This is a genomic window from Pseudomonas alliivorans, from assembly GCF_017826695.1.
Lineage (GTDB): Bacteria > Pseudomonadota > Gammaproteobacteria > Pseudomonadales > Pseudomonadaceae > Aquipseudomonas > Aquipseudomonas alliivorans.
In genome coordinates this window covers 402587-517929 of sequence record NZ_JAFFZW010000001.1, presented here as the reverse complement: position 1 = coordinate 517929, position 115343 = coordinate 402587, and the positions used below count along the sequence as shown (strand labels likewise).

Sequence of the window (115343 nt, the reverse complement as noted above, 5' to 3'; positions counted from 1 at the left end):
CTGGTGAGTGCGCAGGTAAGCGACGTCCTGGATGCGCTTGACCGTGGCCGAGTTCATGTCGGCGGAGAAGCCGGCGTCGCGGTAAACCGTGAAACCTTCCTTGAGTGACAGCTGGAACCAGTCACGGCAGGTCACGCGGTTGCCTGACCAGTTGTGGAAGTATTCGTGGGCCACGATGGCCTCGACGCGCTGGTGAGCGGCATCGGTCGCGGTCTCGGCACGGGCCAGCACGGCGCTGGAGTTGAAGATGTTGAGACCCTTGTTCTCCATCGCGCCCATGTTGAAGTCGTTGACGGCGACGATCATGAAGATGTCCAGGTCATACTCGCGACCGTAGGTCTCCTCGTCCCAGCGCATGGACTTCTTCAGGCTGTTCATGGCGTGCTGGCACTTGTCGATGTTTTCCGGCTCAACGTAAATGCGCAGGGTCACGACCCGCTCGCTCATGGTGGTGAACGTGTCCTCGACACACCACAGATCGCCCGCAACCAGCGCGAACAGGTAAGCCGGCTTCATGAACGGGTCTTCCCAGGTCGCCCAGTGACGACCATCTTCTTCCTCGCCGCTGGCAACCGGGTTGCCGTTGGAAAGCAGGATCGGGAAGCTGTGCTTCTCGGCACTGACAGTCGTGGTGAACTTGCTCATCACGTCAGGGCGGTCAAGGTAGTAGGTGATCTTGCGAAAGCCCTCGGCCTCGCACTGGGTGCAGAACATGCCGCTGGACTTGTACAGGCCTTCCAGTGCGGTGTTCGTTTCCGGGTGGATGCGCACGGTACTGTCGACAGTGAACCGCTCAGACTTGGGGTGCAGGGTCAGGTGGTCTTCGGTCAAATGGTAATCGGCCGCCGTCAGTTCGACGTCGTCCATGTTCACCGAAAGCAGCTCAAGGTGCTGACCGTCCAGCACCAGCGGCGGCAGACCTGCACCGCGTGCGGGGTTACGGCGCATGACGAGTTGCGCATGGACCAGCGAATGATCGTCGAACAGTTCGAACGTCAGGTTCGTCTCGTCGATGAGGTACTCGGGCGCCTGATAATCCTTCAGGTAGATCATGGTCGGTTGTTCGGTGCGCATGCTGGAATCCTTTTACTGATGCACGGCCATTTGATAAGCCGTGTATTTGCGAATATTGATCACGCCGGTATCGAAGATCAGGTATTGGCCTTTGATCCCGAGCAGTGTGCCCTCGGCAATCGGGTTCTTGTCCAGGTTGAAGCTCACGATCTTGGTCGGATACGCCTCGACCGGATAACGAAACTCGACGGGCTCGGCGTCATGAAGTAATTGGATGGCTTGCAGACCGAATCGTTCTTGCAATCCCAGCAGGCCCGCGCCGCAGGTTTCGAACAGCGCCTGACGGATGGCCTTGAGGTCCACCGGCTGGGCGTCGCCCTTGAGCAAGGCACGCCAGTTGGTGCGATCGGCCACCTGACTGCGCAGCAGGTCTTCGACAAAGCCCGATTGCTGACGCGTGGCAACGCGCAGAATCGGCAGCGCCTGACTCGCCCCTTGATCCAGCCAGCGGGTCGGCAGTTGGGTGGAACGTGTGATGCCCACCTTCACGCCCGACGAGTTGGCCAGGTAGACAATGTGGTCAGTCATGCAGAACTGCTCGCCCCACGAAGGATCGCGGCAGGTGCCTTGATCGTGGTGGCATCTTTCCGGGCTCATGATGCAGACGTCGCACTGCGCCAGCTTGAGCATGCACGGGTAGCAATAACCCTGACTGTAGCTGGACTTGGTCTTGCGACCGCAGTGGCTGCAATGGATCGCACCCAGAAATTCCAGCCTGACCGTCTTGCCGATCAGCGGGTTGACGGCGATTTCAGTGTCGCCCAGCCGAAAGGCGTACTGCACCAGCGACGAATCGTCCTGGCGCACGGACATCTTGTTGACGGCGCCACGTCCGATCTCGATCAATGGATGGCATCCGACTTGAACAGGATATTGGGCACCGGTGCTGACTTGGACGAGCATTCCTGCGGGCCCATGTAACCAGTGCGCTGGTCCTCAGGCAGGTTCTGCGCTTCCCAGGCGATCAACGCCTGCAGCGACAACTCGCGCTGCTCCTGGGTCAGCTTGCGACCGTCGGACCATTTGCCGATTTCCACGGCCAGTTTCAGGCTCTCGTAGATATCCGGGGTGATGTTTTCAATCATTTCTACAAAAGACGACATGGCGCACTCCAGAAAATAGCGGGCAATTCTAGGCCTTGCGGCGCGCAAGCGCACCACCCAGCAGGCCGGTGACACAACCGATGATCAGGCCGCCGACGTGGGCACCGTTGGCGATCTCGCCAAAACCGAGCATGCTCACCAGACCGGACATGCATAGCGCCAGCCAGACCAGCATCATCACCAGCACGCCGCGCGGCAGGCGATAGACAGGATTGGGCGCCAGCATCTGGAAAATCCAGCAATGGCCGAGCAGACCGTAAAGCACACCGGATAACCCACCGAACAGACTCGGACCTGATGACAGGTACTGAACATAGTTGGAGACAGCCGAGAACAACAGCGTCAGACCCAGCAAGTGCCAACTGCCCTGACGAATCTCGATCCGCCGCCCCAGCTCCCAGTACCACATGCCGTTCATGGCCAGGTGCAGGATGCCAAAGTGAATCAGCATCGGCGATACGATCCGCCACCACTGACCACTGGCCAGGGTCTCGTCCAGCGGCAGGAAGGTGGCGTAATCGCCCTGGACCCGGAAGTCCAGAAACGTCAGCCAGCGAATGGCTTCCAGATTGTCGCCCAGCAACGTCAGGCCGGCGACGAGCAACGTGACCAGCAGCACCAGGGCCGTCACCGGGCAACGCCGTAACTGATGCATCAGGCCCGGACCGCCGGTGAGCGGTTGCGCAGTGCTGCCGGGCAATTGAAAGGCTTCGTCGCCCTGGGGGAAGCGCTCGTACAGTTCGCGCACTTCCTGCGCCAGGTCTGTGGAGTCCGGCACCCAGAGCACTTGCTCCCCCACTTCTTCACTGACCCGGTGCGGAATCTGCAGACGGTGCAACAGGCTGACGAAACCGCTCAGGTCAGCGTTCAACGGCAAGCGCAGGGCTGCAACAGGACTCATCGTGAAACCTCGGGACGCTGTACATCGACCCAGACGAACTTGTCCGGATCGATTTGTGTTTCCTGATCCAGCCGGTAGGCGACCAGTTTGCCGTAGAGCACGGCGCTGTAATCCAGACAGGCCAGATTCGGGCGTATGGGGGCAGGAATGCCGCTGCGCCAGTAATGGCCGACGAACAGCATCGGCTCGTCAATGCCATAACGTAGCAGTGCGTTCTTTTCGGAAGTGGACAGCGGGGTTTTGGCCACGCCCTCCGGCAACGCGTCGGGCTGGAAGACAATATCGCCATAGGTTTGCGGATCGTCTTCCCAGAATTTGGTGCGGAAAAAGGCACGGGTCAGGCCGTCTCCACCGGTCAGGGTAAGGCCATGCGGCAGGCGCATGTCAGTGCCGCGCAGCAGGCGATTGAACACGTTGCTGGCAAAACTGCCGGGCACGGCCGACGCCTGGACGAAGTGTTTATCGATGCAACCGGTGCCGTGCAGGCCGCGCAGCGGGTCGATCAGGGTCGCATCCCAGCAGGCATGCACCACCCGGAAACGCCCTGCATCAAGGTACAGCGGCAATTCGTAGAACCACTCGACGAAGGCTTTCCACTCATCGGGATGCTGCTCGAACTGCGCCAGCGTCTCACCGATCAGCTTGGCGTGGCGCGGCGTGTGCTCACGCACGAAACGGTGGCCGCTTTCCGGCAGCGCTGGCGTCATCCAGCCCAGTGCATTGAACTCATGATTACCCATGATGCAATACGCCTGACCGGCCTGGACCATGTCGTGAACAATATGCAGCGATTCGCGGATGCGAGGGCCGCGGTCGATGATGTCACCGAGAAAGATCGCGATGCGCTCGGGGTGGCGCCACACGCCAGCCTGCAGGCGGTAACCGAGAAGCTCCAGCAGATGCTCCAGGGTATGAGCACACCCATGCACGTCACCGATCAGATCGTAGCCACGCGCCGGATCGATCATCAGTCGCCTCCAGCACCAAGCCGGCTGCCCCAGCCGAGCTTGGTGCGGCAGACTTCGTAATAGTTATGGTCCAGAGGATGAATCAGGCGCAGCTTCTGCGGTTTCTTGCTGACCGTGATGGTGTCGCCGGGCGCACAAGTGAAATGGTTCTGCCCGTCGCAGGACACTTGCGGGTAAATGGTCATGTCCTTGGCCACCACGATTTTCAACTCACTGTTGCCATCGACCACAATGGGGCGACCGGACAAGGTGTGCGGATACATCGGCACGATGACGATGGCGTCGAGCTTGGGGTGCATGATCGGCCCGCCCGCCGACAAGGCGTAGGCGGTCGAGCCGGTCGGGGTGGCAACGATCAGGCCGTCGGCCTTCTGGCTGCACACGAACTGGCCGTCGATGTAGATCTCGAACTCGATCATCCGTGTGGATTTGCCGGGATGCAGCACCACGTCATTGAGCGCGTCGCCCTGCCCGATCGCTTCGCCATGACGACGCACCTCGGCCTGCAGCAGAAAGCGGTTTTCGACCAGATAATGCCCGTCCAGCACTTCGGCGCACTTGACCTCAAGCTCGTCGGGACGGATGTCGGTCAGGAACCCCAGGCTGCCTCGGTTGATGCCCAATACAGGGACGTTGTGCCTGGCCAACGCTCGGGCGGCGCCCAGCAGACTGCCGTCGCCGCCGACCACGATCACCATGTCGCACACTTCACCGAGCATCTTGCGCGACGATGTCTGCAGGCCATGACCGGGCAGCACTTCGGCAATGGTCTCTTCAAGGATGACGTGAAGGTGCCGGTCCAACAGGAATTTCTTGAGTCGGCGCACGGTATCGAGCACCTGGACACTGCCCAGGCGGCCGATGATGCCGATATTGCGAAATTGCTCCATGAGACTCCTGCTGCGGGTTCGAGACGGCTTGGAAAAGGGGATTATGGGCGAAAGCACCACGCAGCGGCAAACGGACGTGCAGCATCAGGCGCCGTTTCAGGGCTCTACGCCGGGAGATGGCACCCACTCTTGCATCTGATCACGCTCAGCGCCAGGGCAACCCGCCGTTGAGTCAACCAGAGGCAGGTTTTTCCAAAAGGCCATGTCCTTGCCTGCCCCCTTGGCCTGATACAGGTTGATGTCCGCCGTCTTGAGCACTTGAAAAGCAGTTGACTGGGCGTCGATTTCTGCCAGCCCTGCGCTGCAGGTGAAGGGATAACCGTTCGCTGCCTGCCTGATGGAATCCAGAAGCCGGTTCACATAGTTGCGCGCCTCGTGTTCGTTGCAGACTGGCAGGATCACGCCGAACTCCTCCCCACCCAGACGGCCATACGCGAGACTGCCCGCGGTTCTTTTCAGGCATGAAGCCATGCATCGCAGCACTTCATCACCGGCATCATGGCCGGACTCGTCGTTGATCCGCTTGAAGTCATCGATATCCAGCATCAGAAAGTAACCGGCACTCCGGGCTGCCAGATGCTCTTCCAAAGCCTCCATCAGGGCGCGACGATTCAATATATCCGTCAAATGATCGATCAATGACAGTTCGCGAAAACGGCTTTCCAGTGACAGTACGTTTCGAATCGTGCGGGTATAAGTGTGATTGAGCAGAATGCCGAGGCTCGTCGATGCAATAAACAACAGCGCGATGAATATATAAGCGACCGTACCGGGCTCAATACCTTGCGCCGGAGAGAGAATAATCCAGGACAGCATTGTCACCAGCACATAATCCCGGGTATAGACCATCAATAATGTCGATCCGAGAATAATCATCACCGCAATCGGCAATGCCCAATTGATGCCCATGGCACTGTTCAACTGACTGGCTCTGGCAAAACAGCAGGCGACCACGACCACGAAGAGAACGCTTGCCAGCCGCCAGACCTTGAAATGTCTGGCGCGGCATTGCACGGCGCAGATCGAAAGAAGCCCAAGGGTAAGCACGACCTCCAGAGCGCCATAATGAACGCCTGGCGTCACCAACAGAACAATGACCCAACACAGGATCGCCAGACATTGCGCCAATGCAACGGCGGGAGAGAGAAGATTTTTTATACGGGCCTGCATTTCACGGTTCATTGAAAACTCCAGGCCTTCCAAACCCTGCCATGACAAAGATTGCCACCTTCACCGCACCCGACTGTTAACAACAAAATGGGCTTTCAAATCGGTTGCAATTCAACGCCTGATTACAAACTCGTATTAAAATGCCAGCACCAAGATATGCCTGTCATTGTGACGACGCAATGATCGTCCTGTCAGAAGTGACAGCGTGATAGCGAATTGATCGCTTGCGTTTTGAAAAGTATTGGCCTGATGCCTGAGAAAACACTCGACCTGTCAGACCCGACTCAGGCTATTCTCGATACATGACTTTATTTCCCGACCTGATCGACCTTCCACGTCAGTTGCGACACCCTGAGGTGCGCGACCTTGCGTGGGTCATTCTGGCGCCGCCCATGCTGGACGCCACGCCCTGGCCGCAACGCCATCCGCTGGCCGGAAGCGAGTGGGTCGAGGCGCCACAACGACTGGCCGACTTCCTGCGCAAACTGGATCAGGACAGCCAGGAGCTGGAGCACTGGATTGCGCAGGCTTCCACTCGCCGTCTGGGCCGTTATTACGAAAGACTCTGGCAATTTGCAGTGCAGCACGCACCGGGCGTAGAGATCATAGCCGCCAACCTGCCGATCCGGCTGGACGGTCAGACGCTGGGGGAGCTGGACATGCTGCTGCGCGACCGCGACGGCGTGCATCACGTGGAGCTGGCGATCAAGCTGTATCTCGGGCCGCAGGACGGCGGCGGCAGCGACCCCGCGCAATGGCTCGGTCCTGGCTGTCACGATCGGCTGGACCGCAAGCTTGCGCACCTGAGCCAGCATCAACTGCCGATTTCCTCACGCCCGGAAAGCCGCTCGACGCTGGCAGCGCTTGGCGTCGAGGCCTTCAACGCCGAACTGTGGCTGGGCGGGTATCTGCTTTATCCATGGCCGGGATCTGCCGATCCGCCTGCGGGAGCGCATCGGCAACATTTGAAGGGTCGCTGGCTGCATCAGCGCGACTGGGAGCGGTTCATGACGTTGAACGCATCAGATCGCTGGCAACCGCTGCCCCGCCACGCCTGGCTGGCACCGGCGCATTACCGGCAAGCGTGGAGCAATCAACAGTTGCAGGACTGGCTGATACAACTCGATCCGCTGGCCCCGGCGCAACTGCTGGTGCGTCTGACCGAAAACGCCGAAGGTGAATGGGAGGAAGCCGAGCGATTGTTTCTGGTGTCAGACCTGTGGCCAAACCTGGCCGACACCAGCCACCCGCTCAACCCAATCGCAGTGCCAGCGCCGCCAGTGTGATCAGCAACACCGGCAGGGTCAGCACGATGCCGACCTTGAAGTAATAACCCCAGCCGATAGTGATGCCCTTGCGTTGCAGCACATGCAGCCACAGCAGGGTTGCCAGACTGCCGATCGGGGTGATTTTCGGTCCCAGGTCGCTGCCGATCACGTTGGCGTAAATCATCGCTTCCTGAATGGCACCGGTCGCATGACTGCCTTCAATGGACAACAGACCGATCAGGACCGTTGGCATGTTGTTCATGATCGACGACAGGAACGCAGTCATCACCCCCGTCCCCATCGCAGCGCCCCAGATACCGTAACCGGCAAACCAGTCCAGCAGGCTGGCCAGGTAGCCGGTCAGTCCGGCGTTACGCAGGCCATAAACCACGAGGTACATGCCCAGCGAAAACACCACGATGTGCCAAGGCGCTTCCTTGATGACCTTGCGCGTGGAAATGGTGTGGCCCTTGGCGGCAATGCCCAGCAACAGTACCGCGCAGGTCGCCGAAATTGCGCTGATCGGGATCCCCAGCGGCTCGAGTGCAAAACAGCCCACCAGAAGAATCAGCAACACCCACCAGCCGGCCATGAAGGTCGCCCGGTCCTTGATCGTGGTTTCCGGTTTATCAAGCTGGTCAGGATCGAAGTCACGCGGGATGTCACGACGAAAATACAGCATCAATACCGCCAGCGTGGCCGCAACGCTGACCAGATTGACCGGCACCATGACCGCCGCATATCGATTGAAGCCGATCTTGAAATAGTCCGCCGACACGATATTTACCAGGTTCGATACCACCAGGGGCAGGCTCGCAGTGTCGGAAATGAACCCGGCGGCCATGACGAACGCCAGGGTCGAGGCCGGGGAAAAGCGCAGCGCCAGCATCATTGCGATCACGATCGGCGTCAGAATCAGCACCGCACCGTCGTTGGCAAACAGCGCCGACACCAGCGCGCCGAACAGCACGAAGAACGCGAACAGACGCCGCCCCTTGCCATTGCCCCACCGCGCCACGTGCAGCGCAGCCCAGGAAAAGAAACCCGCCTCATCCAGCAGCAAAGTGATGATGATCAGCGAAATGAAAGTGGCCGTGGCATTCCAGATGATGCCCCACACCACCGCAATATCACTGAGGTGAACCACGCCGGTCAGCAACGCCAGACCTGCCCCGAGCACTGCGCTCCAGCCAACACTGAGCCCTTTGGGCTGCCAGATGACGAGCGTGATGGTGAACAGGAAAATCAGCGTTGCTATCAGCATTATTTAGTCCGGGGCAGAAAGATCGCGAGAATGCCAAGCAGCGGCAGGTACGAACACAGGTTGTAAACGAAGAGAATGCCGTGGCTGTCGGCCAGACTGCCGAGCAAGGCTGCGCCGATGCCGCCGAAGCCGAACATCAGGCCGAAGAAAAGCCCGGCGATCATGCCGACGTTGCCAGGCACCAGTTCCTGTGCGTAGACCACGATGGCCGAGAACGCCGACGCCAGCACAAAGCCGATGATCACGCTCAGCACGCTGGTCCAGAACAGGTCTGCATAAGGCAGTGCCAGGGTAAAAGGCGCGGCACCGAGGATCGAGAACCAGATGACCGCCTTGCGCCCGATCCTGTCGCCAATCGGACCGCCGAAGAACGTCCCCGCTGCCACCGCGCCCAGAAACAGGAACAGGTGCAACTGCGAGCTGGCTACGGACAGGTCAAACTTCTCGATCAGGTAGAACGTGAAATAGCTGGTCAGGCTGGTCATGTAAAAGAACTTGGAGAACACCAGAAACGCCAGCACACCCAGCGAGGCAATCACTCGCCCTCTCGACAGACCGTGAGTCGCAGCTTGCCCGGCCTTAAGCTTGAACAGGTTCAGGTGCGCGCGATACCAACGGCTGATCGCGTAAAGCAAACCCAGGGAAAACAGTGCGAACAGACCGATCCAGGCCACATTGCCCTGCCCGAACGGGATGATGATCGCCGCCGCCAGCAACGGTCCAAATGCCGACCCGGTATTGCCACCGACCTGAAACGTCGATTGCGCCAGCCCGTAACGTCCGCCCGAGGCCAGTCTCGCGATACGCGAGGCTTCCGGGTGGAAGGTGGACGAACCGATGCCGATCAGCGCGGCGGCGAGCAGAATCAGCGCGAAAGTGCCGGCCATCGACATCATCACGATGCCGATCAGGGTGCAGATCGAACCCACCGGCAACACCAGCGGGTTGGGATGACGATCCGTGTAATAGCCGACCCACGGCTGCAACAATGACGCAGTGATCTGAAACGTCAGAGTGATCAGGCCGATCTGGGTGAAGCTCAGGTCATAGCTGGCCTTGAGCATCGGATAGATCGACGGCAGGATCGCCTGGATCAGGTCATTGATCAGGTGCGCGAGGGCAACGGCACCAATGATGCGCATCACCAGCGGGCTGGATTGTGGGGTTGTCGTGGCCGTCGCCGCACCTGGCTGAGCACTGGTCGCCATGGGATTCATCCATAAAAGATTTTCGGGTGTCCCCGGACGGATGATTACAAGATGTGTCACGCGTACCAGGGCGCGCCAATGTGCCATTTTTCAGGGCAGGAGTGCCACGTTTTGTTGCGTTTTTGTAAACCGGTTCAGCCAGCGGTGCGGATAAGGCTTTTGATAGCGATCGTGCCAATGCCTTGCGTTGGCACGTCGCTCGGGACGCTCTGCGTCCCGATTGATCGGCGGGATGTACCTGCGCATACACCGTGAAGCGGAGCGTTACGGGAGGCATGCCCATGCGCAGCGATGGGCAAACGAGGCGTCATGCATGCGTCTGAGCTGAACCAATGGCTGCCTCATTATCCGCAACCGCCACATCATGCAACGAAACCCTGGAAGTCTCGGGCAAGGCCAGACCACCCACCATCGCCATTACCGCCACGGCGATCAGGTAGAACGCCGGTGACAGGTTGCTGCCGGTCGTGCTGATCAGCCAGGTGGCCACCAACGGAGCAGTGCCGCCAAACAGTGTGTAGGCCATGTTGTAAGTGATGGCCGACGCGGTGTATCGCGTGCGGGTCGGAAATATCTCTGACAGCAGCGCTGCCGTGACCACGCCACACAGCACCGCGCCGACTGCCAACAGCATGACGCCGATCACTGAAGCTGCGAACGAGCCGGAGCTGGCCATCAAAAACGATGGAAACACCACCAGCATCAACAGAATGCAGGCGGTGGCCATCGTGACGCGACGCCCTACCCGATCAGAATAGGCGCCTGCCAGCGGGCAGATCGCTGCGGCGAACGCCAGGGCAATCAGCGACACCAGCAACGCGGATGCTCGACTCAAACCGCCCGCCACCTGCAAATAGGTCGCGAAATAGGTGGTGAACATATAGAACGACAACGCCGTCAGCGACACGAACGCGCCCAGGCAGCAAATCGCGCCTGCATGATTGCGCAGGGTGTCCTTGAGCGGTGAGTGGGCGACCGCGTGCTCCTTGGTGACCGCCTGAAACGCCGGAGTTTCATCCAGTTTCCAGCGCAGGTACAAGCCCACCAGCCCAAGCGGCGCAGCGATCAGGAACGGCAGACGCCAGCCCCAGCTGCCCATGGCTTCAGAGGACAACGAGGCCTCGAGCGCATAAGCCACCACGGCCGCCGCCGCGAAGGCGGAAAAGGTCGAAACCGGCACGAAGCTGCCGTACCAGGCGCGTTGCGTACGCGGAGCATGCTCCATCAGGTAGGCGCAGGCTCCGGCGTATTCTCCACCGGCCGAAAAACCTTGAGCGCAGCGAATGATGGTCAAAAGAATCGGTGCGGTCACTCCGATAGCGGCGTATGTGGGCAGCAAACCGATCAGGGTCGTTGCCGCCGCCATCAGCAGAATGGTCATGGCCAGCGTCCGCTTGCGGCCTATCCGATCGCCCAGCATGCCGAAAAAGATGCCGCCCAGCGGCCTGAACGCGAACGCCACGGCAAATACGGCGAAGGTTTTCAACAGCGCTGCGCTGGTGTCGCCGCTGGGGAAGAACTGCAAGGCGATGGTGGTGGCCAGAAAGCCATAGACGGCAAAGTCGAACCATTCGACAAAGTTGCCAATGGCGGCCGCCACGATGACTTTTCTCAGCGTGGCAGGATCGACGTGTTCTGCGGCGGTAGTTGTCATGCTGACCTCGGCGTATGGATCTTGAATGGATCGATTATCGAGACAGTGACCCGGACACCTCAGTCCAGAACAGTCATCCGCATAGTCAGGGCCGACGCCTCGGCGCATACAAGTACAGTTTTCATGCCAAAGGCTCTGGCACGGGCTTTAATCCCATCGCACGCCTGCCCTGCAACCCACCGGTATGGACAAAAACCAGGCGGGTGCCGGTTTTGAAGCGGCCAGCCAGCACTTCGTCATGCAGCGCCAGCAAGGCTTTGCCCGTATAAAGTGGCTCAAGCGGTACACCACCGTGTGCTTCACTGTGATCCATGAACTCCAGCAGGAGCGCATCCGTTCTGGCAAACGCGCCTCGGCTGGCATCAAGCAACTGCCAGCGGGACGGGTCATCAGTAACCAGTGCCGCAATGTTCTGTGCCACGCCATGATCATCCGGCACCGCCATCGCGCCATACACCGGGTGGATACCCTGCTCGGCAATGACCAGTCCGGCCAGCGTTGTGCCGGTCCCGGCGGCCAGCCACCAGCCGTGGTAATCGTCCCAGCCCGATTGCGAGAGCTGGCTGCGAACCAGCGACAACAGCCGCGCGCAGCCTTCGGTCCCCGGCAAACCGCCACCGCCTTCAGGAATCGGATACAGCTCTGGATAACGCGCCTGCCAGGGAAGCCAGAAATCAGCCGCATGCCGCTCGCGATAACCGGCGTAACCGAGCCAGTGCAACTGCATACCGAACGCCTGCAAGTCGAGCACAGTTGGCGTTTCCTGCGGATGACCGCGCAACAGGCCTGCGGTCGGGAAACCAAAGCGCTTGCCCGCTGCGGCCAGTGCATGAAGATGATTGGAATGAGCGCCGCCCAGGCTGATCGCACCGGTTGCCCCGACGCGAACGGCCCGAGTCAGGTGCCCGATCAGCTTGAACCATTTGTTGCCGCTGATCAGTGGATCGATGAGATCCAGACGCAGGATCGCCACCTCGACCCCGGCCTGTTGCAGCCAGTCGAAGTCGAGGGTTTCAAGCGGTGCAACGGGCTGCCAGTCAAGGGCGTCACGAATCATGGTCAAGGCCGGTTATGGAACGGGCCGCAGTTTACCTGCCCGCGTGCGATGTCACAGCCCGGCGGCCAGTCGCGAGCCCTGGTCGATGGCCCGCTTGGCATCCAGTTCGGCAGCCACATCCGCGCCGCCGATCAGGTGTACGGTCTGCTTCGCCGCGACCAGATCGTCGTACAGTTCGCGCAGCGGGTCCTGCCCGGCGCAAATCACAATGTTGTCCACCGGCAGCAACTTTTCTTCTCCTTCTTCGCCAATGCGGATATGCAAACCGGCCTCGTCGATTTTCAGGTACTGAACGCTGTTGAGCATCTGCACCTGCTTGTTCTTCAAGCCGGTGCGATGAATCCAGCCGGTGGTCTTGCCCAGACCGTCGCCAACCTTGGAGCTCTTGCGCTGCAACAGGAAAACCTGACGCGCCGGCGCATGGACTTCCGGCTTGATCCCCGCAACGCCACCGCGCGCTTCCAGAGTGGTATCAATGCCCCACTCCTTCCAGAACGCCTCGCGGTCCAGGCTCGTGGCGACACCCTGATGCACCAGGTACTCCGACACGTCGAAACCGATGCCACCCGCCCCGATCACTGCCACGCTGCGCCCTACCGGCTTGCGCTGCAGGATCACGTCCAGATAGCTGAGCACCTTCGGGTTGTCGATACCAGGAATAGCCGGTGTACGCGGAGCGATGCCGGTGGCCAGGATGATGTCGTCAAAACCTGCGCCCAACAGATCCTGCGCCGTCACACGAGTATTCAAACGCAAGTCGATACCGGTGTTTTGCACCTTGTGAGTGAAATAGCGCAGGGTTTCGGAGAATTCTTCCTTGCCCGGAATGCGTTTGGCGATGTTGAACTGGCCGCCGATTTCGCTGGCCGAATCGAACAGGGTCACCTGATGTCCACGCTCGGCAGCCACCGTGGCCGCTGCCAGCCCTGCCGGGCCTGCGCCGACCACGGCGATCTTCTTGATCTGGCGGGCGGGCAGATAATTGAGTTCGGTTTCGTGACAGGCACGCGGATTGACCAGGCAACTGGTCAACTTGCCGCCGAAGGTGTGGTCCAGACAAGCCTGATTGCAGCCGATGCAGGTGTTGATCAGCTCCGCATGCCCGGCCGCAGCCTTGTTGACGAATTCCGGATCGGCCAGGAACGGTCGCGCCATGGACACCATGTCCGCATCGCCCTCACTGAGAATCCGCTCGGCGACTTCCGGGGTATTGATCCGATTGGTGGTGATCAGTGGAATGCTCACCGAACCGCGCAGCTTGGCCGTGACCTTGCTGAACGCGGCGCGCGGGACCTTGGTGGCGATGGTCGGAATCCGCGCTTCGTGCCAGCCGATGCCCGTGTTGATAATCGTCGCGCCCGCCTGTTCGACCGCCTTGGCCAGTTGCACGATTTCCTGCCAGGTGCTGCCGCCTTCGACCAGATCCAGCATCGACAGGCGGAAGATGATGATGAAGTTCGGGCCGACGGCCTGGCGCACCCGCGTCACGATCTCGACCGCCAGACGCATGCGGTTTTCGTAACTGCCGCCCCAGCGGTCGGTGCGGTGATTGGTATGCGCGGCCAGGAACTGATTGATGAAGTAACCTTCCGACCCCATGATCTCGACGCCGTCATAGCCTGCGCTCTGAGCAAGCATCGAGCAGGTCACGAAATCGCTGATCTGTTTTTCGATGCCCTCTTCGTCCAGTTCGCGCGGTTTGAACGGGTTGATCGGTGCCTGAATCGCACTGGGCGCGACCTGCTTGCGGCTGTATGCATAGCGTCCGGCATGCAGAATCTGCAGGCAGATCTTGCCACCTGCCTCGTGGACCGCCTGGGTCACGACGCGATGCTGCCCGGCTTCTTCCGGAGTCGTGAGTTTGGCCGCGCCGTCGTAGACGCCGCCTTCTTCGTTCGGCGCGATGCCACCCGTCACCATCAGGCCTACACCGCCCTGTGCACGCTCGGCAAAGTACGCCGCCATGCGCTCGAAACCGCCTGGCTTCTCTTCAAGGCCGGTGTGCATCGAGCCCATCAGGCTGCGGTTGCGCAGCGTGGTGAAGCCCAGATCCAGCGGGGCCAGCAGATGCGGGTAATGAGCAGCAGTCATGGCGGAGCTCCATCGTTTCAATCACGGGTAGATGAGGGCCTCTGCGTGCCCTCTTCATCAAGATCCTGCGGACCTGTATGGCGCAACAGTAAAGAGCCACCCAATCACACTCAATGACCGAAAGTGACAAGTTATTGATCCAAACGCGCAGCACCCCTTGGCAAGCGCCGGGTGTAGTCCTACCCTAGTCGACAATTTCATCAAGGCAGCCGTGCGCCCCTCTTATGCGTAAATTCTTTGCCACTTGCCTCATCCTGGTGAGCCTGGCCAGCCTTGTCAGTTACGCGCTCTGGACCGAGCAGCGCCCCATGGGGCATTACCTGTCGGATCTGCGCATCCGCCTGGCCATCAATGAAGGACAACCCGGCGAGCGGGGAAACCTGCTGGGCATCGAGCCCGAGCTGTTTCCCACTGATTATCAGGACCTGTCGCACCTGCATCGCAAACTCGCGGCCTATCTGCAGCAGGCGCGTGACCATGGGCTGATCAACGCCCGGACCATCGTTGTGCTGCCTGAGCACATCGGCACCTGGTTGTATGCCAGCGGTGAGAAGAACCAGTTCTATCAGGCGTCCACCGTGGACGAGTCCATGGACTGGCTGGCCTGGAGCAATCCTTTGAAATTCGTCACGGCGATGCTCGGCGCCGAGGGCGAAAAGCGCCTGGACGATGCACGCTTGCGGATGAAGGCACGCTCCATGGTGCGCGATTACCAGACCGTTTTCGGCGGGCTGGCCAGAGAGTTCGAAATAACGCTGGTGGCAGGCTCCATCGTGCTGCCAAACCCTCGCGTGGAAGACGGACAACTGCAGATTGGCAGCGGTGCCCTGTACAACAGCAGCGTGACCTTTGGCAGTGACGGCAAACCGCTGGGCCAGCCCCAACGCCAGCTGTATGCAAGTCGCTACCAGAAGCGCTACGTCAAGGCGGCAGGCAACGCTCAGGTCAACGTGATCGACACACCTGCCGGTCGACTGGGCATCCTCATCGGCACCGACAGCTGGTATCCGGATAACTACACCCGGATGAATCAGCAAAACGCTGAACTGATCGTCGTGCCTGCCTTTGTAAACGGGAGGAACAGTTGGTCGAACCCGTGGCATGGCACCCGCACGCACGATACGCCAACACTGGATCTCAAGCCCGGCAGCCTGAGCGAACGCGAAGCCTGGCATCGCCTGACCCTGATCGCACGTGAACCACACAGCACGGCCAGAGCCGGTATCAGCGTGTTCATGCGCGGGCAATTCTGGAATCAGGGCACTTCCGGTCAAAGCTTTGTCAGCCACAGCGGTCAGATCATTGCCGAGCAGCCGGTTGAAAACAACGTTAACGACGGCGCCCGCCTGATCAACATCTGGCTCTGAACATGCCGAACCTGACCTTGCGCCTGGGTGATCTGTCGGTAGGTTTTGTCCAAAACCTGACGGACGCTGTACGCAGTTTCGGGCACGATCCCGACCTGCTGCTCGAACAATACGGTCTGGATGCAACCCGTCTGGGCGAAGCCGGTGCACGGCTGTCGATCCCGCGCTATATGCGGCTGGGCCACGCCGCCATTCAGCTTACCGGTCAACCGGGGCTGGGGCTGCGCATGGGAGAACTGAGCAGGCTCGGCCAGGCAGGGCTCGCCGGCGTCACCGCCGCCCAGGCACCGAATGTGCGCGAGGCTGCCCGCACGATGATCCGCTTCGAGCCTCTTTACGGCGCAAACTATCGAGGCCAGTCGAGCTTTCACGAAGACGCTGGCGGAGCCTGGATACGCTTCTACTCGATCAGTCCCTATAACAGTTACAACCGCTTTGTCGTGGACTCGATCCTGAGCGGCTGGATCACACAACTCTCGTCGCTGGCTGGCAGCCGACTGCATGCTCAGCGGGTGGAAATCGAGTTCGAAGCACCTGACTACGCAGCGCAGTACGCACACCTGAGCGACAGCCCGATTGCGTTCGGTGCGACCACCAATCAGCTTCGGCTGAGTCAGGACAGCCTGGCCATGAAAAACCCCGATCATTGCCCAAGCACCTGGCGGCATCTGCTGCAACTGTGTGAGAAGGAACTGGATCAGTTGACCCGCACACGTAGTCTGCGGGAACGCATCACTCAGTTGCTGGGCCCCTTACTGAGCGGGGCAAGAGAACCGGATCTGGAGGAAGTGGCAGCACGGTTGAAGCTGCCGACATGGACGCTGCGCCGCAAGCTGGCCGAAGAAGGCACCCGTTTTCGCGCCATCCTGAATGACACGCGACGTGACTTGGCGATGACCTATATTCGCGACACTGAACTGGCGTTCGGGGAGATTGCCTATCTGTTGGGTTTTGCGTCGGCCGAAGCCTTTCAACGTGCGTTCAAACGCTGGAACGGACAGACTCCGGGGGAGTTCCGCCGTAGCCAGCGCCGAAGTGCCTGACGCCCTTCACAGTTCGGTAGCGTCGTCGGCCGGCTCTACCGGGTCCAGTTCCGACGCACGATATTCGAGCAGTTCTTCCTGATATTCATCCATTTCTTCGCCCTCCGGCTGGTTGAGTCTTGCGGTGATTTTTACTGCGGTCAGTAAAGCTGGAATAACTGACCGCTGGATCAACATTAAAGTGCCAATGTGAAATAAAAATGTTGATGCCCATCAATAAACGAAAAGGCTGACGGGATCTTCAGACGCAGGACGTCTTGAGGTATGGGCAATCAAGTCTTGACTTCATTGCCCCGGCCGCCCTAACCTCGGCGACATGAACCTCATCCAGCAAAACGTCGACCAGATTATTATTACCGTCATTCCAGTCATGGCGGGTTAGCCGACGTTTGCAAAAAAACCCGCCCTGGTGGCGGGTTTTTTTCTGCCTCCAGAGCCACTGAATGCTCAACAGGAGTCAGACATGATCGCTATCCATCGCTCTATCGCCCTTATTGCAGCCGCGCATTTGATCGTTGCGTATTCCTGCAACGCCTCCTGCAAAACAACGACCTGCAAGGACACGACGCGATGAGTCATGGCCAGCCTGATCTGCTCAATCACTATGCCCGCAAGATCCTCACCTCACGTGTCTACGACGTCGCCATCGAGACCCCGCTGCACGGCGCGCGTCAGCTGTCCGAGCGACTGGGCAATCAGATCCTGCTCAAGCGCGAAGACCTGCAACCGGTGTTCTCGTTCAAGATTCGCGGCGCTTACAACAAGCTGGCGCAACTGACCGCTGAAGACGCGGCGCGCGGTGTGGTCACGGCCTCGGCGGGCAACCATGCGCAGGGCCTGGCGCTGGCAGCCCGGGAGCTGGGCATCAAAGCGACTATCGTGATGCCGCGCACCACGCCCGAGATCAAGGTCGAAGGCGTGCGCTCACGCGGCGCAACGGTGGTGCTGCATGGCGATTCGTTTCCCGAAGCGCTGGCGTATTCGCTGAAGCTGGTCGATGAGCAGGGCTTTGTGTACATCCATCCCTACGACGACCCCGACACCATTGCCGGGCAAGGCACGGTGGCAATGGAAATCCTGCGCCAGCAGCCGGGTCAACTGGACGCGATTTTCGTGCCCGTGGGCGGCGGCGGACTGATCGCGGGCATTGCGGCCTACGTCAAATACCTGCGGCCCGACATCAAGGTCATCGGCGTCGAGCCGGACGATTCCAACTGCCTGCAAGCCGCCCTGGCCGCAGGCGAGCGTGTGGTGCTCAGCCAGGTCGGGCTGTTTGCCGATGGTGTGGCGGTGGCGCAGATCGGCCATCACACGTTTGAAGTTTGCCGCCACTATGTGGATGAAGTGATCACGGTCAGCACCGACGAGATCTGCGCCGCGATCAAGGATATCTACGACGACACCCGCTCCATCACCGAACCGTCGGGTGCGCTGGCCGTCGCCGGCATCAAGAAGTACGTCGAGCAGCGCGGCGTCAGCGGCCAGACCCTGGTGGCGATCGACTCCGGGGCCAACGTCAACTTCGACCGCCTGCGCCACGTGGCCGAACGCGCCGAACTGGGCGAAGGCCGCGAAGCGATCATCGCCGTGACCATCCCGGAAAGGCCGGGCAGCTTCAAGGCCTTCTGCGAGGCCATCGGCAAGCGGCAGATCACCGAATTCAACTACCGCTACCACACCGACCGCGAAGCGCACATCTTCGTCGGCGTGCAGACCCACCCGGAAAACGATCCACGCAGCGCGTTGATCGCCAGCCTGACCGAGCAGGGCTTTCCGGTGCTGGACCTGACCGACAACGAACTGGCCAAACTGCACATCCGCCATATGGTGGGCGGACATGCCGAGCGCGTCAGCGATGAAGTGGTGCTGCGCTTCGAATTCCCCGAACGGCCTGGTGCGCTCTTCAACTTTCTCAACCGCCTGGGCGGACGCTGGACCATCTCGATGTTCCACTACCGCAACCACGGCGCGGCGGATGGGCGAGTCGTCGCAGGGCTGGTGGTGCCCGAGGAGGAGCGGCATCTGGTAAGCCAGGCTCTTACCGCGATCGGCTATCCATATTGGGACGAGAGCGAGAACCCGGCGTACAAGTTGTTTTTGGGCTGAGGCCCCAAGGGATCGTACACCGGGACGCTGAGCGTCCCATCGGCTCCGCTTACGCAGGGCTCGCAGATGCTTACGCCCAGCAGGGAGAATCAGTACAGAGCAACTACTGTGCTGGCTGGGTCTCGACCGGCGCAGGCGTGGTCATTTCGACCGGCTGAGTCTCCGGCGGGGTAATCGTCTCGGCCTTGAAAGAAGCAGGCTCGTCCGGTGCCGGGACGGGCTCGCTGGCAGCGGGCGCTACGGACTCGGCCCCAGGCTCGGCAACCGGTTCAACCTTGGGCGCAGCCTCAACCGCTTTCGGCGCCAGTTGCGCAGGTTCGGCAGGTTTGGGTGCCACAGCAGCAGGCGCGGGGTCAGGCACACCCAGATCGGCCTTTGGCTTCTCGACGATATGCGCAGCTTTCTTCACATCCGGCGGCAGGAAGTTCTCGACCAAACCGAAGAAACGCTCGTAAAACTTGGCAGAGGCAACTGTCTCGCTGGCAACCTTGACCATCGAATCATCGGTCGAGCCAATCGGCATCGACACCGAACCCAGCACCCCTACTCCGAGGCTCGCAGAGTTGTTGGTTTTCTTCAGTGCGTAGCGGTCCTGCAAGGCGTTGGCAAACATGGTCGAACTGCCCGCCGTCACGTCGGCCGCGCAGACCAGATTGAAGCTGATCTCGATGTGTGTTTCGCCCGTCTGCTGGAAACTCTTGCGCCCGGCAATCATCTTGGGATCGCTACTGGTGATGATGTAACCCTGACTCAGCAAGGCCCGGCGCCCTGCTTCACAGGACGACAGGTCAGTTGCCGGGTAACTGCGGGAAAACGTCCCGGCATCGTCGAAATGTTCATGGTCGTAGACCGCCTGCTTGGGCGAAGAACAGCCAGCAGCCAACAGCAGCATGGACACAGCGCACGCAGTACGAACGTTCAGTAACTTAAGCATCGATAATCCTGAGGAAGGAAATGACTGCCAGCAAGACTGCAAACTGGAAAATGGCGACAAGTCTGCAACAAGGCCGACGCAGGATCAACGCAGAGTTCGCAACGATTCGATACAAGGCGCGTCACGCTGAAATAAATTGCCAAATCGCAGGCAACAAAAAAGCGACCCAAGGGTCGCTTTTTTGTTGCTTCAAGGAGTTCAAGGGCCTTGAAGCTTTGTATGGCGCAGCGGACGGGACTCGAACCCGCGACCCCCGGCGTGACAGGCCGGTATTCTAACCGACTGAACTACCGCTGCGTATCGCTTGTAACCCTGTTTGAAACAAACCTTGGATAGTTTGCTTCCTGTACATCAGGCTGAATGACTCAAGTCTTTCAACCTCAGACCCGGCGAACCGAATCTGTACTAATATGGCGCAGCGGACGGGACTCGAACCCGCGACCCCCGGCGTGACAGGCCGGTATTCTAACCGACTGAACTACCGCTGCGCAGTGTGGACTTGCGTCCGATTTCAACTTTGAAAGCCCTCGTGCTTCAGCTTTCAAACTCAACGATGGTGGGTGATGACGGGATCGAACCGCCGACCCGCTGCTTGTAAGGCAGCTGCTCTCCCAGCTGAGCTAATCACCCTTTGCTTCGTTGAGGCCGCGAAATTTACGCACCTAACGAACCTAAGTCAATAGCCTGATTGAAGTTTTTTTAAAAACTGCTTCAATCGCACCCCATACAACAATCAGCCAAACACACCTGCTTGCAAGCGCGGACGTACAACTACTCGGCGTACACCATCTTGCGGGTCATGCCGCCATCGACCACGAATTCCTGCCCGGTGACAAAACCGGCGTTACGGGAAAGCAGCCACGCGACCATGGCCGCCACGTCCTCCACTGTCCCTACCCTGCCTGCAGGATGCTGCGCATGATCAGCCTCCGACAGCGGTTCGGCACGGCGCAATGAAGGATCACGCGCGTCGATCCAGCCGGGACTGACAGCATTGACACGTATCTCGGGCCCCAGACTGATGGCGAGCGCATGTGTCAGCGCCATCAGACCGCCCTTGCTCGCAGCATAGGCCTCAGTGTCAGGCTCGGACTGACTGGCACGGGTCGAGGTCAGGTTGACTATGCTGCCGCAATGCGCACGCAGATAAGGCGCACAATGTTTGGCCAACAGCATCGGCCCGCCAAGGTTGACACCCAGCACGCGATTCCAGTGCGACAGCTCAAGGCTTTCCAGCGTGGTGTTATGCGGATCGGCAATCGCCGCATTGCACACCAGCGCGTCCAGTCGCCCAAAGCGCCGAAGCACCTCGGCAACGCCAGCGGCGACCTGCTCCTCGTTCGCGACGTCCATGGTGATGAACAGGGCATTTTCGCCCAGTGCACCGGCCACTTTCGAACCACGCCTGCGATCCAGATCGGCCAATACCACTTGCCAGCCTTCGGCAATCAGCCAGGCTGCAATGCCCAGACCGATGCCGCGTGCGGCACCGGTGACCAGTGCCACGCGGCCATTGTGGGTACTGGAGAATTTCATCGCCCAGTCGTCGCTCATCCCTTCACTCGCGTCGCTGCTCACTTCAGCCGTCACAAGGCCGCCAGACCCAGCGCAAGATCGGCCTGCAGGTCTGCGACATCTTCCAGCCCTACCGCAACACGGATCAGGCTGTCACGAATACCGGCAGCTTCACGCTCTTGAGGGGCCAGACGCCCGTGGGACGTAGTGCTCGGGTGAGTGATGGTGGTCTTGGTGTCGCCCAGATTGGCGGTGATCGAGATCAGTCGCGTCGCATCGATGAAGCGCCACGCGCCCTCTTTACCACCCTTGACCTCAAAACTCACGACCGCACCGAAGCCTTTCTGCTGACGCTGAGCCAGCTCGTGCTGTGGGTGGCTCTTGAGGCCGGCGTAATGGACCTTCTCGATACCGTCCTGCTGCTCGAGCCATTCGGCCAGCGCCTGAGCGTTGGCGCAATGAGCGCGCATGCGCAGGTTCAGGGTTTCGAGGCCCTTGAGGAAGATCCAGGCATTGAACGGGCTCAGGGTCGGCCCGGCGGTACGCAGGAATCCGATCACTTCCTTCATCTGCTCGCTACGCCCGGCAACCACACCGCCCATGCAACGACCCTGGCCGTCAATGAACTTGGTTGCCGAATGGACCACGATGTCAGCGCCCAGTTTCAGCGGCTGCTGCAGGGCTGGCGTGCAGAAGCAGTTGTCGACGATCAGCATCGCGCCCTTGGCGTGGGCGATTTCTGCCAGCGCGGCGATGTCCACCAGTTCAGCCAATGGGTTGGAGGGCGACTCGACGAACAGCATTTTGGTGTTGGCCTTGATCGCTGCATCCCAACCGCTCAGATCCGCCAGCGGCACGTAGTCCACTTCGATGCCGAAACGCTTGAAGTACTTGTCGAACAGACTGATGGTCGAACCGAATACGCTGCGGGACACCAGAACATGATCACCGGCGCTGCACAGACTCATGACAACCGCCAGCGTGGCAGCCATGCCGGTCGCCGTGGCAACGGCCTGCTCTGCACCTTCCAGCGCCGCCATGCGCTCCTCGAAGGAACGAACGGTCGGGTTGGTGTAGCGCGAGTAGACGTTGCCCGGCACTTCACCGGCAAAACGCGCGGCCGCGTCGGCGGCCGTGCGGAACACGTAGCTGGAAGTGAAGAACATCGGATCGCCATGCTCGCCTTCCGGCGTGCGATGTTGCCCGGCACGTACGGCGAGGGTATCGAACCCTACGCCTTCAAGGTCGCTGTCGAGACGACCCGCATCCCATTCCTGAGTCATGCCGCTACTCCTGAAACCAATTAATTGTTGTACAGATCGATGATCGCGCTCACTGCCTGGGTCTTGACCTTGGAGGCATCGTTACGTGCCTGCTCGATCTTGTTCAGATAATGCTCGTCGATATCACCGGTCACGTACTTGCCGTCGAAGACCGAGCAATCGAAGTTATCGATCTTGATCTTCTTGCTGCCGCTGACCGCTTCGATCAGGTCAGTCAAGTCCTGATAGACCAGCCAGTCGGCACCGATGAGGTCGGCAACGTCCTGGGTGGAACGGTTATGGGCAATCAGCTCGTGAGCACTCGGCATGTCGATGCCGTAGACGTTGGGGTAACGCACCGCCGGAGCGGCCGAACAGAAATAGACGTTCTTGGCACCGGCTTCGCGGGCCATCTGAATGATCTGCTTGCAGGTCGTGCCACGAACGATGGAGTCGTCGACCAGCATGACGTTCTTGCCGCGGAACTCCAGCTCGATGGCATTGAGCTTCTGACGCACAGATTTTTTACGTGCAGCCTGGCCCGGCATAATGAACGTACGGCCGATGTAACGGTTCTTGACGAAGCCTTCGCGGAACTTGACGCCCAAGTGGTTCGCCAGTTCCAGCGCAGCCGTGCGGCTGGTGTCCGGAATCGGGATGACAACGTCGATGTCGTGATCCGGGCGCTCGCGCAGGATCTTGTCAGCCAGCTTCTCGCCCATGCGCAGACGCGCCTTGTAGACCGAGATACCATCGATGATTGAATCCGGACGCGCCAGGTAGACGTGCTCGAAGATGCAGGGCGCGTACTTTGGATTGGCGGCGCACTGACGGGTGTGCAGTTTGCCGTCTTCGGTGATGTAGACCGCTTCGCCCGGTGCCAGGTCGCGGATCAGCGTAAAGCCCAGAACATCGAGCGAAACGCTTTCGGAGGCGATCATGTACTCGACGCCTTCGTCGGTATGACGCTGACCGAACACGATGGGACGAATGGCGTCCGGGTCGCGGAAGCCGACGATGCCGTAGCCGGTGATCATCGCCACGACTGCGTAGCCGCCACGGCAACGGTTGTGCACGTCGGTCACGGCCGCGAAGATGTCTTCTTCGGTCGGCTGCAGCTTGCCACGAACGGCCAGCTCATGAGCGAACACGTTGAGCAGCACTTCCGAATCGGAATTGGTGTTGACGTGGCGCAGGTCAGACTCGTAGATCTCCTTGGCCAGTTGCTCGACGTTGGTCAGGTTACCGTTGTGCGCCAACGTGATGCCGTAAGGCGAGTTGACGTAGAACGGCTGAGCCTCGGCCGAGGTCGAGCTGCCCGCGGTCGGGTAGCGCACATGACCGATGCCCATGTGCCCGACCAGACGCTGCATATGGCGCTGATGAAACACATCACGCACCAGTCCGTTGTCCTTGCGCAGGAATAACCGGCCGTCGTGGCTGGTCACAATACCGGCAGCATCCTGGCCGCGGTGCTGGAGGACGGTGAGCGCGTCATACAGCGCCTGATTGACGTTCGACTTACCGACGATACCGACGATGCCACACATGCGACACAACCCCTACTTAGTGGAACTGGATTTACCAAGCACATCCTGCGGTATTGTAGACGGCAGGATCTGCTCCTTGAACGGCAGATCAGCAGGTACGCTGATGCCGCTGGCGAGCCACTTGCTGGACATCCCGAGAATCAGGTTTTTCGACCAGTCAGCGACCATGAGAAATTGCGGCACCAGCCTCGACTGCTGCCACCATTGATCCTGTTGCACCGGCCCGAGACTCAACAGTCCGACCGCGACAACAACAAGCAGGCCTCCGCGCGCAGCGCCAAAGACCATACCCAGAAAACGATCGGTCCCGGAAAGCCCGGTGACACGAATCAGTTCGCCTATCAGAAAGTTGACCATGGCGCCGACCAGCAAGGTGGCGACAAACAGAATGGTGCAGCTCGCGATCACGCGGGCCGAGGGTGTTTCTATGTAGTTGACCAGATACTGCGACAGCCCCGCACCGAACATCCAGGCCACGACACCTGCAATGATCCACGTCGTCAACGACAGTGCTTCTTTTACGAAGCCGCGTTTCAGACTGATCAGGGCGGAGATGGCGACAATTCCCAGAATTGCCCAGTCAACCGGAGTAAATGGCACGTTGCAGCCTGCAGACAGATAAGGCGGCGCATTTTAGCAGAGCGCCCGCCTGCCGGTAAGCAGCGATTATCGGCGGACGCCATTTTCCCTGTAAACGGCGTCCCGGAGCCTGCTCAGAGGACGGGAAGATCAGCCCTTTTCAGGCTGGAACCGCACCACGATGCCTTTGAGCTTCTGCTGCTTGTCGAGTTGATCACGCAGGCGATCAGCCTCGGCACGCTCGATAAGCGGCCCAACGAACACCCGGTTAACGCCATCGGCGGTACGGATGTAGGCATTGTAGCCCTGAGTACGCAGGGTCTTCTGAAGATTGTCGGCATTGGCACGGTTGGACATGCTGGCCAGTTGTACAGACCAACTGACTGACAGGCCGTTCGCATCGACACCGCTCGGCCCAGCCTTGGCGACTGCCGGTGCGGAAGGTGCGGTAGGTGCCGCGGGTGTCGCAGGAGCTGGCGCAGACTTCGGTGCCGGCGCAGGCTTGACTGCCGGTGGCGCAGTGGCCGCTGGAGCCTGTGCGGCAGGAGCAGGAGCAGGCGCGATCGGCATCGACGGCGGCTGATTGCTCACCGCCACGTCGTCCTCATCCGGAACAGGTTCCTGCGGCAATGCCTGAGGTTCGGGAACGGTCACGGGTTCGACCTGTACCTGCTGACCCGCAGGTGCCTGTGGGGCGGCAGGTGCATCGACCTGAACCGGATGGCTTTCGTCCTGACGGGTGAACAGCATCGGCAGAAAGATCACCGCCAGGGCGATCAGCACCAGAGCACCCACCATCCGCTGCTTGAATACGTTATCCAGCAAAGCCATTTGCAGCGTCCTCGTCGGTATGCCGGGCCAGCCACTCAATGGCCTCGGCTACACAGTAAAAAGATCCGAACAGCAGAATTTCGTCATCGGCCGTGGCATGCGCACACTGAGCCTCCAGCGCCAGCGCGATACTCTGGTAGGACTTCACGCGAGCGCCAAGGTTCTCAAGCGCAGCCTGCAGCTCTGCGGCAGGTCGGCTGCGGGAGGTGGGCAGCGGCGCAACGGCCCAGTCCTGAATGCTGGAAGCCAGCTCAAAGACTACACCGTCAAGATCCTTGTCGGACAACAGACCGAAGACCGCCAGGCGCTTGCCGACAATTGGCCGCTGCGCCATGCGTTGCGCCAGAAACTGCGCCGCATGCGGATTGTGACCCACGTCCAGCAACAGCGTAAGCGCCTTGCCCTGCCAATGAACGGTACGGCGGTCCAGACGGCCGACGAGCCGGGTCTGTGCCAACGCCTTACTGACGCTCTGCTGATCCAGGGGGTAGCCCAGCAGAGCAAACGCCTGAAGTGCCAGCGCGGCATTCTGCATGGGCAGATCGAGCAACGGCAGATCACGCAGCTCCACCACCTCACCACCAGCGACACCGCGCCAGTCCCAGCCGTGATGACTCACTGAAAGGTCGAAATCGCGCCCCCTCAACAGCAGCGGGCAACCCAGCTCCAGAGCTTTGGCAAGCAATGGCTCGGGCGGATCTGGATCACCACACAGCGCCGGACGACCGGCACGGAAGATACCGGCCTTTTCGAAAGCCACCGATTCGCGCGTGTCACCCAGCCATTCGGCATGGTCGAGACCAATGCTGGTGACCAGCGCGATGTCGGCATCAACGAGATTGACGGCATCCAGGCGGCCACCCAGACCGACTTCCAGCACGACCGCGTCAAGCTTCGCCTGCTCGAACAGCCAGAATGCGGCGAGCGTGCCCATCTCGAAATAGGTCAGAGTGACATCGCCACGCGCCGATTCGACCGCAGCGAAGGCATCGCACAACTCAAGATCCGTTGCGTCAAGACCCTGCACCTTCACCCGCTCGTTGTAGCGCAGCAGGTGCGGAGAGCTGTAGACACCCACTTTCAGGCCCTGAGCCTGCAACAGGGTCGCAACAAAGGCGCAGGTCGAACCCTTGCCATTGGTGCCTGTTACCGTGATGACCCGAGGTGCCGGGCGCGTGAGCCCCAGCTGCTGTGCCACCTTCCGCGAGCGATCCAGCCCCATGTCGATGGCGCTAGGATGCAGTTGCTCAAGGTAGGCGAGCCAGTCGCCCAGGGTCGAGGGAGTCATACCGTGGCCGGAGCCGGTGGAACGACGATCGGCTCAATCACCGGTGCCACGAATTTCGGTGTCGGCAGGTTCATCATCTGTGCCAGCAGGTTGCCCAGACGTGGGCGCAGTTCGCTACGCGCAATGATCATGTCGATTGCGCCGTGATCCAGCAGGAATTCGCTGCGCTGGAAACCTTCAGGCAGTTTTTCGCGAACGGTCTGCTCGATGACGCGCGGACCGGCAAACCCGATCAGCGCCTTGGGTTCAGCGACAATCACGTCGCCCAGCATCGCCAGACTGGCTGAAACACCGCCATAGACCGGATCGGTCAATACCGAGATGAACGGCAGGCCTTCTTCACGAAGACGCGCCAGCACTGCCGACGTCTTGGCCATCTGCATCAGGGAAATCAGCGCTTCCTGCATGCGCGCGCCACCGGATGCGGCAAAGCAGATCATCGGGCAGCGGTTTTCCAGCGCATAGTCGGCAGCGCGCACGAAACGCTCACCAACGATGGCGCCCATCGAACCGCCCATGAAGGAAAACTCGAACGCCGACGCAACGACCGGCATGCCCAGCAGCGTGCCGCTCATGGAGATCAGGGCATCTTTCTCGCCTGTCTGCTTCTGTGCAGCGGTCAGACGGTCTTTGTACTTCTTGCCGTCACGAAACTTCAGGCGGTCAACCGGCTCCAGATCGGCACCCAGTTCCTCACGGCCTTCGGCATCCAGAAAGATGTCCAGACGGGCACGGGCACCGATGCGCATGTGATGGTTGCACTTGGGGCAGACATCCAGGGTCTTTTCCAGCTCAGGCCGATAGAGCACTGCTTCGCAGGATGGGCACTTGTGCCACAGTCCTTCAGGAACCGAGCTCTTCTTGACCTCGGAACGCATGATCGATGGGATCAGTTTGTCTACCAACCAGTTGCTCATGCTTTATCTCTCCAGTACCGGTGTGGCTCGAACGCATGACGTTTTCACGCCAGACGCATGCCCTCAGCTAAATTCGTTAGTTGGCGATGAGACGGGGAACGGTCGACCGACAGCCTGACCTGCACACCCTCTACCACGGTTTTTTTTCAACCCGGACGGTGCGCTTCGGCACCGCCCCTGACTCAATTCGACCCGCAAGACATGTGGCGGGGACAGGCTTATGGACGGCGGCCGAACCGCAGCCGTCACATCAGGCTCCCTGGACCGCACTCATGAAGGCGAGAATCTTTTCCCGATCCTTGATGCCCTTGCCTTTTTCGACGCCACCGCTGACGTCCACCGCGTAGGGCCTGACCTGGGCAATCGCCTGTGCCACGTTGGCCGACGTCAACCCACCCGCCAGAATGACCGGCTTGCTCAAGCCACTCGGAATCAAGGCCCAATCGAACGTTTCCCCTGTACCGCCGGGCACACCTTCCACATAGGTATCAAGAAGGATGCCGCGCGCATTGCGATAGGCGCGGCAGGCCTGCTCGATGTCATCACCCACTTTCACGCGCAGCGCTTTGATGTAGGGACGATGATAGCCTTCGCATTCTTCCGGTGTTTCGTCACCGTGAAACTGCAACATGTCCAGTGCAACCGCATCCAGCGTTTCATTGAGCTCGCAACGACTGGCATTGACGAACAGACCGACCGTGGTTATGAACGGCGGCAACGCGGCAATGATGGCGCGCGCCTGCTGCACGTTCACGGCACGTGGGCTTTTGGCGTAAAACACCAGTCCGATGGCATCGGCGCCTGCCTCGACAGCCGCCAAGGCGTCTTCTATGCGGGTAATCCCGCAGATCTTGCTGCGAACGGCTGACATGTAGTGAAAACCTCAGACCTTTCGGAAAGTCCGGATGTTAGCAAATGCTTGCCGGGGCGTCAGCCGTCAAGTTCGGCAAAGCCCGTCAGAAAATGCGGACCGATATAACGCTCCGGCAATGGAAACTGCTCGCGGTACTCGACCTGCACCAGATAAAGCCCATAAGGATGTGCGGTGACGCCCCCGGTACGACGCACTTTGCTCTCCAGCACGTCACGCGCCCATTCGACCGGACGTTCGCCCGCCCCGATGGTCATCAGCACTCCCGCAATGTTACGCACCATGTGATGCAGGAACGCATTGGCGCGCACATCGATGACGATCATTTTTCCGTGCCGGGTCACGCGCAAGTGGTGCAGTTGCTTGACCGGTGACTTGGCCTGACATTGCCCGGCACGAAACGCACTGAAATCGTGGGTTCCGACCAGATGCTGTGCGGCCTCAGCCATTCGTGCCACGTCGAGCGGACGATGGTTCCAGGTGATCTCCTGCCCCAGATGCGCCGGACGGATCTGATCGTTATAGATCACATAGCGATAACGGCGAGCAATCGCCTTGAAACGCGCATGAAAATCCGCAGGCATCACGCGAGCCCAGGTCACGCTGATGTCGTGGGGCAGATTGATGTTGGCCCCCATGACCCAGGCCTTCATGGAGCGCTCGGCCCGGGTATCGAAGTGCACCACCTGCCCGCAGGCGTGCACACCGGCGTCCGTGCGCCCGGCGCACATCAGCGAGACCGGCGAATCAGCCACTTTGGACAGGGCATCTTCGAGGGTTTCCTGCACCGTGAGCACGCCGGAAGCCTGACGCTGCCAGCCGCAATAGCGCGACCCCTTGTATTCCACGCCCAACGCGATTCGGGAAAAGCCCTCGGCAGCCATCTCGGCGGCCGGGTTATCTATGTTCGCCAAGGTGTTACAGCCTGTCGGTTTGCGAAAAGTCGGCCATTATACGGCCGCAAAAAAAAGACGCCACACCGGGCGCCAAATGCAGACGGCCGCAAAAGCGGCCGTCATGGATCAGCAATGGATTGACTCAGGCAAGTCGCGAAAGCATGTCACGCGCTTCGCTTTTCTGTCCGTCATCACCCTCATTGACGACCTCGTCGAGAATGTCCCGCGCCCCGTCGGCATCGCCCATGTCGATGTAGGCACGCGCCAGATCCAGTTTGGTCGCAGCCTCATCGGTACCGGCCATGAAATCGAAGTCCGGCTCATCATCGAGCGCCATGGCGTCTTCTGCGGTGAACCTTGGCTCGTCGAGTGGCGGATGCTCAAGGTTCTGCGAAAGACGGTCCAACTCGGCATTCACATCGTCGATTTCAGATGCGAAAGCCTGACTGGCCTGATCCGATTCGATTTCGTCTGCCAGGGACAGGTCGAAATCTTCCGGCAGCTCCAGATCATCGCTGACCGGCGGCGTAGCCAGCGGAGCCGCATCGACAACCGGCTCGACAGGATCGTCGCCCAGACCAAGCAGGAAATCATCCTCGTTCTTGAGCGCCGGATCCTCTTCGGTGAGGTCGAGATCGAAATCAGCCAGATCGTCAGGTGTCGCTGCAGCACGGGCGGCCTCCTGTTCACGCATGATCGACTCGAAGCTCAGCTCGTCATCGTCGGGCACGGCGGAAACAACAGGTTCGTCCAGCAACAGATCATCGGGATCGGTCACAGTCGGCAGTTCTTCGACTGAAGGCTCGTCGAATTCGTCCAGGCTCAGGTCGAAATCATGATCGAACGCCTCGGAGACGACTGGCGGCTCTTCGACTGCGGCAGACTCAGCCTCGGACACCACAGGCGGCTCAGGCTCAGGGCTTGGCTCTGGCTCTGGCTCTGGCTCGACAGAATCATCGGCCAACAATTCTTCAACATACTTTGCGTCCAGCTCCGCAGCCAGCGCTGCGGCAGTGGCTGCGCCTGCTGCCACAGCGACAGGCGCGACAACCGATGCAGGCTCAGCAGCAACAGGCGCCGCAGGCGTTTGGGTCGAGTATGAATCTTTTAGCTGCTCGCCCTCAGCTTCACGCTTTCCCGAGGCCACCAGTTTGCGCTCGTGCGCAGCGTAGGCCTTGTTGTTGCCCTGCTCAGCGTAGATTTCCATCAGTTTGAGACGAATGTCATCACGCTCAGGCTCGTTCTTCACCGACTCTTCGAGCAGTTCGACTGCCTGATTCATGCGCCCATAAGCAATGTGGATTTCAGCCTGCACCAGCGGATCGGCCGGCCTTTCGCGCGCGGCTGTTGCAGCCACGGCAGCAGGACCTGCGCCCATGCGCACGTTGGGCGGCGTCACATCGAGGCCATCAAAACTGGCAGGCGGCGCGTTCATGTCCATGTCGGACACGAACTGCGACTCTTCAGCCAGCGCACGCGCCATACGGCGATGTTTCTCGGCTTCTGCCCTGGCAGCGCGGCGGCGCGCCATGAACAGCAGAATCAACGCCAGAATCAACAGCACCGCGCCACCGATCAGCCCCAGCAATATAGGGTTGTCGAGGATTTTCTGCAGGGTGTCTTCTTCTTCCGGTGCCGCGACCGGCTCGACAGCCAGTGGCTGATCGGCGGCAGGCGTGGCGACTTGCGCAGCGCCCGCAGGCAAGGCGTCTTCAGGGGCAATCTCGCCCGCAGGCTTCACCGGCGCGCCATTGGCATCGACCAGCGAAGCCGGGACGGCTGCGTTGGCTGGAGTGGAAGCGTCGGCTGTCGCGGCGGCAGGCGGTACAGCAGCACCGGCGGCCTGCATCTTGGCCAACTGACCGTTCTTGAGTTCAATCAGACGCTGCAGCTTGTCGAGCTGGCTCTGCAGGTCGTTCATGCGGCTTTTCAGTTCGGCATTGTCACGACGCGAAGTGTCGAGCGCCTCCTGGGCCACCGCCAGCTTGTTGCTCAGATCGCTGTCGCCTGCGGCACCGTTGGCGGCAGGCTTGCCACTGGCCGAGACCAGGCTGAGGTTGTCGGGGGTATCCACCCTGGACGGCGCTGCACCGGCACGATCCCGGCGAGTGGCATCCACCTGACGGGGACCGGCTGGCAGACGACGGCCTTCTCGCCATGCACTGTACTGGCGGGAGACCTCGGCAACGGCCTGAGGCTGAGGCAAGGCGGTGGTCTGCTGAGGTGTCGGCAGACGCAGGACCTGACCTTTCTTCAATCGATTGATATTGCCGCCCATGAACGCATCAGGGTTGAGCGCCTGGATCGCGAGCATGGTCTGTTGCACGGTTCCGCCGGTACGAACCTTCGCGGCGATTTCCCACAAGGTGTCGTTGTTGGCAGTGACGTACTGGGATTGCTTGTCGGCAGCGGGCGGTGGCAGGGGCGAACCCGGCGTCGCAGCGGGCTGTGCAGGTTGTTGGGCGGGAGTCGCTTCGGCAGACGGCGCCACGGCCGGCAGTTGAGCAGGAGCTCCTGTTTGCGCAGCAGGAGCAGCGGGAGCGACAGGCTCGGGCGCTGCCGCAGCGGCGGCCGCGGCGGCGGCCGCGGCGGCGGCCTCTGGCGAAAACTTCGGCGGATCCAGCAACAGGCTGTATTCACGCAGCAAACGCCCGTTCGGCCACAGGACCTGAACCAGGAACTTTACATAGGGCTCCCGGACCGGCTTGCTGGAAGTGATACGCAGGACACTCTTGCCACTGGCATTGATGACCGGCGTAAAACTCAGATCATTGAGAAACGCCTGGCGCGTGATGCCCGCCTGGGCGAAATCAGCCGTCGTTGCAAGACTCGGTACCACCTGCGAGGCATTGACGCCCTGCGCATCGGTCAACTCGATCTCGGCTACCAGTGGCTGGTTCAGGGTCGACTTGACAGACAATTCCCCGAGCCCCAACGCCTGCGCCATCCCTGATGACAGCGCCGAAGCCGCAGCGATCGCTAATACCAGTTTACGAACCTGAACCATAGCCCATCCCTTGTTTAAAGATTCTCCGGTATCCGGAGAGGTAGTCCTGCGTTGGGTGTAAGGCGTATCGCCGCTAGAACAATTATTCAAAGTGTTGCCAAGTATCTTTTACACATAGTCTTTTATCAACAATTCGCCAACCTGCACAGCGTTGAGCGCTGCACCTTTGCGAACATTGTCCGAGGTTATCCACAGATCGAGTTGCTCCGGGTCGTCTATTCCCGTCCGCACACGCCCTACGTAAACCACATCCTGGCCGACCGCATCACCGACGGGTGTCGGGTAATCGCCGGCATCAACCAGTTCGATACCTTCAGCAGATTCGAGCGCCGCGTTCACCGCAGCAAGATCGATCGGCGCTGCGGCCTGAATCGATACAGTAAAGCTGTCGCCGAAGAAAACCGGAACCTGAATGCAATTGGCAGCCACTTTCAGAGAAGGCAGCGCCAGCAACTCACGCACTTCCGCGACCAGACGTCTTTCCAGCGCGAGGTGACCCGCTTCATCCGGCTTGCCGACCTGGGCCAGCACGTTGAACGCCATCTGCCGATCAAAGAACCGGGTTTCCAGAGGGCGGACGTTCAACAGCTCAGTGGTCTGGCGTGCCAGCTCGGTTACCCCTTCACGACCTTGTGTGGAGACCGCCATACAGGCCGTTACCGCAACGTGACGCACATCCAGCAGTGGGCGCAAAGGAGCCAATGCCAGAGCGACTGCAGTGGCCGAAGCGCTCGGGCTCGATACCAGACGCGGCGCAGCAGTACCTGCCGCAAGCAGTTGGCCATTGATTTCGGGAACGACACTGGGTGCCTGTGTGGCGGGAAACACGCCTGAAAGATCGATGACGGCGCATCCGGCAGCGACCGCTTTCTCGGCGTGGCTGCGACTGACCGCAGGACCGGCGGCGAAGAACGCCAGCCTGACCTTGGCGAAATCGAATTCATCGACTTCGCGCACGCGCACGTTTTTACCTCGGAAAGGCACTGAGTGCCCTGCCGATTCGATGCTGGCCAGCAGGTGCAGATCACCGACCGGAAAATCGCGCTCTTCCAGAATCTGGACGATGGTTTCGCCGACAGTACCGGTCGCGCCGACGACGGCGATATCAATGGACTGACTCATGCAAAAACCTCAGGAAAATCGGGGAGCGGCACTTTAACCGCCGAACTGCCGACAGGCAATTGAGCCTGTCGAATACAGGGCCGTCTCAGGGCTCAAGGCCGATTCTGAAGAACACGCCATGACTCCATACGCCCATCCAGCGCTGACCCTCGACCTCTTCAACGACTGCCAGCTCAACCAACTGGTAAAACACATTGCGATGAATCAATGCTTCGAGGTTGGTCCGCACATGAACATAAGGTGCGGGCTCCTGAGTCAGAGCATCGATGACAACGCGCAAGGGATGATCGGCACTCGCCTCAACCTCATCCTCGACGTTGGTCACGAAGCGCAATACCTGGCTGGCACCCTCGCCGCTTACAGCAAGCGTGACCGCAACGAAGGGTGCGTCATCGACCTGGATGCCGACCCTTTCGACCGGCGTGACCAGAACATAATCGTCGCCATCACGGCGCAGGATGGTGGAGAACAGCCGCACCATCGGCTTGCGGCCGATGGGGGTGCCTTGATAGAACCAGGTGCCGTCCCGGGCGATACGCATATCGATGTCGCCGCAGAACGGCGGGTTCCATAGATGCACAGGCGGCAACCCTTTGGTTTTCGGGATCTGCGCAAACAGATCGCCCGCCTTGCCTGAATCGGTCATGCCTTACTCCTAACGCGCAATACCCAACAAGGTACGAGCGTAGTCCTCAAGAGGCGGACCTAGCAAATCTTCGGGACTTGTATCGTAAAGCGTCAGCAATCCGCCACGGCTGCGAATCCGTGCACTGTCTATCAGGTAGCGTGTGCTGGTTTCGATCAACATGAGCTGAATCACACCCGAATCGACACCCAGGCGATCGACTGCTTCCTGATCGGACCACTGATCGCCGTTGCCGATACGGTCGTCAGCCTTGGCGAAACGGGTGTAGAGCAGATAATGCGCACCTGCACTGCGTGCCTCGATCATGGCTTCATCCAGACCCAGCGGCGCAGGAGCGCGACGAACCATCGGGAAATACTCGACGAAGCCTTTGAATGCCTCTTCAGCTACGACATTGGGCCGTGGATAGGCTCTGCCGGGCGGCACGAAAGCGCCCTGGGCGATGTAAATGAACGAGTCGGGCTGCACCCGCCAGTTGGCGATACGGCGAGTCTCGCTGTGATCGAGCAGCCCCGCATCGCTGAACTGTTCTCGAACACCCTCACCCATGTCACTGACTTTCATGCAGCCGCCCAACGCCAAAAACGTCAGCAGCAAAACCAGGCTACGCATCATCCCCTCCAAGTGCCGGTGACGGAAAACCGGCGAATGGTCGTCGGATGCAGCTTCCGCGCCATATCCGCAAGGAGGGGTGAAGAGTCTTGAATGGCGGCACATGAAGTGCCGCCAGAGCGATCAGGAAACAGCCGGGTCCGGCTTCGTTTCAGGAGGGGTATCGCCATCGCGCTTGCGCTTGTTGCCCATGCGTACACCGATGTCCATCAGGAAGTGGAAGAAGCCTTCCTGGTCTTCCAGCACATTGCTCCAGAACGGCGAGTGATACAGCGCGACGGCGCCATGCACCAGCGCCCAGGCGGCACAGTAGTGATAGTAAGGCGGAACGTCTTCAAGCTTGCCTTCGGTGATGCGGCCCTTGATCAGCAGCGTCAGGTGCTCGAAGTTGGAAGCGCGGATCTTGTGCAGTTCCTCGACCAGCTCAGGGACCTGATTGCCCTTGACCACCTTTTCCTCAAGGCGGTCGAACAAGCGATAGCGCTGCGGGTCGCGCATACGGAACTCAAAATAGGCACGCGAAAGTGCCTCCTTGTCCTTGTCGACATCGGCGGAGTGCAACAGCTCATTCAAATCACGCTCGTAATCGAGCATCAGGCGCAGATAGATTTCCGCCTTGGATTTGAAATGCTTGTAGATCGTGCCTTTGCCGATGCCGACGGCGTCCGCGATCATCTCGACCGTGACGCTGTCTTCACCCTGCTCAAGGAACAGTTTTAGCGCGGTGTCGAGAATTTCCTGCTCACGGCGGCGAAACTCACGGACCTTACGAGGTTCTTTCTGCATGGGACGGTCTGATTGGGATCGAAATCGAAGCCGCGTATTATGCCCAATTGCCGACAAATTGCACGGATCATCCGACCATATCGCCGTATATGAGCGAATCCATCCATTTGCAGGGCATCTGATCGTCAGGGTCGAAGGCGTTTGGCTCCCGCCATACAGGGGTTTGGTACTGACAGAGGGGGCTGAGTGACTTTTGAGTGTCCAAGAACCGGTTTGGTATTCCAAAACTGTTTAAAAAATGAACAATCAGTACTGGACGAGCCGCGATACTGGTCAATAATTAAACCGTTGGCGCGTCATATCCCCCAAGTGACCCGCCAGTAAAGGCACCAAAGGACAGCGTGCCTTTGTTTTACTCCTAATGGTCTTGGCCCGGCTTCACCCCCCAGAATCCGGGTTTTTTTTGCCTGCGATTTACCCGTTGACCGGGGCAGACGACTCAGCGCGACAGGTGTGCCAGCGGAAACAGACGCGCGAAATTTTCGGTGGTCTGCTCGGCGAAACGCTCGTAGGACTCGCCCCGCAACATCGCCAGAAACTCTGCCACTTCCCGCACATACTGCGGCAGGTTCGGCTTGCCCCGATACGGAATCGGCGCCAGATAGGGTGAGTCGGTCTCGACCAGCAGGCGGTCGGCAGGCACCTGACGCGCCACGTCACGAAGAGCATCTGCATTGCGGAACGTCACGATTCCGGACAGCGAAATATAGAAACCCAGGTCCAGCGCTGCCTTGGCCATGTCCCAGTCTTCGGTGAAGCAGTGCAGCACACCCGCCTGGGGCAATGCGGCCTCGCGCAGCAGATCGAGTGTGTCGGCGCGTGCACCCCGGGTATGCACGATGACCGGCTTGCCTGTGCTGGCAGCCGCCTGCAGATGCAGACGGAATGATGCCTGTTGCAGCTCGGCCGCTTCCGGCTCGTAGTGATAATCCAGGCCGGTTTCGCCAATCGCCACCACGCGGGGATGATCAAGCTCGCTCAGCAGCCAGTCCAGAGCCGGCGCCTCGCCTGGCTTGAGATCGAGCGGATGGATACCGACCGAGCAATCGACATCGTCATAGCGCTCGGCCAGTGCCTTTACGGCACCGGCATTCTCGGCACTGACGCCGATACACAGGAAATGGCCGACCCCCCTGCCCCGGGCGGCCGCAAGGGCTGCATCGAGAGAACCCTCATGCTGGGTCAGGTCAAGGCGGTCGAGGTGACAATGGGAATCTACAAGCATGGGCAAAATGACAACTACATCGTATGAGTGGGACGGTCGGACTTCAGCGCACCGACCAGATAGGTTTCGATCAGGTTGCGAGCGGTGTTGTCGCCGTCATTGAACTGCACGCCGACACCGGCTGCGCGATTGCCCTGCGCGCCCTTGGGCGTGATCCAGGCGACGCGGCCAGTGACCGGAACCTTCTCCGCCTGATCCATCAGATTGAGCAGCATGAACACTTCATCGCCCAGCTTGTAGCTCTTGCCGGTCGGAATGAACAGACCGCCGTTCCTGATAAACGGCATGTAGGCGGCATAGAGAACAGCCTTGTCCTTGATGGTCAGGGACAGAATGCCGTTACGCGGGCCTGTGTTGGGCGGCAGGTTCATGACAATACCTCAACAGTTGATAAGCGCAGTCTACGCCTGTCCAGGCAGGCCTGCCCACTGGACCAGCAACGCTTCGAGCAACAGCACCCGATTGAGATTGGCCTTGGACATCACTTTCTGGCGTTGCGCCAGCACCCAGTCCTGTATTTCCAGCACTTTGTCACGCGGCGATTTTTGCGCAAGATACTGCACCACCTTGCGCATATCACCCAGCCCCAGCCCCTCTTCATCCTGAGTCAGTTGATAGCGCAGAATCAGATGCGACCAGTCGCAGAACCAGTCGAACAGCAGCAGCAAAGGAATGTCTTTCCAGCCCTCGGCCAGTTGCGTCGGCGATTGCTGCTGCTTGAGCAGTTTCTTGACGCCATCCACTACCTGCGCGCGCTGCTCGCGAACACCCTGAGCCTGGAGCGTAACAGCCGCCAATGGCGAGCCGGCCGCCAGGGCCAGCAATTCCAGACGCTCCTGTTCGGAGCTGTCGGGCAGCGCGTTACTCAACCATGCCAGGCTCGTCTGCTCGTCAGGCAAAGGACAGGCCTGCTGAACGCAGCGACTTTTGACTGTCGGCAACAAACGGCTGGGCTGGTGACTGACCAACAGCAGCACAGTGTTACCAGACGGCTCCTCCAGGCTTTTCAACAGGGCGTTGGCAGCATTGATGTTCATCGCCTCGACGGGTTCGATGAGCACAACCTTTCGGCCTCCCATCTGCGAGGTCTGAACGACGAAGCTGACCAGATCGCGCACCTGATCCACCTTGATCGGCTTGTCAGCCTCTTCAGGCTCCAGCACATAATTGTCGGGATGGCTGCCGGCGGCCAGCAGCAGGCAGGATTTGCAGGTTCCGCAGGCGTCCAGTCCGTCCAGCCGCAGACACAGCAGGCTGGCCATAAGTCGCTCGGCGAGTGCACGCTTGCCGATACCGGCAGGGCCATGCAGCAGATAGGCATGAGCATGCTGCGCGCGCCCCGCCATCTGCTGCCAAAGTGCCTGCTGCCACGGATAGGCTTCAGCCACGTTGCAACTCCAGCAGTTGCGGCAGCAGAGCATCCAGAGAGCGCTGCACCTCCGTCAGTGTCTGCGCGGCATCTACCAGTCGGTAACGCGAAGGCTCTGCGGCGGCACGCGCCAGATACGTGCTGCGCACAGCATCGAAAAAGGCACGGCCTTCCTGCTCGAAGCGATCCAGACGACCCCGCGCTGCAGCACGCGACAGGCCGACTTCCACCGGCAGATCGAACACCAGCGTCAGATCCGGGCGCAGATCACCTTGAACGAACTGCTCCAATGCCGCGATGCGCTCATGGGACAAGCCTCGTCCCCCGCCCTGATAGGCATAGGTCGCATCAGTGAATCGATCGCACAGAACGACCTCTCCACGCGCCAGCGCCGGACGAATCACTTCGGCCAAATGTTGTGCCCGGGCAGCGAAGACCAACAGCAACTCGGTATCGGCGCACATGGGCTCGTCACTGGGCGCAAGCAACAGTTCACGGATACGCTCGGCCAGCGGCGTACCGCCGGGTTCGCGGGTCAACAGCACCTCGACGCCCTGAGCGCGAAGCTGCGCGGCCAGGTATTCACGGTTGGTACTTTTGCCGGCCCCTTCAGGGCCTTCGAGGGTGATGAACAGGCCGGTCACAGGCAATCCTTAGTCATATTTATTGCGAGGCGTCCGGGGCATTCCCGGGTACAGGCTCGGAAACGGTCGAATCAGGTTCGGGTGATGCGCTGGAGGCCGGTGCCGAAGCCGGTGCAGGGCTGGATCGATAATCCGCGCGCCGTTTGATCTGGTATTCACGCACGGCGGCGTTGTGAGCATCCAGATCATTGGAAAACACATGGCTGCCGTCACCTTTGGCCACGAAATACAGGCTGTCACCCGACACCGGGTTGAGAGCTGCATGAATGGCTTCGCGGCCTACCAGCGAAATGGGCGTTGGCGGCATCCCGGCAATCACGTAGGTATTGTAGGGCGTAGCCTGCTTGAGGTCGGCCCGGGTCAGCTTGCCGTTGTAGCGCTCGCCCATGCCATAGATCACGGTCGGATCGGTCTGCAACTGCATGCCCAGCTTCAGGCGACGCACGAACACACCGGCAATCTGCCCGCGCTCCTGAGGCACACCGGTTTCCTTCTCGACCAAGGAAGCCATGATCAGCGCCTGGTATGGATCGGCATAGGGCACGTCGGCAGCACGTGCCGCCCACTCCTCGTCCAGAACCTCTTCAAGACGGGCATAGGCCTGCTTGAGCACTTCGGCATCGGTCATGCCGCGCACATAACGGTAAGTGTCCGGAAAGAATCGCCCTTCGGGAAATACGTCAGGATGGCCGATTTTCGCCATCAGTTCGGTATCGCTGAGGCCTGTCAGCGTCTGATCAAGCTTGGCCTGTTTGGCCAGGGCCGCGCGGACCTGCCTGAAATTCCAGCCCTCGACCAGCGTCAGGCTGTATTGCACCACTTCCTTGCGCTTCCAGACGCCGAACAGGGCATCGACGTCCATCCCCGGCACCATGCGGTATTCACCACTGTGCAGCGCCTGTCCGGACAGATTGAAGCGCCAGTACAGCCGGAGCCAGAAGGCATCCTTGATGACGCCATCGGCTTGCAGTCGATTGAGAACGCCAGTAGGCGTCGAGCCTGCGGGCACATCCAGCAATTGTTCCTGAGCGATCTCAAGAGGCTGGTGCAACGCCTGATACTGTTGCCAGAACGCGAAACCCAGCGCCAGACCTGCCAGAACGAGTGCGGTTTCCAGCAACACCAATATTTTTCGGATCACGTATCAGATATCCAGAAGGCTGCGAGCAATACCTTGCAGTTTACGGGTGAGCGGGCCAACCGGCCAGCCGAGGTGTTCAAAGGCGCAAACCGGCCAAATGCCGTAGACGCTGTTGCACAGAAACACTTCGTCCGCATGCGCCAGATCGGATGCGCTCAAATCCCGGATATCGACATCAATACCCAGCATTGGTGCCTGATCCAGCAATTCGGCACGCATCACGCCGGCCACACCACACCGGGTCAGGTCAGCGGTCAACAGTCGCCCCTTCGAGACCAGAAACAGATTGCTATAAACGCCTTCGATCAGACGACCCGAGGTATCGCACACCAGCCCTTCGGCATGCTCGCTGTCCTGCCACTCCGAACGTGCGAGCACTTGCTCAAGACGGTTCAGGTGCTTGAGACCTGCCAACAGCGGCTGTTCGGCCAGACGAGTCCGGCAGGGAAACAGGCGTACGCCCTGCTCGGCATGTGAGGCGGGATACAAGGGTGAAGGACCGCCCTGCAGGATTCGACGGGAGCGAGAGTCCGGGGCGGGACCATACCCGCGCTGGCTGTCGCCACGGGTCAGGATCAGCTTCATGACGCCCTCGCCAAGCTGGGCAGCGAAGCGGATCATCTCAGAACGTACCAGCGCCTGATCGATCGGTATCGACAGGCGCTGACAGGCTGTTTCGAGGCGCTGCAAATGGCGTTCGAACAGCAGCGGCTGCCCCGACTTCACCGCAACGGTTTCAAAAACTCCGTCGCCGTAGGCCAGCCCCCTGTCCCTGAGGGACACGGAGTCGGCCAGGCAGCCGTCGATCCAGCTGAGCATTACTCGGCAAACCGGCGGAACACCAGCGAGCCATTGGTGCCGCCAAACCCGAAGGAGTTCGACAGAACGACGTCGATCGGCATGCGACGTGCTTCATGGGGCACGAAGTCCAGGTCACACCCTTCGCTCGGCTCGTCCAGGTTGATGGTCGGCGGCGCGACCTGATCAACCAGCGCCAATACGCTGAAGATGGCTTCGACAGCACCGGCAGCACCCAGAAGGTGGCCTGTCATGGACTTGGTGGAGCTGACCGCGAGCTTGTAGGCATGGTCGCCGAACACACTCTTGATCGCCGACGCTTCTGCCAGATCACCGGCAGGCGTAGAGGTGCCATGAGCGTTGATGTACTGCACCTGCTCGGGATTGACCTTGGCGTCGCGCAAGGCATTGACCACGCAACGTGCAGCACCGGCGCCGTCGTCCGGCGGTGAAGTCATGTGGAACGCGTCACCACTCATGCCGAAACCGACCAGTTCGGCGTAGATGGTCGCGCCACGGGCCTTGGCGTGCTCGAGCTCTTCGAGAACCATCGCACCGGCACCGTCGGACAGGACGAAGCCATCACGGCCCTTGTCCCACGGACGACTGGCACGGGCCGGATCGTCATTGCGGGTCGACAGTGCACGCGCCGCACCGAAGCCGCCCAGCCCGAGACCGCAGGCTGCCATTTCGGCGCCCCCGGCAATCATGACGTCAGCTTCGTCGTAGGCAATGTTGCGTGCTGCCATGCCAATGCAGTGGGTCGCCGTGGTACAGGCGGTTGCGATGGCATAATTGGGTCCCTGCGCACCCAGGTGGATGGACAGAAAACCGGAAATCATGTTGATGATCGAGCCCGGCACGAAGAACGGAGAAATCCGCCCCGGCCCCTGATCGTGCAGCAGACGACTGCTGTTCTCGATGTTGGTCAGACCACCTATCCCCGAACCCATGGCAACGCCGATGCGCTCGCGATTTGCGTCGGTGACTTCAAGACCCGCATTGCGCACAGCCTGAAAACTGGCCGCAAGTCCGTATTGAATGAAGAGATCGAGCCGGCGCGCCTCTTTGGGTGCCAGGTATTCTTCCACGTTGAATCCCTTGACCGAACCGCCGAAACGGGTGGTGAAGGCAGACAGATCCGTGTGCTCGATAAGGCCAATGCCACTGCGGCCCGCCAGAATGCCTTGCCAACTGCTGGGCACATCATTACCCAGTGGCGTAAGCATGCCCATCCCGGTGACCACGACGCGTCTACGCGACACAGGACTCTCCTTCTCTCTTGTTAACGGAACATCACATCGTTTTTAAAGAAAAAACCGCACGCCGTTTAAAGCAGTGCGGTTTTCCCGTGACAGCAAGCAGCGATTACAAATCTTAAGCCTGGTGGCTGTTGACGTAATCGATAGCAGCTTGAACGGTAGTGATCTTTTCCGCTTCTTCGTCAGGGATTTCGGTCTCGAATTCCTCTTCCAGAGCCATTACCAGCTCAACGGTGTCCAGGGAGTCAGCGCCCAGGTCTTCAACGAAAGAAGCAGTGTTGACAACCTCTTCTTCCTTGACGCCAAGTTGCTCGGCAACGATTTTCTTGACGCGCTCTTCGATGGTGCTCATACCTAGTTTTAACTCCTAGTGGAAATATTCAGGCATCTGGCCAGAGGGTAAGTGTATAGAAGAGGTTTTACGTTTTTCAAGCGTAACGCTCTCCGCCTTTGCCCCATCGCCCTTCTGCCCATTTATAGATTGCAGCTTTATAACGGATTTTAGACAGATCTTATGACATTTTTTTGAAACAGATCGTCACATTCAGCTCATGTACATGCCGCCGTTGACCGGGATTGTCGCCCCGGTCACGTACCCTGCGCCCTCGGAGGCGAGGAAAGACACCACATTGGCGATTTCCTGCGCCTGCCCCAGACGGCCCAGAGGAATCTGGGTCAGCAGCGCTTCACGCTGTGCTTCAGGCAGCTCACGCGTCATATCGGTATCAATGAAACCTGGCGCCACCGAGTTCACGGTCACTGCACGCGAACCCACTTCACGGGCAAGAGCACGACTGAAACCTTCCAGCCCTGCTTTCGCGGAAGCATAGTTTACTTGACCGGCGTTGCCCATGGCACCCACTACGGAGCCGATGCTGATGATACGGCCCCAGCGAGCCTTGGTCATACCGCGCAATACACCCTTCGAAAGCCGGAACAGGCTGTTCAGGTTGGTATTGACCACGTCGTACCATTCGTCATCTTTCATGCGCATCATCAGGTTGTCACGTGTGATGCCGGCGTTATTGACCAGGATCAACGGTGCGCCAACGCGCTCCTGAATGGTCGACAGCACGGAGTCGACGGATTCGGCACTGCACACGTCCAGCATCAGACCGAAACCTTCGATGCCGGCCTCCTTGAATGCCGCGCTGATACGCTCGGCACCGGACTCGGACGTCGCGGTACCCACGACCACAGCGCCATTGCGGCCCAATTCCAGGGCGATGGCTTGACCAATACCACGACTGGCACCAGTCACCAGTGCAACTTTACCTTGCAGGCTCATGCAGTCTTCTCCTAATCAGACCAGTGCCGCACGCGCGGCGGCAAAGGCGTCTGGGGTATCCAGGTTGTAAGTAATCACGCCCTCGGCGCAACGCTTGTTCAGACCGGCAAGCACCTTGCCCGGCCCGCATTCCACCAGCTGGGTAGCACCACGGCTTGCCAGACACTGGATGGATTCCACCCAGCGCACAGGCTTGTACAACTGTTCGAGCAGGTCGCGCTTGAGCGTTGCCAGATCACTGACCGCACTGGCGCTGACGTTCTGCACCAGAGCGATTTCCGGCGCCTGCCATTCGATCGCTTCAACGGATTCGGCGAAGCGCTCGGCAGCCGGACGCATCAGTTCACAATGCGAAGGAACACTGACCGGCAACGGCAGGGCACGCTTGGCGCCCCGTGCCTTGCACAGCTCCATTGCACGCTTGACGGCCTCGGCAGAACCGGCGATGACCACCTGCCCCGGGGAGTTGAAGTTCACCGCACTGACCACGTCGCCCTGGGCCGCTTCGGCACAGGCAGCAATGACATCAGCGTCGTCCAGCCCCAGGATCGCAGCCATGCCGCCCTGACCGGCCGGAACGGCTTCCTGCATCAACTGACCACGGCGCTCGACGAGCCTGACCGCGTCTTCCAGGCTCAGGCTCTGCGCAGCCACCAGGGCACTGTATTCACCCAGACTGTGGCCTGCGACAAATGCGGGAACAGCGCCACCTTCAGCCAGCCAGACATGCCACAGCGCGACCGATGCAGTCAGGATGGCAGGCTGGGTCTTGTCAGTCTGGTTGAGCAATTCGGCAGGACCGCTCTGGGTCAACGCCCACAGGTCATAGCCCAGCGCTTCGGACGCCTGTTCAAAAGTATCGAGGATCAACGGATGCTGCGCAGCCTGCTCGGCGAGCATGCCCAGCGATTGCGATCCTTGACCCGGAAATACGAATGCGAGGGATGCAGACATTTAACAAGCCTCTGAAGTGTTGTAGCTGAAATAGGCATTCGGCCGAACCGAACACGTGTATTCAAACATGGGTGTTCAAATTTACACGACTGCCGGTTTGGATGACCGAGCAGTCGGATGCGTCACATTTTCACGGCTGACCGTTCTGCAGCATCGCTTCGAGCCGTCCGCGAAGGCGCTCCGGCTGGTTCTCCCGAGTCTCGATCAACGCGCGGTGAATCGCACTCTGAAAGCCTTGAACGCTTGCCGAGCCGTGACTTTTCACGACGATACCCTGCAAGCCCAGCAGACTGGCGCCATTATGGCGAGCCGGTGCCAGATCAGCCTGCAGGCGCTTCAACATCGGCAACGCCAGACCACCTACCGCACGCGTCAACAGATTGCGGTTGAACAGCATCTCGATACGACCCGCGATCATTGCCGCGAGGCCCTCGCTGGACTTGAGCAGGACATTACCGACAAAACCGTCGCACACCACCACATCAGCCTCGCCCCGGTACAAACCATCACCCTCGACATAACCGATGTAGTTGAGACCCGGTGCCGCCTGCAGCAGACCTGCCGCCAGCTTGACCTGCTGATTACCTTTGATGTCTTCGGTGCCGACGTTCAGCAACGCCACTTTCGGGCTTTCGACACCCAGCGTTTCGGCCATCACAGCGCCCATGACCGCGAACTGATACAGCGCCTCGGCACTGCAATCGACGTTGGCGCCCAGATCCAGCAATTGACAATAGCCTGTGCGTGTCGGGATGGCAGCAATCATCGCCGGGCGGTCGATCCCCGGCAATGTCTTGAGCACGAACCGTGACAACGCCATCAGCGCTCCGGTATTGCCCGCACTGACGCAGGCCTGGGCCTTGCCACTGGCGACCAGCTCAAGCGCAACACGCATCGACGAGTCAGGCTTGCCACGCAGCGCCTGTGACGGACGCTCATCCATCGCAACGACTTCGCTGGCATTGACGATCTGCAGGCGCGAGCGATCCACACCGGAGTGGCGGGCGATCTGTTCTTCAATAAGGGATTTTTGACCGACAAGGGCCAGATGAAGCGAGGGCGTAGCGGTCAGGCACGCGAGGCTTGCCTGAACAATGTTGCGGGGACCGAAGTCCCCGCCCATTGCGTCGATCGCAATGATCGGAGCGGACAAGAAATTACTCGTCAGCGCCCTTGTCGATCACTTTACGACCACGGTATACGCCTTCTGGCGATACGTGGTGACGCAGGTGAACTTCACCAGTGGTCTTTTCTACCGACAGAGTGCTTGCCTCAAGAGCGTCGTGCGAACGACGCATGTCACGGGCAGAGCGGGATTTTTTGTTCTGCTGAACAGCCATAATTGATTAACTCCTAAACGTTTGGGTCACGCTTTAACTGCGCCAATACACTGAACGGGTTGGACCGTGTCACCTCGTCCACGCTCGGTTCGGGCTCATCGAGACCCGCCGGTTGCTGGCATTCTTCCGGATGATGAGCAGGCACGATGGGCAAGGCGAGCAAAAGCTCCTCCTCGATCAGTGCCAGCAGATCCAAAGGATCTTCGCCCAGTTCCAGCACGTCATAACCTTTCGGTAACGACTGGGTATTCGCACCCTCCTTCACCACGGCATAACTGCACTCGCTGTGGATCGGCAGGGTGACCAGCTCAAGACAACGCTGGCAAACCATCTTGACCGAGACGTCTATCGCACTGTGGATAACCACTGAACGGCGTTCGTCACGCTCGAAAATGAATTTGGCCTGCACCGTACCGACATTGTCGGCAAGCGGGTCGCAGAGTCTCTCCAAATCGGCCAGCAGCACTTCACCCTGAAGGGTAGTGCCGCGATCAGCCAATTTGCGCGGGTCAACGTGAGGTGGAATCGGGTCATTCAACATAGGCGCAGCATTCTAGGGATGCCCCCTTGGCATGTCAAAGGAAATTCAGGTCTGTTCGCATCTATGGTGGATCATTAGAATCCGCGCTCAGTTCAAGGAGAATCGCATGCCTTCCCTGCTTCTAGCTTCCAGCTCGATCTACCGCCGCGAACTGCTCGCCCGACTGCGCCTGCCGTTCACCTGCAAATCGCCCGATGTCGACGAAAGCAGACGCCCCGGCGAGCCCGCCCTTCAGCTTGTGCTGCGCCTTGCTCAGAAAAAGGCGCAGGCGCTGGCCAGCGAACACCCCGACCACCTGATCATAGGCTCGGACCAGGTGGCCGTGCTGGGCGACAGGATACTCGGCAAACCCCACACGTTCGAGGGTGCACTGGAGCAACTGTCGGCGGCCAGCGGCAAGCGCGTGACCTTCCTGACCGGCCTGGCCCTGCTCAACAGCCGGACCGGCGTCTGCCAGATGGACTGCGTTCCTTTTACAGTGCACATGCGCGACCTCGACACCGCCAGCATCGAGCGCTACCTGCACGCAGAGCAGCCGTTCGATTGCGCAGGCAGCTTCAAAGCCGAAGGTCTGGGCGTGAGCCTGTTCCGCAGCACCGAAGGCACTGACGCCACCAGCCTGATCGGCCTGCCGCTGATTCGCCTGGTGGACATGCTAATAAAGGAAGGGATTCCCATCCCCTGACCCACCATGAAAAAACCCGACTGCCGTCGGGGTTTTTTCATATCTGGCGTGCGATCAACGCAATGTCGGCCCATTGAAGCCCGCCAGCATCGCCAGCCGCTCGGCAATGCTGGTGCCGAGTTTCTTGGAGAAGCGGTCGAAAGGCGACTCTTCAACGGTGTAATCAACCATATCCTTCTCGCCGATCACCTCACGCGCCACATAAGCAGCACTGCCCAGACCGTCCACCAGACCCAGCGGGACCGCCTGCTCGCCGGTCCAGACCAGTCCGGAAAACAGCTCCGGGTGGTCCTTGTCTTTCAGACGCTCGCCACGACCCTGCTTGACGCTGGCAATGAACTGCCGGTGCGTCGTATCCAGAACGCCTTGCCAGAACTGGGTTTCGTCCGCCTTTTGAGGCTGAAACGGATCAAGGAACGCCTTGTGCTCGCCAGACGTGTAGGTCCTACGGTCGACACCCAGCTTTTCCATGACACCGACGAATCCGAAACCGGCCGCCGTGACACCGATGGAGCCAACCAGACTGGCCTTGTCGGCATAGATCTGGTCGGCAGCGCTGGCGATGTAATAGGCACCCGAGGCACCCAGATCACTGATCACCGCATAGACCTTGATGTCAGGCTTCTGCGCTCGCAGACGACGAATCTCGTCATAGACATAACCGGACTGCACCGGACTGCCGCCCGGGCTGTTGATATTCAGGATGACACCCTTGGTCTTGGTGTCCTCGAACGCGGCACGCAACCCGGTAATGATGTTATCGGCGCTGGCAGGCTCCTTGTCGGCAATCACGCCCTGCACATCAACCACCGCCGTGTGACTGGAGCGCCGGGACGCACCGCCACTCAGGTCCAGCATCGGTACGATCAGCACCGTAAACAGCACCACAAAGGTCAGCAACTTGAAAAAGATTCCCCAGCGACGGGCGCGCCGCTGCTCCTGGACACTGGCCAGCAGGGTTTTCTCCAGCAACTTCCAGCTTTTCGCCTCTTCCCTTTCATCAACAGGCCCATCCACCCTTTGAGAGGCAGGCGCTTTCCATTCGTCAGACATGCTCAACTTGCTCCGGAACGATGATTAAACGCTGCGCCGACTCAACCAGGGGCGCAGTTCGGAAAAATGCTCGATGGCCAGACGAGGCTCATACGCAAGCAGGGAGTCCAGCGATTGAGCGCCATAGCCTACCGCCACAGAGTCCATACCCGCATTGCGCGCCATCTGCAGATCGAAAGACGAATCCCCGATCATGAGCGAGCGCTCGGGCGCAACGTCACAATGCGCCATGATCTCATGCAGCATCAGCGGATCAGGCTTGCTGGCCGTTTCATCGGCAGCCCGGGTGATATCGAAAAAATCCAGCCAGCCATTGGCCTCAAGTACGCGATTCAGCCCGCGACGGGCCTTGCCCGTGGCGACTGCAAGGCGGTAACCCTCATCGCGGAACGCCTGAATGGACTCCGAAACACCCTCGAACAGCCGGGAAGGGACGCTATCCATCGCCATATAGCGGTCAGCGTAGCGCTGACGGAAGTCGATCAGGTCGCTCGCCGTGATGGATGGATAGAGCGTGCGGATAGCCTCGGGCAAACCCAGGCCGATGATGCCTTTGATCGCCTCATCATCGCGCACTTCCATTGCACCTCCGATCGCCGCACCACGCATTGACTCAACAATGCGTCCGATAGAATCCGCCAGCGTGCCATCCCAGTCGAAAATCAGCAGATCATAATGGCGCACTCAAACGCTCCACTGTCTTGGCCCACATCTCGTCTACCGGCGCCTGCAAGGTAAGCTTGCCGCCGTCCGGCATCGGTACAGTCAGCATGTAAGCGTGCAGAAACAGACGCTTGCCGCCCAGATCGCGGATTTCACGACTGAAATCCTCGTCGCCGTATTTGGTATCACCGGCAATCGCGTGCCCGGCATGCAGCGTGTGAACGCGAATCTGGTGGGTGCGGCCGGTCACCGGCTTGGCCTCGACCATCGTGGCGAAATCACCAAAGCGGCGCAGCACCTTGAAAATCGTCAGCGCCTCCTTGCCCTCCTCGTTGACCTCGACCATACGCTCGCCAGAACGCAGATTGCTCTTGAGCAAAGGCGCGCGGACCTGCTTGATGGACGTTGCCCAGTTGCCACGCACCAACGCCATGTAGCGCTTGTCCACGCCGTCGCCGCGCAGGGCTTCGTGCAGGTGGCGCAACATGCTGCGCTTCTTGGCGATCATCAACAGACCGGAAGTGTCACGATCCAGACGGTGGACCAGCTCAAGCTCCTTGGCGTCCGGGCGCAACTGGCGGAACGCCTCGATCACGCCGAAACTCAGACCACTGCCGCCATGCACAGCAATACCGGCCGGTTTGTTAAGCACGATCAGCGCCTTGTCCTCATAGACAATGGCCGCCTCCAGACGCTGCAGCAGCGCCTGCGCAACAGGTACGGGCTCGTCGCGCTCAGGCACGCGCACGGGGGGAATGCGAACGATGTCTCCTGCCTGCAACTTGTACTCGGGCTTGATCCGCCCCTTGTTCACACGCACTTCGCCTTTGCGCAAAATGCGGTAAATCAAGGTCTTGGGCACACCCTTGAGATAAGTGATCAGAAAATTATCGATGCGTTGACCGGCAAGTTCCGGCGCAACCTCTACCAGCTGGACGCCGGGGGTTGGAGGGGCAATATTTGTCATGGCGCAAATCATAACAATTTTTTATGGATTTGAAGCACTTAATGATTGCTGCTATAGTCGCGAACGCCGCCAAAAGCGGCCGGACAGCGGATCAACGGTTGACAGCCGACCCTGACCAACGCAATTCAAGAGGACGTGAGGCCGTCCTACGGGGCTTTCGGTGACAACGCAGCATGCTGGAAACGTAACAAGCGCGGGTGACATGAGGCCGGAAACACGCCAGATCGCTGAGCAGACAGCTCGCCTTCAGTGCGAATAATTCACGGCCAGTTCACAAGGTGCAGTCGCTTCCAGACGCTACGAGCGAATGCTTCGGGAACAACGCCTAAAGCCATGATGCGCGACCTTCCCTATCGAAGATCGCGGTAAATGCCAACCCGCTGCGGATTCTGCGCGCGGCAGCACCCGAATTATCAGGGATACGTGTAGGGTGGAGACGCACAACCATCGGACTGTGTAGCAAAAGGCTTGTTCTAGACGCTTCATCTCGTCCGCTACCGATGGTCGATTCCTCCTCCTGACAAAGCTTTTGCTGAAAGGGTGTCCTAGGTCACCACAGCAAGCAGGAAACGTCGTCGCGACGCCCCGCCCCATTCCGGGCAGGAAAATCGCTAGACACTGGAGTGTCCAACCACTCTTGACGTGCCCTGACACCGACCGTGAGAAGTCGTGTGTGCCGAACGCCGTTTCCGGCAGCCCGGAAACCGACGGTACTACATGAAAAGAATGCTGATTAACGCAACTCAACCCGAAGAGTTGCGTGTTGCACTGGTAGACGGCCAGCGCCTCTACGACCTGGACATCGAGTCAGGTGCACGCGAGCAGAAGAAGGCCAATATCTATAAAGGCCGGATCACTCGCATCGAACCCAGCCTCGAGGCTGCCTTTGTCGATTTCGGCTCTGAGCGCCACGGGTTCCTGCCCCTCAAGGAAATCTCCCGCGAGTACTTCAAGAAAGCCCCTGAAGGCCGCGTCAACATCAAGGACGTCCTGAGCGAAGGCCAGGAAGTCATCGTCCAGGTCGAGAAAGAAGAACGTGGCAACAAGGGCGCAGCCCTGACCACCTTCATCAGCCTGGCGGGCCGTTATCTGGTCCTGATGCCAAACAACCCGCGCGCCGGTGGCATTTCGCGTCGTATCGAAGGTGAAGAGCGCAACGAGCTGCGTGAAGCACTCAACGGCCTGATCGCCCCTGCCGACATGGGCCTGATCGTTCGTACCGCAGGTCTGGGTCGCAGCAGCGAAGAGATGCAGTGGGACCTCGACTACCTGTTGCAGTTGTGGACTGCCATCAAGGAAGCGTCACTGGATCGCTCCGCGCCGTTCCTGATCTATCAGGAAAGCAACGTCATCATCCGCGCCATCCGCGACTACCTGCGCCAAGACATCGGTGAAGTCCTCATCGACAGCGTCGAAGCCCAGGAAGAAGCCCTGACGTTCATCCGTCAGGTGATGCCGCAGTACGCCAGCAAGATCAAGCTGTACGAAGACAGCGTTCCGCTGTTCAACCGCTTCCAGATCGAAAGCCAGATCGAGACCGCTTTCCAGCGCGTCGTCGAACTGCCTTCCGGCGGCTCCATCGTCATCGATCCGACCGAAGCCCTGGTGTCCATCGACATCAACTCGGCACGCGCTACCAAAGGCAGCGACATCGAAGAAACCGCCCTGCAGACCAACCTCGAAGCGGCTGAAGAAATCGCCCGTCAATTGCGTCTGCGTGACATCGGCGGCCTGATCGTTATCGACTTCATCGACATGACCCCGGCCAAGAATCAGCGCGCCGTGGAAGAAAAGGTCCGTGAAAGCCTCGAGGCCGACCGCGCCCGCGTTCAGGTCGGCCGCATCTCGCGTTTCGGCCTCCTGGAAATGTCCCGTCAGCGCCTGCGCCCGTCGCTCGGCGAAAGCAGCGGCATCGTCTGCCCGCGCTGCAACGGCACCGGCATCATCCGTGATGTCGAGTCGCTCTCGCTGGCCATCCTGCGCCTGATCGAAGAAGAAGCCCTGAAGGACCGTACTGCCGAAGTACGCGCCCAGGTGCCAATCCCGGTGGCAGCGTTCCTGCTCAACGAGAAGCGCAACTCGATCACCAAGATCGAACTGCGTACCCGTGCACGCATCATCATCCTGCCGAACGATCATCTCGAAACGCCTCACTTCGAAGTTCAGCGCCTGCGTGATGACAGCCCGGAAGCCCACAACAACCAGTCCAGCTACGAAATCGCTGCTGCCGCTGCCGAAGTGGAAGAAATTGCCCCGCTGGCTGCAGCGACGCGCACCCTGGTCCGTCAGGAAGCAGCCGTCAAGACGGCTCCAGCCCGCGCCAATGCCCCGGTTCCTGTAGAGGCCGTTCCAGTAGCGCCAGCTCCGACCCTTCCGGAGCCAAGCCTGTTCAAGGGTCTGGTGAAATCCCTGGTCAGCCTGTTCGCGACCAAGGAAGAGCCAGCCGCACCGGTTGTGGTCGAAAAACCGGCCACCACCGAACGCCCTGCCCGCAACGAAGAGCGTCGCAACGGCCGCCAACAGAGCCGTGGTCGCAACAATCGTCGCGACGAAGAGCGCAAGCCTCGTGAAGAACGTGCACCACGTGAGGAGCGTGCAGAACGCGCACCGCGCGAAGAGCGGGCGCCACGTGAAGAACGTGCTCCACGCGAAGAACGCGCACCTCGTGAAGAGCGCGCACCTCGCGAAGCACGCGACGACACGGCTCCGACGACAACCGCCCGCGAAGAGCGTCCGGCACGTACCTCCCGTGAACGCAAGCCTCGTGAGGGTCGCGAAGAACGTCCTGTCCGTGAACTGCGTGAGCCTCTGGACGCAGCACCGGCCGTGAACATGGCCCGTGAAGAGCGTCCCGAGCGTGCACCACGTGAAGAACGCCAGCCTCGCGCACCGCGTGAAGAGCGTCAGCCACGTACCGAGCAGGCCCCTGTCGAGGCCAGCGAAGAAGAAGTGCTGCTGAACGAAGAACAGGCTCACGATGACAATCAGGACAGCAATGAAGGCGAACGCCCTCGTCGTCGCTCCCGTGGCCAGCGTCGCCGCAGCAACCGTCGTGAGCGTCAACGTGATGCCAACGGCAATGTGATTGAAGGCTCGGAAGAGAACGGCAACGAAGAAGAGCAAGGCTCTGATGCCGCTGCCGGTCTGGCCGTTACCGCAGCTGTCGCAAGCACGGTAATCAGCGCACCAGCCGAGGCTCAGGCCCACGAGCAGGCCGAACGCGCCAACAGCACCGTCGAAGCACCTATAGCCGACGCTGCAGAGCCAGCACCTGCTGTCGAAGCGCCAGTTGCTGAAGCTGCCAGTGTTGAAACGACCGTTGTGGAAGCCCCGACCGAGCAAGCACCGGTCGCGGCCGAGCCAACCGTTGAACGGCCTGCTGTCGAAGCTCCGGTTGCCGACGAAACACCGAAGTCCGAGGCAGCGCCTGAAGTCGAGGTTCAGCCAGCAGTGACCGAAGCGCCGGCGATCGCCGCGCAGACCGAACTGTTCGACGCGCCTCACGCAGAACGCGTAGTGCCGTTCACGCCAACGCCGGAACCAACGCCAGAGCCACAGGCTCCGGTCGAGGCCAAGGCCCTGGAAGAGGTGGCAGCCTCTGAATCCGCGGAGCTGCCGACACCTGCACCCGCCCCTGCTGCAGAGCCTGCGTTCGTGAAGGAGGAGCCTGCTCCATACTTCGCACCACAAGCTCCGGCAGTGGAAGAAGCACCGGCTGTGCAGGACGTCCAGGAACCGACCGCTGTTGAAGCACCCGCCCTGCCGGTCAGCAGCACGGGTCGTGCGCCGAACGATCCTCGTGAAGTTCGTCGCCGCAAGCGCGAAGAAGAAGCCCGCCGTCAGAAAGAGGCCGAACAGGCTGCTTCTGCTGCACCGGCTGCTTCGGAGCCTGCACCTGTTGTTACTGAAGCGGAATCGGTCCAGCCTGCGCTGACCTCCGATGAAAACGCCGAGCAGCAACACGCCGAGAAAGAAACCGAGCCTAAACCCCTCGCTTAAACCCGGCCCATGAAAAAGCCCCGCCTGTGTAAACAGGCGGGGCTTTTTTATACCTGCGATGTGAGCGGATCAGTGATGGACGCGATCAATTGCTGACTTCGAAAACGAAGCTCAGTACAGATTCGGTTCCATCTCCAGCTCGACATCGAACCGCTCTGCAATGTCAGCCTGGATGCGACGTGCCAGACTCAGCAGTTGCAGACCAGTGGCTTGTCCATAGTTGACCAGCACCAGCGACTGGAGCGTATGCACGCCAGCATCGCCCTCACGAAAGCCCTTCCATCCCGCCTGCTCGATCAACCAGCCGGCAGCCAGCTTCACTCGGGTATCGGCTTGTGGATAACCAACCACACCCGGATGCTCATGCCTGATTGCGGCGAAGGATTCGGCAGACACAACCGGGTTCTTGAAGAAACTGCCTGCATTGCCCAGTACCGCAGGATCCGGCAGTTTTTCACTGCGGATCGAGCAGATCGCCCGGCTGACATCAAACGGTGTCGGCTGCCTGACACCCAACTCGTCCAGACGCTGACGAACCGGACCGTACTCAAGGTGCAGTTTCGATTCCCAGGTGAGCCTGAAGCGTACCCGCAGGATCAGCCAGCGACCCACCTCATGCTTGAACACGCTGTCGCGGTAGCCGAATGCACAGTCTTCCAGCGAGAATTCACGCAGCTGGCCGGTTTTCCGATCCAGCGCGGTCAGGCCATGAAACACGTCCTTGATCTCGACACCATAGGCACCGATGTTTTGCATCGGCGCTGCGCCGACCGTACCCGGAATCAGGCTGAGATTTTCAAGTCCGCAAAGCCCCATCTTCAGACTGGCCTGAACGAAGGGGTGCCACGGCTCCCCCGCTTCCGCCTCGACAATAGCTTCTTCACAGTCCTCGCGCACGATGCGGATACCGCGGCTGGCCATACGCAACACCAATGCCGGTATGTCACCGCTGAGCAGCAGGTTACTGCCGCCACCCACGACCAGCAGCGGCACATCATGCTCGGCCGAATAGGCAAGAGCCTCCCGAACATCATCGTCGCTGTGGGCCTCGGCAAACAGTTTTGCCTCAACGTCCACGCCGAAGGTGTTGAAGGGTTTGAGTGAAACGGCGGGCTGTACCTGTAAGGTCACTGGGATACTTTCCCGAACGGCTGAAGAACCGGCATCAAACCTCCAGCAAGCGCCTTACGCGCTCAAGGTCTTCAGGAGTATCGACACCGGCGGGCAAGGCCTCAAGAGCATCGGCCACGTGAATACGCACGCCATTCCACAGCGCCCGCAATTGCTCGAGATTTTCAGTGTTTTCAAGCTGGCACGACCCCCAACCGACGAAGTCGTGCAGAAAGCCGGCTCGATAGGCGTAGATACCGATATGACGGCGATAAGGCACGCCTGCAGGCAGCTCGTCGCGGTTGACTGCCAGTGCGTCACGCGCCCACGGCAATGGAGCGCGACTGAAGGTCAGCGCCAGACCATTGATGTCCGAGGAAACCTTGACCACGTTCGGGTTGAACAGCGCTGCCACGTCGTCGATGGGCTCGGCCAGAGTCGAGATACCGGCTTCAGGATGCGCAGCAAGGTTGCTGGCTACCTGATCGATTACCGCCGGGGGGATCATTGGCTCGTCGCCCTGGACATTGACCACAATGGCATCAGCCGCCAGACCCAGTTGTGTGGCGACTTCAGCAAGGCGGTCAGTGCCGGAATTGTGGTCGTCACGGGTCATCAGAACTTCAGCGCCGAACGCCTGACAGGCTTCAAAAATTCGCGCGTCGTCGGTGGCAACCACCACTCGCTGCGCATTGCTCTTGCGCGCCTGTTCCCAGACGAGCTGGACCATCGGCTTGCCCGCGATCACTTTCAGCGGCTTGCCCGGAAAACGACTGGACCCGTAACGCGCCGGAATCACTACAGTGAAATCGGTGGTCATTTTTCCAGGCGCTCATCAGCAGTCAGTGTGCGCGCTTCGCTCTCAAGCATCACCGGAATGCCGTCGCGAACCGGATAAGCCAGACCTGCGCCCTTGCTGATCAGTTCGGTCTTGTCCGCACTGAGCTTCAACGGACCCTTGCAGATCGGGCAGGCAAGGATATCGAGTAATTTGGTGTCCATAGGAGATCCTGAAGCAATCATGGGGAAAGACGTGACAGCTGCTTATCGAACCAACTGACAAACGCGTCGGAAGGCACCGCATCCACCGCCAGGTACCACCAGTCATCTGCCGCGAAAACACGGCATTTCACCGCATCCTTCTCGGTCATGACCAGCGGTAGCGATGGTGTGAAAGTCAGCGCCTGTACGCTATAGACAGCGTGGTCAGCGAATGGGTGCTGCACAGGCTGCCAGTGTAATCCTTCGAGGGTCTTGAAGAAACGTTGCGGATTGCCGATTCCGGCAACAGCGTGCACGGCCTGACCGGCTGGAAAGTGATCAACCGGCCGACGTTCGCCGCTGCGCAGGTTGATCAATGCGGCAGGCTTGAGCGTGAAAGCATAGCCATCCTCGCGATCTGCCTCGGCGCCGTTGTAAAGCACTGCGTCGACACTGTTCAGCCGTTCGGCAGGCTCGCGCAACGGTCCGGCCGGTAGACAGCGACGATTGCCCAGGCCGCGTGCGGCATCAATCAGTACCAGTTCCAGATCACGGGCCAGTCGATAGTGCTGCAAGCCGTCGTCAGAAAGAATCAGATCCAGCGGTTCGGCAGCCAGCAAGGCCTGAACGGCGCGGCTGCGGTCTGGGTCGATCACCAGCGGAACACCGCAACGCTGCACGATCAGCAGCGGCTCGTCACCGACTTCACTGGCGTTATGCCCGGGCAGGACGCGCCAGGGCAAGCTTGGCGGTTTGGCACCGTAACCACGACTGACCACGCCGACCCGCAGGCCTCGCTGCTGACAATGCCTGATCATCCAGAGAATGAGCGGCGTCTTGCCGGTGCCTCCGACCGTAATGTTTCCGACCACAATGACCGGCACAGGCGCGCGGTAGATATCGCCCTCGCCCGCGACAAAGCGCGCGCGCTTGCCGTCCACTACACGGCGATAAAGGCTTTCGAGAGGACGCAGCAGCGCCAGCGCAGGATGGCCGTCGTACCAGGCGTCAAGCAAACGGTCAGTGAATGCCATCAGTTAGCCTGTGTGGCCTCGACGGTGGTCATGCGCAAGTGACTGAAACCCAGTTTACCGGCAGCATCCATTGCGGTGATGACCGACTGATGCGGGGTCTTGCCATCGGCGCTGATGGAAAGCGGCAGGCTGGTGTCGCCGGCGGATTCACGTTGCAGCGCCTCGATCAGGGTGGCCAGATCGTTTTTCGGCAATAGCTGGTTATTCAGGGAAAAAATTCCGTCAGCATTGATCGCAATGTCCAGATGCTTGGCGCTCGCGTCCACTTCAGGCGTACCGGTGACCGCCTGCGGAAGATCGACCCGCAGCTGGGTTTCACGGGTAAAGGTGGTGGTCACGATAAAGAACAGCAGCAGGATGAACACCACATCGATCAACGAAACGAGGTTGATGTCGATGTTCTCCCGCGGTCTGCGGCGACGAAACTTCACTTCTTCTTGCTCCCGCCTGCCTTGGCCAGGGATTTGAGGTCAACCTTGGCGTCGATCAGATCGACGTCACGGTCACCCTGCACCACCTCGACCAGACGAATGGCCTGCTGCTCCATGCCGACCACCAATTCGTCAACGCGGCTTTGCAGAAAACGGTGAAAGAAGATCGCCGGAATGGCTACGATGAGGCCCGATGCCGTACAGATCAGGGCCTTGGAAATACCGCCTGCTAGAACGCCCGCGTTGGCCGTGGCCCCCGAGCTGTTGAACGAGCCGAAGATATCGATCATGCCCAGCACAGTGCCCAGCAGACCCAGCAGCGGCGCCATGGCGGCAATCGAACCCAGCGCACTCAGGTAACGCTCCAGCTCATGAATGACCCGCGCTGCGGCTTCCTCGATGCACTCTTTCATGATCTCGCGACCATGCCTGGAGTTGGCCAGGCCTGCCGCGAGGATTTCACCCAGAGGCGAATCGGCACGCAGCTGCTTGAGCTTCTCTTTATCGAGTTTCTGATCCTGAATCCACTGCCAGACCTGACCCAGCAGGTGCGGCGGCGTGATACGGCTGGCGCGCAGCGTCCAGAGCCGTTCGATGATGATGCCGGCAGCGGCGATGGAACTCAAAATGATCGGCAACATCATCCAGCCGCCCGATTTGACCAGTTCCCACACAGTGACCACTCCCTTGAAAAATTGGCGCCACTCTATCATAGGGTCGCCGGTTGCCGTCGATATCCGTGGATTCAGTCGCGCCAGAAACGACGCTGCGCACGCTGTGCCTCAGGGCTGCCGTAAGTCCCCAGGTGCAGGCGGATAGCACCCAGCTCTGCACTGTCGTAGCTGGCGATACCGTTCCATCTATAGCGCGCCATGACCAGCGGGTGCGGGTGACCAAAAGCATTATTGCGTCCACGCGAGATCAGGACGCCCGTCGGTGTGACGGCTTTCAGAAACGGTTTCGAGGAAGAGGACCGGCTGCCGTGATGCGGCGCCTGCAGCCAATGGGCGCGCAGATCGAATCCGCTGTCGATCGCCGCCTGCTCGGCTTCGGCATCGACATCGCCGGTCAGCAGCAATCGCTCGCCACCGGCGTCGACACTCAGCATGCAGGACCCCGCATTGCCTTCAGGTGCCTGATCCCAGATCCAGGTCGAAAACACCACACCGTCCCATTCCCACTGCTCACCGCTCTCACAGCGGCGCGCACCCAATGAAGGCGCGAGACGCTCGATATCACCGCCCAGCACCCGCGAGACCGGAAACGCCTTGTGGACCGCCAGCGCGCCTCCGGCATGATCCGAATCGGCATGACTGAGCAGCATCATGTCCAGATGCCGCACCCCACTCTTGCGAATGGCGGGCACCACCACTCGCTGACCTATATCGAACTCACCGAAACGCGGCCCGGTGTCATACAGCAACGTGTGGTGACGCGTGCGCAGCAAAATCGACAGCCCCTGCCCGACATCCAGCTGCAGAACGTCAACCTGTCCGACAGGCACAGATTTGAGGGGTGGAAACACGCATAGCAACAGCAGCGGCCAGCCCAGAGGCCGCATCGGCACACCTCTGGGCAGCAGGAGCAGCAACGCGCCGAGCAGGCTCAAGGCCAGAGCCCAGGCAGGTGTGGTGCTGGGCAGCCAGGCAGGTATACGTTCGGCCATCCAGCCCAGAAACACGAACAGCCATTCCAGCGCCCCACCCGCCAGCCACAACAAGCCCTCGCCCACCATCGGAACGGGTAGCAACAGCGTGCCCATCAATGCCGCGGGCAGCACGACGACACTGACCCAGGGCACCGCCAGCAGGTTGGCGAGCGGGCCGCTGATACTGATCGGCAGGTTCAACATCATCAGGATCGGCAGCAGACCGACCGCGATCAGCCACTGGGCCCTCGTCCAGCTCTGCATCCAGCCCCAGGCACCAAGGCGACCGCTGAAGATCAGGATCAGAATCCCCACCGCCGCGAACGACAGCCAGAAGCCCGGTTGCAGGCTCACCAGCGGTTCGAACACCAGCACGGCATTGAGCGACAGCAGTAACGGCCAGGTCATGCCCAGATGCCGAAAGCGCAAACGCCAGAGCAGAACCAGGCCCACCATCACACAGGCACGGCGCACCGGCACGTCGAACCCGGCCAGCAACCCATAACCCAGCGCGGAAGTGAACGCCAGACCGCACGCCCAGGGCAGCCACGGCAGTGGTCGCGGCCACAGTCTCCAGCGTGCCAGCAGGCTCACCAGCGCATAAATCACGCCGGCCAGCAGACTGATGTGCTGACCGGAGATCACCAGTAAATGCACCGTGCCGGTGTCCTGCAGCACTTGCCAGTCGATGGTCGACAAGCCAGACCCATCGCCCAACACCAGCGCCGCCAGCCCGCCTTCGCGTCCTTGCGCATCGACGGCCAGCAGGCGCTGACGAATGGCATCGCGCCAGGCGGCGCGGGCCGGTGCCTGCAATTGACCGTCCACCACCGTACCGGTCGCGCCGATACGCTGAGCCAATAACCAGGCTTCATAATCAAACGCTTCGGGATTGACCAGCCCGCTTGGACGCTTGAGCTTCACCGCCAGTCGCCAGCGCTCACCGCTGCGCACCTCAGGACCGCCGTACCAGGCGATGCGCATCAGCCTGGGCAGCTTCGCCCGACGTGATAGGCCATCCGCGAGCTCGAAACGCACAACGCCTTCGGCGCTACTCGGCAACCCGACCACTTTGCCTTGCAGCCACAGCGTCTGACCGTCGAGCCGGGGCAGCAACCGGTCATCCAGTGCCATCTGCGCCGAGACGCAAGCCCAAGTGAAGCCGAACAGAAAGAATGCCAGCGGATAGGTGCGAAACGGCAGCAGCATCAACGCCACGACAGGCATCAACAGCAACAGCCAGGTACCGGGCAAGGCCGGCAGAAAACGCAGGGCCAACAGGCCAAGCGCAAGCGCGATCATCCCTGTGCGCATGGGGAGTACTCGAAGCGGAAAGCTTCAAGGATGGGCGCAAGCGAAGACGTGTGGGCTGGAGGTGTGTTTCAGAATTTGAAAAGGCAGTCTTGCGGACTCATCAGCCCGCCGTGTGGCGGGCCAATGTTGGAAATGTTACTGACGCATACCACGCCCACTCACCAGCAACCGTGCGCAACCGAAATACAGCACGAACGTGGCGACGATCATGAACGCCAGGGCGATGCTGATCTTGATGTCGGAAACACCCAGAATGCCGTAGCGAAACGCGTTGACCATGTGCAGGACCGGGTTGGCCAGCGACACAGTCTGCCAGAAAGGCGGCAACAGGTTGATTGAGTAGAACACGCCACCGAGGTAGGTCAACGGGGTCAGCACAAAGGTCGGGATAATCGAGATATCGTCGAAGTTGCGTGCGAAAACGGCGTTGATGAAACCCAGTAGCGAGAAGATCGTTGCGGTCAGTACGACAACCACGATGGTCACGCCGAGGTGGTGGACCTGCAGGTCGGTGAAGAACATCGACAGAATGGTCACGATGAAGCCAACCATCAGGCCGCGCAGCACGCCGCCCAGTGTGTAGCCCACCAGAATAGTGTGCGGTGATACGGGCGACACCATCAGTTCTTCGATCGAGTGCTGGAACTTGGCACCGAAGAAGCTCGAGACCACGTTGCCATAGGAGTTGGTGATCACCGACATCATGATCAGTCCGGGCACGATGTACTGCATGTAGGTGAAGCCGCCCATGTCACCGATCTGGCGACCGATCAGGTTACCGAAGATGACAAAGTACAGAACCATGGTGATGGCAGGCGGCAGCAGGGTCTGCGGCCAGATGCGCATGAAACGATGGACTTCACGAAAAACGATGGTTTTGAGGGCGACCAGATTGGGACGCAGCTCGCCAGTCTCGGCAGTCATAGCGCCACCTTCGCCAGGTTTTTTTCCACCAGGGACACGAACAACTCCTCAAGGCGATTGGATTTATTGCGCAGGCTCAGCACTTCTATATTTTGTGCAGCCAGTTGGCTGAACAGCGCGGTGATGCCCACGTTCTTGTCGACCTGCACTTCCAGCGTATGGCTATCAAGCAGACGGCTGGGGAAACCGGGCAGTTGCGGCGCGGTCTGCCAGGTTGCCTTTAGGTCGAGCAGGAACGTCTCGACGGTCAGGGTGCTGAGCAGTTGCTTCATGCTGGTGTTCTGCACAATCGTGCCGTGGTCGATGATGCCTATGTTGCGGCACAACTGCTCGGCCTCTTCCAGATAGTGCGTGGTCAGAATGATGGTGATGCCCTTGCGGTTCAGTTCGGTCAGGAACGTCCACATGGAACGGCGCAATTCAATGTCCACACCTGCGGTCGGCTCGTCGAGAATCAGCAGGCGCGGCTCGTGAATCAGCGCACGGGCGATCATCAGACGACGCTTCATGCCGCCGGACAGCGAACGGGAAGGCACGTCGCGCTTGTCCCAGAGGCCCAGTTGGGTCAGGTACTGTTCGGCGCGTTCCTTCGCGATCTTCGCCGGAATGCCGTAGTAACCGGCCTGGGTAACGACGATGTCGAAGGTTTTCTCGAACTGATTGAAGTTGAATTCCTGCGGCACGACACCGATGGAGCGTTTGAGCGCAGCAGGCTCGCGGTCCAGGTCATGGCCGAAGATGTTCACCGTACCGCTGGTCTTGTTGACCAGCGTCGAGATGATGCCGATGGTGGTGGATTTGCCCGCGCCGTTGGGGCCGAGCAAGGCGAAGAAATCACCTTCGGCGACATCCAGGTCGATACCACTCAGGGCCTGGAAACCGTTGCCGTAGGTTTTGGTTAGCTGCCGGATGGACAGAGCAGAAGACATATCGGGAAAAGTACCAAATCAGAATAGAAAGAATGGGGTGGGCTGAAAGCCGCTGTGCGCGTCACTGACACCCGAGCACGCAATGGTGCTTGGCCGGGTCGTTCAAGTACAGACACATTTGTTAATAGTAAATATCGAAGCGCCGTGAAAAGCTGGCGATCAGGTCAACGGACTCATCACCGCCTTGCGATACGCTGGACGCGTCTTGAGGCGTTCATACCAGGCTTGGAGGTGAGGCAGCGGCGGACGTTCAACCGGCATTTCAAACCAGGCGTAGGCAAAACAGCCCAGCGGAATGTCGCCCATGCCGAACGCCTCACCCGACAGGTAGGGCTGGCGGGACAAAGCCTCGTCTGCGACCAGCAACAGGCTGTGCAGGTGAAGGATGCCTTCGTTGATGGCGTTCCAGTCCTGCTTGTCAGCCGACGTACGCAACACGCCCCAGAATACCGGGATAAAGGGCGTCGCAATGGTTGAAGTGGTCCAGTCCATCCATTTGTCCGCTTGCGCTCTGGTTTGCAGATCGGAGGGATACAGGTCGGAATCCGGCGCGTGACGGGCTGCAAGGTAACGCACGATGGCATTGGATTCCCAGAGCACGAAATCGCCGTCTTCAATCATGGGGATACGGCCGTTGGGGTTCTTGCTGCGGTATGCCGCCTCGTTGACCAGCCCGAACGCGCCGCCGGCATCCCGGGTTTCGTAGGGAACCCCTACTTCCTCGGCAATCCAGAGCGCCTTGCGCACATTGCTTGAATTCTTCCGTCCCCATATCGTGAGCATTGCGTTCCCCTCGCAGTGGCTGTGAAAAACTGACTACTCAGTCTACCCGATCCGCCGGCAACTTCCTTGTCGGGACAGGGTCACTATCGATGTCGCCCCACCACTGCCTGGCGACCAGTTCTTGATCGCTGCCAGAGCGGCGTTCATCACGGAGGAATACGTATGCTGCTGTTGTGGATTGTTGTGCTGGTCGTGGGCATTGCCTGGCTGGCCCATCGACGTACCGACCCGCTTCCTGCACTGGGCGCAGTCGCGGTCTACCTGCTGGCGATGGGCATTTTCAGCCATGCACCCGGCTGGCTGTTGACGATTTTCTGGATATTGTGGCTGGCGATCTTCATACCGATGATCCTGCCTGACCTGCGCCGCAAACATTTCACGGCGCCGATGTTCAATTGGTTCAGGAAAGTCCTGCCACCGATGTCCGAGACCGAGCGTGACGCCATCGATGCCGGGACTGTCTGGTGGGACGGTGAGCTGTTCAGCGGACGTCCCGACTGGGACAAATTGCTGGCCTATCCGAAAGTCCAACTGACCGAAGAAGAACAGGCATTTATCGACGGCCCGACCGAAGCGTTGTGCGCCATGGTCAGTGACTGGGAAATCGGGCAGGCCATGGACCTTCCGCCGCAAGCCTGGGCGCACATCAAGCAGCACGGCTTCTTCGCGTTGATTATTCCTAAAGAATTCGGCGGCAAGGGTTTCTCCGCTTACGCCCATTCGCAGATCGCCATGAAGCTGGCGACCCGCAGCGGTGACCTGGCCTCGACCGTGATGGTCCCCAACTCCCTCGGTCCTGCGGAACTGTTGCTTCATTACGGCACCGACGAACAGCGCAACCACTACCTGCCCCGTCTGGCGCGTGGCGATGACATCCCTTGCTTCGCACTGACCGGCCCGCTGGCGGGCTCCGATGCTGGCGCGATGCCGGACACCGGTATTATCTGCAAGGGCGACTGGCAAGGCGAAGAAGTGATTGGCCTGCGTCTGACCTGGGAAAAGCGCTACATCACACTGGGTCCGGTTGCCACGCTGCTCGGTCTCGCGTTCAAGGCCTACGACCCTGAGCACCTGTTGGGCGAGGAAGAAGACCTGGGCATCAGCCTGGCGCTGATTCCGACTGACACACCGGGCGTCGAGATCGGTCGTCGTCACGTGCCACTGGGCGCTGCGTTCATGAACGGCCCCAACTCCGGCAAGGACGTGTTCATCCCGCTGAGCTATCTGATTGGTGGTCAGCCCATGCTGGGCAAGGGCTGGATGATGCTGATGAACTGCCTGTCGGTGGGTCGCTCGATCTCGCTACCCGCCGTGGGCACCGGCGCGGCCAAATACACCAGTCTGGTGACAGGTCAGTACGCCAGGGTGCGCGAGCAGTTCAACGTGCCGCTGTCGGCATTCGAAGGTATTCAGGAAGCACTCGCGCGCATCGGTGGCAACGCCTGGCTGATGGACAGTGCGCGGATGCTGACCGCCAACGCCGTGGATCTGGGCGAAAAGCCATCGGTTCTGTCGGCCATCCTCAAATACCACCTGACCGAGCGCGGCCGTGAATGCATCGGCCACGCCATGGATGTGCATGGCGGCAAGGGCATCATCATGGGCCCGAACAACTACCTGGGCCGCAACTGGCAAGGCGCTCCCATCTTCATTACGGTCGAAGGGGCAAACATTCTGTCGCGCAACCTGATGATTTTCGGCCAGGGCGCGATTCGCTGCCATCCGTTCGTGCTCAAGGAGATGGCACTGGCCGGGCGCACAGACCACGACAACGCACTGCTCGAGTTCGACAGCCTGCTGCTCAAGCATATCGGCTTTGCGGTGAGCAACGCAGCCAGCACATTGATTCTGAACCTGGGCTTTGGGCATTTCGAGCGCGCGCCGGGCGACAACCTGAGCCAAGGCTACTTCAGAGCGCTGAATCGTCAGGCCGCGGCGTTCGCCATGCTGGCGGACCTGAGCATGATGCTGCTGGGTGGCGAACTGAAACGTCGCGAGCGACTGTCGGCCCGTCTGGGTGACGTGCTCAGCCATCTGTATCTGGCTTCCGCGTCCCTCAAGCGTTACCACGACCTGGGTTCGCCGGATCACATGAGCCCGTTGTTCCGCTGGGCCATGGAAGAAAGCCTGGGGCATTCGGAACGGGCGATGGATGAAATCCTCAGCAACTTCCCGAACCGCATTCTCGGAGGTCTGCTGCGGGTCATCGTCTTCCCGTTCGGCCGTCGTCACAAAGGTCCGTCCGACAAGCTTGATGCCGAAGTGGCTCAGGTGCTGGGGCGCGCCAAGGGTGATCCGACGCTGGAAGAGTTGCTTGCAGGCTGCTACCGCCCGCAATCGGCCGAAGATCCGGTTGGCGCGCTGCAACACGCCAGCGATCTGCTGAGTGCCGCGTATCCGCTGCACAAGAAGCTCCAGGTTGCCGTCAAAGGTGGGCAGGTGCTGCCAGAAGCCGGCGAGCCACTCATCGATGCTGCGTTGCGTGTCGGCGTGCTGCAGGCTGACGAGGCGCAGACACTGAAAACCGCCGAGGCGGCGCGTCGCAAGGTGATCGACGTGGATGATTTCGACAAGGAAGAGCTGACGCATACAGCGGGCAAGATTCGCTGATTGACCCCACCTGACCCTCGCAGGTCAGTTGATCCACAAAACAGGCGCGCAGAGCTTTATACTCTCGCGCCTGTTTTTGCATTTGAGGATTACATCATGGCCGACGCCACTCTCGACCACCATCTCGGTCTGCTTGCGCACCTGCGCAGTATTCTGGTCGCGCTGGGCGAGGCCGAGCAGGTTCCCGAAGAAAGCCATGCATTATTCATGGAGCGCTTCGACGAACTGGTCGAGCAATTGCCGCAAGACCCTATCGAAAGCCAGTATCTGGGCCAGGACATTCTGTGTCAGGTGATCCAGCGCTACCCGCAAATCGCCCATCTGGTGCCGCGCGACCTTCTGTGGTTCTTCGCGGGTGACTGTCTGCATTTCATGCCGGACGATGAAATCGACCTGTATCAGGCACTCGAAGAACGCCGGTATGAAGCCGAGCAGAACGATGAGCCGTTCGACTGGAATCAGGAGAAGCAGCTGCTGGCAATGTCGACTCAAGGCAGCAAGCACTGAGCGACTCAGTGCTGTGACGCAGGCTTCACAGTCGCGAGCCCATTTTGATCGTGCCAACGCTGCGCGTTGACACGATCAGGGACCTCACGTCGAGCGCAAAGCGCAACGACGTCTCTCAACTGATCCCTGCCAACAGTTCCCGCGCCAGACGCTGATGTTCTTCGTCAGACTCGGCAATCACCTGCAACAGGATTTCACGGGCCGACTCGATATCCCCGTCGTCGATCAACACTTGAGCCTGATTGATCTGGCTCAAGGGCGGTTCATCGAGGTCCAGCAGGTCGAAGTCAGAATCGTCGCTCATGAAGCTGTCGAGGAAGTCATTGCTCAAATCGTCGACAGCCGATGGCGGAATCACTTCGATGGGCTCGACTGCATCCGACTCGGAGAAGTCGCTGAGAAATTGCTCGTCGGACAGCTCGAACACTTCGGGCAACTGATTCAGATCCGATGAAAATCCAGGGTCTACCTCAGGTTGAACGACAGGTTTGGTGCGAGCAGGCGGCGCATCGAACGGATCGACCAGGTCCCAGTCAGCATCCATCGACAGCTCGTCCAGATTCAACTGGAACTCGTCTGACGGTTCAGGATTCAGCGCTGCTGCGGTGGTTTCGTCCAGCTGCGTAATGGCGGGCTGTTCCTGTTCTGAAACAGGATCAGGCACATCTTCGTCTTTCGACTCGGAAGCGCTCTTGGCCAGCGAAACGGCCCCGACAGCGGCGGCGGGCAACACCGTCGATGCAGCGAGCGCCTCACGGGCCTTGAGCTGCGGATAACGCTCACGAATATCCTGAATGGCTTGCGGGGTCACACCGTGATGCAGGGCGGAACGTTCCTCGGCAGCAAACCCGGCACTGTCGCCCTGCTCGGCCAGCAATTCGAGCAACCTGATGCGAATGTCTTCGCGATCCGGCTGTTTTTCAAGCGCACTGCGCAGGATGCCAATCGCTTCACTGAAACGCCCGTAGGCAATATAGATACTGACGCCGTCCAGTGCATCGGGCGCTGCGCCAGCCATGCGTTGTGATGACGACGATTTGGCCACGACGGGTGCGACTGCTGGCGCGACCGCAGGCACTTCGAACACGGGAAGCACCGCAGCCTGAGCGGGTTTGATCAGGGAATCGTCCGGCGTTACGGCAGGTGTCACGCTCTGACTACGTTGCTGCCGTCTTCTGGTGTAGGCAAATGCCAGAAGCAGCAGGACGATCAGCAGCCCGGCCAACAGGACCGGAATACTGACGAAGGGTTCGCTGGGAGCCGCTGCCACAACTGGCTGTTGAACAGGCAAGACTGCGGGCGACGGTGTGGCCGCTGTGCTCGTGGCGGACTGAGCCTGCGCGAGGTCGGTGCGAAGCGCTGTGATCTGCTTGTCCTTGCCAACCAACTGATCCTGAAGATCTGCGGTCTGCGCCTTGAGTTCTTCGAGCGCGCGAGTCAATTGCTGGGTTTCAATGGCTGCGGTCGCCATCTGTTCGGCTGCCTCCCGGACTTCGGCAGGTTGCACCGCTGGCGCTGCGGGACTGGCTACCGAAGGGCTGGCCGTGGGCTGCACGGCCGAATCAGGCAGCAGGAGGTCCTGTCCAGGTTTCAAACCTGCTCCCTGGGCGAACACCTGAGGATTGAGAAGCCGAATGCCATCGGCCATCTGAGAGGTCGAAACCTTGCTGCCCTGGCCTTGAACGCGCGCAGCAATGGCGTTGAGGGTGTCGCCGCTGACGACCTTGTAGTATTTGCCCTGAACAGCGGCTGGCGGCGCAACCGGCATGCGTGATTCAGTTGCCGCCGACTGTGCAGTGCGCTGTGTGTTCCGACTGCGGGTTGCCGCGACGCCCTCGGGCGACGTGGCGGGATCAAGCAGGACCGTGTATTCGTGCAGCAGATCGCCATTAGGGCGGGACAACTGCACAAGGAAGCTCAGGTAAGGTTCGGTGACCGGCTTGTGCGAAACCACCCGGATCACGCCGCGCCCGCCATTCAGCACAGGGGTGAATCGCAGATCATTGAGAAAGAACACGCGCTCGACGCCCGCCTTGGCAAACGCCTCCGGCGAGGCCAGCCTGGCCACCACATCGTCGGGGCTCAGACCTTCGGTTTCCAGCAGCGTAATTTCTGCATTCAATGGCTGGTTGAGCGCCGAATGCAGGGTTATTTCGCCCAGCCCCAACGCTGATGCCAGCGATGAATACACCAGTGTCGAAGCCACGACAGACGCCGCCATCACGCGTGCGTAAAAACCGTGACCGACGGAGCGACCCGTACTCGCCTGAGAACTCTTCAGCATGCTAACCCTTATGGAAACCACAGCAGGCCTCTCACCTGTCCCGATGAACTTCACTATCCGTTGCAAGAGTATGGGGGAGAACTCGCAGCCTCGTCTCAGGATCTTTCGAGATTGGCCAGAATTCGCGAGTGCACGCGTACGCACACCCGCAGGTCTTCCTCATCAACGCCCTCAAAGAGTTCGATCCGCAACACGTTGGCGATGGTTTCGATCTGTTCGATCAATGGCAGGGCGGTGTCGCAGAGTACGATTTTCTTCGCCCGGCGATCCTCAAGCACCGCCTGACGCTGCACCAGCCCCTGCCCTTCAAGGCTGTCGAGCAATCGTGCGAGGGTCGGACCCTCGACGCCGACGCTCTGGGCCAGTTCACGCTGGGTAGGTGCCTCACCGAAGCGGGCAAGATGCAGCAACACCAGCCACCGGGCCTGAGACAGACCCAGACCTGCGAGACGACGATCCAGTTCGGCCCGCCAGCCTCGGGAAATCTGTGCGAGTTGCATCCCGAAACGATGTTCATCAGTCAATGGCATAGAGCACTCGTGATCAAATCTAACTATTAGCGAGCTAAGCATGCTCCTTGCAAACAGGCAAGCGCCCGACCGTGGCGTCTCGTCGCAGGTTCCTACATCTCGAACTCGGATTGCAGGGCGGCGCGCACGCAATACAGCACACCTTCAGGAACACGCCCAGTGAATTGTTCGATCACTGAAGAAACCGGAGGCAGTTCGCCCTCTCCGTCGAGAAACGCATCCTGGATTTCACCCAGCAGGTCTTCGGGCAGATCCAGCGCCTGTTCAACGGACAGTTGCTGTTTGCCGATGGCTTCGGCGAGCAGGGTGTAGACATTCTTTTCCGAGCACTGCAACTGGCCGGCAATCTGTGCCGGGGTCATGCCGGCGTGCGCCAGACTGATCAGCTCGTGACGCAGGTCAGTGACCACTCGGGGCGCTTCGGCCTTGCCGCTGAGCACTTCCAGAAACGCCTCGCCGTAACGTTCCAGCTTGCGCGCGCCGACACCGCCGACGCGGGCCATTTCGGCCATTGAACCGGGCTTGCTGCGCAGCATTTCCAGCAGAGTCGAATCCGGGAAAATGACGTAAGGCGGCACTGCGTGTTCTTCGGCCAGCTTACGGCGCAGCGTGCGCAGGGCTTCCCACTGCTCGCGCTCCTCGCCTCGCACCAATTGACTGGCCGGGCTGCCGGAATGGCTCTTGGTGGAGGTCTGCGGCTTGAGGTCGCGACGCAGTTCCAACGTGACCTCACCGCGCAGCAGCGGGCGGCAGGTATCACTCAGACGCAGGCCGCCGTAGCCTTCCAGATCGATGTCCGCCAGACCGCGCGCGACCAGTTGCCGGAACAATGAACGCCACTCACCCTCGGAGCGCGCCTTGCCGACACCGAACACCGACAGGTGCTGATGACCGAAACTTTCGACCTTGTCATTGGACTTGCCGAGCAGAACGTCCACCAGATGCCCCACACCATAGCGCTGGCCAGTGCGATAGATGGCCGACAGCGCCTGACGTGCAGGCTCGGTGGCGTCCCAGGTCTGTACGCCATCGACACAATTGTCGCAGTGACCGCAGGGGTTGGGCATGTCTTCGTCGAAGTAGGCCAGCAGCGTCTGGCGACGGCAGCGGGTTTCTTCGCAAAGCGCCAGCATGGCGTCGAGCTTGTGGTGTTCGAGCCGCTTGTGCCGCTCGTCACCTTCGGAGTTCTGCAGCATCTGCTTGAGCATCAGCACGTCCTGCAGACCGTAGGCCATCCACGCATCCGCGGGCAGACCGTCACGCCCTGCCCGGCCGGTTTCCTGATAGTAGGCTTCCAGCGACTTGGGCAGGTCCATATGGGCGACGAAGCGTACGTTGGGCTTGTCGATGCCCATGCCGAATGCGATGGTCGCGACCATGATCAGGCCTTCTTCATTAAGGAAGCGCTTCTGATTGGCGGCACGGGTTTCGGAAGGCAGTCCCGCGTGATACGGCAGTGCCGGATAGCCGTTCTCGCTGAGGAAAACCGCGACCTCGTCGACTTTCTTGCGCGACAGGCAATAGACGATGCCTGCATCACTGCGCCGCTCGGACAGAAACGCCAGCAACTGCTTGCGCGGCGATTCCTTAGGCACGATGCGATAGAAGATGTTGGGGCGGTCGAAACTGGACAGAAACCGCTCGGCGTTCTGCAGATGCAGACGCGTGACGATTTCTTCACGTGTCCGCTTGTCGGCAGTGGCCGTCAGGGCGATGCGCGGAACGCTGGGGAACAGTTCGGCGAGTTGACCCAGTTGCAGGTACTCGGGACGGAAATCATGTCCCCATTGAGAAACGCAGTGCGCTTCATCAATGGCGAACAGCGCGATATCGAGGTTTTGCAGAAAGGACAGCATGCGCGGCTGAACGAGACGTTCCGGCGCCAGATAAAGCATTTTGACTTCGCCCTGACGAATCCGGTTGGCCAGGTCGCGCTGCTGCTCGGCGCTGAGTGTCGAATTGAGCGCAGCGGCAGAAACACCGAGTTCCTCGAGGGTCGCGACCTGATCGTCCATCAATGCGATAAGCGGCGACACCACCACACACAGGCCATCGCGCAACAGGCCGGGAACCTGAAAACACAGGGACTTGCCACCGCCGGTCGGCATCAGCACCAGTGCATCACCGCCGTTGGCTACACGTTCGATAATGGCACCCTGGCGACCACGGAAGCTGTCGTAGCCGAAGATGTCTTTAAGTACGCGTTGTGCCTGTTCGAGCATAAAAACCCCAGATTGTCCTGCTGCACTGCAAACGGGGGAGTATACCCGAGCACTCACAGGCAATGGATGACTGGGACATGAGTGGTCGAAATTAACTGCATTGGGCCGCCGCGCTGGCGCCACAGGCGCTCAGGGCCTAGAATTCAGCATCGTTTATTTCCAAGGTAGTGCGTCCATGTCCTTCGCTGAGCAACTAACCCGCCTGCAAGTCTTCCTCGATGCAGATGAACTGCACGAAGAAGCACTGGACTACGTGGCCGCTCATGGCTACCTGACCGCCCTGTCGATCTGTTCCGAACCAGTGCCGGAGCGCGAGTGGATCGATGCCCTGTTCTCCGAGCCGCCGCACTACGCAAGCGACGCACAGCGCGTCGAGATCGAAGCCACTCTCGTTGCACTGCAGGCGCACATCGCGCGCCAGTTGGCGTCGGATGAAGAGTTCGAACTGCCGTGCGATCTGGACCTGGGCGACGACCCGGATGATTCGGATCTGCGTGGCTGGTGCATCGGCTTCATGGAAGGCGTGTTCCTGCGTGAAAACGCCTGGTTCGAAAGCGCCGAGGACGAAGTCAGCGAGATGCTGCTGCCTATCATGGTCGGTTCGGGTCTGTTCGACGAGCAACCGGAATTCTCCGATATCGCTCAGGACGCCAACCTGATGGACGACATGATCGTGCAGATTCCGGAAGCGCTGACGGCGCTGTACCTGCTGTGCCAGGCGCCGGATGAGAAGCCGGCCATTCTCAAACCCCGCCACCACTGAGTCCGCGCCTATGGCGCAGGCGTCGACGCGCACCAGCCGTCATCGGTCGGTGCGCTATTTTCTATTGGGCGTCGGCTGGCTGAGCGTTGCGCTGGGCGTTGTCGGGATTGTGCTTCCGGTGCTGCCCACAACGCCTTTTCTGCTACTGGCTGCCGCATGTTTTGCTCGCAGCTCTCCTCGCTTCTATCACTGGCTGGTCAACCACAAGCGGCTTGGTCCCTGGATCAAGGACTACCTTGAAGGCCGCGGCATTCCTCTCAAGGGCAAGGTCTACGCGATTGGCACGATGTGGGCCAGCATCGGACTGTCCTGCTATCTGGTTCCCCTGCCGTGGGCTCGTGGCTTCATGTTGGTCAGTGCGGTGCTGGTGACGGTTTATATCCTCAGGCAGAAGACGTTGCGCAGGCAGTGAGGTCCTGACCCTTGTTGAACCTCACACCGCCAAGTGTTTGCCGGAAACAGTGCGCTAAACCACATCCACCTTCAACGAATGATCACTCAGCATGCCGTTGATGATGGTCGCCGTGTCCGCACCTGCGCCTATCCAGCCACCAGCCCCCGGCGTGACGCCGAACTGCGCGGCCAGGTCGACGCCCGCAAGCTCGATGCTCTGGCTCGGATGACTCGCATCCACGCCCACTTCAATGGTCGAAACCGATTGCGTGCCAACGCCATTGACCCGTACATGCAGTAAGTCCTGCAGTGTTTCAGCCTTCGCACCCATGCCCTGCAAGAGCTGGGACAGATCGAGGCTATCGACACTGACGTCGAAGTCCGTCACCCGATCATGGCCCGTGTCGCCCGCCAGCCACATGAACCGGTCCGGCCCGTCACCGCCCGTCAGCACGTCGTCACCCTGTCCGCCGATCAGCACATCATGGCCGTTGCCGCCGTTCAGGCAATCATTGCCGCCTGCCGCAAGCAGTACGTCGTCGCTATCGGTGCCGATCAACACGGGACCATGCTGGTAATCGATAATCACGGCCGCCGAATCCTGACGGCCATGCGCATCCTGAATTGCATAGCTGCCCTCATAACCTGGGGTGGTATTAACCTGACTGTAGTCGATGCTCAGACCCAACGGGTAGTTCAGCCCTTCATTCGGCACACCAGGGTCAGGCTGGTGGATCAGAATCAGGCGGTAGGTGCTGTCCTCGCTGGCGGTGAACGATCCATTCGCCGCCAGACTGTGAAATTCGCCATCGTCCATTTGCCACGCCAGCCCGACCTGATCGGAAAGCTGACGGGTGTCGACCGTCAGCGTTTCACCCGCCCTCAGCTCAACGCTATACAGGTCCTGATGATTGAACGTGTCACCCTGCCAGGCACCGAGATAACCGCTGAGCAGCACGGTGGCAGTCGCCGCATGAGTGACATGAAAATCCGAACGCTGCAGGTCCTTGATCCGGTTTTCCAACACATCTTCCTGTCCACAGAACTGAAGGGTGTTCAGCTGCGGCGACGCGAAGTCTGAACCGGCGTCCCGCCAGCCGGTCTGAAACACGGTTGTCGCCGCGCTCAGCGGATCACCGTTTCGCGAATGATCGTTGGCCAGCAACGCTGCGGCAGGCACCTCGATGCTCGGAGCGAGAATGTTGGTGATGATGTGATCATCCAAGGCTTCGGGCGAAGGCGTCGGGGCGGGTGGCTGCACGTGAATCGACAGCGTTGCGCCCGCCAGGTCGCCGTCATGATCACTGAGCACATAACCGATCTTTTCCGTAACGGCTGTCAGGGAACCGCTCGGCGTATAACTGAATGCGCCGCTTTCCATATCAACCATCAGGGTGCCACCCGCCTGGGTGATCAGGGTGACGGTACGAGCGCTGCTGTCGAAATGTGCCTGCCCCGCACCGCCGCTGATGCTGCCCTGCCCGCTTCGGTCATAGGTGTAGGCCACACCGTCGACCATCAGCACGTTGACGAAGCCGCCGTCGGCACCGAATGTACCGCCAGCGAGCAGGCTGCCTTCGGTGCTGCCTTGAACCGTGCCACTGAGCACGGCATTCAGCTCACGCGGTTCCAGAACGATTACCGAGCGCATGTCGTTGCCGGACTGTCCATCGTGGGCGATAGGGTCCAGGTAGGTCTGGCTGACGTCGCTGCCGATGCCGATGGCAAACGACTTGATGCCGTGAGCATCGAGAAAGGCCGTCCAGATCGCCTGTTCATCGGCATCGATGCCGTCGCCCTGGCTCGGGTCGGGCTGGTGGTTGGGTTCGGAATGCTCCGGGGACAGCGTCGGGTTGCCGTCCGACAGAAAGTACGCCAGATTCTGCGCACCCGTCAGACTGCCAGCGCTGAAAAACGCATGCTGCGCGGCCGCCAGTGCTGCGTCGTAGTTGGTGCCGTTGCCGGCCTCCAGAGCATGGATGATGTCTCGGGCAGTGGCGACATCGACCCAGACTGAACCGGGCAGGTCGGCCTGACTGTTGAAGGTCACGATCTGCACCCGTACCTCACCCATGGCGGCGTACTGATCGAGCAACCGGTTGAGCGCCTGTTTGGCCAGGTCCAGACGTGACAGGCCATCGATACCGGAAGCGCCTTTCATGCTGTCGGAGTTGTCGATGATCAACAGCAGGTTCGAGTCTTGCGGCATGGGTGTTACCGTCAGCGAGACATCGGCGGCGAGCGGCTGGTCGTCGACAATGACAATCTCCAACTGCCCGGTACCCATGTCGCCATCGCGATCGACAGCCACCACCTCGATGGTTTCGCCCAGTGTATCGGGCACCTCGCCGTCCGGATGCATGAGCGGATTGAGCAAGGTGTAGCTGTAAGTGATCTGGCCACTGACCGGGTCGTAGCCGGTGATGCTCAGGCTGTTGCCCAACGCAGTCAGCACGGGTTGGGAAAAGTCCATCACAGCCCCGTCCCTGACAATCTCGATGCCGCCCACCACCAGACTCTGCAGCCCGTCAGGCGCTCTGACGATAAAGCTGCCGCTCTGGGTCAACGCGGCCGGATCGGGCGCAGAGCCTGCGCACAGATTGGCTTCATGAAGCGTCAGTTCGCTGTCCGATACGCTGACGCAGTGATCAACCGGAGGCTCGACGGGGGGCTCAGGCGGTTCGACCGGTGGCTCAGTCGGTGGCTCTACAGGCGGTTCTGTCGGGGGCACCGGGGGTTCGGTGACCGGTGGCTCGGTGACAGGTGGCTCGGTGACAGGTGGTTCTATGACCGGCGGCTCTGTGATGGGTGGCTCAGTGACCGGCGGCTCGACGAAGGGCGGCTCAGGCGCAGGTGGAATCACGTTATCGGGCGGTGCTCCGACATCACTGCCGCCGCGCGCGAAAACGTCACGCCCTTCGGGGAAGATCGGTGTCATCACCAAGCCCTCGGTGGCGAAGCCGACCACGGGCAGAACCTCGCCGCCGGTTTCGCTGAGCATGACGACCGTGTGCCCTCCACCGCCTGTACTGGCTTCAGACTCACTCGACGGCCCGCGATCATCGACGGTCACGGTACCGAGTGTCGGAGTCTGCGGATCAAGGGTTTCCACATGCGGCGCCTGATCGTCGAGCACGGCCGCATCAAGCAACACGCGACTGTCACGCCCCAAGGTCAGCTCGCCACCGCTCTCCAGCCGGACGGCGATAGCCCCGTCAGATCCTGCCTGCACCTGCTCGCCCACAAACACGCGATTACCGGCGACCAGCAGCCTCTTTGAACCGTCTGCTGCCACCGCAAATACATTGCCCGATACGCTCCACACTGTTCCGATGACGCTCGCCATGGGCTTCTCCACTGTCGTGATGATCAGCGCTGTCACTGCCTGGCAACACGTTCGACTTCAGTACGCGCGCCTCGGTGCTGAAAAAAAATGATCGTCAAAATACCGACACCCGATTCGTTCTGGCTGGTCGGACCTGCATCATGGGCAAAAAGAGGCCTGACAATATTTCGTCATGTACCGTCCATTTGCTGATCGATATTCATAAACGCTTGAAATTTCGATTTTCAGGCAAATAACCATCGCTCGAAATCAAAAAACCGCATAAGTTTTTTTTGGCATAAGCCCTATGAAAAAAGCGTCTGAGGTTTTCTCAAAGTTGTTCTTAGCTGTGTTGTTACACGCCTGATACGGCTGACATCACAGGATCGTCATTTTTATGGCGATCAGGAACCATCTCAGGGAGAAGACCTCCATGCGCGATTTGACCCCGCTTTACAGTGCTGTTGTCCTGGCAGTGGCCTGTGCGCAAGCGCAAGCCATCTCATTGACCGAGGCGATTCAGAGCACCCTCGACACTCACCCTGAAATACAGGCAGGCAAACATGAACGCCTGTCAGCCAATGAAGAGCTGAATGTGGCCAAAGGCGGCTATCTGCCAGTGGTTGACGCCATTGCCGCCTACGGCAGACAGAAGAACGACAGCCCCAGCACACGCGCACTCTATGGGCACAATACCGAAGCCCTGACGTACACCCAGTCGGAACTGCGCCTGCGTCAGTTGCTGTTCGATGGTTTCAACACGCCCAACGAAGTCGGACGCACAGAAGCGGTGGTCAACTCACGGGCGTATTACGTACAGGGAACGTCCCAAAGCCTGGCCTTGCGCGCTGTCGAGGTGTACCTGGAAGTGCTCAAGCGTCGCGAGTTGCTGACGCTGGCAAAAAACAACCTGCAGGCGCACCTGCGTATCAATGACCAGATCAGCCTGCGCAGCGAGCGAGGCGTCGGCAGCCTGGCCGACCGCGACCAGTCGCTGGCACGCCGCGCCCTGGCGCAGAACAACTTCCACACCGCACAGGTGGACCTGGCAGACGCTGAAGCCAACTTCGAGAGCGCCGTGGGGCGCCTGCCGGACGAGTTGGAGTCGCCACCGTCGATCAGGGGCGAAGTACCGCTGAGCCTGAGTGATGCGCAGCAGAGCATGTTGCTCAACAACCCTTACCTGAAGTCGGCCCAGGCCGATGTGCAGGCGGCCGAAAAACATTATGAAATTGCCAAGGCCCCCTTCTATCCGCGCTTCGACGCCGAACTCGCCGTCGGTGCCAATGACAACCTGCAGGGCGAGCGCGGCCACGACAACGAATTTCGTGCCGCCGTGGTGATGAATTACAACCTGTTCAATGGCAATCGCGACAAGGCGCGCATGCGCTCCAACGCACACAAGACCGGCCAGGCGATGGACATTCGCAACAACGCCCTGCGTATGCTCAACGAGAACATGTCGCTGGCCTGGAATGCCATGAGCAACGCCCGCGAGCAAACGCCGATTGCCCGGGAATATGTCGAATCGACCACCCGTGTCCGCACGGCCTATCAGGATCAGTTCGGTCTGGGACAGCGCAGCCTGCTGGATCTGCTGGACAGCGAGAACGAGCTGTACAACGCCAGCCGTCGCTACACCGAAGTGCGTTACACCGAGGAGCTGGCCATGTACCGGGTGCTGGCCAGCGAGGGTGAGCTGCTGCGCAAACAGCGCGTGGTCCTGCCTGCCGAAGCGGTGGCGCTGAACGAAGTGCAGAGCGAAGCCCGTCTGCCCGAACTCAAATAAGCCGCGACCGGGAGCACGCTTTTGAACAGTCTGAACATGCCTGACGCCGATGCTCATGAAGCATCGCTCACCGATGTCGAAGACCCGTTGCTCGACGGCCTGATGATGCTCTGTCGATTGCATGGCCGCACCCACAGTCGCACCAGCCTGAGTACAGGCCTGCCGATGAGCAATCAGCGGCTGGAACCTTCGCTGATGCCACGCGCCGCTGCCCGTGCCGGTCTGCAGGCGCGCTGGCTGCGTCGCGATCTGGAACACATCGACGCATTGAACCTGCCCGTGCTGCTGTTGCTGAAGGGCCAGCGTTGCGCAGTGCTGGTGCGTCGTGACGACTCGGGCCGCCTGCTGATCCTGCCCTCGGAAAACCAGAGCGGCGAGCAGTGGGTCGCGCCTGAGCAACTGGCGCAGCGCTACACCGGCCAGGCGCTGTTCGCCAGCCCGCGCCACGAGCTGGAACAACTGCGCTCGCCCATGTTGCCCAGAGTGACCTCCTGGTTTCGCGACACCGTGCGACTGTCCCGAAGACTGTACGGCGACGCGATCCTCGCCAGCCTGCTGATCAATGTGCTCGGCCTGATGGTGCCGCTGTTCGTCATGCAGACCTATGACCGCGTGGTCCCCAATCAGGCCACCGCCACCCTTTGGGTGCTGGCCATCGGTCTGTTGATCGGCACGCTGTTTGAAATGGGCCTGCGCCTGATCCGCGCCCGGCTGCTGGATCAGGCAGGCGCCAACACTGACCTGATCCTCTCTGCGACGCTGTTCGAGCGCATCATCGGCATGAACCTCAAGGCGCGCCCGGCCACGGTCGGCGGCTTCGCTCAGAGCATTCATGATTTTCAGGGACTGCGCGAGTTTCTGACCGCTGTAACCCTGACCAGCCTGATCGACCTGCCTTTCGCGATCCTGATGCTGGCCGTCATTGGCCTGCTGGGCGGCTGGCTGGTGTTGATTCCGCTGCTGGCTTTTCCGCTGACCGTTGCCTTTGCCTGGGCGATCCAGGCTCGCCTGCGTGACACGGTACAGAAGAGTTTGAGCCTGGCTGCTGCGCGCCAGGCCCTGCTGATCGAAACCCTGGGCGGTCTGGAAACGCTCAAGGCCTGCAACGCCCAGAGCGAACGTCAGCATCAGTGGGAAAGCACCCACGGTGCCCTGTCCCGGCTGGACAGCCACGCCCGCCAGCTCGCCGCAATCGCCGGCAACGGCACGCTGTTCATGCAGCAGTTCTGTGGCATGGCCACGCTGGTCGCCGGTGTCTACAGCATCATCGGTGGACACCTGAGCGTCGGCGCGCTGGTGGCGACTTATATGCTGGGGAGTCGGGTGCTGGCGCCACTCGGGCAAGTGGCGGGTCTGATCACCCGTTACCAGCAAGCGCAACTGACGATGAAGAGCACTGACGCGTTGATGGCCTTGCCCCAGGAACACGAGCCGGAAAAACACCCATTGCAAACGCCTCCGCTCAAGGGCGCGTTGACCGTCAGCAACCTGCGTTTTGCCTATGAGCCCAAGGGCGCAACAGCGCTGAACGGGGTTGGTTTCAGTCTGAAACCCGGAGAACGTGTTGGCATCATCGGCCGCAGCGGTTCGGGCAAAAGCACACTGGCGCGTCTGCTGATGGGGTTTCACACGCCGGACGAAGGTCAGGTACTCGTCGATAACCTGGATCTGCAGCAACTGGACGTCAGCGAACTGCGCCAGCAGATCGGTTACGTCGCTCACGATCTGCCGCTGCTGGCGGGCAGCCTGCGCGACAACCTGTTGCTGGGCGCACGGCAGGTCAGCGACACACGCATGCTGGACGTGGCGCGTATGACCGGCGTCGATGAGCTGGCGCTGCGTCATCCGCGCGGCTTCGACAGGCCCGTCGGCGAGCGCGGCCAGTTGCTCTCGGGCGGGCAACGACAAAGCGTGTTGCTGGCTCGCGCACTGCTGCTGGACCCGCCCATTCTGCTGCTCGACGAACCCACCAGCCACATGGACAACGCCAGCGAAGAACACCTGCGCCAGCACCTGCACCGTCTGATCCCCGGCAAGACCCTGCTGCTGATCACTCATCGCCTGTCAATGCTGACTCTGGTCGACCGCCTGCTGGTGCTCGACCACGGCAAGCTGGTTGCGGACGGACCGAAGGATGCTGTCATCGAAGCACTGCGCGAGGGCCAGATCGGCCCGGCGCCCGTTTAAGGAGGATTGTTCATGACTACGTCCGGCAGCCGTCACATCGAACACAGGTTCCTATCCTGTGGATCTGCCGCGATGGCCGATCCCTCATCGCGCACCCTGAGCCTGACGGTGTGGGTTACCGCCGCACTGCTGCTGAGCGCGTTGCTGTGGGCCGGATTTGCGGTGCTGGAAGAAGTCACCACTAGCGAAGGCAAGGCCATTCCGTCAAGCAAGGTGCAGGTCATCCAGAACCTGGAAGGCGGGATCGTGACCGATATTTTCGTGCGCGAAGGTCAGGTGGTGAACAAAGGCGACACCCTGCTGCGCCTCGATGACACGCGCTTCATGTCCAGCCGCAGCGAAAGCGAAGTCGACCGGCTGACCCTGACCGCGCAAGTGGAACGGCTGGCCGCCGAGGCCGAAGGTCGCCCACTCACGCTGCCTGAGCAAGTGACGTCCAGCGCCCCGCAAGTGGCTGCCGACGAGCACGCGCTGTATGAATCCCGACAGCGGCAGCTGGCCAGCGAGCAACGCACACTCAATGAGCAACTGCGTCAGAAGACTCAGGAACTGGCCGAGTTCCGCTCCAAACAGGAGCAGTTTCGCAGCAGCCTGGCGCTGGTTCAGCAGGAGCTGGACATGTCGGCACCGCTGGTCGGTTCGGGTGCCGTATCGCCAGTGGAAATCCTGCGCCTCAAACGCAATGCAGTGGAGATTCGCGGCTCGATGAACGCCAACACCCTGGCGATCCCGAGGGCCGAGGCGGCAATCAGCGAAATCAGGAGCCGGGTGCAGGAATCGGAACTCGGGTTTCGTGCCGATGCTGCGCGCGAGCTCAACGAAAAGCGCAACGACCTGGCCCGAATCAGCGCCAGCCGCATTGCCATTGACGACCGCATGAGCCGTACGACAGTCGTATCGCCGGTACGCGGCATCGTCAAGACCCTAAAGATCAACACCATCGGCGGCGTGGTTCAGCCCGGCAGCGACCTGATGGAAATCGTGCCCCTGGAAGACAATCTGTTGATCGAAGCGAAAGTGCGCCCGCAGGACGTTGCGTTCCTGCACCCCGGCCAGAAGGCCATGGTCAAGTTCAGCGCGTATGATTACACCCTGTATGGCGGCCTGCCTGCACGCCTGGAACTGATCGGCGCCGACACCGTCACGGATGACAAGGACAACAGCTTCTACCTGATACAGGTGCGCACCGACAGTAATCATCTGGGCAGCGACAGCAAGCCGCTGCTGATCATCCCCGGCATGATCGCCACCGTAGACATCATCACCGGGGAGAAAAGCGTGATGGATTACCTGCTCAAGCCGGTGCTCAAAGCCAGGGCCGAAGCGCTGCGTGAACGGTGAGTCAGGCAACGCTTGCTGGAGGTGTTGTTATTTCTTCTTGTCCTTCGCGAACGCAGCCTCCAGCGCTTCGTTGAGGGTACGCAGCACCTTGACCCGCGCCCAACGCTTGTCATTGGCCTCAACCAGCGTCCAGGGTGCGATTTCGGTGCTGGTACGATCCACCATCTCGCCGACGGCCTGGCGGTATTGCGGCCACTTCTTGCGGTTGCGCCAATCGTCTTCGGTGATCTTGTAACGCTTGAACGGGATCTGCTCGCGCTCCTCGAAACGTTCAAGCTGAGTCTGCTCGTCAATCGCCAGCCAGAACTTCACGACTACGATGCCGAAATCGGTGAGCTGCTCTTCGAAGTCATTGATTTCGGAATAGGCGCGCATCCAGTCGGATTCACTGCAGAAACCTTCGACCCGCTCCACCAGCACGCGTCCGTACCAGGAGCGGTCGAAAATGGTGAACTTGCCCCGCGCCGGAATCTGTCGCCAGAATCGCCACAGATAGGGCTGAGCGCGCTCGTCCTGAGTCGGCGCGGCAATCGGCACGATGGCGTACTGTCGCGGGTCCAGTGCCGCCGCGACCCGGCGAATCGCCCCGCCCTTGCCGGCCGCATCATTGCCTTCGAACACCGCCACCAGCGCATGACGCTTCATGCGTTTGTCGCGCAGGTTGCCGGACAGGCGCGCCTGCTCGGTGATCAGCGCCTCCTTGTAATCATCCTTTTCCAGGCTGCGGCTCAGGTCCAGGCTGTCCAGCAGAGTCAGCTCTTCGTCGTGGCTCGCCTGCGGGCCTGCGCTCTGCGACTTGACCTCAGGTTCGGTCTTGTTCAGCGCCGCCTGCATGCCTTCGAGCAGCAAGCGCCCGACCGTCAGGCTGCGGTAGTTGGCGTCGACGCCTTCGATCACGTGCCACGGCGCATACTCGCGGCTGGTGCGGCGCAGCACACGCTCGCCGAATCGCACGAACTTGTCGTAGGTCCGGGACTGCTGCCAGTCCAGCGGGCTGATGCGCCAGCTGTGCAGCGGGTCGTCCTTCAAGGTTTTAAGGCGCAATTTCATCTGTTTCTTGGACAGGTGAAACCAGAATTTGAAGATCACCGCGCCTTCATCGCAGAGCATCTTTTCCAAGCGTTCGGCGCCGCTGATGGCCTGGTCCAGCACAGCGTCCTTGAAGCGACCATGCACCCGGCCCTGCAACATCTGGCTGTACCAGTTGCCGAAGAAAATCCCCATGCGGCCCTTCGCGGGCAGTTGCCGCCAGTAGCGCCAGACCGGGGGATGAGCCAGTTCCTCGTCCGTCTGTTGATCGAAGGTGCGCACTTCGATATAGCGCGGGTCCATCCACTCGTTGAGCAGCTTGACGGTCTCGCCCTTGCCCGCGCCTTCAATGCCATTGATCAGCACGATCACCTGACGTCCGGCCTGTTCATGCAGATCGTATTGGGCCTCAAGCAGCGCCTCGCGCAAGGCTGGCACGGCGGCCTCGTAGGTTTCGTCGTCGATGGCATGACCGATTTCAGCGGATTCAAACATGCACTGCTCCCTTCGAGATGGGGCCTGAGGATGATGGCCAGATGCATATAGTGACCACCGAATGCCCGCATGGGTCAATCGGCACAACAGCAATACCGCTTTTATCCGCACACACGGCTAAAATGCGGCCATTGCCACCGCTGAGCCGAACATGACCATTACCCGCCACGCCCAGATCGACTGGGACGAACAAGGCAATCCGCATTCGCGTACGTTTTCCGATGTGTACTTTTCCACCGAATCCGGCCTTGAAGAGACGCGCCATGTGTTTCTGGTGCAGAACGACCTGCGCCGACGCTTCACGGAATTGCCGCAGGACGGACGGCTGATCATCGGCGAAACCGGGTTTGGCACCGGCCTTAATTTCCTCTGCGCCTGGCAGTTGTTCGATGAGTGCGCCCGCCCCGGTGCAAGGCTGCAGTTCGTCAGCGTCGAGAAATACCCGCTGAACCGTGCAGACCTGCAACGTGCGCTGGCCTTGTGGCCGGAGCTTGCAGCGTTCGCAGAGCCTTTGCTTGATCAGTATGCCGCCGTGCATGAGGGCTTCCAACGCCTGGTGTTCGATCACGGGCGGGTCACGCTGACCCTGTTGATCGGCGATGCGCTGGAAATGCTGCCGCAACTCGACGGCCAGATCGATGCATGGTTTCTTGATGGTTTCGCGCCGGCGAAAAACCCCGAAATGTGGACGCCTGAGCTGTTTGCAGAACTGGCGCGGCTGTCGACGACAGAAACCACCATCGGCACGTTCACCAGCACTGGCTGGGTCCGCCGCGCGCTGAACGCGGCGGGTTTCAAGATGAAGCGCGTGCCAGGCATCGGCCATAAATGGGAAGTGCTGCGCGGTGCGTTCATCGCCCCGCCCGAAGACGTCGCGCCTGCGCCTGCCGCCAGGCCCTGGTTTGCCCGACCGCCAGCCCTGCAAGGTGAGCGCAAGGCCCTGGTGATCGGTGCCGGACTGGCCGGTTGCGCCACGGCCGAGAGCCTGGCAAACAGAGGCTGGCAAGTCAGCCTGCTGGAGCGTCATGCCGCGCCAGCGCAGGAAGCGTCCGGCAACCCGCAGGGCGTGCTGTACCTGAAACTGTCGGCGCACGGCACGGCGTTATCCCAATTGATTCTCAGCGGGTTCGGGCATACCCGGCGTCTGCTTGAGCGCTTGCAGCGTGACGTGGACTGGGACGACTGCGGCGTGCTGCAACTGACTTTCGACGACAAGGAAGCAAAACGTCAGGCACAACTGGCCGAGGCTTTTCCCGAATCGCTTCTGCACCTGCTGGATCGGTCTGCGGCAGAAGCGCGCAGCGGTATCCAACTGGCCAGCGGCGGGCTGTTTTACCCGGAAGGCGGCTGGGTTCATCCACCTGCGCTCTGTGGTGTGCAGGCCACACACCCGAACATTCGGTTGATGGCTCATCACGAGGCGCTGGAGGTGCGTCAGGTCGATGGGCAGTGGCAGGCGTGGGAGAACGAGCTTTTGATCGACAGCGCGCCAGTCGTGGTACTGGCCGGCGCCGCCGACATCAAACGGTTCCCGCACAGCGCCGGGCTGCCGCTCAAACGTATTCGCGGCCAGATCACCCGTCTGCCGGAGACCCCGGCCAGCCGAGCATTGAGCACGGTGGTCTGCGCCGAAGGTTACGTCGCGCCTGCCCGGCTGGGCGAGCACACACTGGGGGCGAGCTTTGACTTCAACAGCGTCGACCTCACGCCCAATCCTGCCGATCATCAGGGCAATCTGCAGATGCTTGAGGACATTTCCCACGATCTGCTCGAGCGCCTGGAAGCAGCAGACCTGCCGCCCGAGCACCTGCAAGGCCGCGCCGCGTTTCGCTGTACCAGCCCGGATTACCTGCCCATCGTTGGCCCGCTGGCGGACCGGGACGCTTTTCTCAAAGCCTTCGCCGCGCTGGGCAAGGATGCGCGTCAGGTGCCGGACGTCGCCTGCCCCTGGCTGGACGGCTTTTACGTCAACAGCGGCCACGGTTCACGTGGATTGATCACCGCCCCGCTGTGCGCCGAGCTGCTCGCTGCCTGGCTCGACAACGAACCGCTGCCACTGCCTCGCAGCGTCGCCGAAGCCTGTCACCCGAACCGGTTTGCCTTGCGTGGGTTGATTCGGGGCGAGCATAAATAGGCAAATTGTTTCGGTTATTTCCCTGACGTGCGTTGCACTCCGGGCGGCGTTGCTAAGCAGAAGTGGGAACAAGTATCACCCGACACTGATCATGCCCATCGCTTCGCGCGGGCAGGCGGCCGTGACGATCCTCGTCAAATTCCTGGCCTTGCACGAGTGTTATGAGGAACGCGATGCCTGTTGCGAAATCAGACTAACGTCACTCAGCGACGCACACTCGCTCAGCCACTATCCTTATCGTCAGTACAGCCAGTCGAGCCCCTCATGTTGCAAGTGCGAGACGTATTCAAGAATTACACCACTGCCCAGGGACCATTGGCGGTTTTGCGGGGTGTCGATCTGCAGATGACGCGAGGTGACAGCCTGGCGCTGATGGGTGAGTCGGGCAGTGGCAAGAGCACGCTGTTGCATCTGATCGCCGGCCTTGATCATGCCGACTCAGGCACCATCGAGATCGCCGGACAGCGTCTGGACCTGATGACCGAAAGCCAGCTGGCGAACTGGCGGCGGACGGAAATCGGTCTCGTGTTCCAGCAATTCAACCTGATCGGCAGCCTCAAGGTTGCCGACAATCTGGCGTTTCAGGCGCGTCTGGCCGGACGCTATGATCCCGCCTGGCAGGCACGACTGATCGAACGTCTGGGCCTGGGTGAGTTGCTGGACCGATACCCGGAGCAATTGTCCGGCGGCCAGCAGCAACGTGTCGCCATCGGCCGCGCGCTTGCCTCCCGGCCCGGTCTGCTATTGGCGGACGAACCCACTGGCAACCTCGACGAAACCACCAGTGACGAGGTCCTGCAGTTGCTCCTGGACCTGCTCGACGACAGCGCAACCACGCTCCTGATGGTCACTCACAGCCCACGTATCGCGGTAAGGCTGGCGCGCAAACAGGTGCTGCATCTGGGCCGCCTGGCGAGCGAAGGTGAGCGCTGACATGCGAGTGTTTTACTGGACCCTGCGCGCCCTGCTCAGCCACTGGCGACGCCACCCGGTGCAGTTTTTCAGCGTGCTGACCGGGCTGTGGCTGGCGACGGCATTGCTGACCGGCGTACAGGCACTCAACAGTCAGGCCCGGGAAAGTTATCAGCGAGCCAGCCAGTTGATCGGCGGTCAGCCGCAGACGCTTATCGAAGCGGCCGATGGCAAGCTGTTCTCACAAGACCTGTTCATTCAGTTGCGTCGCGCAGGCTGGCCGGTATCGCCCGTCGTGCAAGGCAGGATCGCCCTTGAAGGGCTCGAAGACCGCAAACTGCAACTGATGGGCATCGAGCCGGTAACATTGCCAACAGGGATTTCACTCGCGGGACAGACACTGAACGCGGAACAGGTCGTGGACTTTCTCACGCCACCGGGCGCGACCTGGATCGCGCCCCAGACCTTGCATGAACTGAATCTCAGGGAAGGCCAGCAGCCGCGGACGGAAAACGGCACACCGCTACCGCCCCTGCGCGCGACACCGGACATGGCACCCGGCCTGCTGCTCACCGATATCGGCTTTGCCCAGCCACTGCTGAGTGCGAACGGCCAGTTGTCGCGCCTGCTGCTGCCCGACGGGTTCAAGGCACCGCTACCGGCTTCGCTGGCAGATCAACTGGTGATCAGAAAGGCAGGCGAAGAAAACAACCTTGAGCGCCTGACCGAAAGTTTCCACCTGAACCTCAATGCACTGGGGGTGCTGTCGTTCATCGTCGGGCTGTTCATCGTGCATGCGGCGATTGGTCTGGCGCTTGAACAACGCCGCGGCTTGCTGCGTAATTTGCGCGCTTCGGGCGTCACGGCCCGGCTGCTGATTGCAACGCTGGGCGTGGAACTCGGTGTTCTGGCCCTGCTCGGCGGGATATTGGGGGTGGTCAGTGGCTATCTGCTGGCGAGTCTGCTGCTGCCTGACGTAGCAGCAAGCCTGCGGGGTCTTTATGGCGCAGAGGTGGCCGGACAGCTGAATTTGAGCCTGTGGTGGTGGATCAGCGGCATCGGCCTCAGCCTGCTCGGCGCATTGCTGGCAGGGGCCAACAGTTTGTTGCATGCCGCGCGCCTGCCCTTGCTGGCGCTGGCTGATGCGCAGGCCTGGCAGCAGGCTCACGCCCTCTGGCTGCAGCGGCAAGGCTGGGTCGCGATCACCTGCGCAGTGATTGCAGCGACGGCTTTGTATCTGGGTAACTCGTTGCTCGCGGGATTTGTCCTGATCAGCGCCTTACTGCTCGGCGCTGCGCTCGGTCTGCCTGTGTTACTGGACAAACTGCTAAGCGTTTTGCTGGCACGCAGTCGTTCGGTCACAGGCCAATGGTTTCTGGCTGATTGCAGGCAGCAATTGCCTGCGTTGAGCCTGGCATTGATGGCACTGTTACTGGCGATGGCCGCCAATATCGGCGCAGGCAGCATGACGTCGGGTTTTCGTGAAACCTTCAACAGCTGGCTGGAGCAGCGCCTGACCGCCGAGCTGTACGTGAGCCCGCAAAACCCTGCCCAGGCCGAGCCGTTGCAGGCCTGGCTGAGCCAGCGGCCGGAGATCAAGTCCGTGCTGCCGAACTGGCAAGTACCCGTGCAGTTGCACGGCTGGCCCGCCGACCTGTTCGGCGTGATTGATCACAGCACCTATCGCCAGCATTGGGAGTTACTCGACGCATCGGCCGACGCCTGGGATCAACTGGTCGATCAGGATACTGTCATGCTCAGCGAACAATTGGCCCGTCGATTGAATCTCAAACTGGGTGACACCCTGAGCCTTCCCGTCCCTGCGGGACAATGGCCGGTGCGAATCGTGGGCATCTATGCCGATTACGGCAATCCCAAGGGCCATCTGCTGGTCAACGCCAGGCATCTGCTCGCTCACTGGCCGCAACTGACGCCCATACGCTTCAATCTCCGAATCGCCCAGTCTGACGTCGCACCGCTGATCAACGCCCTGCGGGAGCGATTTGCCCTGGACGACACTCACATCATTGATCAGATCCAGCTCAAACGCTGGTCCGGTCAGGTCTTTGAACGCACGTTCGCAGCCACCGCAGCACTCAACAGCCTGACCCTGGGGGTCGCGGGCGTCGCGCTGTTCATCAGCCTGCTGACCCAGAGCCAGAGCCGACTGGGGCAACTCGCGCCGCTGTGGGCTATGGGCGTCACACGGCGCAGATTGATGCTGCTCAATCTGGGGCAGACCTGGATGCTGGCTGTATTGACCCTGTTGCTGGCGTTACCCTTGGGCCTGGCGATGGCCTGGTGCCTGAATGCAGTCATTAACGTGCAGGCATTCGGCTGGCGATTACCCCTTCGGGTTTTCCCGCTGCAGTTGCTGCAACTGATGTTGCTTGCGATGGTGGCGACGTTGCTGGCCTCCGCATGGCCATTGTTCAAACTGCACAGAAGTCGTCCAAGCGATTTATTGAGGACGTTTGCCCATGAACGCTAGATGGCTGCTCTTCATGCTGGCGCTGTTGCTGAGTGCCTGCGACGACAAACCGGAATCCGCCAGCGGTTTCGCAGGGCTGGGCGACACGGCGAATGCGTATACCCAAGTCACGCCGGGACGCACCTTCTCGTTCCCGCAGGATCATGGGCAGCATCCCGGTTTCCGTATCGAGTGGTGGTACATCACTGCCACCCTCAAGGACGATAAGGGCGAGCAGTTCGGCGTGCAGTGGACGCTGTTTCGCAATGCCATACGACCAGGCACTCAGACCGGCAGCGGCTGGAACGATGGCACGATCTGGCTGGGACACGCCGCAGCCACATCGGCGACAGAGCATTACGTTGCAGAACGCTATGCCCGGGGCGGCGTCAGTCAGGCAAACGTCACGACAGCCCCGTTTTCTGCCTGGATCGACGACTGGTCAATGAGCAGCGACTCGCACACCGACGATCCGCTGGCGAGCCTTCAATTGAAGGCCAGCGGCAAGGATTTCCGCTATCACTTGAATCTCACGACTGCCCAGCCGGTGGTGCTGCAAGGTAATGAAGGCTACAGCCGAAAATCCGATGCAGGACAAGCGTCGTATTACTACAGCCAACCGTTTTTCGATGCCAAAGGCAGCGTCGAGATGAACGGCAAAACCTACCAGGTTACCGGCCACGCCTGGCTGGACCGGGAATGGAGCAGCCAGCCGCTCACTGCCGATCAAACCGGCTGGGACTGGTTCTCCCTGCAACTGGCAGATGGCGAGCGGTTGATGCTCTACAGAATTCGCCACAAAAATGCTGCGCCCTATGTGACAGGCAACTGGATAGGCGTCGATGGCACTACCCGGCTACTGAGCGCTGACGAGCTCAGCCTTGCCCCCCTCAAGACCACAACCATCGGCGACCGTCAGGTGCCCACCGTCTGGTCGGTCAAGGTTCCCGGCAAGCATCTGGACATCACCACCGAAGCGCTCAACCCCAACGCCTGGATGGGCATGAGCATTCCCTACTGGGAGGGGCCGGTGAGGTTCAACGGCAGCCAGAACGGTCTGGGGTATCTGGAGATGACGGGGTATTGAATCGCCTCACCTCCCGGTATCTGCCGATCAAGTAAGCCTGTACGCGCCTGATACCGGAAGACCTCTGTCTTTTGCCTGAGTGACACCCAGCTTCCGACCACCTCAATGACACTCGTCCTCCCCTTCGTGCACCGATAAAACGCGCCTGACGATGCCAGGGACGGTCGATCAGAACCACTGTCAGCGTTGATGGCAAGAAACGTGCAATTTGACGACACAGATCGGGTAAGACCTAACTACTTATAACTTTTTGTTCTAAAACTACCACGTTTGCCTCGGGTCAGTTTCTGGGTGGCTGGACTTTCTCAGCCACCTCCCCAACGGAAACCCGGTAAGGACTTATGTGCGGATTAGCAGGTGAACTACGTTTCGACCATCAACCAGCGGACCTTGCCGCTGTTGAACGCATTACCCATGAGCTGGCGCCTCGCGGCCCGGATGCGTGGGGTTTTCACAGCCAGGGGCCGATTGCCCTTGGTCATCGCCGACTGAAAATCATGGACCTGTCCGATGGGTCGGCGCAGCCGATGATCGACAGTCACCTGGGCCTGTCCATGGCCTTCAATGGCGCGATCTACAACTTTCCGGAACTGCGTGCCGAGCTGGAAGCGCTGGGCTATCAGTTCCACTCCGGTGGCGACACCGAAGTGCTGCTCAAGGGCTACCACGCGTGGGGCGCAGACATGCTGCCCAAGCTCAACGGGATGTTCGCATTCGCCATCTGGGAGCGCGACAGCAAGCGTCTGTTCATTGCTCGCGACCGTCTGGGCGTCAAGCCGTTGTACCTGTCGAAAACCGACAAGCGCCTGCGCTTCGCCTCGTCGCTGCCTGCGCTGCTCAAGGGCGGCGATATCAGCCCGATGCTCGACCCTGTAGCGCTCAATCATTACCTGAACTTCCACGCCGTGGTCCCTGCACCGCGCACCTTGCTCGCAGGCGTTGAAAAACTGCCGCCAGCCAGCTGGATGCGCGTCGACGCCAGCGGTCAGGTCGAGCAGAAAGTCTGGTGGACGCTGCCGTACGGTCCTCGTGAGGACGAGAAAAACCTCACCCTGGAAGACTGGCGCGACCGCGTACTCGACAGTACCCGCGAAGCCGTGGCGATTCGCCAACGCGCTGCGGTGGACGTGGGTGTGCTGCTGTCGGGCGGTGTCGATTCCAGCATGCTGGTCGGTCTGCTGCGCGAAGTGGGCGTCGAAGACCTGTCGACCTTCTCCATCGGTTTCCAGGATGCCGGTGGCGAGCGCGGCGACGAGTTCCAGTATTCGGACTTGATCGCCAAGCATTACGGCACGCGCCACCACCAGTTGCGTATTCAGGAAAGCGAGATCATCGAGCAACTGCCCGCCGCCTTCCGGGCGATGAGCGAGCCGATGGTCAGCCATGACTGCATTGCCTTCTACCTGCTGTCCCGTGAAGTGGCCAAGCACTGCAAGGTTGTTCAGAGCGGCCAGGGTGCTGACGAGCTGTTCGCCGGTTACCACTGGTATCCGCAGGTCGATGGTGCGAGCGACCCGGTCGCTGCCTATCGCGACGCCTTTGTCGATCGCAGCTATGCCGAATATGCTGAAACCGTGCAGCCAAAATGGCTGACCGCAAACGATGCAGCCGGTGATTTCGTCCGCGACCACTTCGCCCAGCCAGGCGCGAGTGCCGCTGTTGACAAGGCCCTGCGTCTGGACAGCACCGTGATGCTGGTCGATGACCCGGTCAAACGTGTCGATAACATGACCATGGCCTGGGGCCTGGAAGCGCGTACGCCGTTTCTGGACTACCGCCTGGTCGAACTGTCTGCCCGTATCCCCGGCAAATTCAAGCTGCCGGACGGTGGCAAGCACGTGCTGAAAGAAGCCGCGCGCATGGTCATTCCATCTGAAGTGATCGATCGCAAGAAAGGCTATTTCCCGGTGCCCGGTCTCAAGCACCTGCAAGGCGATACCCTGAACTGGGTGCGCGAGTTGCTGACCGATTCCAGCCAGGACCGTGGTCTGTTCAATCCAGCCATGATCGACACGTTGCTGACCAGCCCGGAAAGTCAACTCACTCCACTGCGTGGCTCGAAGCTGTGGCAGTTGGCAGCGCTGAACCTGTGGCTCAGCGAACAAGGACTGTGATCCCATGAAACAGAATGCGACGACTTACAGCCAACGCCTGTTGCGCCGACAGTCGCCCTCGTACGAACGTCTGCAGGCGCGTTTTGCAGAAGACGGCAGTCTGCTGGAGGCCGAGCCTCTGGCGCTGCACTGCGGTTGGGGCCGTCTGCTGATCGGCCACACCTATCCTGATCCGGCCGCGCTGGCTCAGGACTTGTTGCACGAGAAGCCTGGCGAACGGGACATTGCGTTGTACGTGGCCGCACCTCAGCAGGTGCTGGCCCAGGCTCCGCAGCAATTGTTCCTCGACCCGTCGGACACCCTGCGTCTGTGGTTCAGCGACTATCGCCCGGCGCACCGGGTATTCCGTGGCTATCGCATTCGTCGCGCTCAGAGCGAGTCGGACTGGCAGGCGATCAACAACCTGTATCTGGCACGCGGCATGTTGCCGATCGATCATTCGCTGCTGACACCGCGTCATCAAGGCGGTCCGGTGTACTGGATCGCTGAGGATGAAAGCACCAATACCGTGATAGGCAGCGTGATGGGACTCAACCATCAGAAGGCCTTCAACGACCCGGAAAAAGGCAGCAGCCTGTGGTGTCTTGCGGTCGATCCACAGTGCACGCGTCCCGGTGTGGGTGAAGTGCTGGTCCGTCATTTGGTCGAGCACTTCATGAGCCGAGGCCTGAGCTACCTCGACCTGTCGGTTCTGCATGACAACGAACAAGCCAAGGCGCTGTATGCCAAGCTGAATTTTCGCAACCTGCAGACCTTTGCAATCAAGCGCAAGAACGGCATCAACGAGTCGCTGTTCCTCGGTCCCGGCCCGCAGGCGGAGTTCAATCCTTACGCACGCATCATCGTTGAAGAAGCCCATCGGCGGGGTATCGATGTTCAGGTGGATGATGCGGACGCAGGACTGTTCACGCTGAGTTACGGCGGGCGTCGCATTCGCTGTCGCGAGTCACTGAGCGATCTGACCAGCGCCGTGAGCATGACCCTGTGCCAGGATAAGAGTCTGACGCACCGAGTGCTGAAAGCGGCGGGTCTGCGCCTTCCTGCCCAGCAGCGCGCTGGCAGCGAAGAACAGAACCGCGCCTTTCTCGAAGAGCACGGCCAGGTCGTGGTCAAGCCGCTGGACGGCGAGCAGGGTCAAGGCGTTGCCGTTGATCTGCGCACGCCGGAAGATGTACACAACGCCATCGAGCGTGCCAGGCAGTTCGATACCCGCGTGATTCTGGAAAGCTTCCATGAGGGCCTGGATCTGCGCATCGTGGTGATCGGTTTCGACGTGGTTGCCGCAGCGATACGCCGCCCGGCCGAGATCATTGGCGATGGTCGCCATACCATCAAGCAATTGATCGAAGCCCAGAGTCGTCGTCGCGAAGCGGCGACCGATGGCGAGAGCCGCATCCCCATGGATGGAGAGACAGAGCGCACTGTGCGTGAAGCTGGGCATGATTACTCCACAGTCCTGCCGATGGACGAGCGTCTGGCGGTGCGCCGCACCGCCAACCTGCACACCGGCGGCTGCCTGGAAGACGTCACGGCCATTCTGCACCCGGTTCTGGTCGATGCCGCGGTGCGGGCTGCCCGCGCACTGGACATTCCAGTGGTTGGACTGGACCTGATGGTCCCGGCTGCCGATCAGCCCGAGTATGTGTTCATCGAAGCCAACGAGCGTGTCGGGCTGGCCAATCACGAGCCTCAACCGACTGCCGAACGTTTCGTCGACCTGCTGTTTCCGCACAGCCTGCCTGCGCATAACTAGACAGCTACAAGCGCTGACCGGAGCGGCGATTCCATTGCCGCTTCGGCCCGTTGCTTTCCGATTTACCCAAGAGGAGCCTTCCATGACCCCTGCAAACATCCCCGATCCGGATCTGAAGTACCTGCAGAAAGTGCTGTTGGAAATGCTCGCGATCCCAAGCCCGACCGGCTTCACCGACACCATCGTGCGCTACGTCGCCGAACGTCTCGAAGAGATAGGCATCCCGTTCGAACTGACGCGCCGCGGCACTATCCGTGCGACGCTCAAGGGCAAACAGAATTCACCCGATCGCGCCGTTTCCGCGCACCTGGACACCATTGGTGCCAGTGTTCGCGAGGTCAAGGACAACGGCCGTCTGGCCCTGGCCGCTGTCGGCTGCTGGTCGAGCCGCTTTGCCGAAGGCAGCCGGGTAAGTGTCTTTACCGACACCGGCATCATTCGTGGCAGCGTGTTGCCGCTGATGGCCTCGGGACACGCGTTCAATACGGCGGTCGATGAAATGCCGATCAGTTGGGACCACGTCGAGCTGCGCCTTGACGCCTACTGCACCACCCGCGCCGACTGTGAGTCGCTGGGGATCGGCATCGGCGACTTCGTGGCTTTCGATCCGCTGCCGGAGTTCACCGAAAGCGGTCACATCAGTGCCCGTCACCTGGACGACAAGGCCGGTGTGGCTGCCTTGCTGGCGGCATTGAAATCCATCGTCGACAGTGGTGCAGAGCCGTTGATTGACTGTCATCCGCTGTTCACCATCACCGAAGAAACCGGCACAGGTGCGGCAGGCGTGTTGCCGTGGGACGTGAGTGAATTTGTCGGCATCGACATCGCGCCGGTCGCGCCGGGCCAACACTCGAGCGAGCACGCGGTCAGCGTGGCGATGCAGGATTCGGGTGGGCCGTACGATTACCATCTGTCGCGCCACTTGCTGCGTCTGGGCGTGGACAACGAATTGCCGGTGCGTCGCGACCTGTTCCGCTACTACTACAGTGATGCGCATTCGGCCGTCACCTCGGGCCACGACATCCGCACTGCCCTGCTGGCGTTCGGCTGTGACGCGACCCACGGCTATGAGCGTACGCACATCGACAGCCTGGCGGCGCTGAGTAAACTGCTTGGTGCTTACATGCTCAGCCCTCCCGTGTTTGCCAGCGATGCCAAACCGGCTCAGGCTTCGCTGGATCAGTTCAGCCATCAGATCGAGCACGACGCGCAGATGGAATCTGAGACCCGAGTGCCGCCGGTGGACAGCTTGATCGGGCAGAATCGCGAGGAATAAAAGCCATCAGATCCTGGCCAGGGTCTTCGCTGCACAGTGATCGCGGTGCACAAGCCATTTGGCCATCAAGTAAGGCGACCGTACTGCCGCGCTTTTCGACGCGGTAGTGCGGACACCGTCGGTTGCCACGACTGAAGGCTGAGCCCTGGTGCTGATTCGGAGGCCAGCCGGCAAGGATGCCCACGCGGCGCGATGGGCACGATGAGTGTCGAAGCAGACCGCGCTGACAGCCTTATAATTGCGACACTCGCCATCACCGCACTATCATCGTCGGCCATCGACCCGAGAACCGCCATGCTCATTCCCTACGACCAGCTTGAACCCGACACCCTCACCCGCCTGATCGAGGACTTCGTCACTCGCGAAGGCACTGACAATGGCGACGAAACGCCCTTGCAGACCCGAGTGCTGCGGGTGCGACATGCGTTGACCAAGGGACAGGCGGTGATTTTCTTCGACCTGGAAAGCCAGCAGTGCCAACTGATGCTCAAGCACGACGTGCCCAAGGAGTTTTTCGACTGAGTGTCAGGCAGCAGGAGAGCCTCGCTGCTGCTCTGCCAACTTGTTGGCGATGCGCCGGAACACCTCGGCGCGGTGGATCTTGATGTCTTTGGGTGCGTCGATTCCCAGCCGGACCTGGTTGCCGTTCACACCCAGAATCTGCACGGTGATGTCGTCACCGATCGAAAAGGTCTCGCCTATTTCCCGCGTCAGTACCAGCATTTTTCGACTCTCTTGTTGTTACAAAAGAGTCAGGGTGCAGTTCAGAATGAAGGGCTTCAATACGGTGATGGCAAATCAGTAACGTCCTGCAAGCACGCCGGAGCTCGCTGACGGAAACGTCCTACCCGAAGACCGAAAAAACTGAAAACCGCACGCTGAATCGACTGACACGATCAGTTTGTCTGCCGTGCCTTGGCGCGCATCTTGCCACACATGACCGTCATTTCCTCATACATGGCCTCGGGATGCTTGCGCTTGAGATCCCACGCCAGACGACCCTCATCGTGGGGCAGGATCATGAACTCGCCTTTGCCGACCTGTTCGAAAATATGATTGGCGATGTCGCTGGCGGTGATCGGGGATTTTTCCAGCAGCCTGCCGATCTGTGCCTTCATGGCCGGTGTAGGCCCGCGAAAGGAATCCAGCAGATTGGTCTGGAAGAACGACGGACAGACGACATGCACACCGACTCCCTGATCACGCAGCTCGACCAGCAGACTTTCAGACAGGGCAACCACGCCCGCCTTGGCCACGTTGTAGTTGCTCATGGCCGGAGCCTGCATCAGCGCAGCCATCGAGGCGATGTTGATGATCTTGCCCTTGCTCGCCTGCAGCATCGGCAGGAACGCCTTGCATCCCTTGACCACACCCATGAGATTGATCGCGATCTGCCAGTCCCAGTCTTCCAGCGACAGCTCATTGAAGAACCCGCCGGAGGCGACACCTGCGTTATTGACGATGATGTCGATGCCACCGAAACGCTCTTCGCACGCCTGGGCGAAAGCGGTCAGTTGGCTGTAGTCGCGCACATCGCAGCGCTGAACGAAACCGTCCCCGCCCGCCTCGCGTACCAGACTCAGGGTTTCCTGCAAACCGGCGTCATTGACATCCGACAGTGCCAGACGCCAGCCCTCGCGCGCCCAGCGCAGTGCAATTTCACGGCCCAGACCCGAACCGGCGCCAGTAATCATGATGCGGTTTTGCATAGCGGAATGCCTTGTGATGTGCAGGAATAGACGGAGTGTAATCACAGCCGGAGCAGGACAACCCCAACATCAGAACGCTGAATACCCGGAGCAAACCCGCATGTTATCCGCGCCTGAGTCATCCGTGCCTGAACCTGCGCACGCATCGGGCAAGCAGGACGCCATACACCGACGCGTTGACCAATAGAACGATGCCACCCAGCCAGAACTGAATCTGCGGCGTCAGCGCTGCGGGGTAAATCAGCGCAATGAGGTAATGCTCGATGAAACCGCCTTCGTAGCCCTGCTCGCCCGCCCTGCTGCGCAAGGCGTTTTCCACCGGGGTCAATGGGCAGTACAAATGCAGAAACTCGACTGCCGCCCCCCAGGTCATGGCGGGAAGATGCGCCAGCGCTGCCCAGGGCCAGCGCAGGACCAGCAGGCCTCCCAGCAACACGAATATGATGAACAGCAGATGGAATATGACAACTGCGTCTGCAGCCAGCCGGAAGATCATCAGTACACCCTTGAAGTAGCCCATCGACCTGGCGGAGTTTTAAACCGCCCGTTAGTTCAATCTTTCAGCGCCCTTTATTGATCTATTGCCAACGCGCAAAGTGATTAATATTCAACACAAGTCATTGATATTAGATACTTTTAAAAATTGTAAGATTTTATTCAATCTCCATAGAACCTTTCATGAACGGCCAGAGTCGGATGATTCAAGCAGGTGAAACTCAAGGCCCTGGTGCCGACAGACTTTAACTGCAGGAACTCTAACCGGAATTACAAGAAGGAACTCACACCATGGGCATCGGCACTATTCTTATCATCGTTCTGATTCTGCTGCTGATCGGCGGTCTGCCGGTCTTCCCGCACTCGCGCAGCTGGGGCTACGGTCCATCGGGCGTGATCGGTACGATCCTGATCATTCTGCTGATTCTGGTATTGCTCGGCAGAATATAACGTTCCTGCCAAAAGCCCCGCTCTTATCAGCGGGGCTTTTTATTGCGCAAAAAAAAGCAGCCCGAGGGCTGCTTTTTCATGAGGCGTACCGCTTAGTGTGACACCGCACCGCTGGCACCCAGGCCAGTCTGCGAACGTACGAACTGCGGGAAGAACAAGGCGCGCTCGCCCTCTGCCGCTTTCGACTTGTCGGTGATGGAGAAGAACCAGATGCCCACGAATGCGATGGCGATGGAGAACAGCGCCGGGTACTCGTAAGGGAAAATGGCTTTCGGGTTGTGCAGGATCTGCACCCAGATGGTAGGACCCAGCACCATCAGCACGACCGCACTGACCAGCCCCATCCAGCCGCCGATCATGGCGCCGCGGGTGGTCAGATTTTTCCAGTACATGGAAAGCAGCAGGATCGGGAAGTTGCAGCTCGCTGCGACCGAGAACGCCAGGCCAACCATGAACGCGATGTTCTGGCTTTCGAAGGCGATACCCAACAGGATGGCCACGACCGCCAGAGCGATGGTGGTGATCTTCGAGATGCGAATCTCGTCCTTCTCGTTGGCCTTGCCTGCCTTGATCACGCTGGCATACAGGTCATGAGACACCGCCGAGGCACCGGCAAGGGTCAGACCGGCAACCACCGCCAGAATGGTGGCAAACGCAACCGCCGAGATGAAGCCCAGGAACAGACTGCCGCCCACTGCGTCGGCGAGGTGAACCGCCGCCATGTTATTACCGCCCAACAACGCACCCGCCGCGTCCTTGAACATGGGGTTGGTGCTGACCAGCAGGATCGCGCCAAAACCGATGATAAAGGTCAGGATGTAGAAGTAGCCGATGAAACCGGTGGCGTAGAGCACTGATTTACGGGCTTCCTTGGCATCGCTCACGGTGAAGAAGCGCATCAGGATGTGAGGCAGACCTGCGGTACCGAACATCAGGGCCAGACCCAGCGAGAACGCAGAGATCGGATCCTTCACCAGACCGCCAGGGCTCATGATTGCTTCACCTTTGGGGTGAACCTTGATGGCCTCGGAGAACAGCACGTTGAAGTCGAAATTGACGTGCTTCATCACCATCAGTGCCATGAACGAGGCACCGGACAGCAGCATCACCGCCTTGATGATCTGTACCCAAGTGGTGGCCAGCATGCCGCCAAACAGTACGTAAAGGCACATCAGGATACCGACCAGCACCACGGCCACGGTGTAATCCAGACCGAACAGCAGCTGGATCAGCTTGCCGGCACCGACCATCTGGGCAATCAGGTAGAACGCAACCACGACCAGCGAACCGCAGGCCGACAGGGTACGAATCTCTTTCTGCTTGAGGCGGTAGGAAGCAACGTCGGCAAAAGTGTATTTGCCCAGGTTACGCAGGCGCTCGGCGATCAGGAACAGAATGATCGGCCAGCCCACCAGAAACCCGATCGAGTAGATCAGGCCGTCGTAACCGGAGGTGTACACCAGTGCGGAAATACCCAGAAAGGACGCCGCCGACATGTAGTCGCCCGCGATGGCCAGACCGTTCTGAAAACCGGTGATCTTGCCGCCTGCCGAGTAGTAGTCCGACGCAGTCTTGTTTTTCTTCGAGGCCCAGTAGGTGATGTAGAGCGTAAAGCCCACGAACGCCAGAAACATCACGATCGCCGAGACGTTCAGGGGTTGTTTCTGTACCGCGCCGGTGAGGGCATCTGCCGCCATGAGGGCCGGCGCACAGATGGACAGGCCGATGGCCAGGGATAGACGACGAATCATTGCTGAGCCTCCTTGAGAATCGCATTGTTCAGGTCGTCGAACTCACCGTTGGCACGGCGCACGTAGATGGCTGTCAGGACGAATGCCGAGACAATCAGGCCAACCCCGATCGGCATTCCCCACGTAATAGAAGAGGTCGCGCTCAGTTTGGCACCCAGGATATGTGGCCCGTACGCAATCATCAGGATGAATGCGGCATAGAGCCCAAGCATGATCGCCGAGAGAATCCAGGCGAAACGCTCCCTCTTGGAAACCAGCTCCTTGAATCGCGGGCTGTTTTGAATCGAGAGGTAAATGCTGTCGTTCATTGTTTTTGTCCTCGCAGCACAGATGAGATGTCACGTATTCCACTTTAGTCAGCTCCGGCGCGCACTCCAGACGACCTTAGTATTAGAACGACATTAGTCGTAGATTCGTGACGCTGCACCCAATCTGCAGGCAAACACGCTCAACTCGCTTGAAAACGTTATCGCAGGTAAACAAAAGGCCGTCTGACGAGAACGTCAGACGGCCTTGAAAGCATTGAAACAGAGGCCTTGCGGTTACTTGCCGGTCCAGGCAGCGACACGATCCGGGTGTTTGGCGACCCAATCCCTGGCAGCCGCTTCAGGCTTGGCGCCATCCTGAATGGCCAGCATCACTTCGCCAATTTCGTCCTTGGACGCCCACTGGAATTTTTTCAGGAAGGCCACAACGTCCGGCGCTTTTTTCTCAAGGCCCAGGCTCGCCACGTTGTCGACGGTTTCAGCCGCACCGTAAACGCCCTTCGGGTCTTCGAGGAATCGCAGTTTCCACTTGGCGAACATCCAGTGTGGCACCCAGCCGGTCACGGCAATCGACTCCTTGCGCTCTTCGGCCCGGGTCAACGCGGAAATCATGCCCGCGCCAGAACTGGCCTGCAGCTTGTAACCGTCAAGCCCATAGTCCTTGATAGCCTGATCAGTCTTGATCATCACGCCCGAGCCCGCATCGATACCGGTGATCTTCTTCTTGAAAGACTCATCGGTCTTGAGGTCTTCAATGCTCTTGGCCTTCACGTATTCCGGCACGATCAGACCGATTTTGGCGTCCTTGAAGTTGGGGCCGTAGTTGACGACCTGATCCTTGTACTTGGTGTAATACTCACCATGGGTGGTCGGCAGCCAGGCGGACAGGATCATGTCGAGCTTGTCGGTGGCCACCGCCTGCCACATGATCCCGGCCGCAACAGATTGCAGTTTCACGTCATAACCGAGCTTCTGTTTGAGCACTTCAGAGGCCACGAAGGTCGTGGCTACGCTGTCGGACCAGCCCTCTACATAGCCAATGGTCAGCGTTTTGGTTTCAGCAAGGGCCAGCGTGGAGCTGACAGCAAGTACCAGTGCGGCACCCGCCCCCAGGATTTTTCGCATCTTCATCGTCACTTCCCCGGAAGTCCTGCACCGACGGTTGTCGAGCAGGGTTAACGTTGTTTTTCATGACCGCATGCCCACCCGAATTCGGGGCGAGCTGCGACCTGCACGTCTTGACCGCTCCTGCGCGCAACGACACGCACCGTAACGCCACACTGATCATCGGCTTGCGCCGCAATCCGGCATGCTCTGCCTGCGACACCGGGACAACGGGAAACGACATCACACAGCCATCAGCGACAACACGTTCCGAAAAACGCCCTGATGGGGCTCGCACCGGGCAGAAACAAGATGTGTTACCGGAGACTCCTTTCTGGAACCCTTTTCGGGTAACACGGAAACATTACCGCAAAAAGACACTGAAGCGATTTGAAGGGGATCAAGGCAAGTCCTTGTTTTTAATACACTTTAAAAAGTTGGCACGGCACCTGCTATCTCTCGTACAACAAAAACAAAAAATGTGCAGCACACCAATAAAAACAAGACGTAACGGCTCTGACATAACAAGAACAACACGGACAGAGACGCAGCTAACAGATTTTTTTGGAGTGGATCAGCTTTACAGGGACTTCGCCTGGCGAGGCCCCGCAATCGGACAGAGAACAATAAAACTACCCTCAGGTAGCGCCAGAACCGGTTGGACCCCGATGTTGTGCAGACAGAGGGTTAAAGTGAGTCAGCGCTCAAAAAAATACGTTTGCTCTTGACCCCGGATGGGGGTCGCACTGAAACGCGGTAAAGGTCAGGTCACCAAAAACAACAACAGACCGCCTATAACAATAAGAAGAGCACGTGAAACACGTTAGAAGGAGAGCCCCGGCTCTCCTTTGTGCTTTCTGGTAGTCGGGATTTATTTTCCGGGTCGTCGAATCTTTGTCCGCCAAGGCCCTCAAACCCCTTCTGACAGGTCAGTCTGCCTCCTGAAACAGGGCGTCGGCACGCCGGACATGAATCAAATTCGACTTGATCGAAAAAAAAGCACAGATCTGCATTGCAAAATCCACAGACCGTGTATTGTTCCGTCAGGTTTACAAGGTTCGCACCCGCAATGCGGCACTTTGGCATTACGCCAGTTGTCATAGCCTGCGTACCTCATCAGCACTTCTTTCCCAAGGGATTTAGTCATGCTCCGTTTTCTGCGCTTCGCTACCGTTATTGGTGGCCTGTGTTTAAGTGCGTCCGCTCTGGCGACGAATGTCGACCCCGCCACTTATGGCTATCCGCTGACTAATCCGTTCGAAGCGACCATTGCTACAACACCGCCTGACTTGCGTCCCGACCTGCCCGATGACGAAGACATCGATCAGGATGTGTACACGCTCAACCTGCACCCTGAACGCGAGTTCACCCTGCCCGACAACTTCTGGGCCGTTAAAAAGCTTCACTATCGACTGGCCAAACAGGACCATGCTGCACCGCTGATATTCCTGATCGCCGGCACTGGCGCGCCTTACAACAGTACGATCAATGAATTCCTGAAAAAACTGTATTACGGCGCGGGTTATCATGTCGTTCAGCTGTCGTCGCCCACGAGCTACGACTTCATGAGTTCGGCTTCACGCTTCGCAACGCCTGGTATCTCCAAGGATGACGCCGAGGACCTGTATCGCGTGATGCAGGCCATCCGTGCGCAACAGGCGCAACTTCCAGTGACAGACTATTACCTGACCGGCTACAGCCTCGGGGCGCTGAACGCCGCGTTCGTCAGCCAGCTGGATGAAACCCGTCGCAGCTTCAACTTCAAGAAAGTGCTGCTGCTCAACCCGCCGGTCAACCTGTACACCTCGATCAGCAACCTCGACAAACTGGTACAGACCAACGTCAAGGGCATCAATAACACCACCACGTTCTACGAACTGGTACTGGCCAAGTTGACGCGCTACTTCCGTCAGAAAGGTTACATCGACCTGAACGACGCGCTGCTGTTCGACTTCCAGCAATCCAAACAGCACCTGACCAACGAACAGATGGCAATGCTGATCGGCACCTCGTTCCGCTTCTCGTCGGCCGACATCGCGTTCACATCCGACCTGATCAACCGCCGCGGTCTGATCACGCCACCCAAATTCCCCATCACTGAAGGCACCAGCCTGACGCCGTTTCTCAAGCGCGCCCTGCAGTGCGATTTTGACTGCTACCTGACCGAACAGGTCATCCCGATGTGGCGTGCCCGCACCGATGGCGGCAGCCTGCTGCAACTGGTCGACCAGGTCAGCCTGTATGCGCTGAAGGATTACCTGCACGGCAGCAGCAAGATTTCGGTCATGCACAACGCGGACGACGTGATCCTGGGTTCAGGTGATCTGGGCTTCCTGCGCAAAACTTTTGGCGATCGCCTGACCGTTTATCCGTACGGCGGCCATTGCGGCAACATCAATTACCGCGTCAACAGCGACGCCATGCTGGAGTTCTTCCGTGGCTAAACGTCTTTTACTCCTTGCCGCCCTGCTCTGCGCCGGTACGGTTCAGGCCGCTGATGCGGTCACCAGCAACAAGGCCGAACACCCGGCAACCGTTCTTCGCCAGGTAGATGCGGATGGCTTCACTCAGCCGCTCAAGTCCCTGCAGTTCAACCCGGGCCTTGATCAGCGCGAGTTCGAGCGCGCCTCCATCAACGCACTGGAAGTCTACGACCCGCTGGAGTCCTGGAACCGCCGGGTCTATCACTTCAACTATCGTTTCGACGAGTGGGTGTTTTTGCCGGTCGTGAACGGCTATCGCTATATCACGCCTGGTTTCGTGCGCAGTGGTGTGAGCAACTTCTTCAGCAACCTGGGCGACGTGCCCAACCTGCTGAACAGCCTGTTCCAGTTCAAGGGCCAGCGTTCGCTGGAAACCACCGGACGCCTGCTGCTCAACACCACCATCGGTATCGCCGGCCTGTGGGATCCGGCCACCATGATGGGCCTGCCACGCCAGAGCGAAGACTTCGGTCAGACGCTGGGTTTCTATGGCGTGCCGGCAGGCCCGTACCTGGTGCTTCCACTGTTCGGCCCGTCCAACCTGCGTGACACCGGCGGCCTGGTATTCGACTTCGCCGCCGAGATGCAGATCAACTTCCTCAACGTGGCCGACGTCAGCAGCGACCATCCGGAAATCATGCTGTTGCGTGCCATCGACAGACGTTATGTGACCAGCTTTCGTTACGGTCAGCTGAATTCGCCTTTCGAGTACGAGAAAGTGCGTTACGTCTACACCGAGTCGCGCAAACTGCAGATCGCCGAATAAGCGAAGCCTGTGGAAAAACGGCCAGCCCGAGCGATCGGGCTGGCCGTTTTTGTTTGGGCGCTCGCCATACGCGGCCGTGCCACCCTGATCGTTGATGACTTCAAGCCGTCATTAACATCGACCAATTCGATCAATCCGCCCCACTATTCAAACCCATTCATCGATAGAACAGGCATACCATGGGTTCATTGTTACCTGACAGGAGTGCCTTTTTTCATGACTCAGTTTCGTAAAGTACTGGCGATCCAGGCGGGTCAACCCACGTCGGATGGTGCCGGTGTACGCCTGACCCGGGTATTTGGTGGTCAGGGTGTGGAGCAGTTCGATCCTTTTCTGATGCTCGACGAGTTTGGTTCGGACAAGCCCGACGATTACATCGCAGGCTTCCCGCCACACCCGCACCGCGGCTTTGAAACCGTGACCTACATGCTCGAAGGCCGCATGCGCCACGAAGACCACATGGGTAACGTCGGCCTGTTGCAAGGCGGTGGCGTGCAGTGGATGACTGCTGCGCGCGGGATCATTCACAGCGAGATGCCCGAGCAGGAAGAAGGCGTGATGCGCGGTTTTCAGCTGTGGCTGAACCTGCCCGGCAAGACAAAGCTGGCCGATGCCAGTTATCAGGACATCCAGCCGGAAAACATTCCGCGCCTGACCACGCAGGAAGGCGTCGACGTAGTGCTGATCGCCGGTCAGTTCGACGACGGCCGGATTCAACAGGTCGGTGCCGTACAGCGTCCTGATACCGAGCCGTTGTACTTCGATTTCCACATGCCGGCAGACAGCCATATCAGCCCGCGCATCCCGCAGGGCCATCGTGCGCTGCTGTATGTGTACGAAGGCAGTCTCGAGGTCGAAGGTTGCGCACAGTCCATCAGCGCCAGCCGTATGGTGCGGCTGGGCGATGAAGGTGAGTTGCGGATCAGGAGCGCCAACGGTGCACGGGTGTTGCTGATTGCCGGTAAACCGTTGCGCGAGCCGATCGTGCAATACGGGCCGTTCGTGATGAACACCCGTGAGGAAATCGAACAGGCACTGCGCGACTTCCGGGATGACCGTCTGACGGCGTGATGCAGGTTGCCTCCTCGTGTACAGCGAAGCGTGGCTGCGCTGTACACGAAAGCGGGATGACACCAGAACCGGGTGTTGATGGTTCCACGGCAGACGCCCGACCCGCCGCGGGCCCTCTCACGGCAATCGCAGAAACCGCTTCAATTCCGCACCTTGGGCCATCGCATCATGCCGTCCCAGTTCGATCAGTTCGCTGCAATAACCCGATTCGAACAGCAGATAACTCAAGACGCTGGCGCCACTGGTTTTGGTCGCTCCCGGGCCGCGCAGGAAGGTTCTCAAGGCAGGCGGCAGCTCGCGGCGGTGACGGGCGGCGATTTCGTCCAGGGGCTGGCTTGGGGAAATCACCAGCACTTCCACCGGCGCCAGTCCCGGCTGACTCCGGGCCTGCTCGTCCTTTATCAGCGAGCTGGCCATGTTCAACCGCTCAAGCAGTTCGATGTCGCTTTCCAGGTTGTCGATGAAGGTGCTGTTGAGCATGTGGCCGCTGATCTGCGCCATGCTGGGTTGTGCACCACTGGTGGGGCGCGGAGCCAGCTTTTTGGCATGCAGGCCATGCGGGTTGCCGCTGACACCGACCACCAGTACGCGATTGGCGCCCAGATGAAGCGCCGGACTGATGGGCGCCGACTGACGCACGGCACCATCGCCGAAGTATTCATCTTCCAGCTTGATCGGCGCGAACAGCAGCGGAATGGCCGAGCTGGCAAGCAGGTGCTCGACTGTCAACCGAGTGGGCTTGCCAATCCGCCGGTGACGCAGCCAGGGCTCGATAGTGCCACGCCCCTGATAGAACGTGACGGCCTGTCCGGACTCATAACCAAATGCGGTGACCGCCACCGCACGCAAGTGATGCGCCTCAATGGCAGCGTCGATACCGTCCAGGTCCAGCCGTTCGGTGAGCAGATCACGCAAAGGCGAGCTGTTGAGCAGCGCAACCGGAATATTGCGCCCGAGGCCGGTCATGCTGCGCCCGAAGAATCGCCCAGCCTGACGAATCACTCCCGGCCAGTCGCTGCGCAGCACCTGATGGCTGCGAAACGACTGCCAGAACTCGGTCAGTTGATGGATAGCGATGCGAAAGTGCAACGCGCCGCTGGCCAGCTTCACGGCATTGATCGCGCCGGCCGACGTGCCGACGATGACGGGAAAGGGATTGGGTGAACCGGGAGGCAGCAGGTCGGCTATGCCTGCCAGAACGCCGACCTGATAGGCGGCTCGTGCGCCGCCGCCTGAAAGAATGAGCCCGGTGACAGGCTCGACATCGTGTGCAGCAGGTGTCGCTACGGCGGATTCTGGCATCTACAACTGACCTCGGTGATCAACGACGCTTTTTATTTATGCTTCCTGTATAGCTTCGGTTCACCGGCGGGTCGACTTTTGAAACGTCGATGGGCCCAAAGATATTGCGATGGACATTCAGTGATAGCACCTTCTACCCATTGATTGATCCGCAGGCAATCGGCTTCGTCGCTCTCGCCCGGAAAATTCTGCATCGGTGGATGAATCACCAGCCGATAGCCGCTGCCGTCCGCCAGACGTTGTTGAGTGAACGGCACGACCCGAGCGCGGCCCAGCCTGGCGAACTTGCTGGTCGCCGTCACAGTCGCGGCCTGGATGCCGAACAGCGGCACGAACACGCTCTGCCTGGCGCCGTAATCCTGATCCGGCGCGTACCAGATCGCCCGGCCCGCGCGCAGCAGTTTGAGCATGCCACGCACATCTTCACGCTCGACCGCCAGCGAATCCAGATTGTGACGCTCACGCCCGCGACGCTGGACGAAGTCGAACAAGGGGTTGCGGTGTTCGCGGTACATGCCGTCGATGGTGTGCTGCTGACCGAGCAGTGCAGCGCCGATCTCAAGGGTCGTGAAATGCAGGGCCATCAGAATCACGCCCTCGCCTTTCTGTTGCGCGTTCTGCAGATGCTCCAGCCCTTCGATATGGGCAAGCCTGGCCAGTCTCTGTCTGGACCACCACCAGCTCATGGCCATCTCGAAGAAGGCGATGCCGGTGGAAGCGAAGTTTTCCTTGAGCAATCGCTTGCGTTCGGCGGCGGACATTTGAGGAAAACAAAGCTCCAGATTGCGCGAGGCAATATATTTTCGATCAGTGGCAACCCGGTACATGACCGCGCCCAGCAACCGACCGATGACCAGCAGCACACGAAACGGCAGTTGCACGACCAGCCAGAGAAGCCCCAGCCCCAGCCATAGCAGCCAGAAACGAGGGTGAAGGAAACGGGCATTAAAGCGCGGGCGATCCATTTGGGCTTCCGTCAGAACAAAGGCCGCGCATTCTACATCGGTTCGACCGGCTTGCGGCCTGCGGGCGTTCTCGTTATAAGTCTCGGCACTTTTAGCGACAAGCTGTTGTGTAAGCCAACCATGAGCCAGATTGAATCGCAAAACCCGGAACCTGTATTTCAGCTCAAGGGCAGCATGCTTGCCATCACAGTGATGGAGCTGACCCGAACCAATCTTGAAGCACTTGACCGGCAACTGGCGGCCAAGGTCGCGCAGGCACCCAACTTCTTCAGCAACACACCGCTGATCCTGGCTCTGGACAAGCTGGCGCCCAATGAGGGCTCGGTGGACCTGCCGGGCCTGGTGCGCATCTGCCGCCAGCACGGTTTGCGGACCCTGGCGATCCGTGCCAACCGCATCGAAGACATCGCCGCCGCCATCGCGGTCGACCTGCCGGTGCTGCCGCCGTCCGGCGCGCGTGAGCGCGTGCTGGATCCTGTCGAAGTCGAAGCGCCGAAAAAAATTCCGGAAAAACCGCCCGAGCCGACCATCAAGCCAACCCGCATAATCACCGCGCCGGTGCGTGGTGGTCAGCAGATTTATGCCCAGGGTGGCGATCTGGTGGTGGTGGCGCCGGTCAGTCCCGGTGCGGAACTTCTGGCCGATGGAAACATCCATGTGTACGGCCCAATGCGCGGTAGAGCACTGGCGGGTATCAAGGGTGATACCAAGGCCCGGATTTTCTGCCAGCAGTTGAGCGCCGAGCTTATTTCAATCGCCGGGCAGTACAAGGTGTCCGAGGACCTGCGCAGGGACCCGCTTTGGGGCTCGCCGGTCCAGGTCAGCCTGTCCGGTGACGTGTTGAACATCATTCGGCTTTAACGGATACTGCCGCAATTTTCAAAGTGTCCCTGATTCGTCGCGAAAACGTAGTAAAGGTTGTAGGAAATCCTGGAGAGCACTGCTCTTCAGCCGGTAAATGGGTCGAAAGTAGTCGCGTCTAGCTCTCTTTCCAGGACCAGGCCACAAGATTTCCTTGATTCTTCGACTAACGCCGCTTCAAGGGATGCTCTTCAGGGACCAAAAGTCCTTTTCCTCTAGGGGTGATTCACCTTGGCCAAGATTCTCGTTGTTACATCCGGCAAGGGTGGTGTGGGCAAGACCACCACCAGCGCCGCTATCGGTACAGGCCTCGCAATGCGCGGCCACAAGACTGTCATTGTCGACTTCGACGTCGGCCTGCGTAACCTCGACCTGATCATGGGCTGCGAACGTCGCGTCGTTTACGACTTCGTCAACGTGGTCAATGGCGAGGCCAATCTGCAGCAGGCGCTGATCAAGGACAAGAAGATCGAAGGTCTGTTCGTACTTGCAGCCAGCCAGACACGTGACAAGGAAGCATTGACCAAGGAAGGCGTCGAACGAGTACTGATGGAACTCAAGGAGTCGTTCGAATACATCGTCTGCGATTCGCCTGCAGGTATTGAAACAGGTGCACACCTGGCGATGTACTTCGCCGACGAAGCGATCGTCGTGACCAACCCTGAAGTGTCGTCGGTGCGCGACTCCGATCGCATGCTGGGCCTGCTGGCCAGCAAGTCCCGTCGCGCCGAAAACGGCGAAGACCCGATCAAGGAGCACCTGCTGCTGACGCGCTACAACCCTGAACGTGTCAGCAAGGGCGAGATGCTTGGCGTTGAAGACGTGAAGGAGATCCTCGCGGTCACGCTGTTGGGCGTCATTCCCGAGTCTCAGGCTGTGCTCAAGGCTTCCAACCAGGGCGTACCCGTGATTCTCGACGACCAGAGCGATGCGGGCCAGGCGTACAGCGACGCCGTTGACCGCCTGCTGGGTAAAACGGTGGAGCACCGGTTCCTGGATCTGAAGAAGAAAGGATTGTTTGAACGCCTGTTCGGGAGCAATTAATGAACATTTTTGACTTCTTTCGTGACCGCAAAAAAGAAACCACGGCCTCGGTAGCGAAAGAGCGTCTGCAGATCATCGTTGCGCACGAGCGTGGCCAACGCAGTACACCTGACTACCTTCCTGCACTGCAGAAAGAGCTGGTGGAAGTGATCCGCAAATACGTCAATATCGAGTCCGATCAGGTACAGGTCGCTCTGGAAAACCAGGGCAGTTGTTCGATTCTGGAACTCAATATCACTCTGCCCGATCGCTGATCAGGCAGCCGCTTGCGGCGGTATCGGCGTCCTCATCAAGAGGTAGCGCCTTTACCGCCGTTGGCGTTTCTCGCGTTTCGAGGCCGTTGCATGCCGTTGTCGAACATCCGCATCATTCATCAGGACGCAGCCGTTCTGGTGATCGATAAGCCTACCCTGCTGCTTTCCGTTCCTGGTCGTGCCGACGACAACAAGGATTGCCTGATTACCCGCCTGCAGGAAAACGGCTATCCCGAAGCCCGCATTGTCCATCGACTGGACTGGGAAACCTCGGGAATCATCCTGTTGGCACGCGATGCCGACACCCATCGCGAGCTGTCGCGTCAGTTTCACGATCGCGAAACCGAAAAGGCCTACACCGCGCTGTGCTGGGGCCAGCCTGCGCTGAACAGCGGCAGTATCGATCTGCCTTTACGCTACGATCCGCCGACCAAACCGCGTCACGTGGTGGACCACGAGGCGGGCAAGCACGCCCTGACCTTCTGGAAGATCATCGAACGCTACGAAACGCACTGCCGTGTCGAGCTGACCCCGATCACCGGTCGCTCGCACCAGTTGCGTGTGCACATGCTGTCCATCGGGCATCCGCTGCTGGGCGACGGCCTGTATGCACATCCCGAGGCACTGGCGGCCTATCCGCGTCTTTGCCTGCATGCCAGCATGCTGAGTTTCACACACCCGGCAAGCGGTGAGCGGCTGAAGTTCGAGTGCCCGGCGCCGTTTTGACGAAAGCGACCGTAGAGATGTGCTGACCTGTCAAACACTCGGCTTCCCGAATCAAAAGCGGTCTTTACGGGAGGCCTCACCCCCTTTCTACGCAGCGCTGTCGCGCAGCACCCACCTGACTGTGGAAGGGGACTTGCCACAATCTGGTGTGAATGCGAGCGATAGCGGCGTTTCCCACGTACAGAGTTCATGACCAATGCGGTAAACTCGCGCCATTGCTGTCTGGAGCTAGTTATGCGCGAAGAGTTGAATAAAAGCCTGATCGATTTCCTCAAGGCCTCTCCTACACCGTTCCATGCCACCGCCACCCTCGTACAACACCTTGAAGCTGCCGGTTTTCAGCGTCTTGATGAGCGCGATACCTGGTCCATCGAGACCGGCGGGCGTTATTACGTTACGCGCAATGACTCCTCCATCGTCGCCTTTCGCATGGGTCGCCAGTCGCCACTGACCGGCGGTATCCGCATGGTCGGCGCACACACCGACAGTCCGTGCCTGAGGGTCAAGCCGCAGCCCGAACTGCAACGTCAGGGTTTCTGGCAACTGGGTGTCGAGGTCTACGGCGGCGCACTGCTGGCCCCGTGGTTCGACCGCGACCTGTCGCTGGCCGGCCGCGTCACGTTCCGTCGTGACGGTAAGGTCGAAAGCCAACTGATCGACTTCAAGCTGCCGATTGCGATCATTCCCAACCTGGCGATCCACTTGAACCGGACCGCCAACGAAGGCTGGGCAATCAATCCGCAGAACGAGCTGCCACCGATTCTGGCGCAAGTGGCCGGTGACGAACGTGCGGACTTCCGCGCCTTGCTGACCGACCAACTGGCGCGCGAACACGGCCTGAACGCCGACGTCGTGCTGGATTACGAGTTGAGCTTTTACGACACCCAGAGCGCTGCCGTGGTCGGCCTGAACGGCGACTTCCTGGCCGGTGCGCGTCTGGACAACCTGTTGTCCTGTTTCGCCGGGCTGCACGCGTTGCTCAATAGTGACAGCGACGAAACCGCCCTGCTGGTGTGTACTGACCATGAAGAGGTCGGCTCGTCTTCCGCTTGCGGTGCGGACGGCGCGATGCTGGAACAGATCGTCCAGCGCCTGCTGCCAAGCAGCGAAGACTATGTGCGTACCATCCAGAAATCACTTCTGATCTCGGCTGATAACGCCCACGGTATCCACCCCAACTATGCCGACAAGCACGACGCCAACCACGGTCCGAAGCTCAACGCCGGCCCCGTGATCAAGGTCAACAGCAACCAGCGTTATGCAACCAACAGCGAAACTGCCGGTTTCTTCCGCCATCTGTGCATGGCCGAAGAAGTGCCGGTGCAGAGCTTCGTGGTTCGTAGCGACATGGCCTGCGGTTCGACCATCGGGCCGATCACCGCCAGCCATCTGGGTATCCGCACCGTCGACATTGGCCTGCCGACGTTCGCCATGCACTCGATCCGGGAGCTGGCGGGCAGCCATGACCTGGCGCATCTGGTCAAGGTACTCACTGCCTTCTACGCCAGCCACGAGCTGCCGTAACACTGCGCATGACGTTCGCGGGCTTCGGCGGCCCGCGAACGACAGGCTTCACGCCCTCAGATATCCCGCACCATCGCGCTCACGTGAATGGCATCGTGACGCCAGTACTCCAGATCGCAATCGATCAGACGGGCCTGCTGGTCGTAATTGATCCGCGCAATGCGCAAACCCGGACTGCCGACCGACACTTTCAAGGCCGCTGCGGCTTCGACGTGCAACGCGGTAGGCACCATTTCGAAACGCACCTGACCATAACGCAGGTCGTACTGACGGGCGTACAGCTCGGTCAGTGATTGCTCCATGTCGAATTCCAGAATCCCCGGAAAGAACTCAGGCTTGAGGTAATGCTCGACGTAAAGCACCAGCCGCTGATCGATGCGCCTTGCGCGGCAGATCTGAATGACACTGGACAACGCAGGCAACTCCAGCATGGCGCAGATCATTGCCGAGGCCGGTTGAAGGCGTGCTGACAGAACCTGAGTCTGCGCCACTCGCCCCTGCGCCGAGACCATCGCGTGAAAGTGACTGCGACGAATCAGGTCATAGGCCAGACGCGGTGGCGAGATGAACCAGCCACGACGTTCCTCGCGATACACCAGCCCAAGGGCCTCCAGCTGGACAAGCGCCTCACGCAAGGTAATACGCGTGGTGTCGAACACTTCACTGAGCTTGCGCTCGGCCGGCAGCTTGCTGCCGGGCGGCAACAGGCCGTGCTCGATCTGCTCCTGCAGGGCATTGCAAATGGTTGTTACCGCTCGTGGCACATCTTCGCGCATTCAACTACCTGTCTGGACTAGACCAGCCCTGTCACGGGGCACGCTTCTACCCCTGCCGTTGTCATCAGCCGTGTTGCAGCAAGCCTAGGCCGGGTCTGTGACCGTCCTGTGACACGCTGCTACAGGATCCATGCCAATCCACGCCCAGACAGCCCTCAAGCCCTTGCGCAACAGGCACTTGAGTCTGGTCTACGCTTAGCGCCAGGCACTGCCCGAATGCAGGCGATATGGAATCAACCATGCGGCCCGACACGAAAATGTCATGCAACAGGCCTAACTTGGCTCAGGTATTGCTGATCTAGACCAAACTATCCGCAACGAACACTTCCGGTAAAGAAGTGCACTAGGAGCTTCGAATGAAACATCTTTTGTTGGCATCACTCCTCGGCTCGGCCATCGCCATGAGCGCATCAGTCATGGCTGCGGACACAGACCTCAAGACCCTGGAAGCCGCAGCCAAAGCTGAAGGCGCCATCAACAGCCTCGGCATGCCGGATGACTGGGCGAACTGGGGCGGCATCTGGACCGATCTGGAAGCCAAATACGGTCTCAAGCACACCGACACCGACATGAGTTCGGCGCAGGAAGTGGCCAAGTTCGATGCGGAAAAAGACAATGCCAGCGGCGATATCGGTGACGTGGGCGCAGCCTTCGGCCCCATCGCGGTTGCCAAGGGCGTCACCCAGCCTTACAAGCCAAGCACCTGGAACCAGATTCCGGACTGGGCCAAGGACAAGGAAGGTCACTGGGCATTGGCCTACACCGGCACCATTGCGTTCATCGTCAACAAGAACCTGCTGCACGGATCCGAAATCCCGAAAACCTGGGCTGACCTGAAAACCGGCAAATACAAGGTGTCCATCGGTGACGTGAGTTCCGCTGCTCAGGCGTCCAACGGCGTACTGGCTGCAGCCTTCGCCATGAAAGGCGACGAGACCAACATCGAACCGGGCCTGCAACTGTTCACCGAGCTGGCAAAACAGAAGCGCCTGTCACTGGCCAACCCGACCATCCAGACCATCGAAAAGGGTGAAGTCGAAGTGGGCGTCGTCTGGGACTTCAACGGCCTGAACTACCGCGCCAAGATGACCAAACCTGATGATTACGTGGTGCTGATCCCATCGGACGGCTCGGTGATCTCCGGCTACACCACCATCATCAACAAGTACGCCAAACACCCGAATGCCGCCAAACTGGCGCGTGAGTACGTGTTCAGCGACGCGGGCCAGATCCAGCTGGCCAAGGGCAACGCACGTCCGATTCGTGCCGAGCACATCACCCTGCCTGAAGACGTGAAAGCCAAGCTGCTGCCAAACGAGCAGTACAAGAACGTCACGCCGATCAAGAACGCAGAAGCCTGGGAAAACACCTCCAAGTCACTGCCTCAGAAGTGGAATGAGCAAGTCATCATCGAGATGAACTGACGCTCTGCGCGACTCAAGGATGATGTCGTACTTCATGCACGGGCGAGCCCTCCTCGCCCGTGCCGGGTCATGCCATATCCGCACCCAAGCGAGTTGCCCATGAAACACAAGGTCATCCTCATCGTGCTCGACGGCCTCAATTACGAAGTGGCACGGCATGCAATGGGCCATCTTCAGGCCTGGCACGCCGCAGGACGCGCAGCGTTGTACAGGCTGGAATGCGAACTGCCCGCGCTGTCACGTCCACTCTACGAATGCATTCTGACCGGTGTTGTGCCCATCGAAAGCGGCATCGTGCACAACAACGTGTCGCGCCTGTCCCGTGAACGCAGCGTGTTTCACTATGCCCGCGACGCCGGACTGAGCACCGCGGCTGCGGCCTACCACTGGTTCAGCGAACTGTACAACCGCACGCCGTTCGACGCCGCACGCGATCGCCACACCGATACGCCGGAATTGCCGATTCAGCACGGGCTGTTCTACTGGGCCGACCATTATCCGGATTCGCATCTGTTCGCCGATGCCGAAAGCCTGCGCCTGAAACATGAACCGGACTTTCTGTTGATCCATCCGATGAACATTGACGACGCCGGTCACAAGCACGGCCTCGACACCCCGCAGTACCGCAACAGCGCGCGCAGCGCCGACATCATTCTGGCCGACTACCTGCAAGGCTGGCTGGACGCGGACTATCAGGTACTGATCACCGCTGACCACGGCATGAACAACGACCGCTCGCACAACGGTCTGCTGCCCGAGGAACGCGAAGTGCCTTTGTTTGTGCTGGGCGAGGCATTCAGCCTCGACCCGGACGCCAGGCCGCGCCAGACCGATCTGTGCGGCACGATCTGCGAACTGCTCGGCGTGCCCCACGACAAACCCGTGTGCCGGGAGATCCTCAATTGACCACCTTTACCCGAGGCAAATGGCTGGCGCTGTTGTGCCTGGTGCCGTTTGCACTGTTCTTCATCGTGTTTCAGATCGCCCCGCTGTTCTGGGTGGCAATCCACAGCGTGCAGAGCGACAGCGGCTGGGGCCTGGAGAACTTCAGCAAGGCGTTCAATTCGCGCTTCTATCGCCAGGCCATGCAGTTCAGCCTGGAGATCAGTTTCTGGTCGAGCCTGTTCGGCATTCTGATTTCGATTCTCGGTGCCTATTCACTGCGCAAGGTCGACTCGCGACTGCGGGACTTCGTCAATTCGTTCGCCAACATGACCAGCAACTTCGCCGGCGTTCCGCTGGCGTTCGCCTTCATCATCCTGCTGGGCTTCAACGGCGCACTGACCCTGATCCTCAAGGACGCCGGGATCATCGATGACTTCAACCTGTACTCCAAGACCGGGTTGATCATTCTCTATACCTACTTCCAGATTCCGCTCGGCGTCCTGCTGCTGTATCCGGCATTCGATGCCGTGCGCGAAGACTGGAACGAGTCCGCCGCCCTGCTGGGCGCCAGCAGCTTCCAGTTCTGGCGCTACATCGGCCTGCCAGTGCTGACGCCTGCCCTGCTGGGCACCTTCGTCATCCTGCTGGCCAATGCGCTGGGCGCCTATGCCACGGTCTACGCACTGACCACCGGCAACTTCAACGTATTGCCGATCCGCATCGCCGCCATGGTGGCAGGCGACATCACGCTCGACCCGAACATGGCCAGTGCGCTGGCGATGATTCTGGTAGGCCTCATGACCCTGGTGACGGTGATCCAACAGTGGCTGTTGAAAAGGAGCTACCATGTCGCGCGTTGAAAAAGGGCCTGCCGGCGTCTACCACAAAACCGTGGTGTGCCTGCTGTTCCTGACTCTGCTGCTGCCCTTGGCGGGCACCTTTCTGTATTCGATATCGACCAGTTGGTCGGCGACCATTCTGCCCAGCGGACTGACCTTCAAATGGTACGTGGCGCTGTGGAGCGACCCGCGTTTCCTGGCTGCTTTTGGCCAGTCGCTGCTGGTCTGCATCGGTGCGCTGGTTCTGTCGGTGGTGCTGATTCTGCCGCTGCTGTTCGTGGTGCATTACCACTTTCCGCGCCTGGACGGGCTGATGAACATCCTGATCCTGCTGCCCTTCGCGGTGCCGCCCGTGGTGTCGTCG

102 protein-coding genes and 3 tRNA genes (2 of these 105 running past the window's edge) are annotated in these 115343 nt (G+C 60.0%); 34 read left to right on the top strand and 71 right to left on the bottom strand.

Annotation, left to right across the window (positions count from 1 at the left end; translation table 11 throughout):
* From pepN to JTJ32_RS02385, 7 genes are all read right to left on the bottom strand, one after another.
* Positions 1-1074 carry the start of an aminopeptidase N gene (gene pepN / locus JTJ32_RS02415; RefSeq protein ID WP_210040632.1) on the bottom strand. The gene continues 1593 nt to the left of window position 1, outside the view, so the window shows 1074 of its 2667 coding nt (coding positions 1-1074); its start codon is at positions 1072-1074; its stop codon lies beyond the left edge, outside the window.
* A 12-nt stretch (positions 1075-1086) separates the two neighbouring features.
* Complete coding sequence (locus tag JTJ32_RS02410; RefSeq protein WP_184319275.1) at positions 1087-1920, bottom strand: DUF2797 domain-containing protein; 834 nt, start codon at positions 1918-1920, stop codon at positions 1087-1089.
* Positions 1917-2177, bottom strand: coding sequence for a YeaC family protein (locus JTJ32_RS02405; RefSeq protein WP_004884522.1), 261 nt, complete (start codon positions 2175-2177; stop codon positions 1917-1919). Before JTJ32_RS02405 ends, JTJ32_RS02410 begins: the two co-directional genes overlap by 4 nt.
* Positions 2178-2205: 28 nt before the next feature.
* The gene (locus JTJ32_RS02400) at positions 2206-3078 is read right to left on the bottom strand and encodes a rhomboid family intramembrane serine protease (protein ID WP_099228080.1); all 873 of its coding nucleotides are present in this window, start codon (positions 3076-3078) and stop codon (positions 2206-2208) included.
* The gene (locus JTJ32_RS02395) at positions 3075-4046 is read right to left on the bottom strand and encodes a metallophosphoesterase (RefSeq protein WP_099228078.1); all 972 of its coding nucleotides are present in this window, start codon (positions 4044-4046) and stop codon (positions 3075-3077) included. Before JTJ32_RS02395 ends, JTJ32_RS02400 begins: the two co-directional genes overlap by 4 nt.
* Positions 4046-4936, bottom strand: a complete 891-nt coding sequence (locus tag JTJ32_RS02390) for an NAD(+) kinase (protein WP_004884525.1) — start codon at positions 4934-4936, stop codon at positions 4046-4048. The genes JTJ32_RS02395 and JTJ32_RS02390 overlap by 1 nt, the downstream gene beginning before the upstream one ends.
* Positions 4937-5032: 96 nt before the next feature.
* Positions 5033-6118 (bottom strand): GGDEF domain-containing protein, encoded by a 1086-nt coding sequence (locus JTJ32_RS02385; protein WP_210040630.1) that lies wholly within the window; start codon positions 6116-6118, stop codon positions 5033-5035.
* 290 nt (positions 6119-6408) lie between these two features.
* On the opposite strand from JTJ32_RS02385, the gene JTJ32_RS02380 reads away from it, so the two are divergent.
* Positions 6409-7392, top strand: coding sequence for a DUF1853 family protein (locus tag JTJ32_RS02380; protein WP_210040628.1), 984 nt, complete (start codon positions 6409-6411; stop codon positions 7390-7392).
* On the opposite strand, the gene JTJ32_RS02375 is transcribed toward JTJ32_RS02380, so the two are convergent.
* The 5 genes from JTJ32_RS02375 to JTJ32_RS02355 form a co-directional block, all read right to left on the bottom strand.
* Positions 7358-8638 (bottom strand): arsenic transporter, encoded by a 1281-nt coding sequence (locus tag JTJ32_RS02375; RefSeq protein WP_099228073.1) that lies wholly within the window; start codon positions 8636-8638, stop codon positions 7358-7360. The genes JTJ32_RS02380 and JTJ32_RS02375 overlap by 35 nt on opposite strands.
* Entirely contained in the window at positions 8638-9846 is a 1209-nt protein-coding gene (locus tag JTJ32_RS02370; protein ID WP_099228071.1) for an MFS transporter, read from the bottom strand. Before JTJ32_RS02370 ends, JTJ32_RS02375 begins: the two co-directional genes overlap by 1 nt.
* 307 nt (positions 9847-10153) lie before the next feature.
* The gene (locus JTJ32_RS02365) at positions 10154-11500 is read right to left on the bottom strand and encodes an MFS transporter (protein ID WP_184319266.1); all 1347 of its coding nucleotides are present in this window, start codon (positions 11498-11500) and stop codon (positions 10154-10156) included.
* Between the two features lie 121 nt (positions 11501-11621).
* Positions 11622-12557 (bottom strand): 1-aminocyclopropane-1-carboxylate deaminase/D-cysteine desulfhydrase, encoded by a 936-nt coding sequence (locus JTJ32_RS02360; RefSeq protein WP_210040626.1) that lies wholly within the window; start codon positions 12555-12557, stop codon positions 11622-11624.
* Between the two features lie 51 nt (positions 12558-12608).
* Positions 12609-14648, bottom strand: a complete 2040-nt coding sequence (locus JTJ32_RS02355) for an NADPH-dependent 2,4-dienoyl-CoA reductase (protein ID WP_210040624.1) — start codon at positions 14646-14648, stop codon at positions 12609-12611.
* Positions 14649-14872: 224 nt separating this feature from the next.
* Between JTJ32_RS02355 and JTJ32_RS02350 the strand changes: the two genes are divergently transcribed.
* Complete coding sequence (locus JTJ32_RS02350) at positions 14873-16015, top strand: nitrilase-related carbon-nitrogen hydrolase (protein WP_210040622.1); 1143 nt, start codon at positions 14873-14875, stop codon at positions 16013-16015.
* Between the two features lie 2 nt (positions 16016-16017).
* Positions 16018-17058: an AraC family transcriptional regulator gene (locus tag JTJ32_RS02345; RefSeq protein WP_210040620.1), complete on the top strand. Its 1041-nt coding sequence runs from the start codon at positions 16018-16020 to the stop codon at positions 17056-17058.
* 6 nt (positions 17059-17064) lie between these two features.
* Here the strand turns inward: JTJ32_RS02345 and JTJ32_RS02340 are convergent, their stop codons facing one another.
* A complete protein-coding gene (locus JTJ32_RS02340; protein WP_236059149.1) occupies positions 17065-17235 on the bottom strand; it encodes a hypothetical protein in 171 nt (56 codons plus the stop codon).
* Positions 17236-17628: 393 nt separating this feature from the next.
* Between JTJ32_RS02340 and ilvA the strand changes: the two genes are divergently transcribed.
* Positions 17629-19164 (top strand): threonine ammonia-lyase, biosynthetic, encoded by a 1536-nt coding sequence (gene ilvA / locus JTJ32_RS02335; RefSeq protein WP_210040618.1) that lies wholly within the window; start codon positions 17629-17631, stop codon positions 19162-19164.
* Positions 19165-19267: 103 nt separating this feature from the next.
* Here the strand turns inward: ilvA and JTJ32_RS02330 are convergent, their stop codons facing one another.
* The 31 genes from JTJ32_RS02330 to JTJ32_RS02180 form a co-directional block, all read right to left on the bottom strand.
* Positions 19268-20098, bottom strand: a complete 831-nt coding sequence (locus tag JTJ32_RS02330; RefSeq protein ID WP_099230040.1) for a DUF2242 domain-containing protein — start codon at positions 20096-20098, stop codon at positions 19268-19270.
* Positions 20099-20318: 220 nt separating this feature from the next.
* Positions 20319-20395, bottom strand: a tRNA-Asp gene (locus JTJ32_RS02325).
* A 114-nt stretch (positions 20396-20509) separates the two neighbouring features.
* Positions 20510-20586, bottom strand: a tRNA-Asp gene (locus JTJ32_RS02320).
* A gap of 66 nt (positions 20587-20652) precedes the next feature.
* Positions 20653-20728, bottom strand: a tRNA-Val gene (locus JTJ32_RS02315).
* 141 nt (positions 20729-20869) lie between these two features.
* Positions 20870-21634 carry an SDR family oxidoreductase gene (locus JTJ32_RS02310; RefSeq protein ID WP_180274426.1) on the bottom strand — a complete coding sequence of 255 codons (765 nt, stop codon included), beginning with the start codon at positions 21632-21634 and terminating at the stop codon, positions 20870-20872.
* A 50-nt stretch (positions 21635-21684) separates the two neighbouring features.
* Positions 21685-22896, bottom strand: coding sequence for an O-succinylhomoserine sulfhydrylase (locus tag JTJ32_RS02305; protein WP_210040616.1), 1212 nt, complete (start codon positions 22894-22896; stop codon positions 21685-21687).
* A 20-nt stretch (positions 22897-22916) separates the two neighbouring features.
* Complete coding sequence (gene purF, locus JTJ32_RS02300; RefSeq protein ID WP_099230034.1) at positions 22917-24425, bottom strand: amidophosphoribosyltransferase; 1509 nt, start codon at positions 24423-24425, stop codon at positions 22917-22919.
* Between the two features lie 12 nt (positions 24426-24437).
* Entirely contained in the window at positions 24438-25025 is a 588-nt protein-coding gene (locus JTJ32_RS02295) for a CvpA family protein (protein ID WP_004884542.1), read from the bottom strand.
* Between the two features lie 129 nt (positions 25026-25154).
* Entirely contained in the window at positions 25155-25835 is a 681-nt protein-coding gene (locus JTJ32_RS02290; RefSeq protein WP_210040614.1) for an SPOR domain-containing protein, read from the bottom strand.
* Positions 25819-27123: a bifunctional tetrahydrofolate synthase/dihydrofolate synthase gene (gene folC / locus JTJ32_RS02285; RefSeq protein WP_210040612.1), complete on the bottom strand. Its 1305-nt coding sequence runs from the start codon at positions 27121-27123 to the stop codon at positions 25819-25821. Before folC ends, JTJ32_RS02290 begins: the two co-directional genes overlap by 17 nt.
* Positions 27120-28040, bottom strand: a complete 921-nt coding sequence (accD, locus tag JTJ32_RS02280; RefSeq protein ID WP_004884545.1) for an acetyl-CoA carboxylase, carboxyltransferase subunit beta — start codon at positions 28038-28040, stop codon at positions 27120-27122. Before accD ends, folC begins: the two co-directional genes overlap by 4 nt.
* 250 nt (positions 28041-28290) lie before the next feature.
* Positions 28291-28911, bottom strand: a complete 621-nt coding sequence (locus JTJ32_RS02275) for a phosphoribosylanthranilate isomerase (RefSeq protein ID WP_099230028.1) — start codon at positions 28909-28911, stop codon at positions 28291-28293.
* Between the two features lie 59 nt (positions 28912-28970).
* On the bottom strand, positions 28971-29795 hold the full coding sequence (truA, locus tag JTJ32_RS02270) for a tRNA pseudouridine(38-40) synthase TruA (RefSeq protein WP_210041110.1): 825 nt from the start codon (positions 29793-29795) through the stop codon (positions 28971-28973).
* Positions 29796-29949: 154 nt separating this feature from the next.
* A complete protein-coding gene (locus tag JTJ32_RS02265) occupies positions 29950-32814 on the bottom strand; it encodes a motility hub landmark protein FimV (protein ID WP_210040610.1) in 2865 nt (954 codons plus the stop codon).
* A 108-nt stretch (positions 32815-32922) separates the two neighbouring features.
* Entirely contained in the window at positions 32923-33936 is a 1014-nt protein-coding gene (locus JTJ32_RS02260) for an aspartate-semialdehyde dehydrogenase (RefSeq protein WP_210040608.1), read from the bottom strand.
* A gap of 85 nt (positions 33937-34021) precedes the next feature.
* On the bottom strand, positions 34022-34582 hold the full coding sequence (locus tag JTJ32_RS02255) for a DUF1285 domain-containing protein (protein WP_210040606.1): 561 nt from the start codon (positions 34580-34582) through the stop codon (positions 34022-34024).
* Positions 34583-34591: 9 nt separating this feature from the next.
* The gene (locus JTJ32_RS02250) at positions 34592-35194 is read right to left on the bottom strand and encodes a DUF4823 domain-containing protein (protein ID WP_004884561.1); all 603 of its coding nucleotides are present in this window, start codon (positions 35192-35194) and stop codon (positions 34592-34594) included.
* A 123-nt stretch (positions 35195-35317) separates the two neighbouring features.
* Positions 35318-35980, bottom strand: a complete 663-nt coding sequence (locus JTJ32_RS02245; RefSeq protein ID WP_004884565.1) for a TetR/AcrR family transcriptional regulator — start codon at positions 35978-35980, stop codon at positions 35318-35320.
* Positions 35981-36419: 439 nt separating this feature from the next.
* A complete protein-coding gene (locus tag JTJ32_RS02240; protein ID WP_099230020.1) occupies positions 36420-37205 on the bottom strand; it encodes a TatD family hydrolase in 786 nt (261 codons plus the stop codon).
* Positions 37206-37219: 14 nt separating this feature from the next.
* The gene (locus tag JTJ32_RS02235) at positions 37220-37576 is read right to left on the bottom strand and encodes a PilZ domain-containing protein (protein WP_004884570.1); all 357 of its coding nucleotides are present in this window, start codon (positions 37574-37576) and stop codon (positions 37220-37222) included.
* Positions 37577-37606: 30 nt separating this feature from the next.
* Positions 37607-38593, bottom strand: coding sequence for a DNA polymerase III subunit delta' (locus tag JTJ32_RS02230; protein ID WP_184319235.1), 987 nt, complete (start codon positions 38591-38593; stop codon positions 37607-37609).
* Complete coding sequence (gene tmk, locus JTJ32_RS02225; RefSeq protein WP_184319231.1) at positions 38586-39218, bottom strand: dTMP kinase; 633 nt, start codon at positions 39216-39218, stop codon at positions 38586-38588. The genes JTJ32_RS02230 and tmk overlap by 8 nt, the downstream gene beginning before the upstream one ends.
* 19 nt (positions 39219-39237) lie before the next feature.
* Entirely contained in the window at positions 39238-40359 is a 1122-nt protein-coding gene (gene mltG, locus JTJ32_RS02220) for an endolytic transglycosylase MltG (protein WP_210040604.1), read from the bottom strand.
* Between the two features lie 3 nt (positions 40360-40362).
* Positions 40363-41178 carry an aminodeoxychorismate lyase gene (gene pabC / locus JTJ32_RS02215; protein ID WP_210040602.1) on the bottom strand — a complete coding sequence of 272 codons (816 nt, stop codon included), beginning with the start codon at positions 41176-41178 and terminating at the stop codon, positions 40363-40365.
* On the bottom strand, positions 41178-42422 hold the full coding sequence (fabF, locus tag JTJ32_RS02210; RefSeq protein ID WP_099230010.1) for a beta-ketoacyl-ACP synthase II: 1245 nt from the start codon (positions 42420-42422) through the stop codon (positions 41178-41180). The genes pabC and fabF overlap by 1 nt, the downstream gene beginning before the upstream one ends.
* A 112-nt stretch (positions 42423-42534) precedes the next feature.
* Positions 42535-42771, bottom strand: a complete 237-nt coding sequence (gene acpP / locus JTJ32_RS02205) for an acyl carrier protein (protein ID WP_004884578.1) — start codon at positions 42769-42771, stop codon at positions 42535-42537.
* Positions 42772-42963: 192 nt separating this feature from the next.
* Entirely contained in the window at positions 42964-43707 is a 744-nt protein-coding gene (fabG, locus tag JTJ32_RS02200) for a 3-oxoacyl-ACP reductase FabG (protein ID WP_099230008.1), read from the bottom strand.
* 15 nt (positions 43708-43722) lie between these two features.
* Positions 43723-44661, bottom strand: a complete 939-nt coding sequence (fabD, locus tag JTJ32_RS02195) for an ACP S-malonyltransferase (RefSeq protein ID WP_099230006.1) — start codon at positions 44659-44661, stop codon at positions 43723-43725.
* Positions 44662-44791: 130 nt separating this feature from the next.
* Positions 44792-45814 carry a phosphate acyltransferase PlsX gene (gene plsX, locus JTJ32_RS02190; protein WP_210040600.1) on the bottom strand — a complete coding sequence of 341 codons (1023 nt, stop codon included), beginning with the start codon at positions 45812-45814 and terminating at the stop codon, positions 44792-44794.
* Positions 45815-45818: 4 nt separating this feature from the next.
* Positions 45819-46001: a 50S ribosomal protein L32 gene (gene rpmF, locus JTJ32_RS02185; protein ID WP_003179396.1), complete on the bottom strand. Its 183-nt coding sequence runs from the start codon at positions 45999-46001 to the stop codon at positions 45819-45821.
* Between the two features lie 13 nt (positions 46002-46014).
* Positions 46015-46542 (bottom strand): YceD family protein, encoded by a 528-nt coding sequence (locus JTJ32_RS02180; protein ID WP_004884585.1) that lies wholly within the window; start codon positions 46540-46542, stop codon positions 46015-46017.
* 106 nt (positions 46543-46648) lie between these two features.
* Between JTJ32_RS02180 and JTJ32_RS02175 the strand changes: the two genes are divergently transcribed.
* Complete coding sequence (locus JTJ32_RS02175; protein ID WP_099230002.1) at positions 46649-47227, top strand: Maf family protein; 579 nt, start codon at positions 46649-46651, stop codon at positions 47225-47227.
* Positions 47228-47281: 54 nt separating this feature from the next.
* On the opposite strand, the gene JTJ32_RS02170 is transcribed toward JTJ32_RS02175, so the two are convergent.
* Genes JTJ32_RS02170 through rluC form a run of 3 tightly spaced genes read right to left on the bottom strand, consistent with a single transcriptional unit; the run spans position 47282 to position 49910 of the window.
* Positions 47282-48280 carry a S49 family peptidase gene (locus tag JTJ32_RS02170; RefSeq protein WP_184319220.1) on the bottom strand — a complete coding sequence of 333 codons (999 nt, stop codon included), beginning with the start codon at positions 48278-48280 and terminating at the stop codon, positions 47282-47284.
* Positions 48281-48304: 24 nt separating this feature from the next.
* Positions 48305-48964 carry an HAD-IIIA family hydrolase gene (locus JTJ32_RS02165; protein WP_184319217.1) on the bottom strand — a complete coding sequence of 220 codons (660 nt, stop codon included), beginning with the start codon at positions 48962-48964 and terminating at the stop codon, positions 48305-48307.
* Complete coding sequence (gene rluC / locus JTJ32_RS02160) at positions 48951-49910, bottom strand: 23S rRNA pseudouridine(955/2504/2580) synthase RluC (protein WP_099229996.1); 960 nt, start codon at positions 49908-49910, stop codon at positions 48951-48953. The genes JTJ32_RS02165 and rluC overlap by 14 nt, the downstream gene beginning before the upstream one ends.
* A gap of 726 nt (positions 49911-50636) precedes the next feature.
* On the opposite strand from rluC, the gene JTJ32_RS02155 reads away from it, so the two are divergent.
* Positions 50637-53909 carry an Rne/Rng family ribonuclease gene (locus JTJ32_RS02155; RefSeq protein WP_210040598.1) on the top strand — a complete coding sequence of 1091 codons (3273 nt, stop codon included), beginning with the start codon at positions 50637-50639 and terminating at the stop codon, positions 53907-53909.
* 111 nt (positions 53910-54020) lie between these two features.
* Here the strand turns inward: JTJ32_RS02155 and murB are convergent, their stop codons facing one another.
* The 10 genes from murB to JTJ32_RS02105 form a co-directional block, all read right to left on the bottom strand.
* Positions 54021-55040, bottom strand: a complete 1020-nt coding sequence (gene murB / locus JTJ32_RS02150) for a UDP-N-acetylmuramate dehydrogenase (RefSeq protein WP_184319211.1) — start codon at positions 55038-55040, stop codon at positions 54021-54023.
* Positions 55041-55074: 34 nt separating this feature from the next.
* Positions 55075-55839: a 3-deoxy-manno-octulosonate cytidylyltransferase gene (gene kdsB / locus JTJ32_RS02145; RefSeq protein ID WP_210040596.1), complete on the bottom strand. Its 765-nt coding sequence runs from the start codon at positions 55837-55839 to the stop codon at positions 55075-55077.
* The gene (locus JTJ32_RS02140; protein WP_004884599.1) at positions 55836-56021 is read right to left on the bottom strand and encodes a Trm112 family protein; all 186 of its coding nucleotides are present in this window, start codon (positions 56019-56021) and stop codon (positions 55836-55838) included. The genes kdsB and JTJ32_RS02140 overlap by 4 nt, the downstream gene beginning before the upstream one ends.
* 17 nt (positions 56022-56038) lie before the next feature.
* Complete coding sequence (gene lpxK, locus JTJ32_RS02135; RefSeq protein WP_184319206.1) at positions 56039-57034, bottom strand: tetraacyldisaccharide 4'-kinase; 996 nt, start codon at positions 57032-57034, stop codon at positions 56039-56041.
* Positions 57034-57465, bottom strand: a complete 432-nt coding sequence (locus JTJ32_RS02130; protein WP_004884601.1) for a flagellar polar localization protein PocB — start codon at positions 57463-57465, stop codon at positions 57034-57036. Before JTJ32_RS02130 ends, lpxK begins: the two co-directional genes overlap by 1 nt.
* The gene (locus JTJ32_RS02125; RefSeq protein WP_099229986.1) at positions 57462-58178 is read right to left on the bottom strand and encodes a flagellar polar localization protein PocA; all 717 of its coding nucleotides are present in this window, start codon (positions 58176-58178) and stop codon (positions 57462-57464) included. The genes JTJ32_RS02130 and JTJ32_RS02125 overlap by 4 nt, the downstream gene beginning before the upstream one ends.
* A 32-nt stretch (positions 58179-58210) precedes the next feature.
* A complete protein-coding gene (locus JTJ32_RS02120) occupies positions 58211-60427 on the bottom strand; it encodes a DNA internalization-related competence protein ComEC/Rec2 (RefSeq protein ID WP_210040594.1) in 2217 nt (738 codons plus the stop codon).
* Between the two features lie 135 nt (positions 60428-60562).
* On the bottom strand, positions 60563-61351 hold the full coding sequence (locus JTJ32_RS02115) for an ABC transporter permease (RefSeq protein WP_210040592.1): 789 nt from the start codon (positions 61349-61351) through the stop codon (positions 60563-60565).
* Positions 61348-62280, bottom strand: coding sequence for an ABC transporter ATP-binding protein (locus tag JTJ32_RS02110; RefSeq protein WP_099229980.1), 933 nt, complete (start codon positions 62278-62280; stop codon positions 61348-61350). Before JTJ32_RS02110 ends, JTJ32_RS02115 begins: the two co-directional genes overlap by 4 nt.
* Positions 62281-62439: 159 nt before the next feature.
* On the bottom strand, positions 62440-63063 hold the full coding sequence (locus tag JTJ32_RS02105) for a glutathione S-transferase family protein (protein WP_210040590.1): 624 nt from the start codon (positions 63061-63063) through the stop codon (positions 62440-62442).
* A gap of 162 nt (positions 63064-63225) precedes the next feature.
* Between JTJ32_RS02105 and JTJ32_RS02100 the strand changes: the two genes are divergently transcribed.
* Together JTJ32_RS02100 and JTJ32_RS02095 are read left to right on the top strand one after the other, a co-directional pair.
* Positions 63226-65673 (top strand): acyl-CoA dehydrogenase, encoded by a 2448-nt coding sequence (locus JTJ32_RS02100; protein WP_210040588.1) that lies wholly within the window; start codon positions 63226-63228, stop codon positions 65671-65673.
* 96 nt (positions 65674-65769) lie between these two features.
* On the top strand, positions 65770-66180 hold the full coding sequence (locus tag JTJ32_RS02095) for a PA2817 family protein (RefSeq protein WP_029241573.1): 411 nt from the start codon (positions 65770-65772) through the stop codon (positions 66178-66180).
* A 115-nt stretch (positions 66181-66295) separates the two neighbouring features.
* On the opposite strand, the gene JTJ32_RS02090 is transcribed toward JTJ32_RS02095, so the two are convergent.
* The 3 genes from JTJ32_RS02090 to recQ all read right to left on the bottom strand — a co-directional run bounded on the left by JTJ32_RS02090 (position 66296) and on the right by recQ (position 71216).
* Positions 66296-68464, bottom strand: a complete 2169-nt coding sequence (locus JTJ32_RS02090; RefSeq protein ID WP_210040586.1) for a motility hub landmark protein FimV — start codon at positions 68462-68464, stop codon at positions 66296-66298.
* 95 nt (positions 68465-68559) lie between these two features.
* Complete coding sequence (locus JTJ32_RS02085) at positions 68560-68994, bottom strand: MarR family transcriptional regulator (protein ID WP_004879459.1); 435 nt, start codon at positions 68992-68994, stop codon at positions 68560-68562.
* 92 nt (positions 68995-69086) lie between these two features.
* The gene (gene recQ, locus JTJ32_RS02080) at positions 69087-71216 is read right to left on the bottom strand and encodes a DNA helicase RecQ (RefSeq protein WP_099229972.1); all 2130 of its coding nucleotides are present in this window, start codon (positions 71214-71216) and stop codon (positions 69087-69089) included.
* A 175-nt stretch (positions 71217-71391) separates the two neighbouring features.
* Between recQ and JTJ32_RS02075 the strand changes: the two genes are divergently transcribed.
* Together JTJ32_RS02075 and JTJ32_RS02070 are read left to right on the top strand one after the other, a co-directional pair.
* Entirely contained in the window at positions 71392-71979 is a 588-nt protein-coding gene (locus JTJ32_RS02075; protein WP_099229971.1) for a UPF0149 family protein, read from the top strand.
* 10 nt (positions 71980-71989) lie between these two features.
* Positions 71990-72391: a YbaN family protein gene (locus tag JTJ32_RS02070; protein WP_099229969.1), complete on the top strand. Its 402-nt coding sequence runs from the start codon at positions 71990-71992 to the stop codon at positions 72389-72391.
* A 54-nt stretch (positions 72392-72445) separates the two neighbouring features.
* Here the strand turns inward: JTJ32_RS02070 and JTJ32_RS02065 are convergent, their stop codons facing one another.
* Positions 72446-75718, bottom strand: a complete 3273-nt coding sequence (locus tag JTJ32_RS02065; protein ID WP_210040584.1) for a retention module-containing protein — start codon at positions 75716-75718, stop codon at positions 72446-72448.
* 412 nt (positions 75719-76130) lie between these two features.
* On the opposite strand from JTJ32_RS02065, the gene JTJ32_RS02060 reads away from it, so the two are divergent.
* The 3 genes from JTJ32_RS02060 (at position 76131) to JTJ32_RS02050 (ending at position 81014) form a co-directional block, all read left to right on the top strand.
* A complete protein-coding gene (locus JTJ32_RS02060) occupies positions 76131-77486 on the top strand; it encodes a TolC family outer membrane protein (RefSeq protein ID WP_210040582.1) in 1356 nt (451 codons plus the stop codon).
* Positions 77487-77522: 36 nt separating this feature from the next.
* A complete protein-coding gene (locus tag JTJ32_RS02055) occupies positions 77523-79673 on the top strand; it encodes a type I secretion system permease/ATPase (protein WP_210041108.1) in 2151 nt (716 codons plus the stop codon).
* Between the two features lie 72 nt (positions 79674-79745).
* Positions 79746-81014, top strand: a complete 1269-nt coding sequence (locus JTJ32_RS02050; protein ID WP_236059148.1) for an HlyD family type I secretion periplasmic adaptor subunit — start codon at positions 79746-79748, stop codon at positions 81012-81014.
* Positions 81015-81041: 27 nt separating this feature from the next.
* Here the strand turns inward: JTJ32_RS02050 and pap are convergent, their stop codons facing one another.
* Positions 81042-82538 carry a polyphosphate:AMP phosphotransferase gene (gene pap / locus JTJ32_RS02045; RefSeq protein WP_099229961.1) on the bottom strand — a complete coding sequence of 499 codons (1497 nt, stop codon included), beginning with the start codon at positions 82536-82538 and terminating at the stop codon, positions 81042-81044.
* A gap of 151 nt (positions 82539-82689) precedes the next feature.
* Between pap and mnmC the strand changes: the two genes are divergently transcribed.
* The 8 genes from mnmC (at position 82690) to JTJ32_RS02005 (ending at position 94806) form a co-directional block, all read left to right on the top strand.
* Positions 82690-84672 carry a bifunctional tRNA (5-methylaminomethyl-2-thiouridine)(34)-methyltransferase MnmC2/FAD-dependent 5-carboxymethylaminomethyl-2-thiouridine(34) oxidoreductase MnmC1 gene (mnmC, locus tag JTJ32_RS02040; protein WP_210040578.1) on the top strand — a complete coding sequence of 661 codons (1983 nt, stop codon included), beginning with the start codon at positions 82690-82692 and terminating at the stop codon, positions 84670-84672.
* 264 nt (positions 84673-84936) lie between these two features.
* A complete protein-coding gene (locus JTJ32_RS02035) occupies positions 84937-85605 on the top strand; it encodes an ABC transporter ATP-binding protein (RefSeq protein WP_210040576.1) in 669 nt (222 codons plus the stop codon).
* 1 nt (position 85606) lies between these two features.
* The gene (locus JTJ32_RS02030; protein ID WP_210040574.1) at positions 85607-88075 is read left to right on the top strand and encodes an FtsX-like permease family protein; all 2469 of its coding nucleotides are present in this window, start codon (positions 85607-85609) and stop codon (positions 88073-88075) included.
* On the top strand, positions 88065-89141 hold the full coding sequence (locus JTJ32_RS02025) for a lipocalin-like domain-containing protein (protein WP_210040572.1): 1077 nt from the start codon (positions 88065-88067) through the stop codon (positions 89139-89141). Before JTJ32_RS02030 ends, JTJ32_RS02025 begins: the two co-directional genes overlap by 11 nt.
* A gap of 341 nt (positions 89142-89482) precedes the next feature.
* Positions 89483-91255, top strand: a complete 1773-nt coding sequence (locus JTJ32_RS02020) for an N-acetylglutaminylglutamine amidotransferase (protein ID WP_210040570.1) — start codon at positions 89483-89485, stop codon at positions 91253-91255.
* A 4-nt stretch (positions 91256-91259) separates the two neighbouring features.
* Positions 91260-93008, top strand: coding sequence for an N-acetylglutaminylglutamine synthetase (ngg, locus tag JTJ32_RS02015; protein WP_210040568.1), 1749 nt, complete (start codon positions 91260-91262; stop codon positions 93006-93008).
* Between the two features lie 82 nt (positions 93009-93090).
* Positions 93091-94284 (top strand): osmoprotectant NAGGN system M42 family peptidase, encoded by a 1194-nt coding sequence (locus JTJ32_RS02010; RefSeq protein ID WP_099229947.1) that lies wholly within the window; start codon positions 93091-93093, stop codon positions 94282-94284.
* Positions 94285-94578: 294 nt separating this feature from the next.
* Positions 94579-94806, top strand: a complete 228-nt coding sequence (locus tag JTJ32_RS02005; protein WP_004879420.1) for a YheU family protein — start codon at positions 94579-94581, stop codon at positions 94804-94806.
* 3 nt (positions 94807-94809) lie between these two features.
* Here JTJ32_RS02005 and csrA read toward each other — a convergent pair whose 3' ends face one another.
* From csrA to JTJ32_RS01990, 3 genes are all read right to left on the bottom strand, one after another.
* Positions 94810-95007: a carbon storage regulator CsrA gene (gene csrA / locus JTJ32_RS02000; RefSeq protein ID WP_099229945.1), complete on the bottom strand. Its 198-nt coding sequence runs from the start codon at positions 95005-95007 to the stop codon at positions 94810-94812.
* Positions 95008-95180: 173 nt separating this feature from the next.
* The gene (locus JTJ32_RS01995; protein WP_184319162.1) at positions 95181-95993 is read right to left on the bottom strand and encodes an SDR family oxidoreductase; all 813 of its coding nucleotides are present in this window, start codon (positions 95991-95993) and stop codon (positions 95181-95183) included.
* Between the two features lie 118 nt (positions 95994-96111).
* Positions 96112-96489, bottom strand: coding sequence for a DUF2784 domain-containing protein (locus JTJ32_RS01990; RefSeq protein ID WP_210041106.1), 378 nt, complete (start codon positions 96487-96489; stop codon positions 96112-96114).
* Between the two features lie 290 nt (positions 96490-96779).
* On the opposite strand from JTJ32_RS01990, the gene JTJ32_RS01985 reads away from it, so the two are divergent.
* The gene (locus JTJ32_RS01985) at positions 96780-96938 is read left to right on the top strand and encodes a DUF3309 family protein (RefSeq protein ID WP_083184513.1); all 159 of its coding nucleotides are present in this window, start codon (positions 96780-96782) and stop codon (positions 96936-96938) included.
* A 92-nt stretch (positions 96939-97030) separates the two neighbouring features.
* Here JTJ32_RS01985 and JTJ32_RS01980 read toward each other — a convergent pair whose 3' ends face one another.
* From JTJ32_RS01980 to JTJ32_RS01970, 3 genes are all read right to left on the bottom strand, one after another.
* On the bottom strand, positions 97031-98689 hold the full coding sequence (locus tag JTJ32_RS01980; RefSeq protein ID WP_099229941.1) for a cation acetate symporter: 1659 nt from the start codon (positions 98687-98689) through the stop codon (positions 97031-97033).
* Entirely contained in the window at positions 98686-98997 is a 312-nt protein-coding gene (locus tag JTJ32_RS01975; RefSeq protein ID WP_004879410.1) for a DUF485 domain-containing protein, read from the bottom strand. The genes JTJ32_RS01980 and JTJ32_RS01975 overlap by 4 nt, the downstream gene beginning before the upstream one ends.
* A 234-nt stretch (positions 98998-99231) precedes the next feature.
* The gene (locus tag JTJ32_RS01970) at positions 99232-100086 is read right to left on the bottom strand and encodes a glycine betaine ABC transporter substrate-binding protein (protein ID WP_184319160.1); all 855 of its coding nucleotides are present in this window, start codon (positions 100084-100086) and stop codon (positions 99232-99234) included.
* A 1118-nt stretch (positions 100087-101204) separates the two neighbouring features.
* On the opposite strand from JTJ32_RS01970, the gene JTJ32_RS01965 reads away from it, so the two are divergent.
* From JTJ32_RS01965 to JTJ32_RS01955, 3 genes are all read left to right on the top strand, one after another.
* Positions 101205-102503 carry a serine/threonine protein kinase gene (locus tag JTJ32_RS01965; protein WP_099229938.1) on the top strand — a complete coding sequence of 433 codons (1299 nt, stop codon included), beginning with the start codon at positions 101205-101207 and terminating at the stop codon, positions 102501-102503.
* Positions 102496-103308 (top strand): MlaA family lipoprotein, encoded by an 813-nt coding sequence (locus JTJ32_RS01960; protein WP_099229936.1) that lies wholly within the window; start codon positions 102496-102498, stop codon positions 103306-103308. Before JTJ32_RS01965 ends, JTJ32_RS01960 begins: the two co-directional genes overlap by 8 nt.
* A gap of 216 nt (positions 103309-103524) precedes the next feature.
* Positions 103525-104379, top strand: a complete 855-nt coding sequence (locus tag JTJ32_RS01955) for a pirin family protein (RefSeq protein WP_184319157.1) — start codon at positions 103525-103527, stop codon at positions 104377-104379.
* Between the two features lie 117 nt (positions 104380-104496).
* Here the strand turns inward: JTJ32_RS01955 and JTJ32_RS01950 are convergent, their stop codons facing one another.
* Positions 104497-105681: a patatin-like phospholipase family protein gene (locus JTJ32_RS01950; RefSeq protein ID WP_210040566.1), complete on the bottom strand. Its 1185-nt coding sequence runs from the start codon at positions 105679-105681 to the stop codon at positions 104497-104499.
* Positions 105682-105713: 32 nt separating this feature from the next.
* Complete coding sequence (locus tag JTJ32_RS01945; protein ID WP_210040564.1) at positions 105714-106646, bottom strand: lipid A biosynthesis lauroyl acyltransferase; 933 nt, start codon at positions 106644-106646, stop codon at positions 105714-105716.
* Positions 106647-106766: 120 nt separating this feature from the next.
* On the opposite strand from JTJ32_RS01945, the gene minC reads away from it, so the two are divergent.
* The 5 genes from minC (at position 106767) to JTJ32_RS01920 (ending at position 111055) form a co-directional block, all read left to right on the top strand.
* Positions 106767-107507 carry a septum site-determining protein MinC gene (gene minC / locus JTJ32_RS01940; protein ID WP_099230083.1) on the top strand — a complete coding sequence of 247 codons (741 nt, stop codon included), beginning with the start codon at positions 106767-106769 and terminating at the stop codon, positions 107505-107507.
* Between the two features lie 231 nt (positions 107508-107738).
* Positions 107739-108551, top strand: coding sequence for a septum site-determining protein MinD (gene minD / locus JTJ32_RS01935; RefSeq protein ID WP_099229929.1), 813 nt, complete (start codon positions 107739-107741; stop codon positions 108549-108551).
* Positions 108551-108805: a cell division topological specificity factor MinE gene (gene minE / locus JTJ32_RS01930; protein WP_099229927.1), complete on the top strand. Its 255-nt coding sequence runs from the start codon at positions 108551-108553 to the stop codon at positions 108803-108805. Before minD ends, minE begins: the two co-directional genes overlap by 1 nt.
* A 90-nt stretch (positions 108806-108895) precedes the next feature.
* Positions 108896-109531 (top strand): RluA family pseudouridine synthase, encoded by a 636-nt coding sequence (locus JTJ32_RS01925; protein WP_210040562.1) that lies wholly within the window; start codon positions 108896-108898, stop codon positions 109529-109531.
* A gap of 234 nt (positions 109532-109765) precedes the next feature.
* Positions 109766-111055, top strand: a complete 1290-nt coding sequence (locus tag JTJ32_RS01920; protein ID WP_099229922.1) for a M18 family aminopeptidase — start codon at positions 109766-109768, stop codon at positions 111053-111055.
* A 56-nt stretch (positions 111056-111111) separates the two neighbouring features.
* Here the strand turns inward: JTJ32_RS01920 and JTJ32_RS01915 are convergent, their stop codons facing one another.
* A complete protein-coding gene (locus JTJ32_RS01915; RefSeq protein ID WP_099229921.1) occupies positions 111112-111831 on the bottom strand; it encodes a UTRA domain-containing protein in 720 nt (239 codons plus the stop codon).
* A 356-nt stretch (positions 111832-112187) separates the two neighbouring features.
* Between JTJ32_RS01915 and JTJ32_RS01910 the strand changes: the two genes are divergently transcribed.
* From JTJ32_RS01910 to JTJ32_RS01895, 4 genes are all read left to right on the top strand, one after another.
* Complete coding sequence (locus tag JTJ32_RS01910; protein WP_099229919.1) at positions 112188-113255, top strand: ABC transporter substrate-binding protein; 1068 nt, start codon at positions 112188-112190, stop codon at positions 113253-113255.
* Between the two features lie 99 nt (positions 113256-113354).
* A complete protein-coding gene (locus JTJ32_RS01905) occupies positions 113355-114161 on the top strand; it encodes an alkaline phosphatase family protein (RefSeq protein WP_210040560.1) in 807 nt (268 codons plus the stop codon).
* Positions 114158-115000, top strand: a complete 843-nt coding sequence (locus JTJ32_RS01900) for an ABC transporter permease (RefSeq protein ID WP_210040558.1) — start codon at positions 114158-114160, stop codon at positions 114998-115000. Before JTJ32_RS01905 ends, JTJ32_RS01900 begins: the two co-directional genes overlap by 4 nt.
* Positions 114987-115343: the 5' portion of an ABC transporter permease gene (locus JTJ32_RS01895; protein ID WP_099229915.1), read on the top strand. The gene runs 441 nt beyond the window's last position; the window shows 357 of its 798 coding nt (coding positions 1-357); the start codon lies at positions 114987-114989; the stop codon falls past the right edge of the window. Before JTJ32_RS01900 ends, JTJ32_RS01895 begins: the two co-directional genes overlap by 14 nt.

What these genes read in the sequence shown, in the direction of transcription:
- JTJ32_RS01925 (WP_210040562.1), top strand. Translation starts at nt 108,896, where the DNA reads ATGCCGTTGTCGAACATCCGCATCATTCATCAGGACGCAGCCGTTCTG.
- JTJ32_RS02350 (WP_210040622.1), top strand. Translation starts at nt 14,873, where the DNA reads ATGCGTAAATTCTTTGCCACTTGCCTCATCCTGGTGAGCCTGGCCAGC.
- minE (WP_099229927.1), top strand. Translation starts at nt 108,551, where the DNA reads ATGAACATTTTTGACTTCTTTCGTGACCGCAAAAAAGAAACCACGGCC.
- JTJ32_RS02340 (WP_236059149.1), bottom strand. Translation starts at nt 17,235, where the DNA reads ATGTTGATCCAGCGGTCAGTTATTCCAGCTTTACTGACCGCAGTAAAA.
- JTJ32_RS02170 (WP_184319220.1), bottom strand. Translation starts at nt 48,280, where the DNA reads ATGTCTGACGAATGGAAAGCGCCTGCCTCTCAAAGGGTGGATGGGCCT.
- JTJ32_RS02360 (WP_210040626.1), bottom strand. Translation starts at nt 12,557, where the DNA reads ATGATTCGTGACGCCCTTGACTGGCAGCCCGTTGCACCGCTTGAAACC.
- JTJ32_RS02115 (WP_210040592.1), bottom strand. Translation starts at nt 61,351, where the DNA reads ATGACTGCCGAGACTGGCGAGCTGCGTCCCAATCTGGTCGCCCTCAAA.
- mnmC (WP_210040578.1), top strand. Translation starts at nt 82,690, where the DNA reads ATGACCATTACCCGCCACGCCCAGATCGACTGGGACGAACAAGGCAAT.
- JTJ32_RS02245 (WP_004884565.1), bottom strand. Translation starts at nt 35,980, where the DNA reads ATGCAGAAAGAACCTCGTAAGGTCCGTGAGTTTCGCCGCCGTGAGCAG.
- fabD (WP_099230006.1), bottom strand. Translation starts at nt 44,661, where the DNA reads ATGTCTGCATCCCTCGCATTCGTATTTCCGGGTCAAGGATCGCAATCG.
- JTJ32_RS01945 (WP_210040564.1), bottom strand. Translation starts at nt 106,646, where the DNA reads ATGGATCGCCCGCGCTTTAATGCCCGTTTCCTTCACCCTCGTTTCTGG.
- JTJ32_RS02265 (WP_210040610.1), bottom strand. Translation starts at nt 32,814, where the DNA reads ATGGTTCAGGTTCGTAAACTGGTATTAGCGATCGCTGCGGCTTCGGCG.
- purF (WP_099230034.1), bottom strand. Translation starts at nt 24,425, where the DNA reads ATGTGTGGCATCGTCGGTATCGTCGGTAAGTCGAACGTCAATCAGGCG.
- JTJ32_RS02255 (WP_210040606.1), bottom strand. Translation starts at nt 34,582, where the DNA reads ATGACCGATTCAGGCAAGGCGGGCGATCTGTTTGCGCAGATCCCGAAA.
- JTJ32_RS02370 (WP_099228071.1), bottom strand. Translation starts at nt 9,846, where the DNA reads ATGGCGACCAGTGCTCAGCCAGGTGCGGCGACGGCCACGACAACCCCA.
- JTJ32_RS02035 (WP_210040576.1), top strand. Translation starts at nt 84,937, where the DNA reads ATGTTGCAAGTGCGAGACGTATTCAAGAATTACACCACTGCCCAGGGA.
- JTJ32_RS02260 (WP_210040608.1), bottom strand. Translation starts at nt 33,936, where the DNA reads ATGAGTCAGTCCATTGATATCGCCGTCGTCGGCGCGACCGGTACTGTC.
- JTJ32_RS02060 (WP_210040582.1), top strand. Translation starts at nt 76,131, where the DNA reads ATGCGCGATTTGACCCCGCTTTACAGTGCTGTTGTCCTGGCAGTGGCC.
- JTJ32_RS01980 (WP_099229941.1), bottom strand. Translation starts at nt 98,689, where the DNA reads ATGATTCGTCGTCTATCCCTGGCCATCGGCCTGTCCATCTGTGCGCCG.
- fabG (WP_099230008.1), bottom strand. Translation starts at nt 43,707, where the DNA reads ATGAGCCTGCAAGGTAAAGTTGCACTGGTGACTGGTGCCAGTCGTGGT.
- pap (WP_099229961.1), bottom strand. Translation starts at nt 82,538, where the DNA reads ATGTTTGAATCCGCTGAAATCGGTCATGCCATCGACGACGAAACCTAC.
- ngg (WP_210040568.1), top strand. Translation starts at nt 91,260, where the DNA reads ATGAAACAGAATGCGACGACTTACAGCCAACGCCTGTTGCGCCGACAG.
- pabC (WP_210040602.1), bottom strand. Translation starts at nt 41,178, where the DNA reads ATGCTCAGCTGGATCGACGGCTGCCTGGCCGACTCCGTGTCCCTCAGG.
- JTJ32_RS02250 (WP_004884561.1), bottom strand. Translation starts at nt 35,194, where the DNA reads ATGCGTAGCCTGGTTTTGCTGCTGACGTTTTTGGCGTTGGGCGGCTGC.
- JTJ32_RS01965 (WP_099229938.1), top strand. Translation starts at nt 101,205, where the DNA reads ATGCTCCGTTTTCTGCGCTTCGCTACCGTTATTGGTGGCCTGTGTTTA.
- JTJ32_RS02020 (WP_210040570.1), top strand. Translation starts at nt 89,483, where the DNA reads ATGTGCGGATTAGCAGGTGAACTACGTTTCGACCATCAACCAGCGGAC.
- JTJ32_RS02310 (WP_180274426.1), bottom strand. Translation starts at nt 21,634, where the DNA reads ATGAAATTCTCCAGTACCCACAATGGCCGCGTGGCACTGGTCACCGGT.
- JTJ32_RS02390 (WP_004884525.1), bottom strand. Translation starts at nt 4,936, where the DNA reads ATGGAGCAATTTCGCAATATCGGCATCATCGGCCGCCTGGGCAGTGTC.
- JTJ32_RS01920 (WP_099229922.1), top strand. Translation starts at nt 109,766, where the DNA reads ATGCGCGAAGAGTTGAATAAAAGCCTGATCGATTTCCTCAAGGCCTCT.
- JTJ32_RS02275 (WP_099230028.1), bottom strand. Translation starts at nt 28,911, where the DNA reads ATGTCAGCCGTTCGCAGCAAGATCTGCGGGATTACCCGCATAGAAGAC.
- kdsB (WP_210040596.1), bottom strand. Translation starts at nt 55,839, where the DNA reads ATGACCACCGATTTCACTGTAGTGATTCCGGCGCGTTACGGGTCCAGT.
- JTJ32_RS02050 (WP_236059148.1), top strand. Translation starts at nt 79,746, where the DNA reads ATGGCCGATCCCTCATCGCGCACCCTGAGCCTGACGGTGTGGGTTACC.
- JTJ32_RS02055 (WP_210041108.1), top strand. Translation starts at nt 77,523, where the DNA reads ATGCCTGACGCCGATGCTCATGAAGCATCGCTCACCGATGTCGAAGAC.
- JTJ32_RS02400 (WP_099228080.1), bottom strand. Translation starts at nt 3,078, where the DNA reads ATGAGTCCTGTTGCAGCCCTGCGCTTGCCGTTGAACGCTGACCTGAGC.
- JTJ32_RS01970 (WP_184319160.1), bottom strand. Translation starts at nt 100,086, where the DNA reads ATGAAGATGCGAAAAATCCTGGGGGCGGGTGCCGCACTGGTACTTGCT.
- JTJ32_RS02065 (WP_210040584.1), bottom strand. Translation starts at nt 75,718, where the DNA reads ATGGCGAGCGTCATCGGAACAGTGTGGAGCGTATCGGGCAATGTATTT.
- JTJ32_RS02290 (WP_210040614.1), bottom strand. Translation starts at nt 25,835, where the DNA reads ATGGCTTTGCTGGATAACGTATTCAAGCAGCGGATGGTGGGTGCTCTG.
- JTJ32_RS02075 (WP_099229971.1), top strand. Translation starts at nt 71,392, where the DNA reads ATGTCCTTCGCTGAGCAACTAACCCGCCTGCAAGTCTTCCTCGATGCA.
- JTJ32_RS02105 (WP_210040590.1), bottom strand. Translation starts at nt 63,063, where the DNA reads ATGCTCACGATATGGGGACGGAAGAATTCAAGCAATGTGCGCAAGGCG.
- JTJ32_RS02100 (WP_210040588.1), top strand. Translation starts at nt 63,226, where the DNA reads ATGCTGCTGTTGTGGATTGTTGTGCTGGTCGTGGGCATTGCCTGGCTG.
- JTJ32_RS02155 (WP_210040598.1), top strand. Translation starts at nt 50,637, where the DNA reads ATGCTGATTAACGCAACTCAACCCGAAGAGTTGCGTGTTGCACTGGTA.
- JTJ32_RS02025 (WP_210040572.1), top strand. Translation starts at nt 88,065, where the DNA reads ATGAACGCTAGATGGCTGCTCTTCATGCTGGCGCTGTTGCTGAGTGCC.
- JTJ32_RS02345 (WP_210040620.1), top strand. Translation starts at nt 16,018, where the DNA reads ATGCCGAACCTGACCTTGCGCCTGGGTGATCTGTCGGTAGGTTTTGTC.
- JTJ32_RS02305 (WP_210040616.1), bottom strand. Translation starts at nt 22,896, where the DNA reads ATGACTCAGGAATGGGATGCGGGTCGTCTCGACAGCGACCTTGAAGGC.
- ilvA (WP_210040618.1), top strand. Translation starts at nt 17,629, where the DNA reads ATGAGTCATGGCCAGCCTGATCTGCTCAATCACTATGCCCGCAAGATC.
- JTJ32_RS02110 (WP_099229980.1), bottom strand. Translation starts at nt 62,280, where the DNA reads ATGTCTTCTGCTCTGTCCATCCGGCAGCTAACCAAAACCTACGGCAAC.
- acpP (WP_004884578.1), bottom strand. Translation starts at nt 42,771, where the DNA reads ATGAGCACCATCGAAGAGCGCGTCAAGAAAATCGTTGCCGAGCAACTT.
- JTJ32_RS01985 (WP_083184513.1), top strand. Translation starts at nt 96,780, where the DNA reads ATGGGCATCGGCACTATTCTTATCATCGTTCTGATTCTGCTGCTGATC.
- JTJ32_RS02375 (WP_099228073.1), bottom strand. Translation starts at nt 8,638, where the DNA reads ATGCTGATAGCAACGCTGATTTTCCTGTTCACCATCACGCTCGTCATC.
- JTJ32_RS02365 (WP_184319266.1), bottom strand. Translation starts at nt 11,500, where the DNA reads ATGACAACTACCGCCGCAGAACACGTCGATCCTGCCACGCTGAGAAAA.
- recQ (WP_099229972.1), bottom strand. Translation starts at nt 71,216, where the DNA reads ATGCTCGAACAGGCACAACGCGTACTTAAAGACATCTTCGGCTACGAC.
- JTJ32_RS01990 (WP_210041106.1), bottom strand. Translation starts at nt 96,489, where the DNA reads ATGATCTTCCGGCTGGCTGCAGACGCAGTTGTCATATTCCATCTGCTG.
- JTJ32_RS02140 (WP_004884599.1), bottom strand. Translation starts at nt 56,021, where the DNA reads ATGGACACCAAATTACTCGATATCCTTGCCTGCCCGATCTGCAAGGGT.
- JTJ32_RS02180 (WP_004884585.1), bottom strand. Translation starts at nt 46,542, where the DNA reads ATGTTGAATGACCCGATTCCACCTCACGTTGACCCGCGCAAATTGGCT.
- accD (WP_004884545.1), bottom strand. Translation starts at nt 28,040, where the DNA reads ATGAGCAACTGGTTGGTAGACAAACTGATCCCATCGATCATGCGTTCC.
- JTJ32_RS02030 (WP_210040574.1), top strand. Translation starts at nt 85,607, where the DNA reads ATGCGAGTGTTTTACTGGACCCTGCGCGCCCTGCTCAGCCACTGGCGA.
- JTJ32_RS01950 (WP_210040566.1), bottom strand. Translation starts at nt 105,681, where the DNA reads ATGCCAGAATCCGCCGTAGCGACACCTGCTGCACACGATGTCGAGCCT.
- JTJ32_RS02175 (WP_099230002.1), top strand. Translation starts at nt 46,649, where the DNA reads ATGCCTTCCCTGCTTCTAGCTTCCAGCTCGATCTACCGCCGCGAACTG.
- JTJ32_RS02355 (WP_210040624.1), bottom strand. Translation starts at nt 14,648, where the DNA reads ATGACTGCTGCTCATTACCCGCATCTGCTGGCCCCGCTGGATCTGGGC.
- JTJ32_RS02385 (WP_210040630.1), bottom strand. Translation starts at nt 6,118, where the DNA reads ATGAACCGTGAAATGCAGGCCCGTATAAAAAATCTTCTCTCTCCCGCC.
- rpmF (WP_003179396.1), bottom strand. Translation starts at nt 46,001, where the DNA reads ATGGCTGTTCAGCAGAACAAAAAATCCCGCTCTGCCCGTGACATGCGT.
- JTJ32_RS01955 (WP_184319157.1), top strand. Translation starts at nt 103,525, where the DNA reads ATGACTCAGTTTCGTAAAGTACTGGCGATCCAGGCGGGTCAACCCACG.
- JTJ32_RS02395 (WP_099228078.1), bottom strand. Translation starts at nt 4,046, where the DNA reads ATGATCGATCCGGCGCGTGGCTACGATCTGATCGGTGACGTGCATGGG.
- JTJ32_RS01915 (WP_099229921.1), bottom strand. Translation starts at nt 111,831, where the DNA reads ATGCGCGAAGATGTGCCACGAGCGGTAACAACCATTTGCAATGCCCTG.
- JTJ32_RS02090 (WP_210040586.1), bottom strand. Translation starts at nt 68,464, where the DNA reads ATGCTGAAGAGTTCTCAGGCGAGTACGGGTCGCTCCGTCGGTCACGGT.
- JTJ32_RS02380 (WP_210040628.1), top strand. Translation starts at nt 6,409, where the DNA reads ATGACTTTATTTCCCGACCTGATCGACCTTCCACGTCAGTTGCGACAC.
- JTJ32_RS02120 (WP_210040594.1), bottom strand. Translation starts at nt 60,427, where the DNA reads ATGCGCACAGGGATGATCGCGCTTGCGCTTGGCCTGTTGGCCCTGCGT.
- lpxK (WP_184319206.1), bottom strand. Translation starts at nt 57,034, where the DNA reads ATGGCATTCACTGACCGTTTGCTTGACGCCTGGTACGACGGCCATCCT.
- JTJ32_RS02085 (WP_004879459.1), bottom strand. Translation starts at nt 68,994, where the DNA reads ATGCCATTGACTGATGAACATCGTTTCGGGATGCAACTCGCACAGATT.
- truA (WP_210041110.1), bottom strand. Translation starts at nt 29,795, where the DNA reads ATGGCTGCCGAGGGCTTTTCCCGAATCGCGTTGGGCGTGGAATACAAG.
- JTJ32_RS01905 (WP_210040560.1), top strand. Translation starts at nt 113,355, where the DNA reads ATGAAACACAAGGTCATCCTCATCGTGCTCGACGGCCTCAATTACGAA.
- folC (WP_210040612.1), bottom strand. Translation starts at nt 27,123, where the DNA reads ATGACTCCCTCGACCCTGGGCGACTGGCTCGCCTACCTTGAGCAACTG.
- JTJ32_RS01975 (WP_004879410.1), bottom strand. Translation starts at nt 98,997, where the DNA reads ATGAACGACAGCATTTACCTCTCGATTCAAAACAGCCCGCGATTCAAG.
- JTJ32_RS01910 (WP_099229919.1), top strand. Translation starts at nt 112,188, where the DNA reads ATGAAACATCTTTTGTTGGCATCACTCCTCGGCTCGGCCATCGCCATG.
- JTJ32_RS02070 (WP_099229969.1), top strand. Translation starts at nt 71,990, where the DNA reads ATGGCGCAGGCGTCGACGCGCACCAGCCGTCATCGGTCGGTGCGCTAT.
- JTJ32_RS02010 (WP_099229947.1), top strand. Translation starts at nt 93,091, where the DNA reads ATGACCCCTGCAAACATCCCCGATCCGGATCTGAAGTACCTGCAGAAA.
- JTJ32_RS02005 (WP_004879420.1), top strand. Translation starts at nt 94,579, where the DNA reads ATGCTCATTCCCTACGACCAGCTTGAACCCGACACCCTCACCCGCCTG.
- JTJ32_RS02330 (WP_099230040.1), bottom strand. Translation starts at nt 20,098, where the DNA reads ATGCTTAAGTTACTGAACGTTCGTACTGCGTGCGCTGTGTCCATGCTG.
- JTJ32_RS01995 (WP_184319162.1), bottom strand. Translation starts at nt 95,993, where the DNA reads ATGCAAAACCGCATCATGATTACTGGCGCCGGTTCGGGTCTGGGCCGT.
- JTJ32_RS02125 (WP_099229986.1), bottom strand. Translation starts at nt 58,178, where the DNA reads ATGATAGAGTGGCGCCAATTTTTCAAGGGAGTGGTCACTGTGTGGGAA.
- JTJ32_RS02235 (WP_004884570.1), bottom strand. Translation starts at nt 37,576, where the DNA reads ATGAACCTGCCGCCCAACACAGGCCCGCGTAACGGCATTCTGTCCCTG.
- JTJ32_RS02240 (WP_099230020.1), bottom strand. Translation starts at nt 37,205, where the DNA reads ATGCTTGTAGATTCCCATTGTCACCTCGACCGCCTTGACCTGACCCAG.
- minC (WP_099230083.1), top strand. Translation starts at nt 106,767, where the DNA reads ATGAGCCAGATTGAATCGCAAAACCCGGAACCTGTATTTCAGCTCAAG.
- JTJ32_RS02405 (WP_004884522.1), bottom strand. Translation starts at nt 2,177, where the DNA reads ATGTCGTCTTTTGTAGAAATGATTGAAAACATCACCCCGGATATCTAC.
- csrA (WP_099229945.1), bottom strand. Translation starts at nt 95,007, where the DNA reads ATGCTGGTACTGACGCGGGAAATAGGCGAGACCTTTTCGATCGGTGAC.
- JTJ32_RS02095 (WP_029241573.1), top strand. Translation starts at nt 65,770, where the DNA reads ATGGCCGACGCCACTCTCGACCACCATCTCGGTCTGCTTGCGCACCTG.
- rluC (WP_099229996.1), bottom strand. Translation starts at nt 49,910, where the DNA reads ATGACAAATATTGCCCCTCCAACCCCCGGCGTCCAGCTGGTAGAGGTT.